Raw genomic sequence first — 115,343 nt, 5'->3', positions numbered from 1 at the left:
TAAATGAACCAACAGCAGCTGCTCTTTCTTATGGTCTAGATAAAAAAGAAGCTGAAAAGATATTGGTTTATGACCTTGGTGGTGGTACATTTGACGTTACTGTTTTGGAAACTGGCGATAATGTTGTAGAGGTTTTAGCTACTGGCGGTAATGCATTTTTAGGTGGTGATGACTTTGACAACCTTATAATTGACTGGCTTGCAAATGAGTTTAAATCTGAAACCGGAATAGATTTAAAAGGTGATGTAATGGCTTCTCAACGTTTAAAAGAAGCTGCTGAAAATGCTAAAAAAGAGTTAAGCTCAGCATCAGAAACAAATATAAATCTTCCATTTATAACAGCAGATGCAAGTGGCCCAAAACACCTTGTAAAAACTTTAAGTCGTGCTAAATTTGAAGGAATGATAGAGTCTTTGGTAGCTGAAACAATAACAAAAATAAATGAAGTTATAAAAGATGCTGGATTAAGCAAAAATGAAGTAAAAGAGATCGTAATGGTTGGTGGTTCTACAAGGGTTCCACTTGTTCAAGAAGAAGTAAAAAAAGCATTTGGCAAAGAGCTAAACAAAAGCGTAAATCCTGATGAAGTAGTATCTATAGGTGCTTCTATCCAAGGTGCTGTTATAAAAGGCGATGTTAAAGATGTATTGCTTCTTGATGTTACACCACTTAGCCTTGGTATAGAAACACTTGGTGGAGTTATGTCAAAAATAATAGAAAAAGGTACAACAATACCTACTAAGAAAAACCAAGTATTCTCAACAGCTGAAGATAACCAAAGTGCTGTTACAATCAATGTAATACAAGGTGAGCGTGAGTTTGCAAGAGATAATAAGTCTTTGGGACAATTTAACCTTGAAGGCATACCAGCTGCACCTCGTGGAGTTCCTCAAATAGAAGTTGAGTTTGATATAGATGCCAACGGTATACTTACTGTTTCAGCTAAAGATAAAGCTACCGGAAAGGCTCAAAATATAACAATATCTGGTTCAAGCGGTTTAAGTGATGAAGAGATTAACAAAATGGTAAAAGAGGCAGAGCTTCACAAAGAAGAAGATAATAAAAGAAAAGAAGCTGTAGAAGCTAGAAATCAAGCTGACGCGTTAGTTCATCAAACACAAAAAAGTATGGACGAACTTGGTGAAAAAGTACCAGAAGAAGACAGAAATAACATACAAAAAGCTTTAGATGAACTAAAAGAGACTCTTAAAGACCAAAACTCTACAAAAGAGCAAATAGATGCTAAGGTTAAAGACTTAAGCGCTGCTAGCCATAAACTTGCTGAAGCTATGTATAAAAAAGAAGGCGATGCAAACGAAGCAAATTCTAAGAAAAAAGATGATGACGTTATAGACGCCGAAGTTGAGTAATATACTTTTTTAAAGGGGTGATTAAAACACCCCTTATAATTTAATTATTTATATAAAAATTACCTAAAGCATAAATTTATAAAAGTTTTATATTTTAAAATATTCTTTTATGAATTTTTTAATATAAAACACAAACTAACTCGCTATTAAAGCATAAATACCTATATAAATTTTACAACCATTAATTAAAATTTATATTTTTTTGTTATCTAGCTCAATTATTTTTATATCACTTACAACAAAAAGTATTCTTGATAAATATATCTTTTATCTAATTTTTTAAGTTATTAAATTAAAAGCGAACTAATTTAAAATTAAAATCTCAAATTTCAACCAAAAGTTCTTTATCTTATTAATAAAAAACCAGACAAATATAAGCAAAAGTTTTAGCAAAATGGTTTTTTATAAACCTACTTTAATTAGATTTTATGGCTATAAATATATATCGTAAAAAGTTACAGTCAAATTAATAATAGATTTTTGTATCTAAGATTTGAATATTTCTAAAATATTTTACAAGATAAAATGACTATTTTTTTTAAATAAACTACTAAAAATTAAGATTTAATAACTCTCTTTCGCCATTCCAGCTTCAACCAAAAAACAGCTTGGTTGATAGTTTACTTTTTTCATCTTATCAAATCTAGCATAACTTAGATAAAGCTCATCTTTTGCCCTAGTAACAGCAACATAAAACAACCTTCTTTCTTCTTCCAAACTCCCGCCCATACTCATTAGTTTCAAATTTGGAAATCTATTTTGTGCCAAATCAACAACAAAAACTTGTTCAAACTCAAGCCCCTTGCTAGCATGAACACTAAGCAAACTAACCCCTTGCCCTTCGCTCATTTCATTACTACCAAGTGTTATAAAATTATAAAATTTTTCCACATTATTGTATTTTTTACTAAGTTCAAGTAAAACATTTGTCTTTTGAAATATCTTTTCTTGTATCTCTTCTTTAAGAGCCAAATCAACATTTCCATTTTTTAAAGTTGCTCTTTTTGTAGATAAAACATCAACTACAAAAGAGAAAATTTTACTATTTTGTATATGTTTTATAAAAAAATATGGATCATTTAAATTTTGTAATTTTTTTAATAAATTTAAAAGCTCGTATAAAAAGCTAGCACCATCTTCACTTAATTTTTCTTTTTTTAAAACTGGATGAGATAAAAATTCACTATCAAAGTTTAAATTCTTAAATTTACTACCGTCAGAAATATCATCAAAGTCATCAAAAAGACCAAGCTGATAGTTGCGAACTTTTTTACTTTTTATATCCACAGCGCTATCTGGTTTTAAAAGTCCTTTTACCAAATCACCGTGACCAAGCTTCATTAAGGTATCAAAAATATCCTTACTTACAGCATTTCCTACGCCTTTTGCATATTCAAATATATGTATAAATGCCATAATATCTTTTGGGTTTACATAAATCCCAATCAAATCAATCAAAGACTTTATCTCTTTACTTTCAAAAAAACTAATACCGCCTTTTCTTTTTGAGTTTATGCCTTTTTCTTTTAAAGCCACCTCAATCCCATCTGCTGATGAGTTATTTCTAAAAATAATAGCTATATTTTCTCTATCATAAGGAGACAAAGAGATAATATCTGCTATGTTTGTGTATTGGTCAAAAAGCTCATTATAAACGAGTAGTGTTGGATTTTTAAAATTACCCTCCCTACTCACAACCAACTTTTTTTCATAAAGTCTAGGATTGTTTGATATAACCTTGTTTGCAAGTGCAAGTATTGAAGAGCTTGAGCGATAATTAACATTTAAAGCATATATATTTGCATCTTTAAAACGATCTTTAAAAGAGCCTATAATCTCTATATTTGCCCCATTAAAAGCATAAATACTTTGATCAAAATCACCAACACAAAATAGACTTTTTGTATTAAAAGCATCTATTAAAGATCCTTGAAGAGTATTTGTATCTTGGTATTCATCTATTAAAATTTCATCATATTTTATATCTACGTTATTTTTAAGTTCATCTCTCATTTTAATAAGCAAATCATTAAAATCAACATAACCAAATTTCTCTTTTTCAAGCTCAAATTCTTTTAAGATATCTTCATAAATTTCAGCATAAACGGCTTGTTCGCTATTTTTTGCCACAAAATAATCGTGAAAGTTATCATCTTGTGATGAGTTTTGATAAAGCGAATAGACATCATACAAATAAGCTCCACCGTATGGCTTAATATCACTTAAATGATAGAATTTTCGCTTTTCCACTATGCTTTTTAAAAGCATTTTTAACTCACTTGGCTGTTTTAATGTTACATTTTTTCCAATTTTTTTAAGCAAGGTGTAAGATACTGAATGGAATGTTCCTGATGTGATAGATGATGTTATACTTTTATCAAAATAACGATTTAGCCTTTCTATCATCTCGGTAGCAGCTTTATTGGTAAAAGTCAAAAGCATTATCTTTTGCGGGTCGCAACCTAAATTCAAAAGATGTGCGATTCTAGCTACTATCGTAGAAGTTTTTCCAGTTCCAGCACTAGCTATAACTAAATTTGCACCAAAAGGTGCAGTAGCAGCAGTATATTGCTCTTGATTTAGTCTAGAAAGTGGCATAAAAACTCCTAATGTATAAAAATAATCTAAATATGTGTTTTGATTTTATCTTGTAGTAAAAATATAAAATTTCAAGCCTTTTTTTTCTTAGGTCTAAAAACTTTCATTTTTGTTTCATCTGTTGTGATATAAGCACCATTTATCAAATCTATACAATATGGTATAGCTGGGAAAATAGGCTCCAAACACTCTTTTATAGCTCTTGGACTTCCTGGTAAATTTACTATAAGAGAATTTGCACGAATTCCAGCTGTCTGTCTAGATAAAATAGCAGTAGGAACATACTTCAAACTCTCATTTCTCATCATCTCACCAAAACCCGGCATCATCTTCTCACAAACAGCTTCAGTAGCTTCAGGTGTAACATCTCTTAAAGCAGGACCGGTGCCGCCAGTAGTAAGAATCAAATCGCATTTTAGCTCATCCACAAACTCAACAAGTGTATTTTTTATAAGTTCAAAATCATCAGGGATAACTCTATAAACATAATCTCTTTCGCTAACAATCCAATCATCCATAAGTTCTTTTATAGCATTTCCTGAAATATCATCATAAATACCTTCACTAGCCCTATCGCTTAATGTTAATATACCTATTTTTAATTTCTTATCCATCTTATACTCCTAATCATAAGTTTTATTTAAAATTTTAGAAACATCAAATCTATCTATACTTTCATTTTCAAAGATAAAATTTGAGATATCTTCACTTTGTGTTTTCATACCTTGTAAAAACTCAGCTATTTCAGTTTTAGCTGTTTTTAATATATTTTCAACATCTAAAACATTTGAAGTAAAAGACTGACCCATTCCGTATTCAAATACCATTTTTTCAGCTATACTTTTTGCTATATTTAAATCATAATAAGAATTTGAAAAAACATCATTAAACTCAAGCTCTAGTTTAACCATTCCAGCAAGATAGACCTTAATCCTTGATAACATTTGAGTCTTTGACTCTATCTCTCTCTCAGCACCTAAAAAACGATCTTCAATAAGAGATATTTTATCAAATTTTATATCAAACCAATAAGCACTAAGTGCCTTTGCACCTTGATACATAGACTGTATCTTTTTTTCATGCTCTGTATAGCTTAGAACCCTTTTTTTGCCAAGCAATACTTTATTTAACACGGCTTCAAAATCAGAAGTTTCTATAACTCTAACACCACGTCTTAAAGCATTGATTGCAGCTTCATTAACCAATGTGCTAAGAGCAGCTCCTGAAAAACCAACTGTCATTTTTGCAATTTCTTCAATATCAACATTTGTTATTTTTCCAGATAAGTATGATTTTAAAATATCTTTTCTATCGCCAACATTTGGCATTGATAAGAAAATTCTTCTATCAAATCTACCAGATCTTAAAAGTGCTTCATCTATCATCTCTATACGATTTGTAGCGGCTATAACAATAACACCTGAGTTATCCAAAAAACCATCCATTTCTGTTAAAAGCTGGTTTAATGTAGCTTCTCTTTCATCGTTTCTATCGCCACCCCTACTTTTACCAACAGCATCTATCTCATCTATAAAAACGATAGATGGTGCATAAGCTTTTGCCTTTGCAAAAAGCTCTCTAACTCTTTTTGCTCCCATACCAACATAAATTTGAACAAAACTAGCACCATTTTGATAAAAAAATGGAACATTTGCTTCACCAGCAACAGCTTTTGCTATAAGAGTCTTACCTACACCCGGTGGTCCCACCATCAAGACACCTTTTGGCATTTTTATACCAAATTCTTTATATTTTGATGGATTTTTTAAAAAATCAACTATTTCACTAAGCTCTATTTTGACATCTTTAATACCAGCTACATTACTAAAATTTATATTTGATACAACGGGATTTATACTTGATTGAACCATATTTTCAAGCTCAAAAACTGGATTTTTACTCATATGATTTGCTTTATTTGTTTTGATTTTACTTAAAACAAATAAAAACATAAAAATCATAACAAGCAAAAATAAAATTGTAAAAACCTCATCCATCATAATGTATTGCTTTTCTTGCTCTATAGGTATTGTTTTTGCAAGTTCTTTTATATCTATGGCATCTTTTATGATTTTATATCTGTTATTTTGCGTGTAAAAAATAATATCACTTCCGCTAATTACTGCTTTTTGTATCTGTTCGTTTTTTATAAATTGGTCTAAATTTACATAGCTTATATTTTTAGGCTCGCCCCTAAAAACAGCAAAAACCATAACTATAATAAGCAAAACAAGAGCTATAATAGCTATGTTTTTCTTTTCAAATTTAAATTTTTGCATAATTTGCATCATCCCTTATTTCATAGTTTTTAATCTCTACCCACTCTTTTGATATATCTGTATCTGAGCTTATTTTTACCTTATTATAAAACTGATCTGAACCCTCAAAAAAATCACCATTTTTTTGTTCTACTAAAATTTGCAAAGGAATATTATTTTCTTTTCTAAAATCAATATTGTTTTGTAAAACTATATCTTTTAGAGTTTTTAGCCTTTGTTTTGCTACAGCACCATTAACATCTTGTTTGAGTGTTGATGAATAGGTATTATTTCTTGGAGAGTATATAAAGGCATGTATATGGGTCAATGGAAATTTTTTGAAATTTATCAAAGCATCTTTCCAAATATCATCACTTTCGCCGGGGTGTCCTACGATAAAATCAGTCCCCAAAGCAAAACCAAGCTCTCTTAATTCACAAAAAAGTTCTAAATCCTTAAATGCCTGATTTCTTCTTCTCATTATGCTAAGCATAGCTTGGCTTGTATGTTGAAGTGCTATATGAAGATGTCTTTCAAGCCAAGGCTCTTTTAAAATTTCTCTAAAATCATCATCTATTTGACTAGGTTCTATACTTCCAAGTCTTATTCTTTTTATACCAGATATTTGTCCAAGTCTATATAAAAGTTTACCCAAAGAACTTCCACTATCTTTACCATAACTTCCTATATTTGTGCCGGTTAAAACAAGTTCGTTATAACCATTCGAAGCTAGAATTTTTGCTTCATTTATTATTGAGTTTTCATCCATACTTCTTGATTTACCCCGAACACTAGGTATTATGCAATAAGAACAAGCAAAATTGCAACCCTCTTGAATTTTTATAAAAGCCTTTGTGTGATTTTCATAATTTGTAACTATATTTTTATCTATTGAGTTTAGATTTCCAAGTTCAAAAAACCTAGAATTATTTGAAAGTAATTCATTTATCTTTGACTTTTCACTAGCTCCTATAACTCCAAAAATACCATTTTTATCATAAAGCTCTTTCCCTTTACTGATAGCACCACAACCAGTCAATACAACCTTAACTCCACGCTTTTTAAGACCGTTTATATAACTTCTAACACCGCTATCTGCACCATTTGTAACCGTGCAAGAGTTTACCACTACCACATCGGCTACATCTTCATCATTTGTTATATCATAATCTTTAACATAACTTTTTATAAGTTCTGTATCATAGATATTTGTCCTACAACCAAATGTTTTAAAAAAAATTTTATCTCTTTTCAAACAAGCACCTCTTTATCTAAATCAGCATGCTCTTTTGGAGATAGCTTCTTACTAAAATACATAGTTTGAGTTGGATAAGCTATAACTATATCATCTTCTTTATTGAAAGCATCTATAAGTTCTGAACTAATAGTGCTTCTTAGAGTTAAAGTAGCATATGAGTTTGACATAAACCATATAGAAACATTTATACCATAAGGTTCAAAAAATGTAAAAACCCTAGGTTCTACATTTGGATTTTTTATACTATACTCATTTCTAAGTCTTGTCATCTGTCTTTTAGCTATATCAGTATATCCTTTTGCATATTTTCTTGTTATTGTTTTTGCTATATGCACAGCTTTTTTGTGATTGCTATCAAAACTCAAAACAACATCTATTCCATCCCATACAGTCTTCATACCGTGATGAGAATAATTTGATATAAGCTCTGTAAAAATATAATTATTTGGTATAAATACTATCCTTCCGCCACGCCTATTTTCTTTATATGTAGTAAGAGTAACATCTTCAAAAAGTGTCATTCTAAGAACGGATATATCTATAATATCACCGACATATATATTTCCATTATAACTAACTCTCACCCTATCTCCAACATGAATAGAACCACCAAATATTATAACAACCCAGCCTAGCATAGACATAAACATATCTTTCATAGCGATAGCAATACCGGCTGAAGCAAAACCTAAAACCGTAACAACATATGTAACATTTTCTATATATGCAAAAAGCAATGTAAGAATAATAAGGATAAAATTTATAAAGTTTATAAATTTATTTACAGTATAAAATCTATCATTATCTGTTATGGTTTTTTTTGCTATAAATTTAAAAAAGAATGATATAGCTATTATAGCTATGATAAAAATAGCTATATTTATAGTGCTTATAATTTGTGATTTTATATCATTTGTAGCTATATTTATAGATTCGTCTGCTCGTTTTTCATATACATCAAATGTGGTATCAGCAATCTGCTTTGCACTCTCAAACTCGCTTATCTGAGTTCTAAGCTCATAGAGCTGATTTGAAACTGTTTCATTAAAATCATTTGGCAAGATAGTAGATAAAATCTCTTCTTTTTCTTTTAATTTTTTTAACAAATTATCAAGCTCATTAATATGATGCTTGTATTCTTCTTTATCACTTCTTATTTTTTTAATATATGAAAACCCTGAAATCATCATAATCGGGTTTGTAATACGCGGTGTAACAGCTACTTCTGGAGCTGATAGCATATTTGAAAATGGAGTTTTTTCATACTCCTTTAAAAGCTCTAGTTGATCTTTTAAATATTTTATTTTTTTAGAAATATCTGATTTTTTCTTACTATCTTTTGAATATTTTTTAATCAACTTTTCATTATCTTCAAGTTCGTTATTTATTCTTTGAAAAGTATTATAGTTAGCATATCTAGCCATCCATATATTATTTTTAAGGTAAAGATTTATGCCTTCTAATTGCTTTTTACTATCTAAAATACTTGTATTTGTTAAGTTGCTATCAATACTGATATTATTATCTGCAAAAACTTGAAATAAAAAAATAAAAAATAATAATACAACTCTCATCTAAACTCACTCAATACTTCACAAATCAATTCTTTATCAACATCACTTTTTATAATATTTTTGCCAATTCCACTAGATAATATAAATTTTATACTATTATTTTGGCTCTTTTTATCAAGAAAAAAAGCATTATAAAATCTATCAATATTTTCTATTTTATACGATATAGGTAAATTCAACTTAACCAACAAATTACTTATCTTATTTTTTTCATCTTGTGTAATTAATCCCAGCTTTAAAGAAAGTTCATTTGCCATATTTATCCCAATAGCAACAGCTTCCCCATGCAAATAAACACTATACTTTGTTTCATTTTCTATCACGTGGGCAAATGTATGACCATAATTAAGTAAAGCTCTCACGCCAAGTTCTTTCTCATCTTGCATAACTATATCAGCTTTTAGCTTTATGGCTTTTTGTATAATTTCTACCAATATATTTTTATCTTTAACATCATTATCTTGCATAAAATCAAAAAAATCTTTATCAAACATAACAGCCATTTTAACCACTTCTGCAAATCCAGCTGAAAATTCTCTTTGTGGTAATGTTTTTAGAAATTTAGTTTCACAATAAACAGCTTCTGGTTGATAAAAAGAGCCAATTAAATTTTTACCAAATTTATTATTTACACCAGTCTTTCCTCCAACACTAGCATCAACTTGTGATAATAGAGTGGTAGGAATATTTATAAATTTTATTCCTCTTTGATAAATACTAGCCACAAATCCAGTAATATCACCAACAACCCCGCCACCAAAAGATATAAGCATACTAGAACGATCCAACTTACTAATAAAAAGTTGTTCTAAAATATTTTCACAAGTTTGTAAATTTTTATATTGTTCTCCATCTGGAACACTTACAACAAAACACTCATCACAAACTATATTTTCAAGCAATGACTTCAAATTAAGCCCTGAAACCTTTGGGTTTGTAACAATAGCAATCTTGCCTTTATGTTCTATTTTATCAAGCTCATTAACATAAACTTTGTAATTTTTTTCGCTACGATTTAATCTTACATCTATTTGCATAACACTATTCCTTTAGTATTAAAATACTATCCAAAAAAACCAATATTTTGCCTTAATTGGTAGAGAACAAATTACAATTAAGTTAATTATAAACTAATTTTATTTATCATAAAACAGCTGGAATAAAAAGCTGGGAATTGTCTTTTAGCATTTTATATTGACGATTTAAGGTATTAGAAAATAAAGATAAGCTATCTGATCTACTAACATACTCATCAAATGATACAAAATGCAACAAATCATCTTGTTCTGATAAGTGTAAAATAGGATTTTTTTCTTCGTATTTTTTTATCTCTATGTTTTTATTAAAAAGAGCACTAATACTATCAAAATGCTCTGCTAATGTATCATCTTCATTTACATTATCATCAAAATAATGAAGCTCTATACTTATATCAAGCTGAGAGCAACAATCAAGTATAACAGCTGATTGATTTTCTATATCCATTTTACTATCGCCAAAAATAACACCTTGTTTGATATTATTTATAGCAGAATTTCCTATTTTTAATATAGGTAAAGCAAGCGAATGAAATAATTTTTTAAACTTAAAAAAGTAATTATTACTGGTTATAACAAGACCGATATCAAAATTGACGACATCTCCAACAATATGCGAATTATCTCTTGTATAATAGTCTATATTATAAGATATATTTTTATCACTAATTTTACTCACAATTCTATTTAAATTATCGCCCAATGTAGGATTTATAATTTTAAATATCAAACGCCTATTACTAAGCTTTGAGTTTAAATAAAGGCTATTATCTATTAGCTTTTTTATCTCTTTTTCATTCATGGCTTTCATATCTATAAAAGTATATATATTATTGCCAAAAGGATTTGGAAATTGACCTTTTTCTAGCTTAATAGACCTAAAGACATTTCTTAAAACATTAGGATCACCAACAATAATTAAAGTATCATTTGGAAGTATCATTGTATTATTTTTAGGTAAGATAATATCATTTTGTCTATATATAAGAGCTATACGCCATTTTCTTTGTTGTATAGAACTTAAATGTCTATACATATAAGAGCTTCCAACTGGAACCTTAACCTCCATTATCTCACCTTCGCCTAGACCTATATTATCAGCCAAAATAGGCATATTTGGCAAATGCCTTATAAAAATAGATGATAAAATATCCTTGGCATCTATAAATTTAGTATATTTATCATTCTTTATATCTTGTTCAACAACACCCCAAAGACTAAGTAAGATAATTTCTGTTTTTTTACTTATATTTCTTAGATTTTTATATATTTCCAAACTTTCTTTTTTATCATCTGCAAATATTATAAATTGACTAAAGTTATCTTTTACGATAGCGCTTATTTTTGAAAAACTTGTTGGATCAAAATTATAAAACTTAAAATAATCGCTATTATTGTTAAAATCGCTCTCTTTTACATTTGAAATTATAGTATAGTAATGTTGATTTGATCTATTTTCAAACAATCTTTTTAAAAAGCCAACAGCAAGATTACCTTGTGCTACTACTAAAATTTTTTCCATATATTATTCCTCATACTTAAAAAATAGTAAAACCTAATTTGTTAGCAATATAATAACAAATAGAACTTAAAATTCCAGCAAAAATTCCAGCCAACACATCATCAAACATAACACCAAAACCACCACTAGTATTTCTATCTACACGGCCTATAATAGAAGGTTTTTTTATATCAAAAAATCTAAAAAATATCAATGATAATATTAATTGAAAATTAGTATCTCCACTTAAAACTATAGCCAACCAAACACCAACAACCTCATCTATAACAATAATTGAATGATCATGTATTTTTGTTTTGTTTTCATAAGAATTTATTATATTTATACTAACCAAAAATAGAAGTATTGACAATAAAAAAAGTGTAGTAGAAGAAAAAAAACTTAAAATAACCCAAGCAACTAAAGCTCCAGCTATAGATCCAAAAGTTCCGGGTGCCTTAGGCAAAAGACCAACATAAAAAAATGTCAAAAAAAGTCTTTGCATAAACAACCTTTAAATTTTATAAAAATAGAATATGGAGCAAAAGCTCCATAAAAAATTATTTGTCTCTTATATTTAGTTCAGCAATTAACTTAGAATAAGCAGGATAATTTTTGTTTTTAAAGTACTTTAAAAGTCTCTTTCTTTTACCTACCATCTTTAAAAGACCAAGACGAGAAGAGTGATCTTTTTTGAAAATTTTAAGATGTTCTGTTAACTCAGATATACGAGTTGTTAATAAAGCTACTTGAACCTCTGTTGATCCAGTATCTCCATCTTTTCTAGCGAACTTCGCAACTATTTCTGCTTTTTTAGCCGAATCCAAAGCCATGATGACCTCCTGATTGGTAAGATTTAAAAGCGTGTATTATATCACAATAAAACATAAAATTAAATAAATTTTATATTAAAAGCATCAATCCTATCTTAAAAGATTAGATACTATCAAATCAGCCTTTGCTTTATCATTATCTTTTTTCAAACTTTTATAAATTTTATTGATATGATTTTCCAAAATCTCATGGCTATTGATAGTGTCGTTTTCTTTGTCTAATTTAATATATTCACCATCTTCTCTTAATTCAAATGCTAATACATTATCATGAAGTTGAAGCTTTAACATATCAAGCAATCTATCTTGTAATTTTTTATCAAAAATAGGTGTCATAAGCTCAAGTCTTCTTTCTAGATTCCTAGGCATCCAATCAGCACTTGATATATATAATTTAGGTTCAGAATGTTTAAAATATAAAACTCTCGCATGTTCTAAATATTTACCTACAATAGATCTAATATATATATTTTCACTTTGACCTTTAATACCAGGTCTTAAACAACAAACACCTCTTACAATAAGTTCTATTTTTACACCAGCATTGGAAGCCTTGCTTAATTCTTTTATAATATCACTATCAACTAATGAATTAATCTTAGCTATAATATGGCCGTTTGTGCCTTTATTAGCCTCTAATCTTATCTTTTCTATAATCTTTTCTTTTATCTGAAAAGGCGACATACTAAGGGTTTGAAGTCTGCGGTTTTTATTATATCCAGATAAAATATGAAAAAATGTAGTGGTATCATTTGCAAACTCTTCTTTGCTAGTAAACAAACTAATATCTGTATAAATTTTAGCCGATGAACCGTTATAGTTTCCGGTTCCAAAATGCATATAAAACTTAAGCTTGTCATTTACCTGTCTTATTACCTGAGAAACTTTAGCATGAACTTTAAATCCTGTTATACCATAAACAACATGTGCTCCAGCATCTTCAAGAGCCTTTGCCCAGTGCAAGTTATTTTCCTCATCAAATCTAGCCTTAAGCTCAACCATTACAGTAACTTGTTTTCCTTCGCTTGCTGCATCGATTAAAGATTGAATTATAGGAGAACTTTTATCAACCCTGTAAAGCGTCATTCTTATAGATATAACCTTTGGATCTTTACTAGCTTCTTTTATAAACTCAACTATTGGGTCAAAACTCTCATAAGGATGCATCAACAAAACATCCTCTTTGTCAATAGCATCAAAAATATTTATGCTTTTCCCGAAAGGTGGCAATGTTTTTGGAGTATATGGAGTTAAACAAAGATGACTAAAGTCTCTATTTGAAACAATTTGCCAAAGAGAACTTAAAGTAATTGGCACATTTGAAAAATATATATCTTTATGAAAAATTTTCATATGCGAGTTTAAAAACTCAAGTATATCAGGATCTGCATCGTGAGCTACTTGCATACGAACAAAAGCACCTTTTCTTCGTAGCTTTAACCCCTGTTCTAAAATCATCATAAAATCATCAGCTTCTTCTTCCTCTATCACTATATCGGCATTTCTAGTAACTCTAAACACACAAGAACTAATCATTTTATAACCAGGGAAGATTTCTTCAGCATGTTTTTCAACTATGCTTTCAATAGGAACATATGTATTTTCACAAGCTTGAGTAAAGCGAGGTAAAACACGAGAAATTCTAACCATGCCATATTTTAATGTCTCAGGATGGTTAATATCTGAAAGCTTAACAGCTAAAGAAAAGCTAAGATTATTTAAATGAGGAAAAGGATGAGTTGTATCAACAGCTATCGGAACAATAACCGGCAATATATTTGAAAAAAAATATTCATCACATTTTAATTTTAACTCATCATTTAATTCATTATAATTTTTTATAAAAAGACCATTTTTACTAAGCTCTTCTTTTGTAGTATTGTAGTGATGCTCTAAAACTTTTTGCTCATTTTGAAGATATTTTCTTATCTCTTTAAGCTGTTCAAGAGGACTCATCTCATCGCTGCCACTCGTTGTTATACCTGCAGCAAACAATTGTTTAAGTCCAGCTATTCTTATCATATAAAATTCATCTAAATTTGTGCTATAAATAGCTAAAAATTTTAATTTTTCAAGCAATGGAAGATTTTTTTTACATTGAGCCAACACACGTGAATTAAATCTAAGCCAACTAAGTTCTCTATTTATAAAAATATTTTGATTCTCCAATACTCAAACTCCTTTAAAACATTAAGAATACTATATTATTAGTAAAGTTTTGAAAAAAACATTTTTTTTGATAAAATAACAAAACTTTAATACAAATATTAAAAAAAGGAAAATACAATATGTCAGACTACATAACACTTTTAGGTGTTTTTTTAATCTTTATTATAATATTTGCTATTTTTAAAAAAATTTCATTTTAATTTTTTAACTGTTCTAAAAGTAAGCATGCCTGTTTATACTCAAGCTTACAACTCTTTTTTAATAAAAACATACTCTTTTTTAAGTTATATTCTTGATCATAATATTTTGAAAAACCATATAATGCTATAGACTCATTATAACAACCTACGCCATCATTATTTTGACAAGCATAACTATACAAATTCATAGCTTTTTTAAAATCAGGTGATTTACCATCTAAACCTTTTTCGTAAATTTGTCCTAAATTCGAACAAGCTGTAGCTAATTTTAAATCACACGCTACTTCATAAAAATGTTTTGCTTGTTTAAAATCTTCATCTTTAGTATAATTCACACCTAAATTATTACAAGATATTGCATCTTTTTGATTGCATTTAGATAAAAGATGTTCATAAACTATATCTTTATTATTTTTAAGATAACCGAAACTTAGTGTCTTTTGCAAAGAGCCGCATCCATTTAAAAATAAAAACACAAAAACCAAAAACAGTATTTTTTTCATTAATTAACCTTAAGTTTTTTTTCAAGTCTTTTCATGTGAGAACAAGACTTATTAAATCCTCTAAAACAAGCAACTCTATATATGCCATAAGCCTTAACTTCATCTTTTTGTACACCAAGTCCAAGCTCATACATAGAGCCTATATTTGCGCAAGAAGCCATATCTTGTAATTCACATGCATTTATGTATGCATTTAAAGCGGCTTTATAGTCCTGAGCAACTATTTCGCCTTTTCTATAAACATTAGCTAGGTTATAGCAAGATAAAGCACCCGAATTATTGCAAGATTGTGTATAAATTTGTATAGCTTTTTGCGGATCTTTACTAATACCAAAACCTTTTTCATAAAGCATTCCAAGATTAGCACAAGAGTGTTCCACGCCACTATCACAAGCTTTTTTATAATACAAAAATGCATTTTTATAATCTTGCATATTTTCAAATATAACACCAATATCATTACAAGTTTCATGATCACCAGATTCGCATTTTGGGTTAAGAGATAAAATAATATTATTAGCAATAATCAGATCTCTTTCTTTTTTTAGTGATATTTTTTCATCTAATTTTTGGCTATTATTGATACTATTATCAACATTTTGATATTTTATAGAACAACCAGTATAAATAAACAAACTAAAAAGTAAAAATATAATAATTCTAAGCATAAATCACCACCATATATTAAATTAAACAATATAGTAATTTTACAACTTTTTTCCTGATTTTAAGATAAGCATATTAATTTTTAAGAGTAAAAAATAAAATTATAAGTATTTATAACGTATAGACATTTAAAGAATAAATTGGGTTTTATAAGAACCCATTTTATTTTATTTACCTTTAGAGCATGCACACTCTGGCTTTTTATCATCTTTCATCATATGCATATGGTTATGATCCTTTGGCATTTTGCCTTTCATCATGTGCATGTGATTGTGATCTTTTGGCATTTCATCCATTATCTTACATTTTTTATCCATAGAACAACCATTTTTCATATCAGTTGCATGCTTGTGTTCGTGGGTAACATTGTTATCGTGTTGATGTGGAATATGCATATCTGCTTTTGGGGTCATCATGTCTGAGTTTTTGGCACAACCAACTAAAAAAGCTAAAGTAGCTAACAATAAAGCATATTTTTTCATAGATTTATTTCCTTATTTATAAAATTAAAATTATCAGTATTCTATAAATTTAATATTTAATTTTAACTTAATATATATATTTTTAAAATTTAAAAGCTATTTTTTGATAAACTTTCAAAAAATATATATAAAAGGTGATAATTTTGGCAAGACTTAGTATTGATGAAGCAATAGACTTAATAGAAAATGCGGAGCTAACTGAGCTGGGAGAACTAGCTTTAGCTAAAAAGAGAGAACTACATCCAGAAAAGATAACAACTTTCATAGTTGATAGAAATATAAACTACACAAATGTTTGTTGGGTTGATTGTAAATTCTGTGCTTTTTATAGGCATGTAAAAGAAGAAGATGCCTATATATTAAGCTTTGAAGAAATTGGTAAAAAAATAGAAGAGCTTATAGATATAGGCGGAACTCAAATATTATTTCAAGGCGGTGTTCATCCAAAATTACAGATAGAATGGTATGAAGACTTATTAGAGTATATAAGTACAAATTATCCAAGTATAACAGTTCATGGATTTTCAGCTGTAGAGATAAGCTATATAGCTAAAATTTCAAAAATAAGTGTAGCTGAAGTTTTAACAAGACTAAGAAATAAAGGACTTTACTCCATACCTGGAGCTGGCGCGGAAGTTTTAAGCGATAGAGTAAGAGATATAATAGCTCCAAAAAAATGTGACACACAAACATGGCTTGATATACACGAACAAGCACATAAGCTAGATATAAAATCAACTGCTACAATGATGTTTGGAACGGTTGAAACCACAAGAGAGATAGTTGAACATTGGTCTTACATAAGAGACTTACAAGATAGAACTGGTGGTTTTAGAGCATTTATACTTTGGAGTTTTCAAGGACTTAATACAAAACTTATGCTAGAACAACCACAAATTCAAAAACAAAGCTCAAATAGATATCTAAGACTGTTAGCCGTATCAAGATTATTCTTAGATAATTTTAAAAACATACAAAGTAGCTGGGTTACTCAAGGTAGTCATGTTGGACAATTAGCACTATTGTTTGGTGCTAATGATCTTGGCTCAACAATGATGGAAGAAAATGTTGTTAAGGCTGCTGGTGCGGCTTTTAGGATGAATCAAGAACAAATGATAGAGCTAATAAAAGATATCGGGGAAATACCAGCAAAAAGAAATACCAACTATGATATATTGGAGAAATTTTAATGGAAATTTTACATTTAAAGACAAAAAATGATGATATACCAGTTATCTTTGAAAGCTCAAAAGAGTTAAGTGTAGCATATTTAAAGCTCATATTTAAAGCATCTGGTGTTTGTATGCAAAAAACATCCGGTCTTGCAAAGCTAAGTGCTATGATTTTAAATGAAGGCGAAAAAGATATGGGGTCTAGCTTATTTGCCAAAGAGCTAGAAAAAAGAGCTATAAGTATGTATGCAAGTGCTGGATTTGAAACATTTACAATAGAGATAAATTGCCTAAAAGAGCATTTTAATTTTACACTTGATATGCTAAAAAAATTAATTAAAAATCCAAACATATCAGAACAAAGCCTTGAAAAATGCAAAAATATAACTCTTGGAGAGATAGCAAACAATCAAAACGATAACGACTATCTAGCAAGATGTGGACTTATGCAAATACTATATCCGGATACAAATCTTGCAACACCTAGCATAGGAACACAAGAAAGTATAGACTCTATTAAATTACAAGACATTAAAGATTATTTAAATGATGTGCTGGATCTTAAAAATTTATTTATTGTATTTGGTGGAGATGTTAGCAAAGATGAAATTTCATTATTACAAGATATAACAAATGTGATAAAATCAAATAAAAAATTAAGTTTAGAAAAGCTACAAACAAGTCAAAGAGGCTCGGTAAAAGAGATAATAAAGCAAAGCGAACAAGCATATATCTACTTTGGATCTCCTTATAATGTAGCCGATGATGAAAAATATATGGCAAGTGTAGCTACCTTTATACTTGGTGAGGGTGGCTTTGGTGCAAGACTAATGGAAGAAATAAGAGTAAAAAGAGGTCTTGCTTATTCTGCATATGCAAGAAATATATTTAATCTAAGTCATTCTCAAATTTTTGGTTACTTACAAACAAAAAATGAGAGCAAAGATGAAGCTATGTCAGTAGTTAGGGAAGAGTTTTTGAAATTTACAACTCACGGGGTAGGCGATAAAGAGTTAGAACAAGCTAAGAAATTCTTACTCGGTTCTTTACCGCTAAGACTTGAAACACTATTTAAAAGATTTGCGATAGCTCAGGGGGAGTTTTATCAAGGTAAAAAAATTGGTGATTTTTTAAAAGAGCTTGAAAAGATAAAAAATCTAAAACTTGACGATTTAAACAGTTTTATAAAACAACACGATGAGATAACAAAGCTTAGTTTTTGTGTTTTGAGAAATGAAATTTGAAGCCAAAGACAAAGTAGAATTAAACAAAATAGGAGTTAGTTCACTTCTTGACCTAGCTCTTGTTTTGCCAAAAAGCTTTGAAGATACAACAATAACAAAAGCTCCAAAAAATGGGCAAGTATGCATAAATGTAAAATTAAACATTATAAACAAAACAAATAGAGGAATGATCTTAGCAACAGCATTTGCATACGAATGGGGTTGCGATATAAAGATAGTTATTTTTAATGCAAAAGGTTGGCATTTTTCGGTTTTTACAAGCGGAAAAGAGGCCACAATAACTGGAATTTGCTCTTTTGCTTATAATAATTGGCAAATAACAAATCCAAAAATAATCACAAAAACAGACCAAATAATACCAAAATTTAAAACTGATTTGAAAGATGAAAAGGTAAAAAATTTAATAGAAAAATATATAAATAAAGAAAACCTACTGTCTTGTGGTCTAAATAATAAAGAGAGTGATTTCTTGCTTTCAATCCAAGAAAACTCACAAAAAAGCATAGCAATGCTAGAAGATATAAAAAAGGGGGAATTAGAATCTGATATCTTGAAATTTATTGAAATATTTAACTATATAAAAAAATTAGACACAAAAAAAACATACTTTGAAAATAAAAAAATAGAGTTATTTGAGATAAAAGATTGGATAAAAAATCTACCTTTTAAACCAACCACAGATCAGATAAATGCAATAAACGACATAAGACAAGACCTACTAAGCAAACAAGCAAAAAGAAGAGTCGTAATGGGCGATGTTGGAAGCGGAAAGACTCTTGTAATGCTAGCTTCTGCACTTGGTGTGTATCCAAATAAAGCTATACTAATGGCACCAACTAGCATACTAGCTGATCAAATTTATAACGAAGCTATTAAATTGCTTCCAAATTTTATATCCATAAAACTAGTAAAAAGTGGTGAAAAAAATATAAACTTTGATGATACAAATCTAATCATAGGCACACATGTATTGCTTTATCAAGAGCTTCCAAAAGCTGTTTTGGTGATGATAGATGAACAGCATAGGTTTGGCTCAAACCAAAGAAATAAAATAGAAGAAATGGTAAAAGATGGTGAAACTCGTGCGACTTTTATACAATTTTCGGCAACTCCAATACCAAGAACACTTAGTTTAATTCAATCATCACTTGTAAATTTTAGCTTTTTAAAACAGATGCCATTTGAAAAAAATATTCATTCACAAGTCTTACAAAATAATGATTTTAACAACTTATTATCTCACATAAAAAAACAAATTGAAAAAAATAAGCAAATAATTATCGTATACCCATTGGTAGAAAGTTCTGAGACTTCAAATTATCAAAGTTTAAATGAAGCAAAGGATTTTTGGATTAAAAATTTCAAAAATGTATATTTTACACACGGAAAAGACAAAGAAAAAGAAAAAATATTAAATGAATTTAGAGAAAATGGAAATATATTATTATCAACAACAGTAGTAGAGGTTGGAATTTCACTGCCAAGACTATCAACAATACTTATAGTTGGAGCTGAAAGGCTTGGACTTGCGACACTTCATCAGCTCCGTGGTAGAGTTGGAAGAAATGGCGGAAATGGGTTTTGCTTTTTATACACAAAACTAAAAAATCCACCAGAAAGATTAAAGGAATTTTGTGATACATTAGACGGTTTTAAAATTGCCGAAATAGATCTAAAAAATCGCCAAAGCGGCGATATATTAAATGGAACAGTTCAACACGGGGCAACTTTTTTATATTATAATTACGAAGAAAATATAACACAATTAGCACTAAAAAGATTAGGAAAAACAAATTGAAAACTTATATAAATCTTTTAAAAAATGATACAAACTTTAGAATTTTAAGCATAGTTCAACTTATATGCTACTTTGCAGCTTGGTTTTCACACACCGGTATTTTTACACTACTTATAGATCTAAAAGCACCTGTTTGGGCTATAACAATAAGTGCAGCAATGGCATTTTTGCCTGGTGTTTTTTTAGCACCTTTTAGCGGGGTTTTTATAGATAAATTTTCACCAAAACCAATGCTTGTTATTATGCTAATTATAGAAGCGATTTCAGCCTTAATGCTTTTATTTATCAATACACTTGATTTATTATGGCTACTTTTAATATTAATATTTATAAGAATGGGTGTAGGGGGAGTATATTTTCAAGTTGAAATGAGCCTACTTCCAAAAATTTTAAAAAAGCAAGATCTTAAAACTGCAAATGAGATACACTCTGTAATATGGGCTGTAGCATATACGGCTGGAATGAGTATGGCTGGAGTTTTTATACATTTTTTTGGAATAAAGACTGCATTTTTATTTGATTTTTCTCTATATATAGTTGGTTTTTATTTCTTGTTAAAACTAGATGTTAAGAGTATAAAACAAAAGATAACAGAGCCAGTATTTCAAATGCTAAGCAAAGGATTGAAATATATAAAAAACAATAAACTAATACTTCATCTTATGCTAATACACGCATTTGTTGGACTTACTGCTTATGATGCACTCATTGCACTTTTGGCCGATTATAAATACAAATTCATCCTATCAGCGTCTCTTGCAATAGGGTTAACCAATGCTTCAAGAGCTTTTGCTCTTATGGTAGGACCTGCTATTTTAGGCAAGTTTATCAACAACACCAACCTTCATTATTTTTATGTATTGCAAGGCGCTGGGATAATACTATGGTCATTTTTACAAAATAATTTTTATATAGGTTTTATGGGAATGTTTTGTGCCGGTTTTTTTACTTCAACTCTTTGGAGCTACACTTACACACTCATACAGCAAAACTGTGATGAAAATTTTTATGGAAGAGTTATAGCGTATAACGATATGTTATTTTTAGGAGCTAGCGCTTTAATGTCTTTATTTATAGGATTTTTATTTAATTACGGTGTAAGTTTAAGAATGATAACTATCTTAATGGGTCTTGCATTTGTTGTGGGGGCTATTTATTATTATAAAATTTTCAAAAAATATGAGATAAAATAAACTCAGCTATAAAAAATAGCCGAGTTTTAATTCTTAGTGTAAAAAGTGTCTTACACCTGTAAAATAAAGAGCTATACCGTGCTCATCTGCCGCTTGTATAACCTCTTCATCTCTAATGCTTCCGCCTGGCTCTACTATACACTTAACACCAACAGCATTTGCTATATCTATACTATCTCTAAAAGGGAAAAATGCTTCACTAGCCAAAGTACAACCATTTAAATCAATACCTAAATCCTTAGCCTTAGCAACAGCAGCACGAGCGGCATCTACTCTACTTGTCATACCCATCCCTATAGCTACAACTGCACCATTTTTAGCATAGACAACACAATTACTTTTTGTAAGAGCTGCCACCTTCCAAGCTATATCAGCATCTTTAAGCTCAGACTCACTTGCAACTTTTTTACTAACAAGTTTCATATTTTGTAACTCTTCATCTTTAACAAAATCTCTTTGTTGATATACAAATCCACCATCAATGTGTTTAAAATCATATTTATCATTTGCTCTAACTAAAAATTTATTATTTTGAGTGAATATTTTAATACGTTTTTTACTCTCAAAAACCTTTAATGCTTCATCTGTAACATTTGCAGCTATTATAACCTCTACATAAATTTCATTGATTTTTTTAGCTAATTCTTCATCTAATGTTCCATTTATAGCAACAACTCCGCCGTAAGCTGAAACAGGATCACATTTTAAAGCTTCAACATAACTTTCTAAAAGAGTGCTTTTTACAGCAAATCCGCAAGGATTAGCATGTTTGATGATAGACACAGCAGGAAGTTCATCAAAACTAGTAGCAAGCATTAATGCACCATTTATATCTGTTAAGTTATTAAAGCTAGCTTCACCTTTTAAGGCTGTGAAATTATGCTTAAAGAAATATTCAAATTCATACAAAGCACCATCTTGATGTGGGTTTTCGCCATATCTTGTATTAAATACTTTGCTACCAACTATAAATTTATAATCCCCAAAACCACTATGAAAACGCTCATTCATATAATTTGCTATCATACAATCATAACTTGCAGTATGTTCAAAAGCTTTTATCATAAGTTTTTTTCTAAAATCAAAATCATCTGTTTTGGTTTTTAGGCGATTTAAAATTTCATCATAATCAACAATATCAGTAACAATTATAACATCATTGAAATTTTTTGCAGCACTTCTAACCATAGCCGGACCACCGATATCTATATTTTCTATTATTTCAGAAAAATCATCTGTGCGTATAATTGTTTGCTTAAAAGGATATAGATTAACACACACCAAGTCTATACCGCTTATATCGTTTTCTTTGGCTTGTTTAACATGCTCATTATTATCACGCTGATGTAAAATAGCACCGTGTATTTTAGGGTGCAATGTCTTAACTCTACCATTAAACATCTCCGGACTTTTTGTAACATCAGCCACCTCTATCGCTTTTATATCATTTTCACACAAAAGCTTATATGTGCCGCCGGTTGAAACTATCTCATAACCAAGCTCACAAAGACCTTTGGCAAACTCAACAATGCCATCTTTATCACTAACACTAAGCAATGCTCTCATCTATACTCCTTAAAAAATTTAAATAAATTCAAAACTAATTTTCGCCTCTTTGTTGTTTTATCTCTTCGTAAGCTTCATTGATCTCTTGAAGCTTTTTGGTTGATTTTTCTATAACTTCATCACTTTCACCCTGCCCCATTAATATATCAGGATGATATTTTTTAACAAGCTCTCGGTATCTCTTTTTTATATCCTTAAAATCAGAATTCTTACTAATACCCAAAATTTTATAAGGTAATTTTTCATTTTGAGTATCATTTGAACGAGAGCTATTATTATATCTATTTTGTCTATATTTTTGTTGAGAACGATAAAAAGTATCAAATCTGTATATTATTGTATCTAATAAATCACCATCTATACCAAATCCATTTGCTATTTCTTTGATAATTTTTTGTTCAGATGGTACAAAATTACCATCTATGTATGCTAAATTTAAAAAAAATGTTATCCTAGCTATAGCTACTTGCTTATTTAATCTAAACTCATCTTTATATCTTTTTGCGACATCATAAGCATCGCCGATATATTCTTTTTCTTTATTAAAGATTGTTTTAAACTCATCCCTGTCTATGCCTGTTTGATAAGACATATCAGTTATAGTTTCGCTAATAATTCTGGCTTCAAGCTCATGAACACGACCATCACCTTTTGCAACCTTAGCGAGTAAGGCAATAAGATAACTCGCTTCTTTGAAATTTACTCTTTTATTGTATGAAAAATTTTGAGTGCCTTTAAATTTATTAAAAACACTATACAAAACCCAAAAAACAAATATATAAAAGATAAAAGACATCATAGTCTAGACCTTAATCATCTTGTTTTATTATCTTTTCAAACTCACCAAAATAAACATCACTAATTTTACTTAAATCTTTACAAACACCATCTATACAAAACTTATTCCCGCCAACAGAGCCTATTTTTTGCACTTTTAGTTTATATTCATCAGCCATTTTAATAAATTTATCTTCATCCAGCACACCAACAACAGCCCTTGAAAAACTCTCATCAAAGATAAATCTTTCATCAGAAAAATTACATTTAACATCTAGCCCTTTTTTGCTTAAACAAGCCATTTTTGCTAGTGTAATAGCTATACCACCAGTTCCTATTGAATTTGCAAAATCCAAAATTCCTTTTTTATTTGCATTTATAACCAACTCCCACATAGCTCTTTCTTTTTTATAATCAATCTCTTTTAGCTCACCACCAACCACATTAAATAGTGATTTCATATACAAGCTAGCACTAAACTCGCCAGTGGTATCTCCTATAACATAAACACTTACGCCATCTTTGGTAAAAATACTAGGAAGGTTTTTAGCTACATCATCATTTACACCGACACTAACGATACCAGGGGTAGGATAAACACTTACGCCATCAGTTTCATTATAAAGGCTAACATTTCCACTTACAACAGGAGTTTGAAGCTCTTTGCAAGCCTCTTTTATACCATCACAACCCTCAGCAAATTGCCACATAACCTCTGGATTTTCTGGATTTCCATAATTTAAACAATCGGTTATGGCAAGTGGCATAGCACCACTCATTGCTATTTTTCTACCGCTACTAGCAACAGCCATAGCAGCACCTATTTTTGGATTCACATAATTATGTCTTGGGGAGCATTCAGCAGCCATTGCTATGGCTCTTTTTGTTTGCTTAACCCTTATTGTGCTAGCACCTAAAAATCCGGGTTGTTTTATTGTATTTGTTTGTATATTAGCATCATATTGATCATAAACAAAAGACTTATTTACAACATGAACATCTTTTAGCAATTTATCAAAAGCTATTTCATTTGAAACTTTTTCAAAATTTTCTAATTTTATATCTTTTATCTCATCTATATAGTTTGGTTTTTTGGTAGGTCTATCTAACACAGGTGCACTATTTGAAAGTGGCTCTATCGGTATCTCTCCGACTAATTCATTGTGCCAAAATAGCTCCATTTTCCCAGTATCTGTAACCTCTCCTATAACCTCTGCATCTAAATCCCACTTATTAAATATCTCTTTTATCTTATCCTCATAACCTTTTTTTGCACAAATAAGCATTCTTTCTTGAGATTCACTAAGCATAAGCTCATAAGGAGTCATTTTATCTTCACGCATAGGCACCAAATCAAGATGCATTTTCATACCACTACCACTATTACCAGCCATTTCAAAACTAGAACTAGTAAGTCCAGCAGCACCCATATCTTGAATTCCAACTATATAATCATGCTTAAAAAGCTCCAAACAAGCCTCAAGTAATAATTTTTCAGCAAATGGATCACCAACTTGAACAGTAGGGCGAAGGCTTTTATTTTCATCTGTAAAGCTATCGCTTGCCATAACAGCACCACCAAGACCATCTCTACCAGTTTTTGAACCGACATACATAACCGAGTTTCCTACACCCTCGGCTTTAGCGTAAAATATCTCATCATTTTTACAAACACCGAGTGCAAATGCATTTACTAAGATATTGCCGTTAAAACTCTCATCAAAACTGATCTCTCCACCAACAGTTGGTATACCCATACAGTTACCATAGTGTCCTATACCAGAAACACAACCTTTTAGCAAATACCTATGATGCCTAGCAACACTATCATTCCCTATTATATTACCAAAACGAAGAGAGTTCATATTTGCAACAACTCTAGCACCCATAGTAAATACATCTCTTAAAATTCCACCAACTCCAGTAGCAGCACCTTGATATGGCTCTATAAAACTTGGGTGATTATGACTTTCCATCTTAAAAATAGCAGCATAACCATCTCCTATATCTATAACACCAGCATTTTCGCCTGGTCCTTGTATAACCCAAGGTGCTTTGGTTGGGAAACCATTTAGATATTTTTTACTAGATTTATATGAACAGTGTTCGCTCCACATAGCAGAAAAGATACCTAGCTCTAATAAATTAGGTTCTCTTCCTAAAATTTTAAGAATATTTTCATACTCCAAATCACTGATTTTATGTGCTTTAACAGTGGCTTTATCCATACTTTTTGCCTTATATAAATTTTTGAAAGGATAATAACAAAAAAAGGCTAAAAAGCCAATAAATAATAATTTAAAAACTAAATAATTTTAAAGTAAAAAAGTTTCGGAAAATATAAAAAACGTAGAGATATTTTAAAATATCTCTACTAAATTTCAAAGTATTAATGTTCTTCTATCGCAACAGCGCCAGCAAGATAAACAAGAGTAAGCATCATAAATATAAAAGCTTGTAATACAGCCATCAATGTAAGTAGTGCATATGCTGGCAATGGCGCAAAAAATGGTGCAAGTGTAAGCATAACAAGCAAAAACAAATCATCACCCTTTATATTTCCAAATAGACGAAAAGATAAAGATATAATCCTAGATATATGAGATATTATCTCTATAGGAAACATTAACGGAGCTAAAATTTTACTAGGACCCATAAAGTGTTTAAAATATTTAAAAAATCCATTTTCTCTTATGCCTTCAAAGTGATAATAAAAAAATACAATTAAAGCTAATGTAAGGGTTAAATTCAAGCTAGACGTAGGAGATTCAAACCCTGGTATGATACCTATAGCATTTCCAAAAAATACAACTAATCCTATAGTTGCGACTAAAGGCAGATATTTTCTAGCTAATTTTTCACTTCCTAGAGTATTTTGACTCATAGACATAACACCTTCAAGATAAGCTTCTACTATATTTTGAACACCGCTTGGAACAAGTTGCATCTTAGAAGAAGACATTTTAGCAACAAGAACAATCAACACAACTACAAGCAAAAAATGAAATACATAGACAAAAGAATGGCTATGATAAATCAAATCCGAAAATAAAAATAAGTCTTTCATTTAAAACCCTTGCTTTAATTTTTTGATATATTTTAACTTAATTTAAATTAATTTTCTTTTAAGATAATATATATTTTACACAAACACACTTCAAAACACAAATATATTTATTTTTTATAACCTATAACCTTATTTAATAAAACCTTATCATTAATAATCAAATCTTTTTTATCTTTATCAAATCTAACTAAAATACTCATATTATCGTTATTTTGTTTTAAAACACCACCTGTTATTAACATAGGTTCAAAAATACCAAGTTCTGGAAGTTGTGATAAAAAATCAGAAAAGGTTGGAGTAAATTTTATATCTGCGTTCAAATTAAGAGAATTTAATATATTCTTATTATCCAATCCATAATTAAAATTATTTTTCTTCTTAAATCCATTAAATTCTAAATTTAAATCCGCGTGTATTTTATTTTTTTCACCATTTTTTGCCTCAAAGTTAAGATGATATTTTGGATTGTTTTCTAAAATATCAGCTACTAAATCTAATTTATTTACCAAACCTGTATCATATTTTTTCGTATCATATTTTGAGATGATTTCTAAAATTTTATTCAATGCTGTAGAGTTGATATGATTTATATTGTTATTAATAGATATAGTATTAAAATAAAAATCATTAACTGCTATTTTATCAATTTTTAGCATATCATCACTAGAAAATAGTTTATTATCATCTATTTTTACTTGTGACTTATATGTAGTTTTTCCGATTTTTATATAGTTTTGCATATACCCAAAATCCAAACTATTTTGTGAAATATTAGTTTTAACTGGATAAATTTTTGTAAAAATATCATAATAAGGAACTGGACTATTATATTTTAAGTCATAAGAAAACTTATCTAATTTTAAATAAATATCGTTTTGTTTAAAGTTAAACATTCCAACATCTAATTTTAAATCTTTAATTTCATATTTTTTATTTAGTGTTAAATTAATAAATATATCTTTAGTAAAAAATATACCATCATCAAAATTTTTAAAATTAACTTCTGTTTTATAATCACTAAACAGACCAGCTTTTATTAAAACTGTTGCAATTTCTATATTTTTTTCACCTTCTAAAACTATATTGGATTTTAAAATTTTATTATTTGCATTCAATAAAAACATTAAAAAATTTGTATTAATATCAGAACTAATATGAAAAACTATCTCTTCTTTCATAGAATTATCTATAGCCAAATCAAAAAAAGATTTTGAATTGAAAAAACTCTTATCGTAAACGATATTTGAGACTCTAATATCATCTCTGGAATCTAAATATTTTAAAACACTATTAAACTCATCTTTTACAATATTAGAATAATAATAATTAAATCCCAGTAAAGCTAGAAAAAACACAATAAAAATAAAAATAATTTTTTTCATTTTGACACTTTCTTTGTTTTTTTATCTAAAAATAACCAAATACTGCCAAATAAAACAAATAAAAAAACAGGCATTGACCAACTATAATTCCCAAAATAATCTTCTATATTAACTACAAAATCTCCAGCATAATAACTCAAATTTCCAAGCAATAATGCCCACAAGACAGAAGCTACGAGATTTAATATAATAAATTTTTTAAATGAATATTTAGTTAATCCTATTGTTATTGGAATAAGAGTTTTTACACCATATATATATTTTTGAATAAAAATCATCTTATTACCGTGTTTTTTCATTAAGATTTGAGAATAGGCTAATTTTCTTTTTTGATTTTTTAAATAAGGCATTAGCATAGCTTTATTATATCTACCAATATAAAAAAGTATATTATCTCCTATAAAATTAGCAGCACAAGCAACTATTATACTTATATTTAAATCCATTTTACCCATATAGCTTAACACTCCAGCCGCTATAATAGCAACCATCCCACCGCCTAATGAGTATAAAAATAATAATAAATATCCATATGTAGACAAATTTGAAAGCATATCTTGCATACTATTCACCAAATCCATTTAAAGCATTTTGTAACTGCAAATAACCATATCCATTTTTTCTAAAATGTTCATTAGTTAAGCTTATAACAGCACCTCCAAAACTTGCACCAGCAAAAAAACCACTATCGGTGGCATAAGCATATATATCTTTTGAAAACTGAAAATCTTTTATATCTTTATATCCTCCATTTATATCACCGAATGCAAAATTAGCATCAGTACTTATTACTATCTTGCTATCTTTTATATCAGATATAATCGCACTATTTAATATAAAAAGAACAAGAGTACTATCAGAGTATCCAACTTGCAACCCCAAACTTCCACCACCAATACCAACAGTTAAAATTTCTTTATTGTTACCTACAGGGTCTAAAACCATAATACCTTTACCTGACATACCACCAAATAAAAATCCGATTTTTTTAACGCTTGGAAATATTAAAATAGCTTTAGAATTTTGTAAAAGATTTTTAAACGGAGCCGATTTATTTGCTCTATATGTCATTATAAATGAATTAGCACAATCGAGTAAAATTTCCTCAGAAGCAAAACAAGATGTGCTTATTATAATAAAAAAAGAAAATATTTTACAGAATAAAAACTTATTTAGCATAGTTAATAGCTCTTGTCTCTCTTATTACATTTACTTTAATTTCACCAGGATATTGAACTTTATCCTCTATCTCGGATGCTATCTCTTTTGATAACAAAACTGCTTCATCATCATTTACTAGTTTAGCATTTGCTATAACTCTGATTTCACGACCAGCATTGATAGCATAAGCTTGTTTTATACCATCTTTTGTTTTTGCTATGTTTTCTATCTCCTCCACACGTTTTAAGAAGCTTTCTAAAACTTCTCTTCTAGCACCTGGTCTTGCTGCACTTAGAACATCTGCTGCACAAACAGCTGCGCTTTCTATACTTAAAGCTTCTTCGTGTCCGTGATGTGCATAAATAGCATTTATAACAACTGGGTGCTCTTTGTATCTTTTGCAAACATCAGCACCCAAATCAACATGAGATCCTTCAAAATCATGTGTTAAAGCTTTGCCTATATCGTGAAGTATACCGGCTCTTTTTGCAAGTTTTTCATCGCCACCGATTTCTGCTGCTATAATTCCGGCAAGATGTGCGACTTCAAGACTATGTGCTAACGCATTTTGACCATAACTAGCTCTAAATTTAAGCTTTCCTATAAGTTTGATTATCTCTGGATGAATTTTATTAAGACCAAGATCCATTACTATATTTTCACCCTCTTCTTGTATACTTTGTTCAAACTCTTCAGTTACTTTTTTATACAAATCTTCTATTCTAGCTGGTTGTATTCTTCCATCTTCAACCAATAATTCAATAACCCTAGTAGCAATAGCTCTACGGTAAAGGTTAAAACTGCTGAGTATAATAGCATTTGGAGTATCATCTATGATTATATCAACACCTAAAACCATCTCTAGAGTCTTTATATTTCTACCCTCTTTGCCTATTATTCTACCTTTTAACTCATCGTTTTTAATATTGACAACATTAATAAGCCTTTCAGCGGCAAACTCTCCAGCAAAACGCGAAGTAGCTTGTGCTAGTATATAATTTGCTTTTTTCTTAGCTTCTTTTTTAGCTTCTTCTTCATATTTTCTTACTATATGAGCTATTTCTGCTCTACTGTTTTCTTCTACTTTTTTTAAGACTATATCTTTGGCTTCATCTTCTGTAAGACCAGCAGCGTGTTCTAAAACCTTTAATGCTTCTGCAACTTTATCTTTATAGGTATTTTTTAAACTAACCCCCTCTTCATAAGTTATCTTAGCGTCATTTTTTTCTCTTTCAACTACTAATTTATCACTATTTAAAAGCTCTTTTTCATTTGACAAAATTTGCTCTTTTTTACTTAATTCATCAAATTTTACAGTATAGTCTTTTTGAAGCTTTACTGTTTTTTCATCATATTTTTTTTTAGCTTCAAATTCAGCCTCTTGAACTGAAATTTTTGAATTTTTTAAAATAATTTCAGCTTCATATTCTATAGCTTTTGCTTTTGCTTTTGCTTGTTCTAAAAAAATATTATAATTTGCGTCATTTATCTTTTTGGCTACAAGATATCCTACTCCAGCGCCAATGGCACCAGCCCCCAATCCTACAAAAATTTCTATCATTTTTTCCTCTTCTTATATAATTTTGCCTTGGAGTCATATATATATTGCAAGATATATCATGTTTTTGTGTTATTTCTTTATTATAAAATAGATCTATCATTTGCACAAAAACAATAATTTTTGGACGATGGCTAAGCTCTGAAAAAAATCTATCATAAAAACCCTTACCATGACCTATCCTGCCTAGATTCAAATCAACTCCAATAACTGGCACTATAGCCATATCAAGATAACCTTTAAATATCTGCCTATTAATAGGCTGCCTAACTTTAAATTTATCAATTAAAAATGGCAACCTTGATTTTACCATTTTTAAGCTAAGACCCACCATAAACGGCATAAAAATATTACACTTATTTGACAATTTTCTTCTTAGCTTGTATACATCAACTTCATATTCAAGTGGCATATATATCAAAATATTTTTTGATTTAGTATGCTTTATAAGACTATAAAGATTATTTAAAACCGAATAATGTTTACACTTTGCACTAATTTTGACATGTCTTTTTATCTGTTTTAAATTATAAGACCTTATCTCTTCTTTTGTATATTTAACACTCATTTTAATTACTTTTTGTATAATTATACACATTTTTAAAAAAGGTAATACATGAAAATTAAAAATTTAATACTATTAATCTCAATTTTCTTATTTGTAAGTTGTGGTCAAAAAGAAGATAAAAAGAAAAATAATGATACAAACAGCACAACAGTTAAAAAGATAAAAACAGAAGAAAAACAAGAGGAAAAATTAGATAATAATATAACATTAACAACTCTTGAAAATAAAACAATACAACTAATGGTAGAAAATGGTAAAATTTCAATAAAAAATAATGAAAAAGCGACATTATTTGTATTTTTTGCTACTTGGTGTCCTCCTTGTAAAGTTGAAATACCACACCTTAATAACTTGAACGATAAATTTAAAAAAGAACTAAACATAATAGGTGTTTTATTAGAAAACAAACAAGCTGATGAGATGAAAAAATTTGCTGATAGTTATAGAATAAAATATGATATTACAATAGGAAGTGGAAATTTTTTACTTGAAAAAGCCATAGGTGGTGTTATAGGTCTTCCATTTTCTATACTTTATAAACCAAACGGAGAACATTCTATCACTTATACCGGTCTTGTTCCTGAAGAAATGCTAGAAACTGATATTTTAAAGGCTATTAAATGATAGATTTTCTAAAAAAGGGTTTTGAGAAAACATTTAAAATCATCAACAAAACAAAAGAAAACAAAAAAATAACTAAAGAATTACTTGAAGAATTGCTATTAGAAGCCGATGTAGCTTATGAAATAATTGAAGAAATCATATATTATTTACCGCCTCAAGAAGAGGTAAAAAGAGATGATTTAAAACGTGTTATGAGTAGTTATTTTATATATGAAAAAGATAACTCCATAGCCGATGATAAACCTTTTGTTGATTTAATACTTGGTGTAAATGGTGCTGGAAAAACAACAACTATAGCAAAACTAGCAAATTTATATAAAAAAAATCATAAAAGTGTGATACTTGGAGCTTGTGATACTTTTAGAGCTGGTGCAATAGAACAACTTAGACAATGGGCTATAAAAATAGATATTCCTATAGTAGCAACCCAGCAAGGACACGATCCATCAGCTGTCGCATTTGACACAATAAGCTCAGCAATAGCAAAAAATATAGATAGAGTTGTGCTAGATACAGCTGGAAGACTTCAAAATCAAAAAAACCTAGCAAATGAACTTAGTAAGATAATAAGAATTAGTGCAAAAGCTTACGAAAAAGCACCTCATAGAAAAATTTTAATACTAGATGGAACACAAGGAAATGCTGGTGTTGAACAAGCAAAAGCATTTAATGAGATAGTATCACTCAACGGAGTTATCATAACAAAACTTGATGGAACACCAAAAGGTGGAGCTTTGTTTGGTGTAGCTAGAGAGCTTGAACTCCCTATTTTATATATAGGTGTTGGCGAAGGTGTTGATGATTTGATAAAATTTGATCCAGATGAGTTTTTAGATAAACTTTTAGATGCTATATTTGAATAAAATCTAATTTAAACCATAAAAACAAAAAAAGGATAAGATATTTTAAGTGTTTTATCCTTTAATCTACAATACTCAAACAAAAAAAGGTAGATAAAATGGCTAAATCAAAAAGCGTATTTGAATGTCAAGCTTGTGGAAATCAACAAAGTAAATGGATAGGAAAATGTCCAAATTGCGGAGCTTGGGATAGCTTTATAGAATTAAGTAAAGAGCAAATCAAAACCACACAAGAACTTTCAAAACTAATAACACAAAACACAAGAGCTGTAAGCATTGACAAGATAGAAATAGAAAGCATAAATAGATTTAGCACTGGTGATTTTGAGCTTGATTTAGTCCTTGGAGGCGGAGTAGTTGAAGGCTCTTTGGTGCTAATAGGTGGAAGTCCAGGCATAGGCAAATCAACCTTACTTCTTAAAATAGCCTCAAATCTTTCAAAAGATGGTAAAAAGACACTTTATGTAAGTGGCGAAGAGAGTGCTTCACAAATAAAATTAAGAGCAGATAGACTAAACGCAATAGATAAAAATTTATATCTTTTAACTGAAATCATAGTTGAAAACATAATAGCAGAAGTCAAAAAAAGCGAATATAAAATTCTTATAATAGACTCTATCCAAACATTATATAGCGAAAAAATAAACTCGGCACCCGGCTCAATCTCGCAAGTTAGAGAGATAACATTTGAACTTATGAGACTTGCAAAAAATGAAAATATCTCTGTTTTTATCATAGGCCATATCACAAAAGAAGGCTCCATAGCTGGTCCTAGAGTGCTTGAACATATGGTTGATGTCGTATTGTATTTTGAAGGCGATGCATCAAGAGAGCTAAGAATGCTAAGAGGATTTAAAAATCGTTTTGGTTCAACAAGTGAAGTTGGGATATTTGAAATGAGTAAAAATGGACTTGTTAGTGCTACAGAAATTTCAAGTAAATTTTTTACAAGAGGAAGTGCGATAAGCGGAAGTGCGATAACCATAATAATGGAAGGTTCTCGTGCTTTAAGTGTTGAGATTCAAGCATTGGTTTGTGAAAGCGCATACCCAAAAAGAAGCTCAACCGGATATGAAAAAAATCGTTTAGATATGCTTTTAGCATTACTTGAAAGAAAACTTGAAATTCCACTCGGACATTATGATGTCTTTATAAATGTTTCAGGTGGTGTAAAAATAACAGAAACAGCAGCTGATTTAGCAGTAGTTGCAGCAATAATATCAAGTTTTAGAAATAGACCTATAAGCAAAGAGAGTGTGTTTATAGGAGAACTTAGTCTAAATGGCGAAATAAGAGATGTATTTAATATAGACCAACGCTTAAAAGAGGCAAAAACACAAAAATTTAAAAATGCAATCATACCTACAAAACCACTTGAACCACAAGGTTTAAAATGCTTTTATACAAAAGATATAACAAAGGTACTTGATTGGATGTAAAGTCATTTTTATAACTTTACAATCATAAATAAATTCCATAGAATAACAATATAACAAAATTAATATACATTTAAATATTTTTTGAATTTACAATATACTACAAAAACAAGTAATGCTAATTTTTAAGACATTTTTCTCTTTGTCTGAAATCAGGCATTATATTTTCAATAAATTTATAAAATTCTATTTTGTGATTTGGGTATATAAGATGTGTTAATTCGTGTAAAATTACATATTCTACAAGCTCTATTTTTTTATGGATGAGTTTTAAATTTAGATTGATATAACCTTTTTTATGATTACAACTACCCCACCTTGTATTCATATTTTTGATACTTATATGATTTATTTTTCTATTTATAAAAGGCATAAATTTATCTATAAAAAAATATGAAATTTCTTTAAATTTTTCTCTTTTAAAATGTTCAAGCATTTTTTTATCTTTTGTAAAAATTTCACTATCTTTAAATACAATCTCTTTTAAATTTTCATCTATTTTTATCTTATACAATTTACCAAGATAATAAAACTCATCATCTTTAATTTTTTTTAAAACTACTTTTTTGTGTGTATCAATAAGCCATTGCTTATTTTCATTTAAAAATTCCATAGCCCTTTTAACTGTCGTTTTGTATGGCAAAGAGCAAGTTATTTTTGCATTATTGTCTATTTTTAGCCTAAGGTATTTTACATTTGATTTAAACTTTAGCTCTATTACAAAATCACAAAAATTTACACAAGTCGTTTTGATTGCCATTTTCTACTTCTAAAATGTAATGTATTTACGATACCCCTAAGCCACTCATCAGCCAAAAAGCCAAGCCAAACACCAATTATTCCAAATTTAAGATATATACCTAAAAAATATCCAAGTGGTAAACTAACACACCACATAAATATAAACCCCGTAATGAAAGGAAAATTCGCATCACCCGTAGCACGAAGTGCATTTACTATGACTATATTAAATGTTCTACCAACTTCAAGAACTATTGATAGAAAAAACAAAGGTAGCATTATACTTTTAAGCTCATCACTTAATCCAAACTCAAACATAATTTTATCTTTTAAAACAAAAACAATCATAACAGCTATTATTGTAAATAAAATTCCTACTTTTAAAGCTCTAAAAGTATGAGTATAAGCCCTATCAAACTCCTTAGCTCCAATCAAACGACCAACAATAACCTCATTTGCCATACTTATACTAGCACCACAAAGAAGCAATAAAAGTGTAAGTTGCATAAAAATAGTCTGAACAGAAAGCTCATTAGCCCCCATACTAGCGACAAAAGAAAAAGCCACCATATACTGACCAAGCCAAAGAAGATGCTCTCCGGCACTAGGAAGACCTATTTTTAAAATCATCTTTAATTTATCAAATGATAAAACAAACAATCTGCTTATATAAACTCTTATCTTTGCTATCTTGCATAAAATAAATATAAGCAATAAAACTCCAACAAATCGCCCTATTATGGTAGAAACAGCAACACCATAAAGCCCGTAATCAAATCCATCTAATAACCCAAAAAGAACAATAGCATTTAAAACAAGAGTTATTATATTCATTATAAAAGATACAAGCATAACCAAAAAAGCACGGTTATAAACCCTTAAAATAGATGCTAGTGTCATACCTATACCATCAAAGCAAAGAGCTATGCCAAGCATATGAAGATAGGTGTGGCTTTCGTTTCTCAACTCATTTGGGATATTTAAAATATCTAAAATTTCAAATCCAAAAAAATACACAAAACAGGCAAAAAAGATACCTAAAATTGTATTAAAACTTATAGTTGTATGCACTATTTCTCTTGCTAATTTTAATTTTTTTGCTCCTATTGCTTGTGCTACAACTATAGAACACCCAACACTTAAAAAGCTAAAAATAGCCATAAAAAAATCCATAACTTGATTTCCAGCACCCATAGAACCAACAAGGTTTATACTAACCTTAGAAACCATATATGTATTGATAACAAGAGTTATAAAATGCAAAAATATATCAAAAAATATAGGTATTGCTAGTTTTTTTAAAGATAATTCCAATTTTAATCCTTAGTTGTAAAATTTTATTTTATCAAAATTATTATATAAATAATATCAAAAGCATAACAAAATAATTAAGAAGCATTAAAGTTTTAAAAAGTATAATCAGATACATTAATAACTTAAAAGGATTGATGTGCAAAAGGTTGGTTTTACATCTCGTTGGGCTTTTATTATAGCTTGTGTTGGCTCTGCTGTCGGCATGGCAAATGTTTGGGGTTTTTCTTATAAAGTAGGCACAAACGGAGGTGGAGTATTTTTCCTTATATATCTATTGTTTGTACTTATTTTTTCATATGTTGGATTATCAGCCGAATATGCAATAGGAAGAAGAGCAAAAACAGGAACACTAGGTTCATATGAATATGCTTGGAATTCAAGAGGATTTAAAAAAATAGGAAAAATAATAGGCTGGTTACCACTGACTGGTTCTATGTGTATAGCGATAGGATATGCTGTTATAATAGCCTATGTTTTAAAAGCATTATATCAGTCAATAGATGGCTCGCTTATGAGTGTTGATACAAATACTTGGTTTGAGTCGTTTGCACTAACAAAATATTCTGTAGTTCCTTTTCACTTTATAGTGATAGCAGGCACACTTCTTACTCTTTTTTTTGGTGCAAAAAGTATAGAAAAAACAAACAAAATAATGATGCCACTATTTTTTATACTCTTTATAATACTAGCTATAAGAGTTTCATTTTTAGATAATGCTATTGATGGATATAAATTTTTATTCAAAGCTGACTGGCAAAAATTAAAAGAGCCAATGGTATGGGTATCAGCTATGGGGCAAGCATTTTTCTCACTATCAATAACAGGTTCTGGAATGATAGTTTATGGCTCATACCTATCAAAAGATGAAGATATTGTTGATTCGGCGAAAAAAACAGCTATCTTTGATACTGTAGCAGCCACAGTTGCCGCTTTGGTTATGATACCAGCTGTTTTTGCATATAGTATGAATCCAGCAGGTGGTCCTGGACTTTTATTTGTTACACTACCTAAAATTTTACAAGATATGCCAGGTGGACAAATATTTGCTATTATTTTATTTACAGCTGTGATTTTTGGAGGAATATCATCTTTGCAAAATATGTTAGAAGCGGTTGCTGAGTCCATAATGCATAAATTTCCAAAAATAAAACGAACTCCTATTTTGATCGCATTATGCATCATATGCTTTGGCATAGGGGTAACAATGCAAGATATAACAACTTGGGGCCCTTGGATGGATTTTGTATCTATTTATATCATACCTATTGGGGCTGTTATAGGAGCTATATCTTGGTTTTGGATAATTAAAAAAGATGAAATTTTAGAAGAGATAAACACAGGAACAGATAATAAGCAAGGTCTTTTATGGCACAGCATAGGAAGATATCTGTATGTTCCTATGGCGCTTATACTATGTATAATAGCACTAAGTATGCATATATCATTTTAAATAAGTAGGAAATTTTCCTACTTATGTTTTTCTAAATCAGTAACTAAGCAAACATTTCCTTCGCTATCTTGTTCAACATCAGTCATTCCCATTATATTGTATCCACAATCAACATAATGAATCTCACCAGTAACACCACTAGCAAGGTCGCTCAAAAGATACATTCCGCTTTTACCAACATCATCTATGGTTGTATTGCGTTTTAAAGGGGCATTAGCTTCATTGTACTTTAAGATCATACGAAAATCGCCTATTCCACTTGCGGCAAGTGTTTTGATAGGTCCGGCACTTATTGCATTTACTCTTATATTTTTCTTACCAAGATCATGTGCTAGGTATTTTACAGAGCTTTCAAGAGCTGCTTTTGCAACACCCATAACGTTATAATGTGGAACAAATCTAACACCACCAAGATAACTAAGAGTAAGAATAGAACCATTATCATTTAAGATAGGTAGGACTGATTTTGTTAAGCTTAATAAAGAATACACAGATGTATTCATTGTGATTTCAAAAGCCTCTTTTGTAGTATTTATAAACTCATCATCCAAAGCCTCTTTTGGCGCATAAGCAACAGCATGAACAACAAAATCAATCTTTCCAAACTCTTTTTCTATCATCGGAGCAAGATTTTGCAAATGCTCGTTGTTGTTAATATCAAGCTCATAAATAAAATTTGAGCCAAGTTCATTTGCTATCGGTTCTAATCTCTTTTTTATAGAATCATTCAAAAACGTAAAAGCAAGTTTGGCACCTTGTTCTTTACAAGCCTTGGCTATTCCATAAGCAATAGATTTATTATTTGCAATGCCTACTATAAGACCTTTTTTACCATTCATTATCATATCTATTTCCTTTTTTTAGCAAACAGCATTTATTAATTTCATAAAATTATCACAATCCCAGCTAGCAGTTCCTACAAGAACACCTTGACAGTTTTGTATCTTTGAAATTTCTAAAATATTAGTTAAATTTACACTTCCACCATACAACAAATCAGCATTAGTTTTAGTTCTTATGAAATCCAAAATTTCTTCTATCTGTCCTATACTAGCACTCTTGCCAGTTCCTATAGCCCATATAGGCTCATAAGCTATAGTTAGCTTATCGTATTGCAAATCAATACTTTCAAGCTGTTTACTTAAAAATTCTTTTGTTTTTTTATTTTCAAAAGTATCTAAATTTTCACCAATACAATAAACTATTTCCCAATTTTTTTCTTTTGCAAAATTAAATTTAGATTTTAACAGATCTTCATTTTCACCAAGTTCTCTTCTTTCGCTATGTCCAATAAGAACATTATTTATTTCAAACTCATCAAGCATAAGCGATGTTATCTCTCCGGTAAAAGATCCACTCTTGGCTGGATAAAAATTTTGAGCTCCTATTTTTATTTTTTTTGACAAAGAATAATCAAGTGCAGTAAATGGGGGATATATGATAACATCTTGAGTTTGTAAATTTTTTTCTATGTTTTTTACATATTCAGAGAAGCTTTTTCTTGTGTGATTTGATTTTAAATTTGCAAAAAATTTCATTCATCATCCTTCTTTCTTAAAGGTTTTACGCCAGGAAGCTCTTTTCCTTCTATAAGCTCTAAACTAGCACCACCGCCAGTTGATATAAATGTCATCTCATCAGCATCACCAGCACGCTGAGCAACATCAGCCGTATCTCCACCACCAACAACCGTAGTAGCATGACTTTCAGCTATAGCATGACTCATTTTTATACTACCTTTGCAAAATTTATCCATCTCAAAAACACCCATAGGTCCATTCCACCATATAGTCTGAGCATCAGCTATTGCAAGTCTAAAAAGCCTTGTGCTAGCAGGTCCTATATCAAGGCCCATCCATCCAGCAGGTATCTCTTGAGCTGTTACAAACTTAATGGCACTATCAGCAGAAAATGTCTGAGCAGCTACAACATCTACCGGTAAATAAATTTTAACACCAAGTTCTTTTCCTTTTGTTAAGATATTTTTTGCTTCATCTATCAAATCCTCTTCAAGAAGAGAATTTCCTATATCATAACCAAGAGCTTTTAAAAAGGTAAATGCCATACCACCGCCTATTATAAGTTTATCAACCCTTGGCAATAAATTTGTCAAAGCTTGCAGTTTTCCACTTACCTTACTACCGCCAACAACAGCGACAAATGGTCTTGAAGGCTGTTTTATTAATTTTTGTGCAAACTCAATCTCTTTTTGTAGTAAAAATCCAGCCGCCTTAGTATTTTCATCGTAAAACCTAACAATAGCTTCGACCGAACTATGAGCTCTATGACAAACACCAAAAGCATCATTTATATAAACATCAGCAAATTCACTAAGTGCTTTTGCTAAGTTTTCATCATTTTTGGTTTCACCTTTTTCAAAACGTAAATTTTCAAGCAACAAAACCTCTCCCGGTTTTAGCTTACTAACCTTATCTTTTGCATCAGGACCAATAACGTCATTAGCAAGAGCAATTTCTGGAAGCAATAATCTAGATAGTCTTTTCACAACGGGTTTCATTGAGTATTTTTCTTCAAAACCATTTTTTGGACGACCAAGATGAGAAGCCAAAACGACACTACAACCCTGATCTAAACAATACTTTATAGTAGGTATAGCAGAAACTATACGTCTATCATCTGTGATATTTCCAAACTCATCCATAGGGACATTAAAATCACATCTTATAAATACCCTTTTTCCACTTATATCTATATCTTTTATAGAAATTATACCATTCACTTGTTATCCTTTGTAAACTTAGCCGCTAAAACACCCATATCTACTAAACGAGCAGAATAACCCCATTCATTATCATACCAAGCAAGAACTTTTACAGTATCTTCACATATAACTTGCAACATATCAGATATAACTATACTCGAATGCTCGCTACCTATAAAATCACTAGAAACACGTTTATCTTCATCAACCAAAAGTATGCCTTTAAGTCCGCCTTCACTAGCCTTTAAAAAAGCTTCATTTAGCATATCTTTATCTACATTTTGTTTAAGAGTAGCTACTAAATCAACCATAGATACATTAGGTGTTGGAACACGAACACTAACTCCGTTTAATTTACCTTTTAAGTGTGGAAGCACTAAGCCTATAGCCTTTGCTGCACCTGTTGTGGTAGGTCCTATATTTACAGCACCAGCCCTACCCCTTCTTATATCTTTTGCTGATTTTGCATCAACTATACTTTGTCCATTTGTATAAGCATGTATTGTAGTCATAAGACCTTTTTGTATACCAAAAGCATCATCTAAAACCTTTGCCACAGGAGCTAGGCAGTTTGTAGTACAACTTGCATTTGAGATAATAGCCTCGCCTTTATAAGAGTCTGAGTTTACACCATAAACAAAGGTTGGAGTATCATCCTTAGCAGGTGCTGACATTACAACCTTACTAACACCATTTTGTATAAATTTTTCACATTTTTCACTTGTTAAATTCGCACCCGTACATTCAAGAACTACATCTGTGCCAAAATCTGAAAAAGCTAACTCATTCGCATCTCTGGTGCTAAAAACTCTAATTTTTTTACCATCAACTTCTATATAATCATCATTCAAAACTCTAACATCATGTTTAAACTCGCCGTGAACACTGTCATATTTAAGCAAATACCTAGTTAAATCTCTTGTTGCAGTATCGTTTATAGCAACTAATTCAACATCATTTCTTTCCAAAATGATACGAGCAGCACATCTTCCTATACGTCCAAAACCATTTATAGCCATTTTAATCGACATCTTATTTCCTTTTGATATAATACGTCACAATTTTACAAAAATGTAAATTAAACAAACATATATTAAAGGCAATTAATTTGAATTTGGCACTATTTGGTGGAAGTTTTGACCCTCCTCACCTAGGTCACGATAGCATTGTAAAAATGGCACTAAATGAACTTGATATAGATAAACTAATCATAATGCCAACATTCATAAGTCCATTTAAAAGCACATTTTCAGCACCTCCAAATGTTAGATTAAAATGGGTAAATGATATATGGGGAAGTCTTGAAAATGTTGAAATATCAGACTTTGAGATAGAACAAAAAAGACCAGTTCCCACGATACAAACAGCTATTTATCTAAAAGAAAAATACAACCCTGAAAATTTTTATCTATTGCTTGGGGCTGATCATATAAGAAATTTAAGCACGTGGCACAACTACGATGAGCTTAAAAATATAGTTAAATTTATAGTTGCAAAAAGAGATGAAATAGAAATACCAAAAAATCTTCAAAAGATAAATACAGATGTTCATATAAGTTCGTCTGAGATAAGAAAAGGTGTTGGCTATGAACTGCTTAATGATAAAATAAAAGAAGATATAATTAAATTTTACAAAGGAAAATAATGCAAGATATATCAACAAGAGTTGAAAAAATAGTATCCATACTTGATGAAAAAAAAGCTGAAAACATACAAGCTTTTGATATGAGAGATGATGAGTATTTTGTTAAATTTGTAGTGCTTGCCACTACTCTTGGACAAAGACACTCAATGTCATTAAATGATGAATTAAAAGAAAAATTAAAGCCTGATGGGGAAGAATTTTTAAATATAGAAAGCTCCGATGACTGGGTTGTTATAGACCTTGGAGATATTTTAATCCACCTTTTCACACCAGAATACAGGGCTAAATATAATATAGAAGAGTTGCTTAGCAAACTAAAAAAAGATACTCAAAACTAAATAAAAAAAAGATTGATATCTTAAAAAATATCAATCTTAAGCTTCATACTTATTTATCTATCAAATTATTTTTTATCAAATACTCTCTAGCAACATCTTTAGCAAGACGACCTTTTACCCTAACAGCATAGTTCATATCGCTCATATCTTTTGTGCTAATATGGCCTGCTAAAAGTTCAAGCATTGATTTTAGTTTGGGATATTTTTTAAGTGTATCTTCTTTGATGAGCGGTGCACCCTGATATGGTGGAAATATATGTTTATCATCATTTAATACAACCAAATCATATTGCCTTAACTCGCTATCAGTTGAATATGCATCAATTATTTGAACCTCATTATTTTCAATAGCCTTATATCTCAATGCTGGTTCTACTGTTTTTACTTTTAGATTTAGACCATACTCTGTTTTTAAGCCCAAATTACCATCTTTTCTGTCATTAAATTCCAAAGTAAATCCAGCTATAAATTTATCACTAACTCTTTTTAGGTCTGATATATTTTTAAGACCATACTCTTTAGCTAAACTAGACTTAACAGCAACAGCATATGTATTTTGAAATTCCATAGGCTTTAAAAATGCCAAATCATCTTGAGTTTTTATACCATCTCTTGCTATCTCATAAACTTCTTGTGGATCATTTGATAAGGCCAAAGGCTGTTTTTTAAGCAAGCTTTTAACAACAGTTCCACTAAACTCTGGATACATATCAATATCTCCTGATTTTAAAGCCTCATATAAAAAGCTAGTTTTTCCAAAATTTGGTTTTAATTCAACTTTAATATCACTATTATTGGTTATGATTTCTTTATACATATTAATCAATATCTCGGGTTCTACACCTAATTTTCCAGCAATAATTATTTTGTTATTTTGATTTTCCATAGTAGGTAAAAAAGATAATCCAAGAGAAAGAACCATTGTAAACAAAGCAAATGCAACGAGCTTTATATTTTGCTTTCTTAAAAAACGAATACCTACACTAAATAAAATCGCTAAAAGTGCCGATGAAATAGCTCCGATTAAGATCAAAGATGTATTATTTCTATCTATGCCAAGCAATACAAAACGTCCAAGTCCACCAGCTCCTATCAAAGCAGCCAAAGTGGCTGTGCCTATTATCATAACAGCAGCTGTTTGGATACCAGAAATAATAACTGGCATAGCAATAGCAAGTTCAAATTTTTTAAGTTTTTCCCATTTTGTCATTCCAAATGCTTCCGCGGCTTCTTTTAAAGATGGGTTTATCTCATTAAGTCCCGTTATAGTATTTTGAACTATAGGAAAAAGAGAGTAAATAACAAGAGCTATAACCGCAGGAACAGCACCTATACCAAAAAGTGGTATAAAAAGACCAAGAAGTGCTAAAGATGGTATAGTTTGAAAAATACCTGTCACTTGCAACACGATTTCTGTTATTTTTTTATTATTAGAAATCAAAATAGCCATAGGAACAGCAATGGCGATAGCAATCAAAAGCGATGATAATGAAATTTGAAGATGCTCTAAAACAGCTTCAAAAAGCTCAAATTTACGTTCATTAAAAGTAATTATCAAATCATTCATTTATTGTGTTACCTGCTTGAAAAAATTTAGCAACAAATTCATTTGCTGGATTATCTTTGATGTTTTTTGGTGAATCAATTTGCATTATTTCACCCTTTCTCATTATACAAATTCTCTCAGCAACATACTCAGCTTCTTGCATATCGTGAGTAACAAATACTATTGTCATTCCTAAATCTTTATGCAACTCTTTAATCAAATCTTGAAGTTGTTGTCTTGAAATTGGGTCTAAAGCACTAAACGGCTCATCCATAAGAATAACCTGGGGACGGGCTATAATCGCCCTTAAAATTCCTATCCTTTGTTGTTCGCCACCAGAAAGCTCTCTTGGATAACGATGCAGATATTTTTCTGGGGGCATTTTTACTTTTTTGAGTAGCTCTATGGTTTTTTGCATACGCTCTTTTTTTGGCCACTTTTTCATCTCTGGAATAAGAGATATATTTTCAAGAACAGTTAAATTTGGAAAAAGTGCAATTTGTTGCAAAACATATCCGGTATCTAATCTAAGCTCTCTTAAATCATAGTCTTTTATGTCTTTTCCATTGATTTTTATAACCCCTGAGCTTGGCTCTATAAGGCGATTTAACATTTTAAGAGTTGTTGTTTTTCCACTACCACTTGGGCCAACCAAAACAAAAAACTCACCTTTTTTAATATTTAAAGTCTGATCTTTTATAACATAAGTATCGTTATAAATCTTAGTCACTTTTTCCATACTAATCATAAAATTTCACTCATTATCATAATAATTTATATTGTTTTTTTAAAAAGTATAGTTTAGCATAAAAAAATTATTTATATAAAAATTTAACAAATTTTAGCTAAGATTTAAAAATGAATTTAGATAACATTGAAACACATATACTAAAACCTTTTATACCACAAAACTCAAATATTTTGCTTTTAGGTAGCTTTCCGCCACCGCAAGCAAGATGGAGTATGCAATTTTATTATCCAAATTTTAATAACGATATGTGGAGGATATTTGGATTAGCATTTATGAACGATAAAATGTATTTTGTAAATTTAGAACAAAAGACATTTTATCAAGATAAAATTATGGATTTTTTCAGGCTAAAAGGAATAGCCATAGGCGATAGTGCCTTGAAAGTGCAAAGGCTAAAAGGCAATGCCGATGATAAGTTCTTAGAAGTTAAAGAAGCCTTAAACCTTAGCGAGACACTAAAACAAATGCCAAACTGCAAGGCTATCTTAACAACCGGCACAAAAGCTTGTGAAGTGGTATTAGAAAAAGCTAAAAACAATGGCTGGATTTTAGATAGTAAAGAGAGCATAAAAGTGCCAAAAACAGGCGAATATCTACAAGCTTTTATACCAAATACACAAGATAATAAAAAACAAAGCATAAGAATATATCGTATGCCATCTAGCTCAAGAGCCTATCCTTTAAGTCTTGATAAAAAAGCTCAAATTTATAAAGAAATTATAGATTTATATATTTAAAAACTAAGGCTAAATTTAAAACTTAGCCTTGCTGTGTTTTATATATCAGTGCGAATAACTTCCCAACTTTTAGCAAGTGTTTCTAAATTAAATCTTGTATTTGCTGGGCTGGTAGATGGTAGTTTGATTATATCTTTATTAGTAGCTTTTAGTATTTGTGCTTTTAGGTAAGTCTCACAATCATCATAAGCTTTAGTTCCATTTGCAAAGACTTGTTCTATCTTAGCCTTGTTAAATATAGGACTTAAATCAGAAGGAGTGGCGTTTGTGATATTTTTATCAAGCGAGCCTTTTATATCGCAAGAGTGAATAGCATCATAAATAGCGATATTGTGCTCTAATAAAAACTTGACCTTACCTTCGTTTGTTTCGGGAATTTCTGTATTAAAAACTTTTGCCAAAACATTCCAAAAACGATTGCGTTTATTTACATAGTAAAAACCGGCTTTTCTTGAAATCTCAGAAGGAAAAGAACCTAATATTAAAACCTTTGAATTTTCATCAAATATTGGGTCTAAACCGTATTGCATTTTAAACTACAAAATATAGTCATCAATTTAGATAATCATACACAAACATAATTTTATTTTTAAGTCCCGCAAAATGTCTTATAAGCTGCCATTGAAACGCTTGGTAATTCTTGATATTTTGAGTTTTTAAAATCATATTCATAAGGCTTTTGCAAAACTTTTAAAAGCTCGTTAAACTCTTTATAATCGCCCTTAGTTGCGTTACTTAAAGCACTTTCAACAAGATGATTTCTAGGTATCACAAAAGGGTTTGCATTTTTCATCATCTCATATGCTTTTTGCATATTTTGTTCTGATATTTCTATGCTCTCATGCCATTTTTCTTGCCATTTTTTAAACTCTATATCATTAAAAAGCTCACTTGTTCCTTGCAAGTAAGACCCATCTTGCTCGCCTACTTCAAGGCTTAAACGAACAAATGTATTTGTATAATCAGAACCATTTTTATACATCAAATTCAAAAGCTCAGACACCAAAACCTCATCATTTTCTTGCTCTTTTATAAGCCCAAGCTTTTCTCTCATACCACTTAAAAAAGCATCTTTAAAAATAGGTAAATATTTAGCTAGCTCATCCTCTGCTATCTTGATAGCCTTGTCTTGGTTTTCATCCAAGATAGGCAAAAGAGCGTCCGCAAACACAGATAAATTCCAATGTCCAATAGGTGGCTGATGCTCATACGAATACCTTGAATGCCTGTCAATAGAACTAAACACAGTTTTTGGATCATACTTATCCATAAAAGCACAAGGACCATAGTCAATACTTTCGCCACAAATACTCATATTATCGGTATTCATAACACCGTGTATAAAGCCTACAAGTTGCCATTTTGCTATAAGATTAGCTTGTTTTTTTATAACTTCTCTTAGTAAAGATTGATATGGATTTTCATCGTTTTGTATATAAGGATAATGCCTTTTTATAGCATAATCAGCCAAAGCCTTCACATCGCTATCATCTCCAAGATAAGCAAATTCAAATGTCCCAACCCTAAGATGACTACTAGCAACCCTTACCAAAACAGCACCGGGCAAATACTCATATCTAAACACATTCTCACCCGTAAGGCAAACCGCCAAACTTCTAGTGGTGGCTATATTTAGACCGTGCATTGCTTCGCTTATAAGATACTCTCTAAGCATAGGACCAATAACCGCCTTGCCATCTCCACCACGAGAATAAGGCGTTTGCCCGCTTCCTTTTAGCTGTATGTCGTATGTCTTGCCGTCCGCTGTGTTTTGCTCTGCTAGTAAAATAGCCCTGCCATCTCCAAGAGTAGTAAAGTAACCAAACTGATGTCCGGCATAAGCTTGCGATATAGGTCTCATACCATCTAAAAATGTATTTCCCACAAAAAGCTCTGATTTTTGCTCATCACTAAGCTTTTTTAGCTCTTCGCTAATACCTAATTGCTTTGCTAAGTCTTCGTTATAAATAACTAAACTAGGCTTTGGAAAAGCTGAGTTTTTAGCAAATGAATAAAATCTTTTAGGAAGCTCTTCGTATGTATTGCTTATACTCCAACCAAAAGTTTCTTGTTTCATATGGTTTCCTTTTTATACTATTTATTACATTTTATTATATATTTAGTTATATTCTTTAAACAAAATATATAAATTTAACTTGCCACACTTAAAATAACATTTAATAAATATTCGGATAAAATTATAAAAAGCAAAAAAGGCATAAAATATATCTCAAAGCAATTATAACTCAACACCTTCAAAAAAAGATAAAACATTTTGGAACTCTAAGGATATTGTGTGGTTTAGCACACCTGATTATCAAGAAAACGAAATTTACATACAAAAAGAATACATAAATCAATTTGTATCAAGCAAAGCTTTAATCGAAAACACAATTCAAATTATACCCACAGATAGTGTTTTAATCTTGCGCTACAACTCTTGAAAAAATAGCAATAAACAAAGTAGAATTATCCACAAATCAACAAATAAATTCCATCATATGTAATAAAGAAAATTTAATTCCAGAATTTTTAGTTTTTTTATTCAAAACAGATAAGATTAATCTAAACAACTTAACATCTAGTTTTGCTAAGTTTTAAACTTAGCATAGGAAAAACAGCAATCGCAGGAAAAGACTTATATACAAATGAAGCAATAGCTGGATTTGCCATAAAAGATAAGTATAAAAATAATATTTTAAATAAATTTATATTTTGCTTATTTGAATGTAATATAATAAAACTCAAAAAAGATAGCTTGAATGCTTTTGGCAAAAGCTTAAATTCATATGAAAACATTCAAAAACAAATCATAAAAGAATTTGAAAAATATAAAAAAGAAATATAACAAATAAAAATTAAACTAGAAAAAGAACAAGATTTATATAAAGAAATTTTAGAAAATTATTTAAATTAATAGATTTTATTTATTACCTGTAGATTAAGATACTCTAAATATAAAATTATATTATGTATATTTCCATTTATTTTCAATATTTGATTTTAAAAAAGTATCTTATTACAAGACATAAGAAATAAAAATTTTAATAACAAATCGTTATATTTTTGCTATAATACTGTAACATAAATTTCATTTTAAAAGGATATTCAATGCAATTTTATAATAAAGTATTGTTTATATTGCACTTTTTTTTGTTGTTTTCAAACGCACAAGATGTAAGACAGGTTGTAGCCGATACTCCTAAAGATATGATTTTAAAGGTTAGAACTGAAGATGGACAAAATCTGTGTTACAGTCCTGTTTTTTCAAAAGGCGAGAGCTATATTTATTTGGATTATTGTAGTAATAAACTGCCAAAAGCTAGATACGATGTTTTTGGGAGAATCAGTTTTGAAGTAAATGGCAACTACTTATGTCTTGTGGCGCCTTCTAGCGTTACTGGTATAGATGGTAAATCAACTCAATCGTGGGATTATATGCATTTATCACCTTGCACTTTAAATGACAGAAATCAACGTTTTATGATTAAAAATAGTAAAATATTTACAAACGAAGGCAATTTGCGAATTAAGCATTACAAATACTATGCCTATATATCTAAAAGATCAAGCGACAAAGAAAATCACGAGCTACATTCTGAAATGAAATCATGGGCAAATCTAAGGGCTGCTCCTGCAACTTTAAGTTTTAAAACACCTATAGCTTGGCCTTTTATAGATAGATTTCAATGGGCTTTGTATTATTTGCAAAATAATAAGTCCGTCCCTGATAATATAGTTGAACTTTATTACAATTCTACAAATGGTCATATTGCTCAATACTATAAAGAAAGTGGTCAATTATACTGCCTCACTTCAAATCAGAAAAAAACACAAAATTGGAATTGGGTTAGTTGGGAAGAATGTAAAGATGTAGTTACAAAAAGTGACGAAAAACATAAGTGGAGTTTCTTATCACCGCATGAAAATGATAGTATGATAATTGATTATTTAGGAAATATACTAAGACTTAGTGCTTATGGAGTTAATTGGGGTGTTCCATATACTATAAAACCAAGCTATATGCCCAAAGATACAAGCAATGCACCAAAAGAATATTTTACTATTTCTCATGAACTTGGAGATTGGCTAAGATTTGTCAATGCAAATCTTGCTGATGAACTTAATGTTTGTCCAGCTTCAGGAAAACAAACAGACAGCAAAACAAGAGTTAAAAGAGATATCCATCCTAGCTTTAAACTAGAAGATGAAGCTTGGCAAAGAAGACTTTGGCAAATAGCAAGAAGTGGTTCAAACAATGAAAGCGAGGGTATAGGAATTTGTGGCACTTGTCTTTTACAAACTATGCAAATGGTGCTTGAAATTTTAAATGACACTTCTGCTAGAAATGATGGTGAAGGTTATTTGTTTCCAACAGCACATATGAGAGATCCTTTTATAGCATTTAGACAAAGATATCCTGGCTTAAGCTTTGTACTAGAAACTCAAGGGCGATTTGAAGAGTCTGCCAGATACGAATGGGCGCAAATGCAAACAGCATTAGGCCACAGTGCTTTAGGATTAGTTGGAACTTTTTTATCTAATTATGTGATTACAGGAACAAATATGTTAAACGAATCTCAATTAGACATAGGAGTTCAATCAGTGCTTAGATCTTCACCTGGATCTGTTTGGATAAATTTTATCTACACGATAAACCCACAAACAAACGAACTCGAAGGCCATATCATGCCAGTTATCAGAACACAAAATGGTATGGTTTATGTCACTACAAATTTTCCAGATATATCGTTTGAACAATTTAGACAAAGACTTAGTCGCACTATAAATACTACTAGTGATGTAAGAAATCGAATTACAAATAACGGAACATTAAATTTAGCTTATACACAGTTCATACAAGTTTCAAGAAGGTATTTTAACCCTATTGTCTTAAGTGTGTCACAAAATAACTGCACAGGAGAAGGGCCAAGCAGAAGAGGGAGTAAAAGAAAACCTGAAATAAATTTAATAAATCAATGTGATACTCCGAGTAAAAGATGTGGTTTGTTAGAAAGTAGATAAAAATTTGCAATTTTATAAATCAAATAGATTACAATATCTATTTGATTTATTATAATAAAGCTCTTCAAAAAATAATAAAATCCATACTTGATACAATACTTAATATTGGACTATTTCAAACACCAAAAAACACCTCAATAATATGTCTTATTTTACCGAGTATACTTTCTTTTCTCTTGCTCACCTCTTTTTAAAATAGGTGACAACAATCTATCCATATCATCTCCAGCATAATCAACATACCTTAAATAAATTTTCCATGCAACTCTTTCTTTATCCTTGCTTACTAACACATCACCACTTACACTTCTTTCACTTATTCATAACGGTGGTTTTCTTAATAAAATTTTCAATTAACATTGCCTGCAATCACTATTAAGTTTGGATTGTCTTTTAACATTATTTTATTTAATGTTTTTATCATTTTGTATGCCTTGGATTTTAAAACCTTCCATTCCAATCTTTACTAGTCTTCTCAGCATTAACATACATTTTTATCATATTTTTTATCCTTTCTTGTTTATTTAGACTTACGATATAGATAAGACAATGACAAGAAATATCTCTTTAATGGTGATGTATGTAAATCTTGAGAGAGCCATCTAGTAATTTGTTTGACTTGGAGTTTTATTCTATTACAAAAGAGCAGTTTAATTCTATAAAAAATAAATCTATCGAATACTATTTATTACCGCTTACACAGAAAGAATTTGAAGAACTAAGTCGTGATGAAATTCTAAAAAGATGGTTGAATGCCTGAAAGAAAATAATTTATTATAAAACAGAATCTTTGACATAACAAAATTTTATAACTCATACAGGGGGTACTGAGTTTAAAAAGAGATATAGGAATAATTTTTTAGATAAAACCAGAGAAGATATAACATGGAATATATCAAGAAAGTAATAAAAGAAAAAGCCCTACCATTCACAATATAGATAGCTAAAGCTATTGCTGTAGAACTACTCAATGTTTCAATGAAAGCAGCATTAAACCCATAATTTATTATTAACAAAAAGCAACTAAAATCAAAAATCTCAGTTGCCTTTTCTTCAATATCACCCAAAGAATTACTCTTTAAGTAACTCATTTGTAAATTTTACAAGCGCAACACTCACAAAATGGCTATTTATAAAGCTTTACAGCCTGTTTTTTTAACTACTCCCACTCAATCAATATTATATATATTCTCTGATAAACTTAATATTTAACTACATTGACAATATATCTTTTATATATATAATACTTAAAATCTTGATTTAGACAAATTTTTGCAACCAGCTTCAATAATTATAATATTCTACCTCTTAATTTTTCTAACCTAATGCAAACACTCTTTCTTTTCTTTCTGAAAAATCGACATTACTACTTGTAGTTCCTACTTTTAGTTTGCTCATATCAGTCCGTTTGAGAGATTCCTTTATTTCACTAGCTAAACGATATATAACTGGTACTACAACTGAATTTCCTGCTTGCTTATATAAATGACTCATAGCTACATCATTTGGCAATTTAAATTCACTAGGATATCCCTGAAACATAAAACACTCTTTTGGAGTTAATTTTCTAATTCCATACTTTGTTAAAACAATTGGCACATTATGACCACCAGTCCCCATATTTGCTGTTAATGTTGGGCATAAATTGGATTTGTTTTCTCTAACATACACTCTACGCCATTGATATAAGGTTTCCTCATTTTTTACTTCACTTTTTAATGTATCGTAAAACTTACACGATTCTTCTGTATAGTAATATTTATTATCTACTTTTTTGTTAAAATCTATAATATCTGATACTTTTTTAGATAGCACTTCAGGTTCTATGCTCCTAAAATTATATAAATCTTCTTCATCTAAAAAGCCAATTATATAAATTCTTTCTCTATTTTGTGGTATGTTACCATATTCACTTGCATTTAAAACCATTGTTTTAAGATGATACCCATAACTTTCAAGAGTTTCCTTTATTACTCTATAGGTATTCCCTTTATCATGAGATAATAGATTTTTTACATTTTCAATAAATATGACTCTTGGATTTTTTTTACTAATTATTTGTGCTAATTTAAAAAAAACTTCTCCTCGTTCATCTTCAAAACCTTTTTGATATCCAGCTACTGAAAACGCTTGACAAGGAAAACCACCAACTATAATATCAACATCAGGAACATCCTCACTTTTTATATTATATATATCATCTACTATTAGCTTACTAGAATGATTGTATTTAAATGTGATTGCAGCTTTTTTGTCAATTTCATTAGACCAAACAACTTCAAAACCTGCTTGTTGAAACCCTAATTCTATTCCACCTACACCTGCAAAAAAACCTGCTACTTTCATTTTGCACCTCCATTTTTTGTGGCACGCCTCAAAATACTATTGTTTACAATAAACACTATTTATATAGTGTTTATTGTAAATTATTTTTGCTTATATTCTTCTCTATACTTTTCTTCAAATTCCTCAAAGCTTCCCGATTTAAGAAAATCTAAATAAAATATTCCAGCTTTACTTTTAGATAATTTAACACTATCTATACCTATAATATCTAATTGCTCTTTTGTTACAAGTTCCATAGGTTTTAGTTCTAATATTTCCCTTAAAATCCACTCCCCTAAGGCTGAATTGGGATTACTCATTAAGGCTTTACCTCCTTGCTGAGCGACTTTCATATTCAAAATTTTTCCATTTGGTAATTTAACATTAAAAGGCTCTGTCTTATAATCATCAGTGTTATATTCAAAAAAATTCTTTTTATTCTTATGTATAAAACTAGGAATTGCTATATATACTTCATTCTCATTTCTTTTGCGTCCCCTTGCATTCCATTGATTCAGACCGGAGCGTTCCTCTACTTCATTTGTCTTAGGACTATACAATGGTAGAATGATATAATCAACTATATCATCATTTGTATTTATTAGCTTAATTTTATCTACATCATCTTTTCTAGATTCAATAGATAACAAAAAATCATATGGATTATCTAATATATCTACATAAAACCCAAATATTTTTCTAGTATCAGAAGTATCAAACCTTTTTAATAATGTACTTTTAGATAAACTAAAACTGTAGTCGTGAATATTATCACTAAAATGTATTGTGTTCTTGTTTTTCTTTGTTATTCTTATACTGTCTATATCTATTAAATCCATATGTTCTTCATATATTGCCATATACTTATCACTTCTAGTAACTAAATGATACATCATATCGTTAAGCCCACATATTCTCATAGTTGACTTTATTCTTTCATTCCTCATACTTGCAACTTTTTTAACTAATTCCATATCTTTTAAATTTCTAAGAACATTTGAGTCTTTGTTAAATTCAGCAACTTTTTGAAAAGTATTACCATTGTTTTGCAAAAAAGTTTTAAGTCCTATTCCTATACCATCTTTTCCAGCATCTGCCGATACATCACTTCTTGATAAGTTTTCAGCATCAAAAGCTTTACAAAAAATATTCTCCATTGCTCTATAATATAAGAATGGATTACTACTTTCAGCAAAAAGATTAGATAATGAACCTGTAACTTCTAGTAAGTCTATATATAACTTTCTTTTTCCATCGCTTTGATTTTCAAAAAAATTATTTGACAATAGAAAACCTCCTTACTTTTAATAAATATTTTTTTATTCTATCATATTTTTGTTTTTTTACTATATATTATGTTAATATACAACATACATATGACGATAATTAATTTAAGTACAATACAAGTTTATATTAATTTTTAAATTAAAGGAGGGATATTATGCCAAAATCAGGAGACAAATTTACTGTCAAACTACTGAATACTCACTTAAAATAGGGAACTTATAGATACACATCATCTAGAGAACCTATTTATGGCGAAACGTATATTCCCATTCCAACTAAATTTGCTCATAAGTATAATATTTTCAACTCGAATAAGCTAGGCATAGATAAACTAGGTGTTAATATTTTTGAGTATTTCGCATTTGTAAATAACAAATTACATTCAACCGGGATACTAAAAGCCTCTGGTTGCAGTACTGCTGGCGATATATACGCTAAAAACCTTAGTGGTAATGGAAATCTAAAAATATTATCCCCTTGGATATATTACGCCAATATCTGTGTAGGAGATTATATTGAAGTTTTATTTACTTCCCCTACACAAATTCAATTGAGAAAAATTTAATATGATTTTATTACAGCAAAGATAGTATTAACTACTCTCACATAATACATATTAGTATCATTATACTATCTTTGCGAAACAAGTTCCTCATTCCAGTCTTTATGCTTTCTAGGTAGATGAATCATCACATTATAGCCTTTCTCTGAATACTTAGATGCTAATTCCTTACTTGCGTTTATCCCGGTTTCGTCATTATCAAGCATTAAGATTATGGTTTTAGTTTGTGGATTTTCCTTTAAATATTGCTCCAGTCTTAAACTTGATATACCTGGTAAGGCTAGTGTATTTAAATTCTCTGCTGAGTTCATGCTCTCATAACTAAGTGCATCTATTACACTTTCAAAGACTGCTATATTATCCGATTTATGATTGCATCTGGGACTAGAAGCAAAGGCTTTATCACTGCCCCTTACTTCGCCCTTTAAATTTATACTTTGATTCGTTCCAACCCTTAGTGCATATCTTGGAATACCTGCCATATCATAACCTACAAATACACAGTTGTTCCTATTATCTTGATATAATTTATTTTCAGCTATCATTCTATCCACTAACTCTTTTTTTGATTTTTCTAATCTCGCATAGATATTGATACACCTTGCTTATATCATCTACCTTTGCCGGTAAAATAAAGTCTTTTTCTTTTTTTATAAGCTTGCTATCCGATTTATTAAAAGAAGAATACCGAGCGCCACTTCCTGTGATTTTTTCCATCGCTGACTTAAAATCAAGTCCCTCATATTTTTTTACAAAGTCCAGTAATCCAATCCACCTATTTGCCTTGAAAACCAGTACCACTTATTTTGACTTGGGGTAATGATTAAACTTTCGCGTTCTGCTAGACTGATGGTATCTCTACCTTTTCTAATTAGTTTTTGTACATTTTGTTCCAAATAATTTATAATGCTTACATCATTTGCTCTTCTTATATCTTCTCTGCTATACATTTTTCCCTCCTATAATTCCATTTCGTTTCTTGATTTTTTCTTTGTTTTTTCTCTCTTTCCCTGTTTTCATCTTCTTTATATTTGTTCATAACGGATTCAATCCAACTTTGTTTTTTGACGCTATTTTGTCCTCTATATAAATAGGCATCAACGTTGTTCTTTATCTTTTCCAGCTTTTCATATCTGTCTACTAATTGATTGTATTCATCCACCATTTTGTTCTGTTTTTTACATAGATTTTCATAATAAGTGTTGATTTTTTTCATTGTCTTTTTGTCTATCTTATCAATATTGATAAAGTCTTTTAGGTGGGGAAATTGCCTTAAAAACATATCCACCACTTCATGGGATGCCTGATATTTTTCAACATCTTTTCCGTTCATTATCATATATATCTTGTCTTTTGGATTTTTCTTATAGCCATCATAGTGGGATTTTTTCGCTATTAAATTTTCAAAGTCTGCCATAACATCTTTTCGTCTGGAGTATTCTGTATCTAGTAAACTTAATTTTTCTCTTTTTTCTGAAAGTTCTGTTTTTATTTTGGAGAGTTCTTTGTCTAAACTTCCAAAGTCCTTTATTCCTAAATTTCTTATTTCAATAAGAGTCTTACTCATTATTCTCATATTTTCATAAGTGATTTTATCGCCATAGACTTTATTTCCACTCATCTTTTCACTAATTCTTTTATCTTTAACATTTATAATGTTTTCCAGCTCAGCATTTCCTAAGAGTTTATCCTGTATTCGCTCTTTGATTTTTTCTTCCGTATAATTTTCGTCTATGCTCTTTGCTCTCGTAAATCTCTTTTGATTTTTCTCTCTAAAAGCAATGTGTTTTCCCTCTTTGATTTCATAACCATAGTCTTTCATAGTAGATAAAAAATGCTCATAGTTTAGAGAATGTTCAATGGCTCTATCAATGTTAAATTGTAGTTTGGACTTGTAACTTTTTCCTTTTTGATGGGTTTCCTAGTCGTACCAACTTTTGAATTTTCTAGTATTGATACTCTTTATGATTTCTTTTGTTTCATTATCTATCACCGATAAATTATGTTCTCTACATAACCTGTCGCTTTCATTTCTAATCTTCATATAGGAGCCGTAATAAGACTTATAAACCTTGCCCTCATCAACATCGATAGAATTAAATATAATGTTTATGGATATAGTCGTTGTCGATATGGGTAGCTAGAACATACTCATATTTTCCAGCCAGTATGGTATCGCAAAGTTCGATAACTACCTGATGTGCTTCTTCTGCTGACACTTCATTTAGGGCAAAAGATTGGATCAGGTGCTGGGCTAATGTTTTTGTTCTTGAGTTAAATTCTCTTTTAGTAAGTTCAAATTCTTTGTGTACATTTTCTCTTAAACATAAATGGGTGCTGACAAAGATTTCTTCATCTGTTTTATCTCCATTACAAATATAATCTATAGCTTTTTTAAGGGTGCTTTTTATGGGATGTATCTTTGTAACTGCCATTAGCTTATTACCTTATTGATGATGTAGTTTGAAACTTTTTCTCTAAATTCCGTAAGAAATGACAACTCCAGTTCTAATCCGGAATACATTAATTCAATATCTTTTTTGTAAATTACTCCTGTGCTGTTTATATGGTTTGTTATTTGGTTTAAGTTTGCTGAATTTCTACTTGCAAGAGAAGTTATTTCTCTTAATTCTTTTCTAAATTCTCCGGATATATCTATGCTGATAATCTTATTCTTAAAGATGGCATCTCGGTAAAACTCTTATTTTGTCCTATATCCTGATAGCTCAAATCTGTTGTTTAATTCTTTCATTTCATCTTTATTTACCATAAAATGAACGGTACAATTATTTCTTCTATTCACTTGATTCTTCATCTGCTTTGTAGGTGAAGTTCGTAGATTCTCCCCTTGCTTTTTCGCTTAACCGATATACTAATTCCATACTTTTTCAGTATCCCTATATTTCTCTTTAAGGTCTTGCCAAACTGTTGTGGACTTTCAATATCAAGGTTGATTTTAGAACAGATATCTACAATCGTTCCTTTTGCTTCTTTCTCTTCTTTGGCATAGACTGAACTAATTTTTGAATAGATGGCTCTAGGGTAGTTATTGGGTCAATTTTATCTAATTTCAGTATCTTTTTTCCGTATTTAATTTCACATCATAGATATTTGACTCAAACAGTCTGCTAGTGATATTTAGTCTAAACTCTGTGTCAAATCTGAATTTTTATCTATGGCTATAATAGTATCTACTGAACCTGATAATGCCTGCGATCCAATTACTTTTTTGCTGACACTATTAACTGAATTATCTTTTTTTTGTATAATACATCATTATAAAAGTACAGCCATATTTCTCAACTAGGCTATAATACTTCGCCATCACTTCATAAGTGTCGTTGTAATCATTGGCATTAAATTTCTCTCATATTTGATTTTAGAAAAGGTATCTACAACAAAAAGTTTATATCCCTCTTGGATATTTTTTTCAATCATTTCTTCAAATTCTTCGAAGGTAACACAACTTGTACCATTATAAAATTTCAGACTCGGCAAACAAGGAATCTCTATTTTTTTAACCCTTTCTTGAATTACCGTTCTTGAAAGTTCGTTGCAATAATAAACTACTTTAGTTTGTCTTACTTTCTTCTCTAAAAAATCTATTCCGGCATTTACACATAAGGCTAGATTTAAACCTAAAGCAGTCCTTCCCTTTTTTGGGGACGCAACGATTAAAGATATGCTCTTATCTGCAATTATATTTTCTACAATAAACCTATTTAATGTATCAAAAGGAGTTTCTATAGTATAGTGTTTCATCTGCAAGTCCTCCTATTATGGTTTACTAAAAAAGAAAAACTTGTTCTCTTTGGATTGAATATTTGGCTTTTTAATGATAAACTATTCTTGTCTAAGGAATGTTTTATTAAATTAAATTATTCATTTCTCCTGGTCTTTGGACTGGGAGATTTTTTCTTTTTAATAAGCTCATTCATCTTGTAACCTCTCTATCATTTCTACAACTGTTTTAAGTGCATAAATGTCAATTTCATCTATAATAGCATTAGTAGTATTATCCGTTAGCTTTTCATAAATTCTAAATAATATCTTCTTGATTTCACTAAAAGATTTACTATTACTTATTGTTGTGACTGAATTATTTAAAACTGACTCTGTTGTATATTCTTGCTTTGCCAAACCTGACATTTTAACTTTATTATACTTTCTTCAGGTGTCATGCTAAAATTAACTATCTTATTTCGTTTTCTTTTTTTGATAACCGGCTTAGGTGTATTACTCCTTAAAAGTGAACTTCTAATAAATATTTTGCTCATTTTATTCCTCCATTTCATTGTCTAATCTATCTGGCACTTCTATTTGTTTAGATGGATATAGATGGGCATAATTAAAAGTTATTTCTATACTTTCGTGACCTAATCTATTAGCTATTACTACTGGAGAAAAACCTAAATCTATTAAGTATGCAACGTGAGAATGTTTAAAATCGTGGACTCTAATTCTTTTTATTCCAGCCATTTCTGCACCTCTTATAATTTCTTTATTAAGATATGGCCCACTAAAAGAAAAGAACCTTTCGTTTGATTTTATTCCATATAAAATATCCATATATTCTTTAATCAAATCTACTAAAAAATTTGGAATTGTAATTTTTCTATTGCTTTTTTATGTCTTTGGACTGGCAATATGGTCTTTTCCCTCTATTCTTTAATATGACTTACTAATGATTATTTTTTTCTCATCTAGTTTTATATCATTTGGAGTTAGTGCTAAAACCTCTCCAACTCGCATACTACACAAAAATAATAATTGAAAAGCATAATATGATTTAGGTCTATTTTTCATCACTTCTGAAAAATTCATAAACTCATCTTTTGTCCAAAAATTCATCTTACTTGACCTTGCTTTGCCAATTTTTCCTACTTTCGTAGATACATTTGAGCCTAAGCCATAAAATCTACAAGCGTGATTCAAAATTGCTGACAACTGATTTTGAACAGTTCTTAAATAAGTTTGTGAATATGGCTTTCCTTCTTCATCTCTAAATAAAATCAACTCGTTTTGCAACTTAATTACATCAGATGTTTTTAATATCTGATGTAATTTTATCTTTGAAATATGGTAGTATCTTATCTCTTATAATATACTGTTTTGAAATAAATGTATTTAATTTCAATCTTGGTTTTTTATCTTTCATATAAATATCAACAAAAGTTTCAAACTTCATATTCATATCTAGCGATTTAGAAGTTATAAACTCTCTTTCCCATTCCAAAGCTTCTCGTTTTGTTATAAAACCTCTTTTATGCTTAGCTTTTCTTTTTCCTTGCCAATCTGTATATTTTACATAGACTGTGCATTTTCCATTTTTTTCTTTATTTACTGACATACTTCCTCTTATCTTGATTCCGATTGGAGTCCAAAAAATCTCTTGTGGTAATATGTTCTTGGCACTCTATCTGCTATAGTTAGATAGCCTTCTTTTTTTAATTCATCATTCATTTCTTTCATCAGCTTATACGCTAATGGTTTAGAAATTTGTAAATCCTTTACAATAGTATCAACTCGGATGAGCATATCACTTGTTTCTTGTTTAAATTTTTGATTTTCCATTACTATTCTCCTTTCGTTAATCGGTTCAATTTTGAACTGAATGTGATATAATACTTATAATTCCAATAAAAAAAATGGGGGGGGGTTGAAAAAATGATGATTGGAGAAAAAATTAAGTTTTATAGACTTAAACAAGGCTACTCACAAAAAAATTAGCAGAACTCTCTGGCATGAGTGAGCCTGCTATTAGAAATTATGAAATAGAAAACTGTAATCCTTCTAATGAACAATTACTGAAAATATCCAGTGCATTAAACATCAGCATTTATGAATTGAAACTGCCTGATTTTGAAACTTATGAAGGTACAATGCACGCATTATTCTATTTAGAAAATTATTGTAACCTTGAACCAATTATAAATGAGTCCGACAATGGAGATAAGAATGTAGTTCTTCAATTTAATGATCACTATAAAATTGGAAATGACATAAATAAATTTATTATGAAATGGGCAAAACTAAGAGATGATTTTTATAGTTTTGATATAGATGAAGATGAATATGAAAATTGGAAAGCACAATTTCCAAATAAAGATATGGATAAAAAAACGCCTATCAATATAGCTGATAGTAAAAATAAAATTAAATAATATCTATTCTAAAAAATAAATTACAACCAAAATGCAACCAAAAATAAAAAAACAATCCCCTAAAACCTTGATATAAAAGGTTTTAAGGGGTTTTCAATTTTACTCCCACTCAATAGTAGCAGGTGGTTTTGAGCTAATATCATAAACAACACGGTTTATGCCATTAACTTCATTTATAATACGGCGGCTTACATTTTCAAGTAACTCATAAGGAAGTCTTGAAAAACTAGCTGTCATACCATCACTAGCATCAACAACACGTATACAAACAGCGTTTTCATAGGTTCTATTATCACCCATAACGCCTACTGATTTGACATTTAAAAGCACACAAAATGCCTGCCAAGTCTTATTATACCAGCCACTAGATTTAAGCTCATCTCTAAGTATAACATCAGCAGCTCTTAGTAATTCCAAGCTAGGCTCATTTACTTCGCCCATTATACGTATAGCAAGCCCTGGCCCTGGGAATGGATGACGATAAACCAAATCTTTACTAAGACCAAGTTCTAGTCCAAGCACCCTAACCTCATCTTTAAATATCTCTTTTAAAGGCTCTATAAGCTCAAATTTCATCCAATCAGGCAAACCACCTACATTATGATGGCTTTTTATTGTTTTACTAGAACCAACAACACTACTTTCTATAATGTCTGTATAGAGTGTGCCTTGAGCTAGGTATTTTACATTTTCATGTTTTTTTGCCTCTTCTTCAAAAACTTCAATAAAGGTATTGCCTATTATTTTACGCTTTTGTTCAGGGTCTACAACTCCAGCTAATCTTCCTAAAAACAACTCACTAGCATCAATAACAATCAAATCAACACCGAGTTTACTCTTAAATATATTTTCTACTTGCTCTCGCTCTCTTGTTCTAAGAAGACCATTATCAACAAAAACTACTATCAAATTATCAGGGACAGAATGAGCCAACAAAGCCGCAACAACAGAGCTATCAACACCACCGCTTACAGCACAAAGAACTTTATCATTACCAACTTTTTCTTTTATTTTAGCAATCTGTTCTTTTGCAAAATTTCCCATATTCCAGTTGCTTTCGCATTTACATATCAACTTTGCAAAATTTTTCAAAATAGTATCGCCTGATTCACTATGAGCTACTTCAGGGTGAAATTGTAAAGCATAAATTTTATGTTCATCATCGCCATAAGCACAAAAATCAGAGTGCTTTGACTTAGCTAAAACTTTAAAATTTGAAGGCAGGTTTTCAACCTTATCAGAATGACTCATCCATACGATTTGACCATCTTTGGTATTTTCAAAAAGAGGATGATTAACATCAAAAAATAGCTCAGCCTTGCCATACTCTTTTTCTCTAGCAGGTATAACACTACCGCCAAAATGATGAGCTATAAGTTGCATACCATAACAAACTCCAAGCACAGGAATTCCAAGCTCAAAAACACCTTCATCACAGAAATAGGCATCATTAGCATAAACACTTGCTGGCCCACCGCTAAGAATGATACCCTTAGGCTGTTTTGATTTTATATCCTCAAGCTTTGAATTAAAAGGCAAAAGCTCAGCATAAAACCCCTGCTCCCTAAGGCGTCTAGCTATCAATTGTGTATATTGAGAACCAAAATCCAAAACAATAATATCAGCTTTTTTCATTAATACCATCCTAAAATTTCAAATTGAATATACCATATAACAAGAGAAATGATATATCCAACAACCACTTTCCAAGCCTGAGACATATGAGCACCAAAAGTATAAATACCTCTTAATTTACCCATAACACCAACACCAGCAGCTGAACCAAAACTTATCATAGAGCCACCGATACCAGCCGTAAGTGTTACAAGCAACCACTCATCATCGCCCATTGCCGGATTTGATTTTAAAACAGCACTCATAACAGGAACATTGTCAACTATAGCAGATACAAAACCAACAGCAATGTTTATGCTAGTAAATCCGAAGCTATCATAAAGTTTTATGAGATATTCTAAGAAACCAGCATAGTGCAAGGCGCCAACAGCAGCTAAAATTCCAAAGAAAAATAACAATGTATCATTTTCTATTTTTGACATATAGTGAAAAACATTCATAGTGTCTTCATCTTTGTGTTTCTTCTTAAATAAATATGAAAATATAGTAAGTAAAGAAAAACCAAACATCATACCCCACATCGCAGGTAAATGGAAGAACTGATGACATAAAACAGCTATAACTATAGTAGAAATTCCAAGAGCTATAACAACCTTACCACCAGGTTTTATAACAACTTTTTTCTCACTCTTTGCATCAAAACGAGGACTTCCTTCTGGAACTTTTAAAGACAATAAATATCCGGTAATAATCCAACCAATAAATGAAGCAGGAAAAAGTGCTAAGAAATCTATAAATGGAGATTTTCCTGCCGCCCAAACCATAAGAGTTGTGATATCTCCAAATGGACTCCATGCACCACCAGCATTTGCTGCAACAACTATATTTATTGCACCGGTTACCAAGAATGCTTTATTTTCTCTATCTATTGTCAAAAGAACAGTAGATAAAATAAGTGCTGTTGTAAGATTGTCAGCTACTGGGCTTAAGAAAAATGCAATAACACCAGTTAGCCAAAAAAGTTTTTTGTAAGAATAGCCTTTTGAGACTAAATTGTATTTTAATACATTAAAAACATCTCTTTCTATTAATGCTTCTATATATGTCATAGCAACCATCAAGAAAAATACTATCTGAGCAATCTCTATAATAAGATGATTTATCTCATTATTTAAAGGCTCCATAGACATACTATTTATGGCCATATAAATACCCAAAAGTATAAACATAAAAGTGCCTATAAATATAGCTGGTTTAGCTTTATTTACATGATACAGCTCTTCAGCCGCTATAAAATAATATCCAATAACAAATACTACAAGACACAACCAGCCAGCCCAAGTTGTACTAAGGTCTATATGATCAACCGCAACCTCAGCACCAGAACCAAAGGCAGCTGCAAAAAACAAGACTATAAGTCCAAGAAATTTCATCTACTTTTCTCCTTGAATGAAAATTAAATAACTAAGTATTTTACTAAAACAATATAAATTTAAGTTTTAAGTATATATTTTAACCATCAATATACTTAGATTGTGTAACATTTTCGCTATAAAATGGATCTGCTTTATAACCACACCCTCCAAGAAAAATTAATATAAAAAATGCTAAAATAACCTTATGAAAGATATTAAATTTATTATTGAAAAACATGTGTATCAAAATCCTTTATACGAAAAACTCAATAAAATAAAGCAATATCAAGAGCTAATAAGTATGATGAGCGAAACCCATAAACAATTTATATCGTTTTGTTATGTAAAAGACAAAACATTATTTATAGTGCTTAAAAATCCAATATTGCTTCGTGAACTGCGCTACGATAATAATATAAAAATGATAAAAGGTTTATTAAAAACCATAGTTCAGGTAAGACCAGAATCTGTTTTTGCTAGTGTAACAGATATAAAAATATTTGTAACAAATAAGATACAATTACAAAATAGTCTTGTTATTAACTACAATCAGCACATAAAAACACCGCCAAAAAGCAAGGGTGAGTTTAAAAATTTAGCAAAAAATCAAGAAATTTATATTCATTTTGAAGAGATTAGAAAAATCATAAAAGGAAAATTATAATTGCTATTAGATGAATTAAGAACTTTGCCAAAAAGTTCTGGTGTATATCAATACTTCGATGAAAAAAATAGACTTTTATATGTAGGAAAAGCCAAAAACCTTTTTAATAGAGTAAAAAGTTATTTTAATTTTACTCCGACTTTGTCCCCATCATCAAATCTAAGCCCTAGAATTTATAAAATGATAAGTGAAACAAAGCATCTTGAATACATAGTAACTAGTAGCGAAGCTGATGCATTAATACTTGAAAACTCATTTATAAAACAACTAAAACCAAAATATAATATTTTACTAAGAGATGATAAAACATACCCTTATATTTTTATAGACTTAAACGAAGATTTTCCAAGATTTGAAATAACAAGAAAGATAGTTCAAGGCGCAAATATAAAATATTTTGGACCTTTTTTTAGTGGTTCGAAAGATTTATTGGAAGCTATTTATATAAATTTTAGACTAATTCAAAAAAAATCGTGCTTAAAGAGTAAAAAAAAGTGCCTTTTTTATCAAATGCAAAGATGTTATGCTCCTTGTGAAAATGAAATTTCAAAAGAGGACTATAAAAAAATAGTAGATGAGGCATTGATATCTTTACAAAATCCTAGTTTAATGATACCAAAGCTAACAAATTTAATGCAAATATATGCAAATTCACAAAATTACGAACAAGCGGCAGCAATAAGAGATCAGATAAATAGTATAAAAAATTTAGAGGTAAAAATAGAGGTTGATATAGCAAAACTTGAAGATTTTGAGGTATTTTGTGTAACTAAATATTTGGATTTATTTTGCGGTATAAGATTTAGCATACAAAAAGGAAAAATAGTTGGTGTAAAAAGCGATATAACAAATGCAAAAGATGGAGAAAATAACGAAATAAATGAGATATATAAGCACTTTATACTTGATAATTTTGCTATAAATCAACCAGTAACAACAACTAAAATTTATACATTTGATGAGTTTGAAGATATGGATTTGGTAGCTGAAATTTTAAACAAAAGACATAATAAGAAATTTTCAATCAAGCAACCAAAAGTTGGAGAAAAAAGAAAAATTTGCGAAATAGCACAAAAAAATGCACAAATAACAATACAAAAACATATAAAAACAAATGATATGGGTTTTTTAAATGAGTTAAAAGAGTATTTTAACCTAAGCCATATACCAAACACGATAGAGTGTTTTGACAACTCACATCTATTCGGAGAAGCAACAGTTGCTGGTATGATAAGATATGAAAATGGAAATTTTGCAAAAGAAAAATATAGACATTTTCATCTTGAGAACAAAAATGATTATGATCAAATGAGAGAGAGCTTAACAATAAGAGCTTTAAGATTTGACAAATTAAGTCCACCTGATTTGTGGATAATAGATGGCGGAGAAGCTTTGCTAAATTTAGCTGTTGAAATACTAAAAAGTTCTGGAACAAATATAGATGTCATAGCTATATCAAAAGAAAAAATTGATGCAAAAGCACATAGGGCAAAAGGCAAAGCAAAGGATAAAATTTACACCATAAACAATAAATTTAATTTAGCGACAGATGATAAAAAGCTTTTATTTTTTCAAAAAATGAGAGATGAGGCTCATAGATTTGCAATAAGCTTTCATAGAAAAATTAAAAGCAAACAAGATACACAAAATTCAAAACTAGCAAAGCTTGGAATTTCAAAGGGAAGCATTACAAAATTAGTTAATTTTTATGGAAGTTTTGATAAAATATATAAATCAAGTTATGATGATATAAAAAGAATAACCAATAAAAGTGTTGCGGATAAAATATTTAAGGAAAAGTCTTGATAATATACAATAAAGATTATAAGATTATAGGGATAGACAAAAAAACTTTAGGAATTTTAGAGTATCACGACTTAGAAGATTTTTTATCGCAGTACAAAGATATAGACGAAATAATACAAAATTATCCAAAAAATATTAACAAACCTTTTATACAAAATATTATAGAAAATTCAAACACAAAAACAAAATTTAATATAAAAACAAAAAGTGGTAAAACCGCAATCGCGATCTTTAAAATAGATGAATTTTTTACTAAAGGCACTGATAGCTTCTATGGCTTAGAGCTTGTAATTGAAAATGTAATTTCACAAGATAAAAATAATACAAAAGATAATATTTTTCATATTCCAGAAGTTAGACTTCCAATACTAAAGAATACAAAAAATAAAGAAACATCTAAATTTCATAGAAATATATCTATTGATGAAGCTTGGCTTGAAAAAAATAGAAATTTCTTAAACCTAGAAAAAGATGAATTTATTTCATATATGAATATTTTTATAAGAGACACTAAGAGACATGAATTAGCAATACAAAATGCAATTATTACACATAATATACAAGAAATAAAAAAAATCACAAAAAAAATAAAAGAAACTGCAATTATATTACATATAACACCCCTGGTTAAAATTTTTACAGAAATTCAAAATTCAAACAACTCAGAGTTAAATACATTAATACTTAATGTTAAAGAAAATATAGATGAATTACAAAATGTTTTGTCTAAATATCAGGAGAATGTATGAAAAAATTTAAAGATTACATTGTAATTATACCTTTAATTTTTACTATTTTTTTTATATTGTATAAAATATATAATTTTTCTACCTATGTTTACAACTCCAACAAATTAGCAGAGAGCATAAAAGAGCAAAATATTTTAAAAAATATAATAAAATCACTTATATTAGAAAGAGAGATAGTAAATTCTAAAAAAAATAATTTTTACAATATAGATATTTTAAGAAAAAAAACCGATGATGACATAGATGCATTAATTTCCTTTAAGCCAGAAAAACAAGATGAAACAATATCAATAAAATCACAAGTTGAAATTTTACGACAAAGAATAACTAGCAATTATATATTTTTAAGTTTTTATAGAAATATAAACGATTCAATGATAAACGGAAATTCTAAATTTTTAGATCTCAAATCATTAAATAATGAATTAAGAACATATATTATTATATTAAATGATATATATATAAACGCGTCAAAAATAAACTTTAATAGAGAATACATACAAAAAGCTATAACAAATAACGAACAAGTTTCAAGCAATAATATATTAAACTGGCTCCAAGCTGATATTTCAAATCTTATAGATATAAAATTTTTACCAAAAAATGAATCAAAAGAGAGAATGATAAATTTTTTAAATACTTCTAAAAATAGTGGATATTTAAAAAAAATATTTGAAGAAGGCAATAAACTATCAGAATTAAAGAAAAAAAACATAACAAACGAAGAATTGTATCTAATAGATAATTTTCAAAAAGATAAATTTATATTTTTACTAGAAGCTTCAAATATCATAGAGTCTGAATTATCTATCAAAAATTCAATTATTTTAAAAAGATATAAACAAAATATAATATTATCAGTCACATTGCTTATGATTTTTATATTTATTACCATCAATATTATTAAAAAAATTAAAGAGCTAACAATTATAAAAGAAAATATCAGATTAGCAAAGGATTTTTTTTATGATAATCAAGATGAATTAAATTTAGAAAATTACAATACGATCTTAAATTTTAAAGACATATATGAAAATTTAAAAAAATCATATAAAAAAATTATTACTTTAAATAAAATTAAAAGCAAATATATAAAAAAAGCAACTCAAAGACAAAAAATGCAACTAGAAGAAAAACTTCATAGTATATCATTTTTAAGAAAAAGTTACACCTCATCTGAACAATTAAAAGCACTTAGCGTATTAGAAGAAAATTACTCAAAAGAATACTCTACATTTAATGATATTTTAAACACTGTATATTTTGAAAACAACGAATTAGAAAAAAGCGAAGTTGTCTTTAATCCACAAGATGTTTTCAGCATAGCTCTTGAATCTAGAATTAATGAAATCAACAAAAAAAATATAAATTATACAACCTTTATAGACCCTAAAATAAAAAATAATCTTATAGGAGATAAAGATAAAATAATAAATACAATATCTAATATTTTGTTTTGCGCTATATATCAATGCAACCAATATTCAAAAATTGTAGTAAAAATAAAACAAGTCATAAATTCTAAAAACAATGATGTAACAAATATACTATTTACTATAAAAAATAATGCTGATTCAACACTTGAAAATTTTATTCAGAATGAAGATGTTGTTGATATAAAAACAATAGATGATGAATATATGCAATTTTGGCTATCTCTATCCTCTCTTTATTTAAAAAGTATGCAATCAAAGCTCAAAATAAAAAGCTCAAAAGATATTGGTAATGAATTTTCATTTGAAATTGTATTAAAAACAATGAATGAAATAGAAGAATATCAAAATTTAAATAACAAAATACCTATTGCATATATCGATGATTTAGATAAAGACTATAATATATTTTTCAAAAAAACATTACAAAATATAGGTTTAAATCCGACTGTTTTTTCAAGCTTAAATAAAGTAGACAATATTAAAAATTATCGAATAATATTTACAAGAAAAACAAAAGATATATCTTATGATTCACAAAATATTATAAGTATAAAAGATCCTTTAACACCTATAAAAATTTTACAATATCTACAAAAAAATACAGATACAAAATCAACTCAAAAATTTATTTTAAATAAACCACAAATACTAATAATAGAAAATAATAATATAAATCTTAATATCATAAAACATTCATTTGAAAAATATAATATTGATATAACATCAGCAAGCGATCATAAAAACATAGAAGAATTAACAAAAAACAAAAGATTTGATTTATTTTTAATGGATACAGATGCATACGGACTAAAATCTTTAGAAATTGCAAAAAAATATAAAAATAATGAAATTGGAAGACATACCCCTATAATAGCTATGATATCTAGTGCTGGAAGTATATCACCAGAACAATCATTAACAGTATTTGATGAATACATAAAAAAACCATTTAGCAAAAAGAATTTAAGAAGAATACTTGCAGGTTTTATACCAAATTTTGATACTTTTTTAAACAACAATAATATATATAAAAAAAGTTATAATATTTTATTATTTAAAAAATCACCTATTGAAAATAAAATATTCGCTGGAGCATTATCTGAATTTAATACATATTTGACAACTGCGGATAGCTTTGAAGAATTTGAAAATTATATAAAAAATACAATTTATGGTCTAATATTTATAGATGATAATGAAAAAAATTTTGATACCAAAAAAATATTAAGCTTAATAGAAGACTCCAGGATAGTATTTGGCATAGATACAAAATTATTTATATTTAGCAATAAATCTAGAAATAATTTCAGTATTAAACATTATATTAAAATATTATCACCACAGATAAACAAAGCTCAACTGGTTGAGATAGTTAAAAAAGAGATGCTAGGCGGGGGTAAAAACTAATAATTAATAGATAACTTTTTACTTACTCATCATTTTTCTCAATCTCGTTCTTTTTCAGATAACCTTCATTTACAAGCAAATCAACAGTTCTCTTAAATACCGGTAAAGCACTTTGTGCCCCATAATAATAATATTTTTTCTTAGGATTTCTAGCAAGAACACCTATAGTATAGTTATGTCCAAAATCATCATTTGCAAACCCAAAAAATGATCCATTGTATGTATTAGAATATACTCCATTTTTAGCTATATGAGCTGTTCCTGTTTTGCCTCCTACTTCCAAGCCAGGGGTAAATGCTTTTTGACCAGTTCCTTTTTCAACAACTTTTATAAGTATTCTTTTCATTCTTTTTGCAATATCTTGAGATATTATTTGTTTTGAGTTTTGATTTAATCCATTTAATATAGGTGGAGAATATTTCTTGCCATTTTTTTCAAAATATACGGCAAAATGCGGGATAACAGCAATGCCTTTATTATTAAAAACATTATAAGATTTCAAAAGCTGCATAAATGTTGCACTAACACCGTATCCATAGCTAACTGTTGCTTTATATGTTTGAGAATTAAGCTTAATAGCACTTGGTATCGCACCTACTTGTTCATAAGGTATATCAACGCCAGTTTTTTGAGTAAATCCAAAATTTATAAGACCATTATATATCTGAATACCATCTAAACGCTTAGATAGCTCAATCATACCTATATTTGAACTATATGCTATAACATCCTCGGCACTCATGCTTGGCTCAGGATGAGTATCTCTTATGATTCTTTTTCCAAGTTTATATTTACCATTATAAGTATTTACGATCTCAACCGGATTTAATTTTTTTTCAGACATCAATATAGAAAATATAAAAGGTTTAAACACAGAACCTATCTCATATGAATACTCAGTAGCTGCTGAGTTTAAAGACAATATATCTTGTTTTCTAATACTTGATGGATCATATCTAGAACTTGATGCAAGAGCTAAAATTTCACCTGTCTTGCTATCCATAACACAAGCTATAATTTCACTAGCATCTAAAAATTCTCTTTGGTTATCAACTATTTTTTCAAGCATACTTTGGAATTTTAAAGATACAGAAATTCCAACATCATATCCATCTACTCTATTTGCAAGATTAGATTCACTCGTAAATATTATATTGCTTCCAACATCTCTTGGACCTATAAATTTTGCATCCTGAATAGGCGCCAAAAAATCATCATAATACTTTTCTATACCTTTTGCACCGGAGCTTTTTCCATCTTTTTGTATCATATAGCCAATTATAGGGGTTAAAGCATTTTTTGCTATATAAGTTCTATTTTTTCTACTCTCTTCACTTTCAAATACATCAAGACCTTGTATAAAACTAGAGCCATGTATAGGTATAAAAATCTTTTTTTGATATAATTTTCTTGATAATTCTTTTAAATGCATAGCTGTTTTTGCATCTATATTTTCAGATAATACAAGCAAACCTCTTGTTTTGTTTATAAGGTTTCGTATTTTTTTCTCACTGTCCCCACTATAAATAGAATAAAGTTTTATAAACATATCTTTTTTATTTGGGTCTATACTTCTTGTATCAAGCTTGGCTGTATATAGCTTCTGACTCACAGCAACTCTAAAGCCATCTTTTGTGATTATAGAGCCTCTTAAAGCAGTATTATCCTCGCTTGTTTGCATACTTGGTAATTTTCTATCTATGCTTATACGAAAAAACATAGATGATAAAAAAATCAATATAAAAACTAAAATAACTATATAAAGAACAGTAGTTTTTGTTTTGTTTGAATTCATAAAATCTAAATTTGAGTTCTTGATATCTCTTTATAAGCACTTAAAGCTTTATTTCTAATCTCTAACATCAATTTCATACTTGTTTCAGCTTTGCCTATCGCTATTGCTGCTTGATGTAAGTCTTTAACCTCTCCAGTAGCAAGATCGGCGATTGCTTTATCGGCATTTTCTTGAACCTTATTTAACTCTTTTAATGAGTTATCTAAAACACTAGCAAAATCAACATCTGATTTTTTTTGAGTGGTTTTATCTTGGTTTAATTGTGAGATCTTGGATATACTAGATATATCGTTCATTATTGTCCCCCTGCAATCATTTGTATAGCGCTTTGAGCTATACTTTTAGCACTTTGAAAAGCAGCAACATTAGCTTGATATGCCCTAGTAGCCTCTATCAAATCGCTCATTTCTATAACTGGATTAATATTTGGATAAGCAACATACCCATTTGCATTTGCATCCGGATGGTTTGGATCATATTTTAGCTGAAAATCTTTATCATCCCTAACTATCTTATCAACAACAACACTCATAACAGGTGGAAAAGCATCTTTTGGCGATGCAGGATCATCTAAAGGATTTGAATATTCAAGCATAGAGTTTTGCTCTTTTATTTGTTTGTTTAAAACCTTATCAAAATCAAAAGCTTTAAAGATAACCTCTTGTCTTCTATAAGGACCGCCCTCTGCTGTTCTAGTTGTGTTTGCATTAGCTATATTTGAGCTAATAACATTCATTCTAAAACGCTGTGCACTAAGTCCATATCCACTAATATCAAAATCATTTAAATACATCTATTCAACCTTACATTTTGCCACTTGCGTCTATTACGCTTTTAAATATAGAACTATCTCTTTTATAAGCACTATCCAAAGCATTTAACATTATATAGTTTTTACTAAGTTCTGTTGTTTCAACATCTAAATCAACAGTATTTGCATCATTTCTAGCCAAATGGCCATCTCTTAAAAACACACTAGCTACCCCAGTTCTTGGAAAACCAACCATATCTATATGTTTGTCATTTGTTTTTGCTAATTTTAATTCTTTACTTTTTGTTTTATTGTAAATCTCATTAGCCCTAGAACTAAGCTCTGATTCAAAACCTATATCTCTTGATTTATAAAATGGAGTATCTATATTTGCAATGTTGCTAGATATCATCTTTTGTCTAAGCTCCCTAGCACTCATAGCTGATTCAACCAATGGTCTTGATTTTGATGTCTCTAAAACAAACATTAACTACTCCTTTTTAATCACACAATACTATAAGCAAATTTTATTCCATATTTTGCTTAAGACTATTAATTCTTTCAATATCACTTTGCATTCTACTCATTTTAATACCGCCAAGATAGTATTTAACTCCGAATTTGCCAGTATTATTATCAGTTACAAGTTGATAATATCCATTTTTCAAAATAACTTTAAATGGAAGTGCTATCTCGTGCTGATAGCCTATATCCTTAACAACTTGTTCTGCGATTCTGTCATTCACACTTTGATTATTTGTTATAAAATAAAAAGCATTATATTTTTGAATAAAATCACTTACAACATATTCATCGGTGACATTTTCAAAATGAGTTAAACCTATGATTAAAAAATCTTTTTGATTATCAAGTTGATACTTTGCTATACCCGGAGCCTCTTCTTGGCAAGGTGGGCAAAAAGTACCAAATATATCAATAACAACAACCTTGTTCTCTTCACCTTTTACAACAAAGCCACCATTTTTACGAACCAAAACTTTATTTTGACCATTTACGCCTTTTAAAACCACCTCTTCAGAATCTTTAAATTCTTTAAAACCAGAAATATTATCTACCTTATCTTCTGAACAGCCAATAAAAAATATAGCCATTATTAAAAACAATAAACCTTTTTTCATTTTATTCCTTTTTATAAATTTTTACCAAAATTTTTCATAGCAGACCTTGCATCCATATCAGCCTGTTTTTTCTTCAATGTCTCACGCTTATCATGCAGATTTTTACCTTTTGCAAGAGCTATTCTAACCTTAAACATATTTTTATCATTTAGATATATAGAAATAGGAACTATAGTAAATCCATCTCTAGTTACCAGTCCAAACATTCTATCTATCTGTTTTCTATGCATCAAAAGCTTTCTAGCACCTCTTTCATCTGGTCTAAAATGACTATGTGTTGTTTCAAGATGAGAAATATGCGCATTTAATAAAAAAATCTCTCCTTTTATTATACGAACAAAACTATCTTTTAAATTCGCCCTACCAAGCCTTAAAGCCTTTGTTTCGCTACCTTTTAAAACTATACCAGCTTCAAAATTTTCTATTATAGAGTATTCAAAAAATGCTTTTTTATTTTTTGCTACCTCTTTCACTTTACACCCTTTAAACCAAACATCGTGCTTCCGCTGCCGCTTAAAAATTTATTATCAAAATCTTTCATCTTAGAATAAAGAGATAAACAAGGCAAAAATAGATCATTTAACTCATAATTTTTATACATACACAAAAGCTCATTGCTTTTTTTATTCATAAAATTATCAGCTTGTTTTATATCTATATTTTGCATAAATTTATCTCTAAACTCACGATAAACCCTTGGCGTTTCACAAGATATATTTGGCATAATAAGATCTATTTGTGGAATTTCATCATCAAAATAAATCACATTTTCACCAATACCACTTACATTTGCACTAGGATAATTATATACAAAAAAAGGTACATCTGAACCTATTTTTGAAGCTATCTCGGCAAGTTTTTCTGTTTTTATGTTTAGATTTAATTCTTCGTTTGCTAATTTTAAAAAGGTAGCAGCATTTGAACTACCACCTCCCATTCCGCTTCCCATAGGTATATTTTTTTTCAATACTATTTTATGATTTTTAAAATACTCATCTAGTTCGTTTTTATATCCTGCTTTTTCTAACTCTTTTTTTGCTTTTAATACTATATTATCATCTATATCATAATTACTTTCTATATAAAATTTATCAGAAAGTTTAAAATAAATCTCATCATAAATATCATTTAAAAGTATAAATCTTGAGTTAATTTCATGATAATTTCTACGAGTACCAACTATTTTTAAAAATATATTTAATTTAGCAAAACTTTTCATTTTTCTATTTTTTTTCTAAGCTCATCAAAGCTATCACAAGGAACATCTTTACTAGCTTGCTTATTTGAGTCTTTAATTTGATTTGCAAGTTCGCTTCTTAGTATCATTGTGTTTTTAGGGGCTTCTATTCCAAGCTTTACAGCACCTTTATTTATACTAACTACAACCAATTTTATATCATTGCCTAATAATATCTCTTCATTTTCTTTTCTTGACAATATTAACATTTTTTTACCTTATTTAAACAATAATTTATCTCATCATCTTTTATCTCAATAATACTAAAAAATTCATCATATTCCAATAAATATTTTCCATTTTTTTGCATTTTAAGCTTACATAAATCTAGCTTTTTACCATCCATTACTTCATTAATATCACCAAAATACTCATTTTTTGGCAAATTTAAAATACTTATAGGGTCTAAAAATCGTTCGTTTTCAAATCTAAACTCACCCTCGCTAACCCTTTTTAAAGCACTAAGTGTAGCATTTACACCCATCTTTTGTGCAAAAAGTTGAGCATAAGATCTTACATAAGCACCCTCATCTACTTTAACTCTTATGGTTAAAAACGGATGAGAATAATTTAAAATTTCACAAGAAAATATCTCCATTTCCTGAGATTTTAACTCAAACTCAACGCCACTTCTAGCAAGCTTATATGCTCTTACTCCATTGATATTTTTAGCACTAAATTTTGGCGGAATATAACTAACCTTGCCCAGCAAAGATTTTCTTACTATCTCAAAAACATCTGGCGAAAACGGTCTTAGTTTTTCAACTTGATATATATTTTCATTATCCCCACTCTCACTACTTGCACCAAACCAAATTGTAGCTTCATATACTTTTGGGGTCTTATTTAAATAAGAAAATAGCCTAGTGTAAGAGCCAAAAGCTACAACCAAAACCCCAGTAGCAAATGGATCTAAAGTGCCAGAAAAACCAGCTTTTTTTACTTTATATTTGCGTTTTAGTCTACTTAAAAAATGATTTGAACTCAAACCATAAGGCTTGTTTGCTACAAAAATTGCATTCATACAGCTTTTTCCACAAAACTAGACATTATTTCTTTCACATTTCCACCAAAATTTATAGTTAGTTTAAACTCTTTTTTAACCCTTGAAAGCCCGGTAACACGCCCTATTCCAAAAATTTTATGTTTTACAAGATCACCTTTTTTATACTCATTACTTCGTTCTATAACTAAAGAACCTTGTATTAAACCGGCCTCTGACAAAAATCTACTTTTATTAAGTCTAGCACGCTGACCTTTATAAAATCTTGAGTTTGCATAGCTTAAACTAAGTGATTTTTTAGCCCTTGTTATAGCAACATAAGCAAGTCTTCTCTCTTCCTCCAAATCACTTCCATCGCCTATCAAAGGGAAAAATCCCTCCTCCATACCTATAACAAACAAATGCTCGAACTCCAAACCCTTGCTAGCGTGAACACTCATTATAGATATCATCTTATCACTAACACCATCTTGTTCGCTGGTTAAAGTAAGCTCATTTAAAAACTCGTCCAAATCAAAACTTGGATCTTGTTTTATCTGATCTTTTATCATCGCATAAAATTCATCAATATTCGCAGCCCTATCACTACCATCTGGTAAGCTCTCATAATATTTTCTTATTCCAAACTTAGCTTCCAAATCATCAATAAGCTTAAAAATCCCATCAGAATCACCAATATCTTTTAAATTTTGTATAAAATCACACAAAGAAGTTGCTGTTTTTTTATTAAAAACATCATCTTTTTCACTAAGCAATTCAACCGCTTTAAATAAAGAAATTTTATTTTCAAAAGCAAAATTTTCTATCTTTTCAAGACTAACCTTACCAAGACCTCTTTTTGGGCGATTTATTATTCTTCTTAAGGAAAAATCATCATTTTGATTTGTGACAAGTCTTATATAGCTTATGATATCTTTTATCTCAGCTCTTTCATAAAACTTAACACCACCAACCATCTTATAAGGTATATTTTCTTTATTTAAACCCTCTTCTAATGACCTAGAAAGTGCATTTACTCTATAAAGTATAGCTATATCAGGTGCATTTACTCCGCTTTGTATAAGTTCTTTTATGCTTTTAGCTATCTTTGTAGCCTCAGCGACCTCATCTATACTTTCAAAAAGATTTACATTTTCGCCATCTTCTTTTGTGCTAATAAGTATTTTTCCAAGACGATTTCTATTGTGATTTATAAGCTCATTGGCTACTTTTAAAATTTGTGAAGTAGAGCGATAGTTATGCTCTAGTTTTATAATTTTTGTATTATTAAATTGATTTTTAAAATTTAAAATATTGTCTATTTTTGCACCACGCCAACCATATATACTCTGATCATCATCGCCAACAACACATATATTTGAATGAGATGTGCATAGCTTTCTTAAAAGTTTATATTGAAGCTCATTTGTATCTTGATACTCATCTACCATTATATATTTATATCTATTGGATATGTTTTTTGCTAACTCATCATCACTATCTAAAATCTTATATGTAAGAACTAACAGATCATCAAAATCAACAAGATTATTAGCACTCAAATACTCTTCATATTGTTTATAAATTTGAGCTACTTTTTGATAAAAGCCATCTTGATTTTTTTCGCCGCTTAGTAAAGTTGCATTACTTAAAACATCTTCAACACTAAAAAGTGAATTTTTATAATTTGAAATTTCATTCGACAAAACAGATGTCGGCAAAGAACTTTCAAACCCTTTTAAAATCTTTTTTTTATCATCAGTATCAATTATGATAAAATTATTTTTTCTACCTAGCCTATCTATATAAAACTTCAAAAACAAAAGTCCAAATTTATGAAAAGTACAAAGTAAAGGTATTTGAAATTCATTCTTATCCAGTAGCCTCAAGGCCCTTACCCTCATCTCATTTGCTGCTTTGTTTGTAAAAGTCAAAGTAAGTGTATTTGCCGGATCTATACCAACCTCTCCAACCAAATAAGCAAGTCTTGAAGTTATTGTTTTTGTCTTACCACTTCCGGCACCAGCTAGTATAAGCATAGGACCATCTATATGAGTTGCAGCCTCTTTTTGTGTGTCGTTTAATTGATTTAGTATTTCACTCATTTTCTAACTTTAATTTTTTAAATTTGATTATATTAATTAGTATGATTTTATCTAAAAATAGTTAAAATATAAATTATGCATTTTATTAAGTGTTTAAAAACTCTTTTATCCTAGCGATAAATTCATCTTCTTTGATTTCATTGTCCAATATTTCTATATTATAATTTTAGTCTTGCTATCTCCAAGCCAATTATAACTATAAGTATTATCTTGATCCAAACCTTTACTAAGTGAATATATAAACCCACCAGCAACTAATTCATATTTTTATATTTGGCATCAAAGACTAATATTTTTTTGTTTTTTATGATTTATCATCTATATATCTGGTATGATTTTTCTTGATAAAATTTTTTAAACCTTGAATCTCTAAATCATCTTGACAATGCAAGATTAGTAGCTTTCTTATGTATCTTTCAAAAAGCTAGGCAACATTTATCAAATTTAAATACAATAGACAATTAAAATAAATAAATTTTAAAAAACAAAAAAATAAGAAAAACAATAAAAAATATATAAAATTACTTAAAAAATTTATATATTTAATTCACAATAAAACATTAACAAATATATATTTTTATATAAAATCTACGCCCTTAAAAATATTTTTTATAATTTATATATAAAGTATAAAAATTTTAAAACAAAATTTACCGAAACATTAATCCTTTGAAAACATCGGCAAAATATGGATTTGAAAGTGGTTTTTAAACATAAGTGGCTCCGGATGCTGGATTCGAACCAGCGACCAAGTGATTAACAGTCACCTACTCTACCGCTGAGCTAATCCGGAATATAGTAAAAATGAACTGTGATTATATGAAAAAAATCTTTTTTTGTCAATAAAAATAAATTTAAATTTTTACAAAATTACAATTTTTTTATTAAATTTGGTAAATTTTATTCAAAATCAATTCCATAGTGGTTGGATGTTTTTTGTTATTTTGATATAAAATGCATTTTAAAAACTAATTTTTACAATAATTTTGGTATCATATTTACTTAATATTTATCGTAAAAACTTGTTTGGGAGTTGTTTTTATGGAATTTGATTTTTTAGTTTATTGTATTTTTTTTGTTGGTGCCTTTGTTGGCGGTTTTATAGATGCTATCGCCGGCGGAGGAGGACTTATAATAGTCCCTCTTTTGATGGCTTTTGGCATAGACCCGCATACTGCATTAGCCACAAATAAACTACAAGGAAGTTTTGGCTCTTTTACGGCGAGTTTAAACTTTACACTAAAAGGTATGATAAATTTTAAAGAAGTTTTTATATGCATATTTTTTACATTTGTTGGAGCATGTATAGGTGCAAAGACGATACTATTTTTAAACGCAGATATACTAAAAATCATAGTTCCATTTTTGCTTATATCTATTTTTATTTATACTATTTTTTCACCAAATATAACAGAACAAGATAGAAAATCAAAAATTAATCCTAATATTTTTTATATTTGTTTTGGTTTATTGCTTGGTTTTTATGATGGGTTTTTTGGTCCAGGGACTGGCTCTTTTTGGACATTTTCAATGGTTGCCTTGCTTGGATTAAATATCAAAAAAGCTGTAGCTAATACTAAAATTTTTAACTTTACTAGTAATATAGTAAGCCTTTTTATATTTATTTTAAGCGGTAATATTTTATGGTTTGTTGGTGTATTAATGGGTGTGGCTGCTATCATAGGTGCTTATTTTGGTTCAAATTTAGTTATCAAAAAAGAGATTAAGTTTATACGATTTGTCTTTCTAAGTGTGGTTGCTTTTACTATTTTAAAACTTTTATGGGATTTTTTTAAATAATATGAACAAAGAAGCTTTTGCAATAAGTTGTTTTAACAATGAATTTATAGGTGATGATGGAGCTGTTGTTGGCAATTTTGTTTATGCAAAAGATCTATTTGTGGAAGGCACTCATTTTTTAAAGCATTGGCTTAGTTTAGAGCAAATTGGCTACAAGTCAATGATGGTAAATATTTCAGATATAATTGTCATGAATGCTCTGCCAAAATATGCTCTTTTAGGGCTTGGAGTACCAAAAAATACAAGTTCAGATGATATAAAATCAATAAGTAATGGCATAAATATAGCTTGTAAAAAATACGGTGTTAAGATTATTGGTGGAGATACAATAGCCAGTGATAAAATTTTTATTAGCCTAACTCTTATTGGAGAGCTAAAAAATAGGCCGATTTATAGAAAGAACCTAAAAACTAATGATTTTTTGGCATTTACGGGTAGTTTGGGTGGTAGTCTTAAAGGTCTAAGGTCGCTTTTAAATAAAGGAAGTGTGGGTAAAAAAAGTAGATTTGCAAAGCCAATTTTAAAAGATAAGTTTTTTTACAAAGCATCAAAGTTTATAAACTCATCAATGGATATAAGCGATGGGCTAGGGCTTGATTTAGAAAAATTGTGCCTAGCTTCAAGAAAGGGTGTCAAGTTTATAAAAAGATTAAACACCTTACAGATGAAAAGCGGAGAAGAATATGAAATTTTATTTAGTTTTTCTGCTAAAAATCTTAAAAAGATTAAACAAATTTCAAAACAAACAAGAACTAAAATAACGATATTTGCAAAAGCAACGAAAGGAAGATATAAATCAAATGCAAGAAAACACCACTTTTAAGCCACTTTATTATTTGACACACTCACCTATAAATGTGCATTTTTCAAAAAACTCTGATGATTTTGTAGTAAGAGAGATACCGCTTTATGAACCAAGTGGAGATGGGGAACATCTGCTTATTCAAATTCAAAAAAAGGATCTAGATACCAAGCAAGCTTTGCAAATTTTAAGCGAAGTAACTGGTGCTAAGATGCGTGATTTTGGGTATGCTGGACTAAAAGATAAGCAAGGAATGACAACTCAATTTATTACATTGCCAAGAAAATTTGAGGGTAATTTAAATAATTTTTCACACGATAAAATGAAAATTTTAAGCGTAAATTATCATAAAAATAAGTTAAAAATAGGGCATTTAAAAGGTAATAGTTTTTTTATAAGACTTAAAAAAGTAATGCCAAGTGATGCTTTGAAACTAAATGAAATTTTAAATAGTATAGATAAAAATGGGTTTGCGAATTATTTTGGATATCAGCGTTTTGGCAAATTTCAAGATAATGCTCAAAGTGGTCTTGAACTTTTACAACATGGAACAGTTAATGGTAAAAAAATTAAAAACCCAAAAATGAAAGATTTTTTAGTTTCTGCATATCAGAGCGAACTATTTAATAAATATGTTAGCAAAAGGATTGAAATTTCAAGGTTTGTGAATGATTTTAGCGAAAAAGAGATATGTGATATTTATAAATTTGATAAAGATATTGTAAAGAAGCTAAAATCTCAAAAACAATTTTTTAAATTATTACCGGGCGAAGTTCTTGGGCACTATCCTTTTGGAAAATGCTTTTTGTGTGAAGATTTGGATAGTGAACTGCAAAGATTTTTAAAAAGAGATTTGACAAGTTGTGGTCTTTTGATTGGTTCTAAGGCTTATAAATCAGTTGGCTTAGCAAATGAAATAGAAAATGAAATTTATAAACAAGCCTTTGAATTTGAGTCAAAAATGAATGGCGGCAGAAGATTTTCTTGGAGCTATATTGAAAACCTAAGCTATAAACACAATGAAGAAACGGCACAATATAGCATAAGTTTTGGGCTACAAAAAGGCTCTTATGCTACTGTCGTTTTAGAAGAGATTTTGCATAAAGACATTATGGAATGATTAAAATTGATTATACAAACACTTTTTTAGTGTTTGTGTATGTAAAAATATCTTTGTGATTAAGCATAAAATGCATATAAATAAAATAAAAAATCAAGTGAAACAATAGAAAATTTAATTAATTCAGTTATGTAAAAAATAGTAAAAAAGTATGAATTTTAATTGATTAATTTTAAGAAATAATTAAGCATTTAAAAAAGTGCTAGTTTGATACGATAAAATGGGTATTTGGTTGCGGAGGACAGATTTGAACTGCCGACCTTCGGGTTATGAGTAAAATTTTTATTATATATTGATAATTATATAATTTATTGTATAATATTTCTGTATTAAAAATTTAAAGGATTAAAAAATGACTATTACATTAACTAATGTTAATCAAGATTTTTTAAATGTTATCAAATCTCTTTTGCCTTTAAATAGAGATGTTGAGCTTTATGAAGAATATGAGCCTAATAATGAAACATTGAAAGTTATAAAAGATATTGAAGATGGTAAAAATTTATCAAAATCTTTTCAAAATGTTGATTGCATTATGAAAGCTTTAAATGATTGAGATTAAATTTTCAAATAAATTTAAATCAGACTATAAAAATCTTAAAAAACAAGGTTTTGATGATGATTTACTTATTGATTTTTTAGAACATTTAAAGCTTGTAGATAAAATTTCGCTTCCTGTTCTTTATAAAAATCATTCTTTAAAAGGCGATTATAAAGGTTTTTTTGATTGTCATTTAAAGTCTGATTGTGTTGTAATTTACAGAATAAATAATAATATTGTAGAATTAGCTCGTATTGGCTCCCATTCTAAAATTTTTAAAAAATATTAATACTAATTTTTTTAATCTTCCGTGTTTATAATTATATATTCTATTTTTATATCATTTTGCTTGTTATATTCTTCTAAAAAGCATTTTACACCATAATCTTGTTTGCTATTTGAAGTTATAAAAAGCTTTCTAATTGTTTTATCTTTTATTTTATCTTTATTTTGATTTATATATAAATCGCAATTTATTACAAATACTTTTAATTCTTTTTGCTTTGGTGGATTAGTCCAGTTTTTGCATTGTATTAATGCCATCTCATTATTTTTATAAGCTATTAAATCTATACCGCCATCTTTTCTTTTTTCAATATATCCTTTTGGATATACTTTATATTCTTTGTTCTCAAAGAAATTTTTAATATATAATTCGTATTTTCTACCCTTTTGATAATTACTTTCTTTATTATCTTTTCTTGATTTAGCTAATCCAAACACTCTTTTTTCTTGATTTGTTTTTACTTGATTTTCTTGCTTTATTTCTTGAATTTCTTCAACTTCGTTTTTTTCTTGAATTTCGTTTAATTGTTTTTCTTCTCTGATTTTCTTTACTTGTTCTATTATTATATCTTTGTTTGATTTTTCTTTTGTGTCAAAAAAGCTTTTTAATTTTGTGATTAATGATTTCATTTGTCTATTTCCTTTTTTAATGCTCTTGCTGTTATTTCTGAAATATAATAATCTTTTTCTAATTCACTTAAATTATTAAAATATTTAAGTAAAATTTCATTTTTACTTAAATTCTCTTTCTTATCTTCATTTTTATCTTTATATTCCATTACAATTTTATATAAAAAGGGTTTATCCTTTTTCCAGTTATAAAGTGTTGGTTCTGATATATTAAGTTTTTCGCAAAATTCTTTATTATTCATATTGACTTTTTTTAATTTTTTTACTAAAATACTTAAATTATTTAAGTAACTGCAATAAATATTTAAATAATTTAGTTCTTAATTATATCTTTTTTAACTTAAGAATTTAAAAAAGACCCAAACAAGTCTATAAACTGTTTATCTCTCTCTTTTGCTGTAGAACCTTTAGGGAGAGATTTTTTAAAAGTTCTACACAAAAAATTTATTTAAAAAGGTTTTACAATGGAAATTTTAAAAGAAGAATTTACGGTTTCTTACTCTGTTAAGTTTGCTCTTGTTCGTAGCTCTGCAAGTGGTTCATTTGAAGGTAATGACTACTCTCCTAGTGTTAGATTAATTTCACAGAATGTTTATGAAGTTGAAAATTCAAAGACTGATAATATAGATGATAGTTTACAGATTGCAACTTTTAAGATTGAATGCCCTGACAATGAAACAGCAGGAAAAGTTGCTAAATCAATAAAAGATAGAATTAAAAAAGGCGAAGTTTTGCATTTTGCTGGTAGTTTACCTAATGATAGCAAAGTGATAAAAATTATAACACCTTATGATACATTTTTAAGCGATAATATTGCAATCGCTAAAACAGAATTTAAAGAAGATAAAAAAGCTAAGTAATTTAAAATTTTAGTTTGTAGCTACTTAATAAAGTGTTTAAATCAAATGTTTTATCAAGTAGCTACCTAAAATAAAATTTATCTATGAAAGGGGTTTAAAATGAAAAATTTTAAATCAAAGTTGTTTGTTCTTGGTTCTGTTGCAGCTGTTGCTGCTAATTCTGCCGCCGCGGCTGTTTCTTTAGGTTCCGATGGTGCTGTTAGTGGTAATATTGATATGGCTACATTTTACGGCGTTGCGGGTGTTGTAATTGTTGCTTCTGGCATTATTTATTCTGTTAAAACAGGTCTTCGTCTTTTAAGAGGATAATTACTCTTTGTGTAAAACCCCTTGCTTTTTTAGTAAGGGGAATATCTAAATTAAAAAAGGCTAAATAATGGAATATGAATTTATAAATGTTAAAGATTTTGCTATTAATATCAATATTCTTTTATCTATCATTTTAACGGCTTTTGCTGTTGTTAAATCTGTTGTTTTAGCTATTGATGTATTAAGAAGTAAATAAAATGTATGACTTAGGCATAAACGAACAACAATATAACTTTTTGATGGCTCTTAGCGGTTCGCTTTGTGGCTTTATACTCTGTTTGATTGTTCTTGTTTTGCTATCTCGCATTTGATTTTATTTATTTGTTAATAAAAAAGTAAGAAAGGCTTAAAAATGGTTGTATCTGTTACTAATATAGCAAGTTTTGATTACTTCTTTTCAATATTTTACTATTTTTTGATTTGTTGTTTTCCTTTGATAGCTGGATTAGCATTATTAACTAAAAAGATGTAAAAATGAAATTTATAAGAATAATATTATTTTTATTATTTGCTTTTACTTTTTCTTTTGCTGATGATGATATTCCTGATGTTGATATTGCTATTCCTTGCGAAGTTGGTTACAGTTATGACTTTGAATCTGAAAGATGTTACAAAGATTGCACCGATGAAAATTTAAATAAATTTGGTTTTCCTGATGAGTCTTGTATTGATTGCTCTTCTTCTCGTGGTTTTGAGAATATAGCTAATTGTATATGTACTGGTTTAGGCTCTTCTTGGTCTAAGTCTGCCGATAAAAGTTGTCAATATGTTGCTGATATTAAATCTTATGCCTGCACTTATCTTCCTTGGGGTGGTTTTATTGATACTAATTGTGCTAATGGTCAAGAAATAAGATTTAAAGAGATACCAGAAGATACACCAAAAAAAGACAAAGAAGATAAACCAAAAAAAGACAATGAGTTAGATTTTACACCAAATAAACCTAAACCAAATAAACCAATAGAAGAAAGTAAACCAAATAATGATAGCGATTCTAGTGGTTCTGGTGGTAGTATTACAACAGATAATCCAAATGATGGAAAAGATTTTGATGGTAAAGACAAAGATGGAAAAGGTAAAGACAATGATGGTAAAGGAACTGACCCAAGTGGTAAAGGTAAAGATGATGGTAAAGGAACTTACCCAAATGGAAAACCCGGCGGTAATAATATAAATAATAATGGTAATGAAGATGGTAAAGGTGATGATGATATAGAATTTGGTAAAAGTGTTGATTATACTGATTTAAATTCTGCTAATGATAATTTTATTGGTGAAGTAAAAAAAGGTATAGATGAAGTTACCAATAAATTTGATGATTATTTAAGAAACCTTGATAAATTAAGAAATTTGTTTGATACAAATGGTTTAAATCAATTAGATAAATCTTCAATACCTAATACTTGTCCTAAATCTTTTAATGTTCCTTTGGGCTTTAAAAATCAAGTTATAAGGCTTGATTTATGTAATTTTTTATCTGATATTAGTCCTTTAATCTATAAAATTTTTTATATTTTCTTTTTTATCATGTTTCTTATGATTTGTATTAAATTATTTATCTTTAGCTTTTAAAGGGTTTTGTTATGCTTAATTTTTTTATGATGATATTTGAATTTTTTACTTTTAAAAAAGGTTTTGATATAGCTTCTATAGCTTTAAAATCTTTAACATTTGCTAAAATGTTAGCTATAAATTTACTTTTAACTACTGCTTTGCTTAGTTATTTTTATTTATTGTATAAGATTATAGAATTTATCTATACAAAAGTTAATTTTATTATTAATTATATTAATAATTTTTCTTATTCAAATGATAGTTTAATAAGTTATTTTATAAGTGTTTTAAAGTCTTTTGGTATTTGGTCTGCTTTTGTTGATGTGTTTTCAGTGTTTTCGCCTATTTTTGTTACTTTTTTTAGTATTTATGCTTTAAAAATAAGCATAGTAGTTTTAAAAAATATAAGGGAAACATTAGAAACATTATTTATATCAAAGTTATAAAAAATGATTTCTTATGTGATTGGTAATCCGGGCAGTGGAAAAACTTACTTTGCTGTTAATCGTATATATGAAACCTTTTTAAAACAACCCAAAAAATCATTTTTTGATAAGTTTAAAAAAGACAAGAAAGAAACTAAAAAACAAGATGAATTTTTTTATTGTTATACAAATATTGATGGCTTTAAATTTGATTTAGATACTAGATTTATACAATTTGATTTTAATAAATTTTATGATGATATTTCTATTTTACACGCTTGTTACCTAGATAAAAAAGGTGATAAGTATTTAATAGAAGTAGCAAAGCAATATAATTTATTTAAAGTGTTAATTATTCTTGATGAAGCACATAACTTTTTTAAAAATAAAAAAGATGAGATTTTAATATGGTGGCTTACATATCATAGGCATTTAAGTCAAGAAATTTATTTAATTACTCAGGATTTAAGTTTGATAAATCCGGAGTATAAGAGAATTGCTGAATTTTTTTATAAAGCTGTTGATAGCTCCAAAAGAGTTTTTACAAATAAATTAAGATATATTCTTTATGGTTCTTATAAGCTCTATGCAAAAGATGAGTATAGAAAAATAAATATCGATTTTTCTAAAGATGTATTTAATTTATATCATAGTGGAAAAATCAAAAATCAATCATCTTTAATAAAAAAATTCTTTTTAATATCATTATTTTTACTTTTTGTTTTAGTTATTATTTTTTATTTTGTTATTGATAGTATGACAGATGACACAAATAAAAATAATACAAATGATGTTAAAACTATAAACAACATAGATACAAAAAATTATAATTTATCTAATAACTCCAAACATAAGATAATAAAAGAATATAATAAATCTGATCATGATTTAGAAAATTTATATTTATATAATATTACTTGTATTGATTCTAATTGCTTTATTAAAAAAAGTGATGTTGAGTTTCCTAAATCATTTTTAGAATTTATTATTTCTCGCAATTCTGCTTTATATTTTACTTCTTTTAAAATTGGAAGTTTTACAAACTATTTTTTTGCTTTTAAAAGCCCCGTGTTTGATGTTTTAAATTCTATTAATAAAGGTTCTAAAGATGAAAAAGATATTTCTAATTCTAGTTTGTTTAAGTAGTTTTTCACATGCTATAAATACATATATAAATCTACTTGATTTAATGTTTTTAACTTCTAAATATAACAATGTTAGAATTATTGCTGATAGTGAAATTGATGTATCAAGCTATCACTTTGTATTTAATGGCGATAATGATAAGCTTAGTTTAGATGAGTTTAAAAAGATTTTATCTAGCAAGAATTTATATATTGATTTTGTGGATGATTTATATATTGTTACAGATAAAGAGCAGTTAAAGAAAGATTTAAAACAGATAAAATTTAATAATTTTATTCCTGATGATGTTTCTAAAATTTTAACCCTTTATGATATAAACTCTACTTTTAGCACTCATAACAATACTTTATATTTTAGGTCTGATGATTTTACATATAGACAAATAAAACAAAGTATAAAAGATTATGATGTTTTGCCAAAGTCTGCAACTTTTAAGCTTGTTATTACTGAAACAAATCTTAACGATTTATATAATCGCGGAACTGATTTAACTTCAATTTTAAAGCCACTTAATCATGGAGATTTAAAACTATATGTAAATCTTTTAACTGCTCCATATATGAGTAATTCAAACATTATAAAAAATAATTCTTCTGCTTATTTTGGTGTTTTAAATTTTCTTGATGAGAATGGTATTACTAAGATTATATCAAGCCCGTTTTTAACCGCTTATAATGATAATGATGTCTTTTTTAGCTCAGTTAAAACAATTCCTTATCTAACTTCACAAAGCGAAGTAACAAACTCTCAAAGTTCTACTACTTCATCATTTCAGTATAAAGATGTCGGATTAAAGATAAGTTTAAAACCTATATTCCTAAAAGATGTTATTAAGGTTGATTTGTCCTTAGTATTAGAAGATTTATTAAATGATACTAATACACCTATCACATCAAAAAAAGAGCTTAAAAGCTCATATTTCCTTAAAAAAGGCGATGTTTTAGTCCTTAGTGGAATTAATAAAACAACTTCTAATAAATACCGCAATGGAATACCAATTTTAAAAGATATTTGGCTTTTAAAATATCTTTTTTCAGTAGAGCAAGAAAAGGATGTTAAAAGTGTTTTGACTGTTAGTATTGAAATTATTTAATCGGGGGTTATTAGGGGGATAAATCCCCCTAATAGTATCTTTACTAGGGGTTTGCATAATAAGTCTAAACTTTAAAACACTTAAATCAAACCCCTAGCCTAAAAACTAAAAAATGCTTTTTTGCTTATTTTAGCTTTTTGGGTTGTTTTGTTTTTTCCGGCGTAAGCCCCAACTTACGAACGAGCTTCGCGAGTGAGTAAGTGGGGCTCTTGTCAATTTATCAATTTAATAAAAAACTGTTACCTTTAAGTTTGGGAAGGATTTAAATGTTTGGTGTTACTGATAACGATTTGAAATTTTGCCAGTCAAAAATGGATAATCAAAAAAATTATTTATTAAATCATCAATTTGTAAATAATCTAGGCGAGATTAAATCGCTTTTTGATATATCAATGTCTGCTAATTTCTCATCCAAGTATTATGCTGAAGTTACAAACCGAGTAAATACGATATATAGCTTATCAAATGATAATCTCTTAAGCCCTGTATTTTTAACCATAACTCTTAATGGTTGCTTTAGGGATGCTTTAAAAGGTGATTATTCAAGGTTTAAGGCTAAGGATTATAAATACTTGCCTTATGATGTAAAATATAAAGCTAAAAACCAAGCTACATTAACAATTAATGATTTGATTAAAGTTTTAAATCATCAATGGCATTTATTTATAATGCGATTTAGAAAGAATTTTAAAGGTTCGCAAAGTTCTTATATACGATGTTTTGAACCACACAAAAGCGATGGAGTGCCACACATACATGCTTTATTTTATACAGATAAAAACAATTTTGATTTTATGTTAAAAATATATCGTGATATATTCTATGCTCCACAGAATTTAAGAAAAAATGCTATAACTAAAGAGCAAATTATGAATAATGAAATAAACGGTTTTCAAACAAGTATTTATAATGCTAGTGGCTATGTTATGAAATATATCCAAAAGACCTTTATAAATGTTGATAAAACTGATAAGCTTGATGAACTTTCTTGCTGGTATGTAAAACACAAAGTAAGAAGATTTATAACATCAAGAACAAAAGTTCCTTTGTGGGTATATAGAAAGATAAATTTTATATCTACTTTCAAGGATTTTCATCATCTAAACGATATGAAAAATGATGATAATTTTTTTTTGGAATGGAAAAAGGAAGACGATTATATAAATATAAAAATACCAAGGAACAAAGAAGAGCTTATTTATCTAAATGGAAGACTAGAGCATTATATAAAAGATAATCTTATAAACTCTTATGACTTTGAAAAACAAGAAAAGAAAAAAGAGAATTTAAGAATTAAATTGCCTGATAGTGTAGATGTAACAATAAATCATCTATCAAGACAAGCAGAGAAAAACAGATATTTAGCAAACTATAATAAAAATAAGCCTTTAAACAGGAAAAAAGATTTTGAATTAATATCATATTATGAAAGCTTAGACAAGCAAAATTGTAATTTGCAACATCTAGCATATACAGAAAATTTATTAATTGATAGAGATATGAGCTTTGTATCAAATAATGATAAAAAACATGATTTAAACAATCCTTTGGTTGAAGATTTTATTATAAGAGATTTAAGAAACTATGAATTTTAATAAATTATTTGATACTTATGTAAGCTTTTATGAGTGTATATTAAGCTATTCAACTTTAAGAAGTGATATAGCTACATATAATAAACACTTTCGTAATGATTTAGGCTTAAGAGATGTGGAAAGTATAAAATTTATAGATATACAATTATTTTGTAATTCATTAATTAAGCAAGAATATAAGATTAAAACTATCAAAAATATACTTGTTAAATTAAGAGTTATATTTAAATTTGCTATCAAAATGGAATTAATAGAAAAAAATCCCTGCGACTTTGTAGAGCTTCCAAAGTTCGATAATAAAATCTATTTTGATTATCCTATATCAACACAAAAGAAGATAATAAAAGCTATTGTATTAAATAATAGTGAAACTTGCGATATATTCTTTTTCCTTTTGCACGGAAGAAGGAAAAACGAAGTTTTATCTTTAAAATGGGATGATGTAAATTTAAAGAATAAAACATATACAATACCTTATAAAATTAACAAAGCTAAAAAAGATATGATATATAAAATGAGTGAAGATTTATATAATAGATTATATAAAAGATACATTGAAGCTAAGAAAAATAATAAGCTTGATAGCTATGTTTTTATAAATCCAAATACAAATAATAAATATCAGGATTTGCGAAGAAGTTGGAAAACATTACTTAAAAGCAATAATTTACCAAAAATTAGGCTTCACGATATAAGACATTTAGTTGCTAGTTACTCAATTAATTATTTAAAATTACCAATAGAGCAGGTATCTTTTACGCTAGGTCATACAAATATAACCACAACACAAAGATATATAACAAATAAAGTAGAAAAATCAAGTGAAACAATAGAAAATTTAATTAATTCAGTTATGTGAAAAATAGTAAAAAAAGTATGAATTTTAATTGATTAATTTTAAGAAATAATTAAGCATTTAAAAAAGTGCTAGTTTGATACGATAAAATGGGTATTTGGTTGCGGAGGACAGATTTGAACTGCCGACCTTCGGGTTATGAGCCCGACGAGCTACCACTGCTCTACTCCGCGATATGAGGTGGATGGGGTAAGAGGATTCGAACCTCTGGATGACTGGACCAAAACCAGTTGCCTTACCGCTTGGCGATACCCCAATAATAAAATTGAAGTTGTAATTATATTATTTTTTTTTGTATTTGTCAAGACATTTTCAAAGTTTTTAACTTCTTTGAACATATCTTATATAAACATCTATATTTTCTTTCTCTTTTTCCCATGTTGTTGCTAGCCCATGACCAGGGTACATATTAAAATTTCCTTGCAAATTTTTGCTTTTTATAAGACTTTTTAGCATATCGCTTCTGCTTGAGTATTCAAAATCCCATCTACCAACACTTTCTTTAAATAAAAAATCTCCGCTAAACATTAAATTTTCTATCTGTATCATACAACACCCTGGTGTATGGCCTGGAAAATGTAGAAATTTAAACTTAAAGCCTCCAAATTTATATTCGCCTTCATCTATCATAAAATCAGCTTCACAACACTCATATCCACAAAAATCTTTATCACTTCTTAGCATAAATGCATCTAATTTGTGTATAAAGATAGGTATTTTAAGCTCTCTTTTTAAAACAGTTGCATCATAAATATGATCAAAATGACCATGTGTTAATAGTATAGCACGAGGATCTTTGACGTTATTCATAACCCAACTATAAGAACCTTCGCCAGGATCTATTATAATTTCCTTATTATTGTCTTTTAATATATAGCAATTTGTTTGGTATGGGCCAAATGGCTTAAGAAAAACTACCATGTAATCCTTTGTTATAAATAAATATAAATAAATATTGATAATTATTATATCAATTTAACTTTTAAAAGAAACTTTTATAAATAAGTTAGTATAATTATAAATTATTTTCTAGTTTAGGTATTAAAAATAGAAAGATATATTTTATGGATAAAAAAGATTACAAGCAAGTTCAAAATACTTTAGTTAAATTTCTTAGTAAATATTTAGAAGAATCAGCCTGCAAAGGTTTTGTTGTTGGTATTAGCGGTGGTATAGATTCAGCCGTGGTAGCAAAACTTTGTAAGATATCAAATCCAGAAAATGTAAATGCATTTTTATTGCCTACTTATTTTTCTAATGATGAAAATTTAAAAGATGGCATAAAATTATGCTCAGACTTAAATATAAAATATAAAATTATAAATATACAAAATATATTAAATAATTTTGAAGAAACTTTATCTGGTAAACTTGATAAATATTCAATGGGAAATTTAAGTGCTAGAATAAGAATGAGCATTTTATATCATCACTCAGCATTATCAAACTCACTTGTTGTTGGAACTAGCAATAAAAGTGAATTAATGCTTGGCTATGGAACAATATATGGTGATTTGGCGTATGCGTTAAATCCAATAGGCGAGCTTTATAAAACTGAAATTTACGAATTCGCAAGATTTCTAGAAATTGATGAAAAAATTATAAATAAAGCACCAAGTGCTGATTTGTGGCATGGTCAAAACGATGAAAGTGATTTAGGGTATAGTTATAAAATACTAGATGAGGTTCTATTTTTTATAGAAAAAAATGGCGACAACTACGAGTTGTTGTATAAAAAGTTTAAAAACAAAGAGTTGATAGATAATGTTTTATCTAGAATAAACCGAAACAAATTTAAAAGACAAATGCCTAAAATAGCAGAAATTTAAGGAATTATTATGCAGGAAATTTTATTTTATAAACCATCTATGGATAATGAAGAGCTAGATATGATAAAAAAAGCTTTAAGCGATCAAAATACTAACATTATTGATGATTTTGAAGCATCTTTAAGAAAAACATTTGATGTAAAATATGCTATCACAACTATAAATAATGCAGCAACACACCATCTTGCATTGAGTGCTATGGAAGTTAAACGCGGAGATAAGTTTATATGCTCAGTTAATGCTTTTCCAAGCGTAGCGCAAGCTATTAGATATTTTGATGCTGAGCCTATATTTGTTGACATAAATGAAGATGATTTTACTATAAATCCACAAGCTTTAGAAGAGTCTTTGAAAAAGAATAATCATAAAAAACTTAAAGGTATTTTTGTAAATCATGTAGCAGGTCAAGCTGCTATGATGGATGAAATAGAAGAGATTGCAAAACAATATGATGTTCATATTTTAGAAGATGCAAATAGAGCTGTTGGACTTACTTATAAAGGTGAAAAAATAGGTGCCAAAAAATCACTTTTTACTTGTTTTCAGATTCATTCTCAAACCATAAATCCAACCGCTGCAGCGGGTTTTATGGTAACAAATAATGATGAGATTGCAAAAAAGGCACAACTTTTAAGAAATTATGCGATGGTTAGTGGGCTTGATAAAAGTGGAAATATGGGATATATATATGACGTTGTTGATATAGGTTTAAAGTATGACCTTACTACATTAAATGGTGCTTTTGCATTTGCTCAGTTTAAAAAACATGAAGCTTTTGCCAAAAAAAGACAAGAGATAGCGGCTATTTATGATGAAGAATTAAAAGATTGCCCACATATAAGTTTACCAGTAAAAAAACGAGACCATATTTATAATCAATATATAATAAAAGTTGATAAAAATCGCGATGGATTCGCTAAAGAATTGTTAGAAAATGGAATTCACACATCACTTCACTATGTACCTATTCATTTGTTGACATACTATAAAAGCAAATATGGGCTTAAAGTTAATGCTTTTCCTAATGCTCTTAAAAATTATCAGCAAATACTATCTTTGCCTATATATGGTGCATTAAAAGAAGAAGAGATATATTATATTTGCGAAAAAATCAAAGAAATAGCAAAAAATCGTGTTTAATAAGTTAAATATTTGGGTACAAAGATATTTTTATTACCCAAATATTTTTGATAAAATTTTATCATTTTTTTTAATTCCAATAACTATTTTGTATGCCTTTGCGGTCTATTTTAAAAAAAAATTTTCAAAAGAGATGGATTTTCAAATACCCATAATAAGCATAGGAAATATAACCCTTGGTGGAAGCGGCAAAACCCCACTTTGTATAGCTATAGCAAATGAATTTAAAGATGGTTTTATAATTCTTAGGGGCTATAAAAGACAGAGTAGCGGGCTTATTTGCGTTTGTATAAATGGAAGTATTTTAACTGATGTTTTAACTAGCGGTGATGAAGCTATGGAGTATGCTACAAATGTCAAAAATGCTAATGTTATCGTTAGTGAAAATAGGGATATTGCTATACAAAAAGCAAAAGAGCTTGGTGCAAAATATATACTTTTAGATGATGGTTTTGGTAAATTTCATATAAAAAAATTTAATATTCTCATTAAGCCAAAACAAGAGCCGTTTTTTGATATCTGTATACCTAGCGGGGCTTATAGGTATCCTTTTTATTTTTATAAATTTGCTGATTTTATAGCCCAAGAAGATATCTCTTATTTTAAAAATACAAAGATAATAAATCCAACCCAAAGAATGGTTTTGGTTTCAGCTATAGCAAATCCAAATAGGCTCGATGAGTTTAAACAAATATGTGTAGAATCTTATTATTTTGTTGATCATTATAGCTTTAAAAAAGATGAGTTGTTAAAAATCATCAAAGAGCATAATGCAACATCTATTTTAGTTACAAATAAGGATTTTGTAAAGATTAAAGATTTTGGTCTTAATGTGTCTTTAATAAAGCTTCAGGTAGTCCTTGGTAATGAGTTTAAAGAGCTTATAAACTCAAAAATTTTATAATTAAAATAAATATAACTATATAAAGGTAGTGTATGAAATTAGTTCAAACAAGAGCAAAAAAAGATGAAAAACTAAAAAAAGTAGAACTTACTCAGGCATTATTGTCGCCTAGTAGTAAATATGGTGGTCTTTATGCACCAAAAAAATTTCCATATATTTCACAAGAGCTTTGGAATGAATTGGCTAAATTAAAATATGAAAAATTTGCATTAGAAATTTTAAAATTATTTAAGTTTGACATTGAAAAAGATATTTTTAAAAAAGCCTTAAAAAGATATAGAAGCTTTGATGATCCAAAAAATCCAGTTAAACTCAAAAAAATAGATAAAAATATATATGTAAATGAGCTATATCACGGACCTACTCGTGCTTTTAAAGACATGGCACTTGCTCCATTTGGCGAAGTTTTAAGCTCGCTAGCCAAACAAAAAGATGAAAAATATTTGATTATGTGTGCTACTAGCGGGGACACAGGACCTGCGACACTAAACACATTTGCAAATGCTGAAAATATAAAGGTTGTTTGCATATATCCAGCTGATGGAACAAGTGAAGTTCAAAGACTTCAGATGGTTTGTATGAAGGGTGAAAATTTAAAAGTTATAGGCATAAAAGGTGATTTTGATGATGCTCAAAATACACTAAAAACTCTTTTAGCTGATGATGAGTTTAAGTCTGAACTTAAAAAAGAGAGTTTAAATTTAAGTGCGGCAAACTCTGTAAATTTTGGTCGTATAATGTTTCAAATTATTTATCATGCTTATACTTATACAAAGCTTTTAAAAGATAAGGTTATAGATGAAAATCAAAGTATTGATATTATAGTTCCGAGTGGAAATTTTGGAAATGCTTTGGGTGCTTATTATGCAAAAAAAATGGGTGCTAAAATAGGAAAAATAAAAATAGCATCAAATAAAAATAAAATTTTGACAGAATTTTTCAATACCGGAAAATATGATTTAAGAGATAAAAAATTAGCAAAAACCATAAGCCCTGCAATGGATATTTTGATTAGTTCAAATATAGAAAGATTATTGTTTGACAAATTTGGTGCCGTTAGAACAAGAGAGCTTATGAAAGATTTGAGTGAAAACAAATTTTATAAACTCAAAAAGAGCGAACTTGCAAAGTTGCAAGAGGATTTTGTAGCTGATTTTTGCACTGATAAAGAGTGTGAGAAATTTATAAAAAAATGGGTCAAAAAAGGCTATGCAATAGACCCACATACCGCAACTTGCTTTAAGATGATAGATAATAAAAGCATAAATATAGTAACATCAACAGCACATTGGGTAAAATTTGCACCTAGTATGCTAAAAGCTTGTGATATGCAAAGCAAAGATGAAAAACAAGGACTTAAAAAACTTGCCAAAAAACTAGATCAAGAAATTCCAAAAAGCATAAAAAAGCTATTTAATGCTAAGAATTTACACCCTAATATAGTTGAAAAAGATAATATAAAAGATGAAATTTTATCTTGGATAAAACAATGATTATTATTCCAGCAAGACTAAAATCAACGAGATTTCCTGAAAAAATAATAACTCCTATAAACGGGGTTCCTATGTTTGTTGCTACGGCAAAAGCTGTTAGTGAGTGCGATGATGTGGTTGTTGCTGTTGATAATGAAAAAGTTCTTCAAATAGCAAAACAATACAGCATAAAAGCTGTTTTAACTGACCTAAATCATCAAAGCGGAACAGATAGGATAAGACAAGCTACCGAGATTTTAGGCCTTAAAGATGATGAGATAATTATTAATGTTCAAGCCGATGAGCCATTTATAGAAACAGATGTCATACGAAATTTTAAAACTTTTTGTGCAAAAAACCAAAATAATGCTTTTATGTTTTCTTGTTATAAAAAAATAGATAAAGAAAATGTAGATGATTTAAATTTAGTAAAAGTTGTGACAGATAAAGATGAATATGCTCTTTATTTTTCTCGCTCTTGTATTCCTTTTAATAGATCCGATTTAATGGCTACTTATAAGGCTCATCTTGGAATTTATGGGTATAGTGTTAAAAGCTTGAATGAATTTTGCAACCTTTCTTATTCAACGCTTGAAAACTTGGAGAAATTAGAGCAATTAAGAGCATTGGAAAATGGTAAAAAAATACTTATGCTAGAAGTTAGTAGCAAAAGTATAGGAATAGACAGTAAAGAGGACTTACAAAAAGCATTAAGTGAGTTTAGATAACTAAACTCACACTTTAAATTTATTTAGATTTGAATTTAGTGTAGTGTAAACACTTTTTAATACCTCAGCGATATTAACAAGTTCTTTTGAAATTTTATCATTGTCGTTTGCTATGATTAAAAACTTCTCAATCTCTTTTAGTAAATTTGTTAGATTTTCCAAAGTTTGGTCTGTTTTTATCTTTACATCTTTAGTTATTTTTATTGATTCATTGTTTGTGCTTTGTGCTTCGTAAGCAATTTTCATAAGTTCATTTGCTTAAACACTTAGACTGAAAATATTTGTAGCACTTTCTTTTAGTGATGAGTTTAAGTAAGCAACTCCGGATATGATGTTTTTAGAGCTTTGTTCTATATGTTCTAACTGCGAATCAGTTTGTTCAGCTAGACTTATTACTTTTTTCTTGCAACAACAGCAAATACTTTTCTATCAACACTAACTCCTACTACTTCAATAGCAGTATTTAAGGAAAGTGAGTTGCTTTGCTCTACCATATCTCTTATTAAGTTAGCTTTTCCTTCTATATCTTATTTTAACTCCATTCTATTTTTAAAATTATTTTTAGAATATTCATACAATACAGATACAACATTCTTGATATTTTCTCCCAATCTAATAAACATAATATTTCTAATTTCTTTTAATTTATTTAATTCAGCATTATTTGGATTTGAAGTTATCAATGATTTGAATTCCTCATCTTTTTCCCTTTGAGTAATATTTGTCATTTCATTGATTAGAAAAAAATATTTTTTGAAGTCCATCTTCGATTTTTACATACTATCATGAATAGCTTTTGTCATTTATAAAATTCAAAAAGAAATAACTCCATTTTGCATTATGTAAAAAGTATTTGAAAATTTGTTAATAGAAATCAACGAATAAACTAAAATTAATAAAGTTATTCCCAATAAATATGATTTTTGAAAATCTGCTTATTTTCTAAAATATGCATCTATGAGATTTTTTTAATTTTGAAATTTAGAGCTATTTTTGGACATTAGAGCATTGTTGGATTTTTTTAAATTTATATTTTTTGTAGTTTCAAATAAATTTTTCATATTTGTTGCATAAATATCATATTTTGTAAGAAATATATTTAATTTTGGTCAGTTATTTGTGTCTTTAGATAAAAAACACCATTAATCATAGCTCTAATTCATAGATTCTTTTGCATTGGCTACAAAGTTAAAAGCAATCAAACAAGATTTTATATCTGGATAAACTCAACATAAAGCTATTTAATGAATTTGTATAATTTAAGCATAAGCTTCTGTAATTTTTACTAGCTTTATATCAATTTTATTCTCAATATCTAGTCTAATATCTTTAAGAATTTCACTTTTGAGCTTTAGCCAAAAATCATCGTTCAGTTTTACTTGATGTAAAATATCATAAAATTTTAAAAAGATTATCAACTATTTTTCTGTGATTTTTCAGTTTTGTTTTTGTGGCTACAATACAATTTGCAGTCTATCTCATACTAACTCACGCTTTATTTGTATTTGATAAATTAATTTTCTATACATGAAACTTAATAAATAATTTTTGGTAAAATCTTAGCCTGTTTGTATCTGTTGTAATATTCTTTAAAATACAAAGTTGATAATGCGACAATACATAGCAAAAACCATGATAAGCATAAGTTTTGTACGTAATTTTAAATTTATGCTTATTCTTTTTGTTTAAATGGTAAATATTATTTCAAAAAATATTAAAATAATTTTAAAAATAAGAAATTTTTTATTTTTACCCATTTATAGTTTTTTAAAAATATACATAATTTCTGGAGACAATCCATCTATCTTTAAATTTTCTGTTTTTGATAAAGCTAATGCTATTTGATTTAATTTACTATCATAAGATGGATTGTTGGGACTTGAGTTTGCAGCATTTAAAACTCTAGATATAAAATAATAAATACTATTAAAATCACAAATTTCTTTGATCTTAAATTTGTCTTTTATATCATCTAAAAATTCATTTTTCAGATATTCATTAAAATGATGTACTTGAATTGGTTCAAGATTCAAAGCTGCTCTTAATTTATTTATTTTTTCTAGTGGCTCTATAAAAGCTTCCATCATAATATACATACCATCTTGCTTTAAACATTTATATATATTATTTATAGCTTTATACTTTAAATCACCTTTTAAATTTATCAACAATCTCTTGCTTATAATAATGTCAAATTTTATTTGAAGTTTATCAGACAAATTATCTGTTGCAGATAAATTTAAGAATTTTATATTTTGCAAAGATTGTATTTGACTGTTTGCATTTTCTATCATTTCCTTTACAGCATCTATTCCATAAAATATAGATTTTGGTCTTTGTTTGGCCAGATTTATGATGTTTAAACCATTTCCACAACCAAAATCACAAACAATTTTATTATCTGGAATGTATTTTTCTAAAAATAATTTCTCCAGTTCTTCCGAATTTGAATCAAAATTTACAGCTTTTATGTTATTTTTATATTTAAGTGCTTGATTTTTCCAAAATTCTAAATTGTCTTGCTGCATTTTTTGTTCCTAATTTATAATTTTGCATATTCTAATATATTTTTATAAAAATTCAATTTAATAATTTAAAGTTTATTCTTTAAATCATCTTTATAGAATATATCTTCGGCTTTTATTGTGTCATCGTTTAGCATTTTAGAATTTCATTTCTTAATTAAAGTTCTTTTATTTATCTAACTACATCTTTATTACAACTCATCTTGCTAAATTATACTTATCAGTAAAAAATATGCTATTAATGTGTTTTTTGGTCATTTAGTATATTTATTTGTTTTATATATGATTTGTTTTTACTTGTTGTTTTGTATCATAAAAATATTTATATAATCAATTAACACCATAAGCAAGTCTTTTTCTGCTATCATATAAATGATATTTCTACCAGCTTCTATGCTTTTTATAGGATTTATTACAAACAAATTTAAGCTTAAAAAAATAATAAATACAATAAGCAATAAAACACTATACTTAAAGCAATTTTTTACTTTTGTATACAAATTGTATTCTGTAATTTTTAAATCTCAACGAAAAAATATTAAAATAATTATTTTTTTTGTTATTTTCTTGATTTATCTTAATGAATTTATATATTTTTTTTGTTATATTTATGTTAAATAAAAAAGTAAAGATATAGAAAAATGACAAAAGATAAATTTAAAAGTGAAATACAAACTGTAACAAAATTTATTCAGCTTTATTGTGATGATAAACATAAAGACAATAAAAAAACACAAAGGAGTATTTCTATTGATTTTAATGGTGAAGACAATGTGCTAAATATAGATGTTTGTTTATGTGATGAATGTATGCAAATTGCAAATTATGCCTATGAAAGACTAAAAAGATGTCCACATACAGAAAAACCAAGATGCCATAAATGCCCACACCCATGCTATGAATTACCTATTTGGAAACAAATGGCTAAAATAATGAGATATAGCGGTATGAAATTGGGGCTAAATAAGATAAAAAGACTTATATTTAGAGATTAAGATTAGCTATGTGTTACTGCTGTTTTGGTAAGTTCGCATAGCTTTACACCTTTTAGACCACCAATTCTATCACAAAATTTTTTTATTTTTTTTCCTCTACCTTTTAATACTAATGTTTCAAGGCAATTTTCATGGTTAAGGTGTATATGTGTTGTGCAAATTATTTCTATATCGGCATCGTGTTGAAGTTCTAGCATTCTTAAAACAAGATCGCTATGATGATGTTCGTATATTAGTGTTAAAACACCAATTAACGTATTTTTTTCATTGTTCCAGCTATCTTGAACCATTTTTTCTCTAATCATATCTCTTATAAACTCACTTCTTGACACATACCCTTTTTCTTCTATTCTGTTATCTAATTCGTTTAATAGAGGTTTTGGCAAAGATACACTAAATCTTATAATTTCATCCATGGTTATCCTTTATATTAAGAGATATTGAATTTGTCCTAAGCATATATTTGAATCATTGGAACAAAATTTTGAATTTTCATAATATTTTATATTATGATGTTTGAATTTATTATGAATTGCATTTAAAAGTATGCTATTTTGAAAAACACCACCAGAAAAAATAACCTCCAAATCTTCTTTTATTGCTATTTTGCACATTAAGTTTGCTACTCCGTTTATAAATCCAGTTGAAGCTTTTGTCTTGTCATCTTTTAAAGCACCTAAAAAAGCATCTTTAAAATTTATAATACCATCATCTAATTTAAATTCATAGCTAAAATCTAAATTTTCATCATAAAATTTTTCAAGCTCCATCCCAGTTTGTGCTTCATAGCTTATATTTTTTATATCAAGCACTATACAAGCAAAAGCATCAAATATCCTACCAAGAGAGCTTGTTTTTATTGATGATTGATTATTTTTTGATATTAGTTTTAAATTTTTTATAGTTTTGCTATCAAATTGATTCAAAAATTCTCTAGCTTCAACTTCTATATCGTATTTAAATATCACACTAAGTGCTAATTTATATATATTTTTTATGCTACTTTCTCCACCTAACAATAAAAATTCATCAAAATGATAGAGTCTATTATAATTTTTGCCATTTATTTCAAAAACTTCGCCGCCCCAAATTTTACCATCATCCCCAAAACCAGTTCCATCAAAACAAAATCCAAGATATTTTTTATCCAAAGATAGATTATTTTCAAGAATAACACTAAGCAAATGTGCATAATGGTGTTGAATTTGCGTTATTTTGTATTGTTTGGACTTAGCATATTTTAAGTTCAAAAATTGAGGGTGTAAGTCAGCTATAACTTCATCAAATTTAAGCTCATATGTACTTTGAAATAAGTTTAAGACATCTAAAAATCTATCAAAGGTTGCTACATTTTTTAAATCGCCTATATATGGACTTATAATTATAGTTCCGTTGTTATATATAGCAAATTGATTTTTAAGCTCGGCTCCGAGTGCCAAAAAAACTCCTTTTTTGTTTGAGTTTGTGTTTATAAAATTTGGGTTAAGTCCTCTTGATGTTCTTGTAAAAAATGTCTTTTTATTGTTTACAAATCCTATACTATCATCGCTTGGAGAAAATATCTCTCTATCGTGATCTAAATAAAAATCAATAACATCTGATAAGGAATTTAATAGCTGATCTTCTTTGCATATAACTGGTTGCGATGATATATTTGCACTAGTTGCTATTATATCACATTTTAGATACTTAAAAAGAGCTAGATGAATTCCGCTAAATGGAAGCATTAATCCTATTTTGTTTAAATTTGGAGCTACACTTTTTGCTATTTTTGTTTGTTTTTTTGTTTTTAAAAGAACTATTGGTTTTAAATTTGATATCAAAAGCTCTTCTTCGTCTTTTGATATATGAGCATTTTGTTTTGCTGAGCCTATATTTTTTGACATTATCGCAAATGGTTTATGACGCCTATGTTTTTTCTCTCTTAATTTATTAACTACATTTTCATCAAATGCATTGCAAACTAAATGAAATCCACCAAGGCCTTTTATGGCAAGTATTTTTCCATTATTTATTAGATTACATGCTGTTTTTATAGCTTTTTCATCTATAGATAATATATTTTTATCTTTATCTTTCAGCATTAACCTAGGCCCACAATCGGGGCAAGAAATTGGCTGTGCATGGTATCTTCTGTCTAAAGGATTTGTGTATTCACTTTCACAAGTTTTACACATTTTAAATACACTCATTGTTGTGTTTTTTCTGTCATATGGTAATGACTGTATTATACTAAATCTAGGGCCACAGTTTGTGCAATTTATAAATGGATAGTTAAATCTGTGATTTGTTGGAGCAAAAAATTCTCTTTCACAATCTTTACAAAGTGCAAAATCAGGAAGTATTGGTGATATTTTTTTTGCTTGTTTGGATTCTATAATTTCAAATTTATCAAATTTTTCATCTATTTTGTATTTTTTTATATCATCAATTCTAGCAAGCGGGGGTAGTTTTTTAACTAGCTCCTTTTCAAAAATTTTTATATTATTTTCATCTCCATAAATGCTGATTTTTACACCACTATCATCATTGTATACATTACCAAAAAGGTTGTGTTTGATTGCCAATAAATACACAAAAGGTCTAAATCCAACACCTTGAACTAGACCGAAAATTTCAAATTTATATGATTGAATCAAGATTTAAATCTTCTTTATATTGCAATCTTTTATATACGCCAAGAAATCATCTCTTAGTTTTTTTTCTTTTTTTGCTATCACATCTTCTTTTGTTATTGTTTTTGGTTGAGCTGATTTTTGCTCTTTTACCATATCCTTTTTTATCTCTTTTAAGCTGTCAAAAAAATTATTCATCTTTATCCTTTTTAATTATTTGAAATTTATTTTTATTCTAAAGATTAACAAGTTATCACTAAAAAAAGTATAAATTTATTCAAACTATGTTTAATTTAAGGATATTTTGATAAAATCACAAATCTAAATAAGTATTTTACTTTACTACTTCTTGCGCTCGTAGCTCAGCTGGATAGAGCATTTGATTGCGGTTCAAAAGGCCAGAGGTTCGAATCCTCTCGGGCGCACCATTCATACATTTTCAATATCTTCTTGTTTTTTAAAGTAATAATTTTATTAATACTACTAGGTTTTTTAATCTTCTTATGTTTTCTTTGTTTTTAAGCATTTTTTACAGACTAAGTAAACTTGATATAAAAAAGTCTGCCAAAAATCAGGTTTAAATAAATATCTATATCCTTAATTTTCATTAAAATGTTTTTTATTTTAAATTTTTTATATTTTTAGTATAATATTTTTAAAAATATTTATAAGAGATTTATGTGAATTTTAATGCTATAAAAAAAGATATAGAAAAGCTAGAACAATATATTACCACTTTTGAAAATATCAATAATGATAATATTGAAAACCAATCAAATTTAAGTGTAATTGAGTTTAATAATATGATGGAAAATCTAAAAAACAAAAACTTAAAAAGTCGAAATGAAAGTTCTTTTTTTAAAAGAGTTTTTAACGATGAAGATTACTATGAAAGTATAAGCTCTTATTTGCAACAAATCCAAATGCTCTTAAGACATAAGATGAAGAAAAATGGTGTTGATCCAAATATAAATAAAAATTTAAAGCAGAGCTTGGAATTTATAGAAGAGACGATAGACTTGCTTGTTGTTGAATATGGCAATTCTTCCAAAAAAGGCTACAAAAATACAGCAAAGCATAAAAATAAAATAAAAGAAACATTGGTTGCTTTAGTTGATCTCAAAGAGAAATTAAATAAAATAGTTTATAATGATTCAAAGATAGTTTCAAATGTTGTTTTAAACGAATTTGAGTCTATTTTTTCTTTATTTTCTAATTGTATTAAGGTTGCAAAAAATAGATCAGATGAACTTTTATTAGTCGAGGTTGCTAGTTTGTCTGATAAGATCATGAATATGATTGAACCTGTGTTTGTTAATAAAAGCTTAAATCCAGATGAATTAATATATTATTATCTGTTTTATGAGCTAAAGGAACTTAAGACTAGCGCCGTATCTGTTGATGTAAAAAGTTTATAATTTAAGGTTTTTTCTTATTTTGCTTTTATATAAGTTATAATGTATTCAAGACCTGAATATAGTGTTAAAATTACTGAGAACCAAAGCAATACATCTGAAAATGACCATTGCATTACAAGCCATCCTATGGCTATCATTTGAAAAACTGTTTTTATTTTTCCAGCTATAGAAGCCGAAACATTTAAACCCTCACTTGCAACAACAACCCTAAAACCAGTTATAAAAAACTCCCTTACTAGTATTATATATACAGCCCAAGGATTTGCTCTTTGTATCATCATAAGACCTAAGAAAGCTGCCAATATAAGCATTTTGTCAGCCAATGGGTCAAGTATGGCACCAAGTTTTGTTTTTTGGTCCCATGCTCTTGCTATATATCCATCAAAAAAGTCTGTTACACTAGCTATAACAAAAATAAGTCCAGCAAAATAATTTATCCAACTTATATGCACATCTGAAAAATTAGATTGTGCATTTATAAGTATGTAAAACATCAATGGTGCTAAAAGTATTCTAAAAAAAGCTAGCGCATTTGGCAGATTTAGACTCATTTAAATGTTGTTCCTCCGTCGATAACAAATGTATGTCCTGTTACCCAGCTTGCTTTGCTTGAGCATAAAAATAGACAAGCACCTGCTAAATCATCAGGTTGTCCCATTCTGTTTAAAGGACTAAGTTTTGATGTAACTTCTTTAACCTCTTCGTAGTTTGTAAATGCTTTTAAAGCATCTGTGTCTATAGGGCCACCACTTACTATATTTACTCTTATATTAAACTCTCCAAGTTCTGTTGCTGCATACCTTGCCATTGCTTCAACAGCTGCTTTTGCTGTTCCGTGACCAGCATAGTTTTGTATATAGACTAAATTTCCAGTTGATGAAAGAGATATTATGCTTCCACCTCCAACTTTTTGCATTCTTTTTGCCGCTTCTTGAGCTCCAACAACAAATGCATTTACTGTTGCTGTAAAGATATTATTTATTCCTCTTGGTCTTAATTTTAAAAATTTAGTATAACCGCCAGCTACAGAACGACCAGCTATAATTGCGTTTGATATAAAAAAATCAACTCTATCAAAATCTTCATCTATTTTTAAAAACAAATCTTTATACATTTCTGGCTCTAGTATGTTTAAGGCATAAGCTCTGGCTTTTATGTTATATTCTTTTTCTAATTCCAATGCTTGTTGTTTTGCAAGTTCTTCGTTTGAATTATAAGTAAAAGCAATATTTGCACCCATTTTTGCAAATTCTAAGACAATAGATCTTCCTATCCCTCTGGTTCCACCACTAATTACTAAAGTTTTGTTTTGAAAATCATCTTTTAAATACATTAAAATCCTTTTATATTATAGTTTTTCATAATTTTTTCTATATTTTTTAAGTTTTCGTTACTTGGTTTTGTTAATGGCAATCTATATTCAAGCACAGGTGTTAATCCAGCTAAATACATAGCTGCTTTTACTGGTATTGGATTGCTTTCACAAAACATAATTTTATTAATATCATATAACATATCATTTATTTTTTTAGCTTGTATGAATTTTTCTTCTAAAGCTAAATGTGTTAAATCAGATATATTATCTGGTAATAAATTTGATGTTACAGATATGACACCCTTGCCACCATTTGCTAAAATAGGGTAATTTATAGCATCTTCTCCGCTTATTACTACCAAAGCAGGTTCGTGTGCCAAAAGATCAACACATCTATCTATTTTTCCTGTTGCTTCTTTTATGCCATATATATTCTTACAATCTTTAAAAAGCTTAAGAGCCGTTTGGGGCATTATATCAGAGCCTGTTCTGCCTGGCACATTATACAATAAAACTGGTATATCTATGCTATTTGCTATAGCTTTATAGTGTTCATATAGCCCATTTTGCATAGGCTTGTTGTAATAAGGTGCTACGGAAAGTATACCGTCTGCTCCATTTTTTTGTGCAAACTGAGCTATATCTATAGCTTCATGCGTAGCATTACTTCCAGCTCCAGCTAACACTTTTGTATTTGTATTTTTACAGACATTAACTGCTATTTCTATACAAACTCTATGCTCATCATGGGTTAGAGTTGCACTTTCTCCAGTTGTTCCAACCGGCACCACGGCATCTATCCCGTTTTTTATCTGTCTAAGGATTAGTTTTTCATAAGTTTCTTCATCTATTTTATTATTTTTAAATGGTGTTATCAATGCCGTCATTGCACCTATAATTTGTTGTTTCATCCCTCTTCCTTTTTTAGTATAACCGTGGTTGAGTTTTTTGCTATAAAGTATTTTTTTGCAGCCTCTTTTAGCATCTCTTTGTCTATATTTTCTATGCTTTCCTCCAGCTTATATAAAGGTTTTATGTCACCTTTTGCTAGATAACTGCCATATAAGCTAGCAACCTTGGAAGCACTATCAAATGAGTATACAAAATCTGTTTTTATGATATTTTTAACTCTTAAAATATCATCTTCATCTATCTCTTTTTCTTTTATATTTGATATTATTTGTAAAATTTCTTTTTCTATATCTTCTGCTTTAATGTCTGGATTACAAACTGCAAGGAATACAAAAAGATTTTCATCTATACTGCTCATAGGATATGCATATATTTGATTTACAAGCTGTTTTTGTTCTACTAAGATATCTTGTAAAATAGAGCTTTTGCCGTTTGCTAGATATTCACTCATAGCATTTAAAGCTATTTGATCTTCGTGATTAAATGGCGGTATTTTATATGCAATTGCAATCATTTGAGTAGGGCTATCTTTGTATATTATAGCTCTTTTTTCACCATCTTGTTTTGGTTCTATGCAGTGTAATTTTGGTATTTGTTTTGTATTTTTTATATTCTCAAAACTATCTTTTGCTAGTTTAAATGCATCGTCTTTTGAGATATCGCCACTTATTATTAGTATTGCATTTTTTGGTTGATAATATGTTGAGTGAAATTCTTTTATATTATTAATATTCCAATTTCTTATATCATTTATAAAGCCTATTGGTGTCCAGTGATATGGATGATACATAAAAGCATTATTGTAAAGCCTAAAATACAAATATCCCAATGGATTATTATCAGTTCTCCATCTTCTTTCTTCTGCAACAACATCTCTTTCTGGTTGAAATTCACTATCTTTTAGTTTTAAATTCTTCATAAGTTCAGCAAATAAATCTAAGCTTTTTTTTAGATTTTCATTTGAGCATTTTATGAAATAATGTGTATAATCAAATCCAGTAGAAGCATTATTTATTCCACCAAATCCTTTTACTATCTCATCAAATTCTCCAGCTTTTAGGTTTTTTGTTGATTTGAAATTTAAATGTTCTAGCATGTGAGCTATCCCGCTTTTACCCATAGTCTCATTTCTGGACCCAACTTTGTAAAATATATCTACACTTATAACTTTTGAGCCCTTGTTAACAGGTATATGATAAACTTCTAGCTTATTTTTTAGTGTAGTTTTATTAAATTTTATCAAAAATAATCCTTCTTTATCTTTTAATATCTATTCCAATGGCATCTTTTATATTAGATAGTCCATCTTGTTTTAATAATTTTAAAATGCCACTATTTATATCATAACAAATTTTGGGACCTTTGTATATAAAACTTGTAAAAATTTGAATCAAACTAGCACCCATTTTAATTCTATCATAGGCTTCTTGAGCATTGTCTATACCGCCACAGGCTATTAATACAGTTTTACCATATGTTTCATTTGATATTAATTTAAACATATTTCTTGAAAGTTGTTTTATGTTTTGTCCACTAAGACCACCAAAATCCCTTAAGTTTTTTGAGTTTGATAGCGAATAGTTGATGCTTGTATTTGCTAGTATGATACCATTTGCGCCATTTTCTATTGCGCTTATGCAAATTTCAATTGCCTTTTTTATCTCCAAATCAGGTGAAATTTTTAAAATAATTGGTTTTTTTGTAATATTTTTTAATGTTAAAAAAAGTTCTTTTATAAAATCTTTTTCTTGTAAATCTCTTAAATTTGGTGTGTTTGGTGATGATATATTTACCACAAAAGCATCACAAATATCGTTAAAATCATTTACTAGTTTTTCATAATCACAAATGGCATTTTTATTTGGTGTAAGCTTATTTTTTCCTATGTTCGCCCAAAGTGGAATTTGGAATGGATATTTGTTTTTAACAATATTTTTTATATATTCGCTTCCTTTATTATTAAAACCCATTGCATTTTGTATACTTTCTTCATCTATCAATCTAAAAAGGCGAGGTTTAGCATTTCCATCTTGAGGTTTTGGTGTAAAAGTTCCGCATTCTAAGTATCCAAATCCTAAGGATTTTAGTCCAGATAGCATTGTTGCATTTTTATCAAATCCACCACCTATACCAACCGGATTTTTATATGTTGTTGAAAATATATTTTGCTCTAAAGCTTGATCTTCAAATGTAAAATATTTTGAAGTAAAATCAAAAATTTTAGGACATAATGCATCTGTATAGTGCAATGTATTTTCTACTATTTTGTGAGCAGTTTCCGGATCAAATTTAAAAAAAATTTGTTTTAAATAATCATATTTTAAAATCAAAAAAATATCCTTAAAAATATATCAGAGATTGTATCAAAAAACCGCTTAAACTAAGGCTTTGCCTTTGAGTTTTGCATAAATATCACAATTTTTACTTAAATTTTCATCAGTATCAAAGCCGGCAACAACCCCATTGCTTATAACAACTATTTTATCAGCATTTTGTATAGTGCTTAGTCTATGAGCTATAACAAATATTATTTTTGTGTGCTTTAATCTATTTATAGCATTTGTGATCTCTTTTTCACTCTCATTATCAAGAGCTGATGTGGCTTCATCAAATATTAAAATTTCTGGATTTTTGTATAGTGCTCTTGCAATTGCTATTCTTTGTCTTTGCCCACCTGAAAGATTTGTTCCAAACTCATCAAGAATAGTATTTATACCATCATCTAATTCGCTTACAAACCCATAAGCATTTGCCATTTTTAATGCATTTATAATAGCTTCTTCATTGTATTCTTTTCCATAAGATACATTGTTTGCTATTGTGTCATTAAAAATATATATTCTTTGTGTCACAAGTCCTATCTTGTCACGAATGGAATTTATACTAAAATCATTTATATTTGTTCCGTTTATTTTTATGATACCGCTAGTTACATTGTAAAATCTCATCAGAAGGTTTATAATTGATGTTTTTCCACCGCCACTAGAGCCTACAAAAGCTATCATTTCAGATGTTTTTGCCTCAAAATTTATGCCTTTTAATACCTCTTTTTTATCATAGTTTAGTCTAACATTATCAAAAATTATACTACTAATTTTATCTGGAATTTCTAAATTGCCATCCAACATTAAACTTTTTTTATCCATTAGTTCAAATGTTCTTTCACTTGCTGCTATTGCATCTTGTAGTTTGCTATAAATTCCAACAACTCTTTTTATTGGGGTATAAAGCATAAAAAGAGCAGATAAAAATGAAAAGAATGATCCTATGCTAATAGTGCCATCTATTACCTCTTTGCCTCCTATAATTATAACTATAGCAACACCTATTGAGCCTATCATCTCCATTAAAGGGCTTACTAATTGTTCTATTCTTGTTGCTTTTAAGTTTATTTTTAGAAAATTAAAATTTTCATCCGCAAATCTTTTATGCTCATAACTTTGTGCATTATTTGCTTTTATTATCTCAATATTTGTAAAAATTTCATTTAAAGCCGAACTTATATCTGATATTTTTTCTTGAGATTTTCTTGAGATTTTTTTCATTTTTTTTGCAAGAGTTATTATGGGATATGCAGCAACCGGAAGTACTATGAGGGCAAAAAATGCCAATCTTGGACTTTGATATATAACAACACAAAGTAATGATATGGCGGTTATAATTTCTCTTATGAACTCAGGTATCATTGTAGATACTATAGTTCTAATTCTTTCAATATCATTCATCGTTCTACTCATTAACTCGCCAGTTCTATATTTGTTAAAAAAACTCATATCAAGGCTTAATAGTTTTGCTAACAACTCATCTCTAAAACGCCTAATTGCATCTTGCCCTATATAGGCTGTATAATATGCTTGCATAAATGTTCCGGCATTTTTTAGAAAATAAACAAGTATTATCGCATAAGGTAATATATATAGTAATTCTCTGTTTTTTTCAACAAAAATTTTATCTAAAACAGGTTGCACTAGCCATGCTGTGGCAGCTGAGCCCCCACTTGCTAAAATCATACCTATGAATGCTAGTACAAAATACGGTATATAATCCTTAAAATAGCCTTTAAATCTTTTTAATACTTGAAATAAGGTAAGTTGCTTCATATTTTTTCCCAAAATGTTCCATTTGCGGTATCCATTATGCTTATTTGCATTTTTGTAAGCTCTTCTCTTATTTTGTCTGCTGTTTGAAAGTCTTTTGCCTTTTTTGCTTCATCTCTTTTGCTTATAAGTTCATCTATTTTTTGCTTACTTTGCTCATCTATTCCAAACTGAAAATACTCAAAGTTGTCTATAATACCTATGCCTATAACTTTGTTTATAAACGATATATTTGCGACTATTTGAGATTTTATGCTTTTGTTTTTTGGTTCTTTATCCAAGGCTTCATTTGCATTAGCCACAAACTCATCAACAACAGCTAATGCTTTTGATGTATTTAAATCATCACTTAAAGCTTTTAAAATTTCATCTTTGAATCCTGTGTCTATTTCACTTTCTTTTACACCATAAACTCTTTTTTTAAGTCTATATAATTTATCAAGGCGTTTTTTTGATGCATTTAAATCTTGCAATGAATAATTAAAATTCGCACGATAATGTGTGCTTAAAAGATAAAATCTAATAACCTCTCCATGATATAATTTTAATGCATCTTTTACAAAAAAACTATTGCCTAAACTTTTTGCCATTTTTTCATTATTTATTTGTATAAAACCATTATGCATCCAATATTTTGATAGCGTCTTTTCTTCGCCACATCTGCATTGTGCTGCTTCATTTTCGTGATGTGGAAATAATAAATCGCTACCTCCGGCATGAATATCAACCTCAAACTCGCTATCATTTGACAGATATTTTTTTATCATAGCTACACACTCAGAGTGCCAACCAGGTCTTCCTTTACCAAAAGGTGAATCATAAAAGTTTTCATCAAATTTCCATAAAACAAAGTCTTTTTGGTTGTTTTTACAATTATTTGTTTCTATTCTTGCTATGCTATTTTCTTCATTTTCTCTGCCACTTATACTTAGATAGTGCTTGTCTTTTGTTGTGTCAAAATATATTCCGTCATCTAGTTTATAAGCAAAACCTTTGTTTATTAGATTTGATATATAATCAATCATATCATCCACACATTCTGTTGCCTTAGGCTTAATATCTGGGTCTAAGACATTTAAAGCTTTCATGTCATCTTCATAGCTTTTTATATAAAAATTTGTTATTTCTTCTAGTGGCTTATTTGTTTCACTCATTTTTTTTAAAATTTTATCATCAATATCAGTGTAGTTTCTTACAAATTTTAGTTTATATCCAAGCTCTATTAGAACCCTTCTTAATAAATCAAAACTTATAGCTGATTTTGCATGACCTAAATGTGAATGATCGTAAACAGTAGGACCACATACATAAATTCGAACAGTCTCACCTTCTGGTTTAAATTCTAATTTTATTTTTTTAGAACTATCGTAAATTTGCATAAAAAAATTCCTTTAAATATTCAAGGCTAAAAAACTCAACCACTAAAAATATCATTGTAAAAAATATAAATTTAGACTCAATTATACCTAAAAATTTTCTATATCCAAATTCTTTTAGGTAAAGACCAAGTTGTAAAAAACCAACTATAGAACTAGCTAATGCTAAACCAATAGCACCTAAAAATTGCATTAGTATGACTGCTAAGATAAGATTTATTACAAGTCCTATTGTTGCTATTTTAGAAGCTATTTTTTGCTTCATTTTTGCATATAGCCAAAGTGCAAAAAGTTTAATTAGCCCAAACGGCAAAAGTCCTATAAGATAAGCACTTAAAACTTTAGCACATTGTATTGTGTCTTCTTGTGTAAAATTTCCTCTTTCAAAAAGTAGCCAAATTATAGGTTCTGATAACACTATACCACCAACACAGGATGCTAAAAGTGTAAAAAACAGTATGTTAAAACTTTTTTTTGTTTGAAGTAATGCATTTTGTGTATCGTTGTTTTTTAAGAGTCTTGCTATTTTTGGAAATAGTGCTTGTGATAAAGCTATTGCAAATACAGCAAGTGGGAGTTGAAAAATTCTATTTGCATAAAACATATAACTAATACTTCCTGTGGCTAAAAAACTAGCCAGCCATGTATCCATAAAAGAGCTAATTTGAAGTGCTGATGAACCAAAAACACCGTGATAAAAATTGATAAAGAAATTTTTAGTATCAGCTTTTTTTCCTTTTATAAAGTTATAAATTCCTCCAAAAAACATCTTGTTTAGGTTTTTTATATAAAGTGCTATTATATGTGTTATGAGCTGTAAAATACCACCTATGACAACACCACAGCTAAGATACAAAGCAACCTCTTTTTCTGTCTTATTATTTGCAAGTAATAAGGCACAAATCATACTTAAATTTAGTAGTGCCGTAGAAAATGCGGTTGTGGCAAAATGACCTTTGTATTGTAAAAGTGAGCCTATAAAACTAGCCATATAAATAAGTATTAGATAAAAAAAGTTTATCCTTACTAGATTTATAGCATTTATCATATCTTCATCTTTTAATCCAGTAGCTATTATTGTTATAAATTCTTTTGTAAATATATTTACAAGTAGGGTTAAAAGTGAGATAAAAAATAGAAATTTTAGAAAGATCTCGGCACTAAAAATGGCTTTTTTATTTGATTTTACAAAATTTGGTAAAAAAGATTGTGTGAAAGCACCCTCTGCAAATACTCTTCTAAACAAATTTGGCATCTTGAAAGCTATAAAAAATAGATCACTAAAAATTCCAGCACCCAAGATTAGTGCGGTAAGTATGTCACGTACAAGACCTAGTATTCTAGAAAGCATTATACCTGAAGCATTTGAAATAAAACCCTTAATCAAGTTATTTTCCCATATAATCAAAATTAAAATATATGATACTACCGAAAAAAACTTAAAAATATTTTTTACCAATAACGTGGTTTTGTATATAACCAATTTTTAATAAAAATTTAGAGATAATAATAGAAATTTAAATATATTTTACAATTAGGAACTAGCTTGAGTGAAGCAAAATATCTGTCTCCCATTAGTGCAGATTCAAAAACACCATATGAAGATATAAAAGAGATTAGTAAAAATACTGGAGTTGAAGCTAAATTTATAGATTTTAATTTATTAGATTTTACTACATTATATACAAATAAAGAAAATCAAGAACCTGTTAGTTTGTCTAAAAATGAACTTGATATTTTTAATGATCTTGACTTTTATCTTGACCCGACTCTTGTAATAGAGCAAGTTTATAAGGTTGAGTATTACGACATTAGAGTTCTGGTTAAGCCAAAAATTCCAAATATCAGCATAGGAGCAAATCAATCTTTAACAAAGATAGTGGGAACTGTTCATGCAACTAAAGATGCTATTTATGAAAATGGTTATGAAGAATTAATGTATAATTTTATAGCCAAAAAACTAATTAGAGCCAATATTCTTATAGGTATCAGAGATGACAGCCTAAAAAGTGAATTAAAAAAAATATCTTCTATTTTGCGTATCAAAGAGATTATAGATGATGATTATACCTTTATTGTAGCAAAAGGTTTTGAACCTAGAAAATCAATAGAGTCTAAATTGATTCTGCACTATAAAAATAAGCTTAAAAATATTGATAAAAATGACAAGATGGATCATGCCAGTAGAGGTTTTGTCTCAGGTGTTGTATTAAATGAAATGATAATTGAATATATTAAGCCTCAAAATGGAAAGAGTGGTAGGAATGTTAGAGGTGATTTTATAGAGGTTCAATTACCCAAAGACAATAATTTAAAAGAGATAGGCATTACTGAAAACATAAAAAAAATAGAAGATGATACAAGTATAAAATATATAGCTAAAAAACCAGGATTTGTGAGTGATAATCAGGGTATTTATGATATCAAAGAGCAGCTTGAAATAAATGAAATAACCTTTAAAGACACAGGTTCTGTTAA

At 28.7% G+C, this 115,343-nt stretch carries 117 protein-coding genes, 4 tRNA genes and 2 pseudogenes (2 of these 123 running past the window's edge); 44 read left to right on the top strand and 79 right to left on the bottom strand.

What is annotated here, in order from left to right; all coding sequences use genetic code 11:
• Positions 1–1,370: the 3' portion of a molecular chaperone DnaK gene (dnaK, locus tag CPIN17260_RS03580; RefSeq protein WP_078440574.1), read on the top strand. The gene continues 502 nt to the left of window position 1, outside the view; the window shows 1,370 of its 1,872 coding nt (coding positions 503–1,872); its start codon lies beyond the left edge, outside the window; the stop codon is at positions 1,368–1,370.
• 564 nt (positions 1,371–1,934) lie between these two features.
• Here the strand turns inward: dnaK and CPIN17260_RS03575 are convergent.
• The 13 genes from CPIN17260_RS03575 to CPIN17260_RS03515 all read right to left on the bottom strand — a co-directional run bounded on the left by CPIN17260_RS03575 (position 1,935) and on the right by CPIN17260_RS03515 (position 16,449).
• Positions 1,935–3,968, bottom strand: coding sequence for an ATP-dependent helicase (locus CPIN17260_RS03575; protein ID WP_078440573.1), 2,034 nt, complete (start codon positions 3,966–3,968; stop codon positions 1,935–1,937).
• A gap of 71 nt (positions 3,969–4,039) precedes the next feature.
• Positions 4,040–4,582: a molybdopterin adenylyltransferase gene (gene mog, locus CPIN17260_RS03570; RefSeq protein WP_069632430.1), complete on the bottom strand. Its 543-nt coding sequence runs from the start codon at positions 4,580–4,582 to the stop codon at positions 4,040–4,042.
• Between the two features lie 9 nt (positions 4,583–4,591).
• Positions 4,592–6,247 carry an ATP-dependent metallopeptidase FtsH/Yme1/Tma family protein gene (locus tag CPIN17260_RS03565; protein WP_069636706.1) on the bottom strand — a complete coding sequence of 552 codons (1,656 nt, stop codon included), beginning with the start codon at positions 6,245–6,247 and terminating at the stop codon, positions 4,592–4,594.
• Positions 6,234–7,481, bottom strand: a complete 1,248-nt coding sequence (gene mtaB, locus CPIN17260_RS03560; protein WP_069636681.1) for a tRNA (N(6)-L-threonylcarbamoyladenosine(37)-C(2))-methylthiotransferase MtaB — start codon at positions 7,479–7,481, stop codon at positions 6,234–6,236. The genes CPIN17260_RS03565 and mtaB overlap by 14 nt, the downstream gene beginning before the upstream one ends.
• Complete coding sequence (locus CPIN17260_RS03555; protein ID WP_069632428.1) at positions 7,478–9,058, bottom strand: mechanosensitive ion channel family protein; 1,581 nt, start codon at positions 9,056–9,058, stop codon at positions 7,478–7,480. The genes mtaB and CPIN17260_RS03555 overlap by 4 nt, the downstream gene beginning before the upstream one ends.
• A complete protein-coding gene (gene aroB, locus CPIN17260_RS03550) occupies positions 9,055–10,095 on the bottom strand; it encodes a 3-dehydroquinate synthase (protein WP_078440572.1) in 1,041 nt (346 codons plus the stop codon). Before aroB ends, CPIN17260_RS03555 begins: the two co-directional genes overlap by 4 nt.
• A 106-nt stretch (positions 10,096–10,201) precedes the next feature.
• The gene (locus CPIN17260_RS03545; RefSeq protein ID WP_069637251.1) at positions 10,202–11,617 is read right to left on the bottom strand and encodes a COG3400 family protein; all 1,416 of its coding nucleotides are present in this window, start codon (positions 11,615–11,617) and stop codon (positions 10,202–10,204) included.
• Between the two features lie 16 nt (positions 11,618–11,633).
• Positions 11,634–12,101, bottom strand: a complete 468-nt coding sequence (locus CPIN17260_RS03540; protein WP_069632425.1) for a phosphatidylglycerophosphatase A family protein — start codon at positions 12,099–12,101, stop codon at positions 11,634–11,636.
• A gap of 55 nt (positions 12,102–12,156) precedes the next feature.
• A complete protein-coding gene (gene rpsO, locus CPIN17260_RS03535; protein ID WP_069632424.1) occupies positions 12,157–12,429 on the bottom strand; it encodes a 30S ribosomal protein S15 in 273 nt (90 codons plus the stop codon).
• Between the two features lie 90 nt (positions 12,430–12,519).
• The gene (locus CPIN17260_RS03530; RefSeq protein ID WP_078387556.1) at positions 12,520–14,598 is read right to left on the bottom strand and encodes an RNA degradosome polyphosphate kinase; all 2,079 of its coding nucleotides are present in this window, start codon (positions 14,596–14,598) and stop codon (positions 12,520–12,522) included.
• A 196-nt stretch (positions 14,599–14,794) separates the two neighbouring features.
• Complete coding sequence (locus CPIN17260_RS03525; protein ID WP_069636684.1) at positions 14,795–15,301, bottom strand: tetratricopeptide repeat protein; 507 nt, start codon at positions 15,299–15,301, stop codon at positions 14,795–14,797.
• A complete protein-coding gene (locus tag CPIN17260_RS03520) occupies positions 15,301–15,969 on the bottom strand; it encodes a tetratricopeptide repeat protein (protein ID WP_078387555.1) in 669 nt (222 codons plus the stop codon). The genes CPIN17260_RS03525 and CPIN17260_RS03520 overlap by 1 nt, the downstream gene beginning before the upstream one ends.
• A gap of 165 nt (positions 15,970–16,134) precedes the next feature.
• Entirely contained in the window at positions 16,135–16,449 is a 315-nt protein-coding gene (locus tag CPIN17260_RS03515) for a hypothetical protein (protein ID WP_069637248.1), read from the bottom strand.
• A 143-nt stretch (positions 16,450–16,592) separates the two neighbouring features.
• On the opposite strand from CPIN17260_RS03515, the gene CPIN17260_RS03510 reads away from it, so the two are divergent.
• From CPIN17260_RS03510 to CPIN17260_RS03495, 4 genes are read left to right on the top strand one after another with little or no spacing between them, the layout of a single operon-like run.
• Entirely contained in the window at positions 16,593–17,639 is a 1,047-nt protein-coding gene (locus CPIN17260_RS03510) for a dehypoxanthine futalosine cyclase (RefSeq protein ID WP_069632419.1), read from the top strand.
• Positions 17,639–18,865 (top strand): M16 family metallopeptidase, encoded by a 1,227-nt coding sequence (locus tag CPIN17260_RS03505; RefSeq protein WP_078440571.1) that lies wholly within the window; start codon positions 17,639–17,641, stop codon positions 18,863–18,865. Before CPIN17260_RS03510 ends, CPIN17260_RS03505 begins: the two co-directional genes overlap by 1 nt.
• Positions 18,855–20,663, top strand: coding sequence for an ATP-dependent DNA helicase RecG (gene recG / locus CPIN17260_RS03500; RefSeq protein ID WP_078440570.1), 1,809 nt, complete (start codon positions 18,855–18,857; stop codon positions 20,661–20,663). Before CPIN17260_RS03505 ends, recG begins: the two co-directional genes overlap by 11 nt.
• A complete protein-coding gene (locus CPIN17260_RS03495) occupies positions 20,660–21,856 on the top strand; it encodes an MFS transporter (protein ID WP_069636689.1) in 1,197 nt (398 codons plus the stop codon). The genes recG and CPIN17260_RS03495 overlap by 4 nt, the downstream gene beginning before the upstream one ends.
• A gap of 33 nt (positions 21,857–21,889) precedes the next feature.
• Here the strand turns inward: CPIN17260_RS03495 and purH are convergent, their stop codons facing one another.
• The 9 genes from purH to CPIN17260_RS03450 all read right to left on the bottom strand — a co-directional run bounded on the left by purH (position 21,890) and on the right by CPIN17260_RS03450 (position 31,935).
• A complete protein-coding gene (purH, locus tag CPIN17260_RS03490; RefSeq protein ID WP_078440569.1) occupies positions 21,890–23,422 on the bottom strand; it encodes a bifunctional phosphoribosylaminoimidazolecarboxamide formyltransferase/IMP cyclohydrolase in 1,533 nt (510 codons plus the stop codon).
• 34 nt (positions 23,423–23,456) lie between these two features.
• Positions 23,457–24,218: a DnaJ domain-containing protein gene (locus CPIN17260_RS03485; protein ID WP_167562273.1), complete on the bottom strand. Its 762-nt coding sequence runs from the start codon at positions 24,216–24,218 to the stop codon at positions 23,457–23,459.
• Between the two features lie 13 nt (positions 24,219–24,231).
• A complete protein-coding gene (gene purL, locus CPIN17260_RS03480; RefSeq protein ID WP_078440568.1) occupies positions 24,232–26,427 on the bottom strand; it encodes a phosphoribosylformylglycinamidine synthase subunit PurL in 2,196 nt (731 codons plus the stop codon).
• A 161-nt stretch (positions 26,428–26,588) separates the two neighbouring features.
• Positions 26,589–27,266, bottom strand: a complete 678-nt coding sequence (locus CPIN17260_RS03475) for a F0F1 ATP synthase subunit A (protein ID WP_069632413.1) — start codon at positions 27,264–27,266, stop codon at positions 26,589–26,591.
• 107 nt (positions 27,267–27,373) lie between these two features.
• Positions 27,374–28,648 carry a YdgA family protein gene (locus CPIN17260_RS03470; RefSeq protein ID WP_078440567.1) on the bottom strand — a complete coding sequence of 425 codons (1,275 nt, stop codon included), beginning with the start codon at positions 28,646–28,648 and terminating at the stop codon, positions 27,374–27,376.
• On the bottom strand, positions 28,645–29,211 hold the full coding sequence (locus tag CPIN17260_RS03465) for a DedA family protein (RefSeq protein WP_069632411.1): 567 nt from the start codon (positions 29,209–29,211) through the stop codon (positions 28,645–28,647). Before CPIN17260_RS03465 ends, CPIN17260_RS03470 begins: the two co-directional genes overlap by 4 nt.
• 1 nt (position 29,212) lies before the next feature.
• Positions 29,213–29,827, bottom strand: a complete 615-nt coding sequence (locus tag CPIN17260_RS03460; RefSeq protein ID WP_078387550.1) for a lipid-binding SYLF domain-containing protein — start codon at positions 29,825–29,827, stop codon at positions 29,213–29,215.
• Complete coding sequence (gene rny, locus CPIN17260_RS03455; protein WP_078440566.1) at positions 29,817–31,370, bottom strand: ribonuclease Y; 1,554 nt, start codon at positions 31,368–31,370, stop codon at positions 29,817–29,819. Before rny ends, CPIN17260_RS03460 begins: the two co-directional genes overlap by 11 nt.
• Entirely contained in the window at positions 31,291–31,935 is a 645-nt protein-coding gene (locus CPIN17260_RS03450) for a 5-formyltetrahydrofolate cyclo-ligase (protein WP_078440565.1), read from the bottom strand. Before CPIN17260_RS03450 ends, rny begins: the two co-directional genes overlap by 80 nt.
• A 48-nt stretch (positions 31,936–31,983) precedes the next feature.
• Between CPIN17260_RS03450 and CPIN17260_RS03445 the strand changes: the two genes are divergently transcribed.
• The 3 genes from CPIN17260_RS03445 to radA all read left to right on the top strand — a co-directional run bounded on the left by CPIN17260_RS03445 (position 31,984) and on the right by radA (position 34,858).
• Positions 31,984–32,559 carry a TlpA family protein disulfide reductase gene (locus CPIN17260_RS03445; RefSeq protein WP_069632408.1) on the top strand — a complete coding sequence of 192 codons (576 nt, stop codon included), beginning with the start codon at positions 31,984–31,986 and terminating at the stop codon, positions 32,557–32,559.
• On the top strand, positions 32,556–33,422 hold the full coding sequence (gene ftsY / locus CPIN17260_RS03440; protein ID WP_069632407.1) for a signal recognition particle-docking protein FtsY: 867 nt from the start codon (positions 32,556–32,558) through the stop codon (positions 33,420–33,422). Before CPIN17260_RS03445 ends, ftsY begins: the two co-directional genes overlap by 4 nt.
• Before the next feature lie 95 nt (positions 33,423–33,517).
• The gene (gene radA / locus CPIN17260_RS03435) at positions 33,518–34,858 is read left to right on the top strand and encodes a DNA repair protein RadA (protein ID WP_069636696.1); all 1,341 of its coding nucleotides are present in this window, start codon (positions 33,518–33,520) and stop codon (positions 34,856–34,858) included.
• 115 nt (positions 34,859–34,973) lie between these two features.
• Here radA and CPIN17260_RS03430 read toward each other — a convergent pair whose 3' ends face one another.
• Both CPIN17260_RS03430 and CPIN17260_RS03425 read right to left on the bottom strand, forming a co-directional pair.
• Positions 34,974–35,615 (bottom strand): M48 family metallopeptidase, encoded by a 642-nt coding sequence (locus CPIN17260_RS03430; RefSeq protein ID WP_069632405.1) that lies wholly within the window; start codon positions 35,613–35,615, stop codon positions 34,974–34,976.
• On the bottom strand, positions 35,591–36,910 hold the full coding sequence (locus CPIN17260_RS03425; protein ID WP_078440564.1) for an MATE family efflux transporter: 1,320 nt from the start codon (positions 36,908–36,910) through the stop codon (positions 35,591–35,593). The genes CPIN17260_RS03430 and CPIN17260_RS03425 overlap by 25 nt, the downstream gene beginning before the upstream one ends.
• Positions 36,911–37,046: 136 nt before the next feature.
• Here CPIN17260_RS03425 and CPIN17260_RS03420 point away from each other — a divergent pair, with 136 nt between their 5' ends.
• Positions 37,047–38,360, top strand: coding sequence for a sodium-dependent transporter (locus CPIN17260_RS03420; protein WP_078440563.1), 1,314 nt, complete (start codon positions 37,047–37,049; stop codon positions 38,358–38,360).
• 17 nt (positions 38,361–38,377) lie between these two features.
• Here the strand turns inward: CPIN17260_RS03420 and fabI are convergent, their stop codons facing one another.
• The 4 genes from fabI to gap are packed head-to-tail and all read right to left on the bottom strand — an operon-like array spanning position 38,378 to position 42,113.
• Entirely contained in the window at positions 38,378–39,205 is an 828-nt protein-coding gene (gene fabI, locus CPIN17260_RS03415) for an enoyl-ACP reductase FabI (protein ID WP_069637237.1), read from the bottom strand.
• 15 nt (positions 39,206–39,220) lie between these two features.
• Positions 39,221–39,898: a triose-phosphate isomerase gene (locus CPIN17260_RS03410; protein WP_069637236.1), complete on the bottom strand. Its 678-nt coding sequence runs from the start codon at positions 39,896–39,898 to the stop codon at positions 39,221–39,223.
• Positions 39,895–41,100, bottom strand: coding sequence for a phosphoglycerate kinase (locus tag CPIN17260_RS03405; RefSeq protein ID WP_078440562.1), 1,206 nt, complete (start codon positions 41,098–41,100; stop codon positions 39,895–39,897). Before CPIN17260_RS03405 ends, CPIN17260_RS03410 begins: the two co-directional genes overlap by 4 nt.
• Complete coding sequence (gene gap / locus CPIN17260_RS03400; RefSeq protein ID WP_078440561.1) at positions 41,097–42,113, bottom strand: type I glyceraldehyde-3-phosphate dehydrogenase; 1,017 nt, start codon at positions 42,111–42,113, stop codon at positions 41,097–41,099. The genes CPIN17260_RS03405 and gap overlap by 4 nt, the downstream gene beginning before the upstream one ends.
• Positions 42,114–42,190: 77 nt before the next feature.
• On the opposite strand from gap, the gene nadD reads away from it, so the two are divergent.
• Positions 42,191–42,727 carry a nicotinate (nicotinamide) nucleotide adenylyltransferase gene (gene nadD / locus CPIN17260_RS03395; RefSeq protein ID WP_069636702.1) on the top strand — a complete coding sequence of 179 codons (537 nt, stop codon included), beginning with the start codon at positions 42,191–42,193 and terminating at the stop codon, positions 42,725–42,727.
• Positions 42,727–43,065, top strand: a complete 339-nt coding sequence (gene rsfS / locus CPIN17260_RS03390) for a ribosome silencing factor (RefSeq protein ID WP_069632397.1) — start codon at positions 42,727–42,729, stop codon at positions 43,063–43,065. Before nadD ends, rsfS begins: the two co-directional genes overlap by 1 nt.
• 49 nt (positions 43,066–43,114) lie before the next feature.
• On the opposite strand, the gene CPIN17260_RS03385 is transcribed toward rsfS, so the two are convergent.
• Both CPIN17260_RS03385 and CPIN17260_RS03380 read right to left on the bottom strand, forming a co-directional pair.
• Positions 43,115–44,632 carry an ABC transporter permease/substrate-binding protein gene (locus tag CPIN17260_RS03385; RefSeq protein ID WP_078440560.1) on the bottom strand — a complete coding sequence of 506 codons (1,518 nt, stop codon included), beginning with the start codon at positions 44,630–44,632 and terminating at the stop codon, positions 43,115–43,117.
• Complete coding sequence (locus CPIN17260_RS03380; RefSeq protein WP_226996998.1) at positions 44,625–45,341, bottom strand: ABC transporter ATP-binding protein; 717 nt, start codon at positions 45,339–45,341, stop codon at positions 44,625–44,627. The genes CPIN17260_RS03385 and CPIN17260_RS03380 overlap by 8 nt, the downstream gene beginning before the upstream one ends.
• 128 nt (positions 45,342–45,469) lie before the next feature.
• Here CPIN17260_RS03380 and CPIN17260_RS03375 point away from each other — a divergent pair, with 128 nt between their 5' ends.
• The gene (locus tag CPIN17260_RS03375; RefSeq protein WP_078440558.1) at positions 45,470–46,099 is read left to right on the top strand and encodes a uracil-DNA glycosylase family protein; all 630 of its coding nucleotides are present in this window, start codon (positions 45,470–45,472) and stop codon (positions 46,097–46,099) included.
• A gap of 38 nt (positions 46,100–46,137) precedes the next feature.
• On the opposite strand, the gene CPIN17260_RS03370 is transcribed toward CPIN17260_RS03375, so the two are convergent.
• Positions 46,138–46,629, bottom strand: coding sequence for a DNA-deoxyinosine glycosylase (locus CPIN17260_RS03370; RefSeq protein WP_099046653.1), 492 nt, complete (start codon positions 46,627–46,629; stop codon positions 46,138–46,140).
• Positions 46,630–46,688: 59 nt separating this feature from the next.
• Entirely contained in the window at positions 46,689–48,176 is a 1,488-nt protein-coding gene (locus tag CPIN17260_RS03365; RefSeq protein WP_078440557.1) for a protein adenylyltransferase SelO, read from the bottom strand.
• Between the two features lie 217 nt (positions 48,177–48,393).
• On the opposite strand from CPIN17260_RS03365, the gene CPIN17260_RS09125 reads away from it, so the two are divergent.
• The 3 genes from CPIN17260_RS09125 (at position 48,394) to CPIN17260_RS03355 (ending at position 51,124) form a co-directional block, all read left to right on the top strand.
• Positions 48,394–48,543 carry a restriction endonuclease subunit S domain-containing protein gene (locus tag CPIN17260_RS09125; protein ID WP_157887327.1) on the top strand — a complete coding sequence of 50 codons (150 nt, stop codon included), beginning with the start codon at positions 48,394–48,396 and terminating at the stop codon, positions 48,541–48,543.
• A gap of 143 nt (positions 48,544–48,686) precedes the next feature.
• A complete protein-coding gene (locus CPIN17260_RS03360) occupies positions 48,687–48,947 on the top strand; it encodes a restriction endonuclease subunit S domain-containing protein (protein ID WP_069632793.1) in 261 nt (86 codons plus the stop codon).
• A gap of 263 nt (positions 48,948–49,210) precedes the next feature.
• Complete coding sequence (locus CPIN17260_RS03355) at positions 49,211–51,124, top strand: DUF1561 family protein (protein ID WP_078440556.1); 1,914 nt, start codon at positions 49,211–49,213, stop codon at positions 51,122–51,124.
• Positions 51,125–51,276: 152 nt separating this feature from the next.
• Here CPIN17260_RS03355 and CPIN17260_RS09120 read toward each other — a convergent pair whose 3' ends face one another.
• A complete protein-coding gene (locus CPIN17260_RS09120; RefSeq protein ID WP_153300787.1) occupies positions 51,277–51,417 on the bottom strand; it encodes a hypothetical protein in 141 nt (46 codons plus the stop codon).
• Positions 51,418–51,713: 296 nt separating this feature from the next.
• Here CPIN17260_RS09120 and CPIN17260_RS03350 point away from each other — a divergent pair, with 296 nt between their 5' ends.
• A complete protein-coding gene (locus tag CPIN17260_RS03350) occupies positions 51,714–51,884 on the top strand; it encodes a hypothetical protein (RefSeq protein WP_198926599.1) in 171 nt (56 codons plus the stop codon).
• Between the two features lie 557 nt (positions 51,885–52,441).
• Here CPIN17260_RS03350 and dcm read toward each other — a convergent pair.
• The 13 genes and pseudogenes from dcm to CPIN17260_RS03285 all read right to left on the bottom strand — a co-directional run bounded on the left by dcm (position 52,442) and on the right by CPIN17260_RS03285 (position 60,872).
• On the bottom strand, positions 52,442–53,470 hold the full coding sequence (gene dcm, locus CPIN17260_RS03340; RefSeq protein WP_078387543.1) for a DNA cytosine methyltransferase: 1,029 nt from the start codon (positions 53,468–53,470) through the stop codon (positions 52,442–52,444).
• An 80-nt stretch (positions 53,471–53,550) separates the two neighbouring features.
• The gene (locus CPIN17260_RS03335; protein WP_078440554.1) at positions 53,551–54,735 is read right to left on the bottom strand and encodes a phospholipase D-like domain-containing protein; all 1,185 of its coding nucleotides are present in this window, start codon (positions 54,733–54,735) and stop codon (positions 53,551–53,553) included.
• A 631-nt stretch (positions 54,736–55,366) separates the two neighbouring features.
• The gene (locus CPIN17260_RS03325; protein WP_069632798.1) at positions 55,367–55,843 is read right to left on the bottom strand and encodes a toprim domain-containing protein; all 477 of its coding nucleotides are present in this window, start codon (positions 55,841–55,843) and stop codon (positions 55,367–55,369) included.
• 1 nt (position 55,844) lies between these two features.
• A complete protein-coding gene (locus CPIN17260_RS09115; RefSeq protein ID WP_153300926.1) occupies positions 55,845–56,015 on the bottom strand; it encodes a hypothetical protein in 171 nt (56 codons plus the stop codon).
• Between the two features lie 32 nt (positions 56,016–56,047).
• Positions 56,048–56,248 carry a hypothetical protein gene (locus CPIN17260_RS03320; protein WP_078440553.1) on the bottom strand — a complete coding sequence of 67 codons (201 nt, stop codon included), beginning with the start codon at positions 56,246–56,248 and terminating at the stop codon, positions 56,048–56,050.
• Positions 56,227–57,120, bottom strand: coding sequence for a hypothetical protein (locus CPIN17260_RS09365; RefSeq protein WP_226996996.1), 894 nt, complete (start codon positions 57,118–57,120; stop codon positions 56,227–56,229). Before CPIN17260_RS09365 ends, CPIN17260_RS03320 begins: the two co-directional genes overlap by 22 nt.
• A gap of 99 nt (positions 57,121–57,219) precedes the next feature.
• Positions 57,220–57,733: pseudogene (locus CPIN17260_RS09360) on the bottom strand (relaxase/mobilization nuclease domain-containing protein).
• Between the two features lie 889 nt (positions 57,734–58,622).
• Positions 58,623–59,060 carry an AAA family ATPase gene (locus CPIN17260_RS09355; protein WP_219335894.1) on the bottom strand — a complete coding sequence of 146 codons (438 nt, stop codon included), beginning with the start codon at positions 59,058–59,060 and terminating at the stop codon, positions 58,623–58,625.
• Between the two features lie 168 nt (positions 59,061–59,228).
• Positions 59,229–59,447 carry a hypothetical protein gene (locus CPIN17260_RS03295; protein WP_078415382.1) on the bottom strand — a complete coding sequence of 73 codons (219 nt, stop codon included), beginning with the start codon at positions 59,445–59,447 and terminating at the stop codon, positions 59,229–59,231.
• Positions 59,448–59,576: 129 nt separating this feature from the next.
• A complete protein-coding gene (locus CPIN17260_RS09350) occupies positions 59,577–59,867 on the bottom strand; it encodes a tyrosine-type recombinase/integrase (protein ID WP_226996994.1) in 291 nt (96 codons plus the stop codon).
• Between the two features lie 99 nt (positions 59,868–59,966).
• The gene (locus CPIN17260_RS09345) at positions 59,967–60,326 is read right to left on the bottom strand and encodes a site-specific integrase (RefSeq protein WP_219335892.1); all 360 of its coding nucleotides are present in this window, start codon (positions 60,324–60,326) and stop codon (positions 59,967–59,969) included.
• A 10-nt stretch (positions 60,327–60,336) separates the two neighbouring features.
• A complete protein-coding gene (locus tag CPIN17260_RS09340) occupies positions 60,337–60,648 on the bottom strand; it encodes an Arm DNA-binding domain-containing protein (protein WP_226996993.1) in 312 nt (103 codons plus the stop codon).
• Positions 60,649–60,656: 8 nt separating this feature from the next.
• Entirely contained in the window at positions 60,657–60,872 is a 216-nt protein-coding gene (locus CPIN17260_RS03285; protein ID WP_078440552.1) for a hypothetical protein, read from the bottom strand.
• 158 nt (positions 60,873–61,030) lie between these two features.
• On the opposite strand from CPIN17260_RS03285, the pseudogene CPIN17260_RS03280 reads away from it, so the two are divergent.
• Positions 61,031–61,462: pseudogene (locus CPIN17260_RS03280) on the top strand (helix-turn-helix domain-containing protein); the annotation flags it as partial.
• A 99-nt stretch (positions 61,463–61,561) separates the two neighbouring features.
• On the opposite strand, the gene guaA reads toward CPIN17260_RS03280, so the two are convergent.
• Positions 61,562–63,097, bottom strand: coding sequence for a glutamine-hydrolyzing GMP synthase (guaA, locus tag CPIN17260_RS03275; protein ID WP_078415380.1), 1,536 nt, complete (start codon positions 63,095–63,097; stop codon positions 61,562–61,564).
• The gene (gene nhaD / locus CPIN17260_RS03270) at positions 63,097–64,470 is read right to left on the bottom strand and encodes a sodium:proton antiporter NhaD (protein WP_069636929.1); all 1,374 of its coding nucleotides are present in this window, start codon (positions 64,468–64,470) and stop codon (positions 63,097–63,099) included. The genes guaA and nhaD overlap by 1 nt, the downstream gene beginning before the upstream one ends.
• Positions 64,471–64,657: 187 nt before the next feature.
• On the opposite strand from nhaD, the gene CPIN17260_RS03265 reads away from it, so the two are divergent.
• Genes CPIN17260_RS03265 through CPIN17260_RS03250 form a run of 4 tightly spaced genes read left to right on the top strand, consistent with a single transcriptional unit; the run spans position 64,658 to position 70,514 of the window.
• Entirely contained in the window at positions 64,658–65,116 is a 459-nt protein-coding gene (locus tag CPIN17260_RS03265; RefSeq protein ID WP_069632807.1) for a hypothetical protein, read from the top strand.
• On the top strand, positions 65,117–66,922 hold the full coding sequence (uvrC, locus tag CPIN17260_RS03260; RefSeq protein WP_069632808.1) for an excinuclease ABC subunit UvrC: 1,806 nt from the start codon (positions 65,117–65,119) through the stop codon (positions 66,920–66,922).
• Positions 66,919–67,671 carry a hypothetical protein gene (locus tag CPIN17260_RS03255; RefSeq protein WP_069637223.1) on the top strand — a complete coding sequence of 251 codons (753 nt, stop codon included), beginning with the start codon at positions 66,919–66,921 and terminating at the stop codon, positions 67,669–67,671. The genes uvrC and CPIN17260_RS03255 overlap by 4 nt, the downstream gene beginning before the upstream one ends.
• A complete protein-coding gene (locus tag CPIN17260_RS03250) occupies positions 67,668–70,514 on the top strand; it encodes a response regulator (RefSeq protein ID WP_078397984.1) in 2,847 nt (948 codons plus the stop codon). The genes CPIN17260_RS03255 and CPIN17260_RS03250 overlap by 4 nt, the downstream gene beginning before the upstream one ends.
• Positions 70,515–70,536: 22 nt before the next feature.
• Here CPIN17260_RS03250 and CPIN17260_RS03245 read toward each other — a convergent pair whose 3' ends face one another.
• The 11 genes from CPIN17260_RS03245 to CPIN17260_RS03195 form a co-directional block, all read right to left on the bottom strand.
• Positions 70,537–72,309, bottom strand: coding sequence for a peptidoglycan D,D-transpeptidase FtsI family protein (locus CPIN17260_RS03245; protein ID WP_078440551.1), 1,773 nt, complete (start codon positions 72,307–72,309; stop codon positions 70,537–70,539).
• Positions 72,310–72,314: 5 nt separating this feature from the next.
• Entirely contained in the window at positions 72,315–72,605 is a 291-nt protein-coding gene (fliE, locus tag CPIN17260_RS03240) for a flagellar hook-basal body complex protein FliE (protein WP_069632812.1), read from the bottom strand.
• Positions 72,605–73,102: a flagellar basal body rod protein FlgC gene (flgC, locus tag CPIN17260_RS03235; protein WP_078440550.1), complete on the bottom strand. Its 498-nt coding sequence runs from the start codon at positions 73,100–73,102 to the stop codon at positions 72,605–72,607. The genes fliE and flgC overlap by 1 nt, the downstream gene beginning before the upstream one ends.
• Before the next feature lie 10 nt (positions 73,103–73,112).
• Positions 73,113–73,547 carry a flagellar basal body rod protein FlgB gene (flgB, locus tag CPIN17260_RS03230; protein WP_078440549.1) on the bottom strand — a complete coding sequence of 145 codons (435 nt, stop codon included), beginning with the start codon at positions 73,545–73,547 and terminating at the stop codon, positions 73,113–73,115.
• 40 nt (positions 73,548–73,587) lie between these two features.
• Complete coding sequence (locus CPIN17260_RS03225; protein WP_078440548.1) at positions 73,588–74,199, bottom strand: redoxin family protein; 612 nt, start codon at positions 74,197–74,199, stop codon at positions 73,588–73,590.
• A gap of 11 nt (positions 74,200–74,210) precedes the next feature.
• Positions 74,211–74,672 (bottom strand): SsrA-binding protein SmpB, encoded by a 462-nt coding sequence (smpB, locus tag CPIN17260_RS03220; protein WP_069636927.1) that lies wholly within the window; start codon positions 74,670–74,672, stop codon positions 74,211–74,213.
• Positions 74,669–75,418 carry a 4-(cytidine 5'-diphospho)-2-C-methyl-D-erythritol kinase gene (locus tag CPIN17260_RS03215; protein WP_078397982.1) on the bottom strand — a complete coding sequence of 250 codons (750 nt, stop codon included), beginning with the start codon at positions 75,416–75,418 and terminating at the stop codon, positions 74,669–74,671. The genes smpB and CPIN17260_RS03215 overlap by 4 nt, the downstream gene beginning before the upstream one ends.
• Positions 75,415–75,645: a carbon storage regulator CsrA gene (gene csrA / locus CPIN17260_RS03210; protein WP_069632818.1), complete on the bottom strand. Its 231-nt coding sequence runs from the start codon at positions 75,643–75,645 to the stop codon at positions 75,415–75,417. Before csrA ends, CPIN17260_RS03215 begins: the two co-directional genes overlap by 4 nt.
• Positions 75,639–76,460, bottom strand: a complete 822-nt coding sequence (gene truB / locus CPIN17260_RS03205) for a tRNA pseudouridine(55) synthase TruB (protein ID WP_069636926.1) — start codon at positions 76,458–76,460, stop codon at positions 75,639–75,641. The genes csrA and truB overlap by 7 nt, the downstream gene beginning before the upstream one ends.
• Complete coding sequence (locus CPIN17260_RS03200) at positions 76,457–78,523, bottom strand: ATP-dependent helicase (RefSeq protein WP_069632820.1); 2,067 nt, start codon at positions 78,521–78,523, stop codon at positions 76,457–76,459. Before CPIN17260_RS03200 ends, truB begins: the two co-directional genes overlap by 4 nt.
• A gap of 718 nt (positions 78,524–79,241) precedes the next feature.
• A tRNA-Asn gene (locus CPIN17260_RS03195) sits at positions 79,242–79,316 on the bottom strand.
• A gap of 248 nt (positions 79,317–79,564) precedes the next feature.
• On the opposite strand from CPIN17260_RS03195, the gene CPIN17260_RS03190 reads away from it, so the two are divergent.
• From CPIN17260_RS03190 to CPIN17260_RS03170, 5 genes are all read left to right on the top strand, one after another.
• The gene (locus CPIN17260_RS03190) at positions 79,565–80,323 is read left to right on the top strand and encodes a TSUP family transporter (protein WP_069632821.1); all 759 of its coding nucleotides are present in this window, start codon (positions 79,565–79,567) and stop codon (positions 80,321–80,323) included.
• Position 80,324: 1 nt separating this feature from the next.
• Positions 80,325–81,146: a thiamine-phosphate kinase gene (locus CPIN17260_RS03185; RefSeq protein WP_069636924.1), complete on the top strand. Its 822-nt coding sequence runs from the start codon at positions 80,325–80,327 to the stop codon at positions 81,144–81,146.
• Positions 81,115–82,245 carry a tRNA pseudouridine(13) synthase TruD gene (gene truD / locus CPIN17260_RS03180; RefSeq protein WP_226997035.1) on the top strand — a complete coding sequence of 377 codons (1,131 nt, stop codon included), beginning with the start codon at positions 81,115–81,117 and terminating at the stop codon, positions 82,243–82,245. Before CPIN17260_RS03185 ends, truD begins: the two co-directional genes overlap by 32 nt.
• A gap of 352 nt (positions 82,246–82,597) precedes the next feature.
• Positions 82,598–82,801: a hypothetical protein gene (locus CPIN17260_RS03175; protein ID WP_078387530.1), complete on the top strand. Its 204-nt coding sequence runs from the start codon at positions 82,598–82,600 to the stop codon at positions 82,799–82,801.
• Positions 82,794–83,075, top strand: coding sequence for a type II toxin-antitoxin system YafQ family toxin (locus tag CPIN17260_RS03170; RefSeq protein ID WP_078440547.1), 282 nt, complete (start codon positions 82,794–82,796; stop codon positions 83,073–83,075). Before CPIN17260_RS03175 ends, CPIN17260_RS03170 begins: the two co-directional genes overlap by 8 nt.
• A gap of 11 nt (positions 83,076–83,086) precedes the next feature.
• On the opposite strand, the gene CPIN17260_RS03165 is transcribed toward CPIN17260_RS03170, so the two are convergent.
• Both CPIN17260_RS03165 and CPIN17260_RS03160 read right to left on the bottom strand, forming a co-directional pair.
• The gene (locus CPIN17260_RS03165; protein WP_078387528.1) at positions 83,087–83,701 is read right to left on the bottom strand and encodes a restriction endonuclease; all 615 of its coding nucleotides are present in this window, start codon (positions 83,699–83,701) and stop codon (positions 83,087–83,089) included.
• Positions 83,698–83,943, bottom strand: a complete 246-nt coding sequence (locus tag CPIN17260_RS03160) for a hypothetical protein (protein ID WP_078387527.1) — start codon at positions 83,941–83,943, stop codon at positions 83,698–83,700. Before CPIN17260_RS03160 ends, CPIN17260_RS03165 begins: the two co-directional genes overlap by 4 nt.
• 222 nt (positions 83,944–84,165) lie before the next feature.
• On the opposite strand from CPIN17260_RS03160, the gene CPIN17260_RS03155 reads away from it, so the two are divergent.
• From CPIN17260_RS03155 to CPIN17260_RS03120, 9 genes are all read left to right on the top strand, one after another.
• Positions 84,166–84,561, top strand: coding sequence for a hypothetical protein (locus CPIN17260_RS03155; protein ID WP_069632827.1), 396 nt, complete (start codon positions 84,166–84,168; stop codon positions 84,559–84,561).
• Positions 84,562–84,660: 99 nt separating this feature from the next.
• Entirely contained in the window at positions 84,661–84,870 is a 210-nt protein-coding gene (locus tag CPIN17260_RS03150) for a hypothetical protein (protein ID WP_069632828.1), read from the top strand.
• A 67-nt stretch (positions 84,871–84,937) separates the two neighbouring features.
• Positions 84,938–85,066, top strand: a complete 129-nt coding sequence (locus CPIN17260_RS09520) for a hypothetical protein (RefSeq protein WP_257616970.1) — start codon at positions 84,938–84,940, stop codon at positions 85,064–85,066.
• A 278-nt stretch (positions 85,067–85,344) separates the two neighbouring features.
• Complete coding sequence (locus tag CPIN17260_RS03145) at positions 85,345–86,442, top strand: hypothetical protein (RefSeq protein WP_078440546.1); 1,098 nt, start codon at positions 85,345–85,347, stop codon at positions 86,440–86,442.
• Between the two features lie 11 nt (positions 86,443–86,453).
• The gene (locus CPIN17260_RS03140) at positions 86,454–86,870 is read left to right on the top strand and encodes a hypothetical protein (protein ID WP_069632830.1); all 417 of its coding nucleotides are present in this window, start codon (positions 86,454–86,456) and stop codon (positions 86,868–86,870) included.
• Positions 86,871–86,873: 3 nt separating this feature from the next.
• Complete coding sequence (locus CPIN17260_RS03135; protein WP_078440545.1) at positions 86,874–87,995, top strand: zonular occludens toxin domain-containing protein; 1,122 nt, start codon at positions 86,874–86,876, stop codon at positions 87,993–87,995.
• Complete coding sequence (locus CPIN17260_RS03130) at positions 87,958–89,088, top strand: type II secretion system protein GspD (protein WP_078397976.1); 1,131 nt, start codon at positions 87,958–87,960, stop codon at positions 89,086–89,088. Before CPIN17260_RS03135 ends, CPIN17260_RS03130 begins: the two co-directional genes overlap by 38 nt.
• 266 nt (positions 89,089–89,354) lie before the next feature.
• Entirely contained in the window at positions 89,355–90,683 is a 1,329-nt protein-coding gene (locus CPIN17260_RS03125; RefSeq protein ID WP_078440544.1) for a rolling circle replication-associated protein, read from the top strand.
• Positions 90,673–91,542, top strand: coding sequence for a tyrosine-type recombinase/integrase (locus CPIN17260_RS03120; protein ID WP_078440543.1), 870 nt, complete (start codon positions 90,673–90,675; stop codon positions 91,540–91,542). The genes CPIN17260_RS03125 and CPIN17260_RS03120 overlap by 11 nt, the downstream gene beginning before the upstream one ends.
• Before the next feature lie 95 nt (positions 91,543–91,637).
• Here the strand turns inward: CPIN17260_RS03120 and CPIN17260_RS03115 are convergent.
• From CPIN17260_RS03115 to CPIN17260_RS03105, 3 genes are all read right to left on the bottom strand, one after another.
• Positions 91,638–91,712, bottom strand: a tRNA-Met gene (locus tag CPIN17260_RS03115).
• A gap of 8 nt (positions 91,713–91,720) precedes the next feature.
• Positions 91,721–91,795 (bottom strand) — tRNA-Gln (locus tag CPIN17260_RS03110).
• Between the two features lie 65 nt (positions 91,796–91,860).
• A complete protein-coding gene (locus tag CPIN17260_RS03105; RefSeq protein WP_069632833.1) occupies positions 91,861–92,460 on the bottom strand; it encodes an MBL fold metallo-hydrolase in 600 nt (199 codons plus the stop codon).
• A gap of 143 nt (positions 92,461–92,603) precedes the next feature.
• On the opposite strand from CPIN17260_RS03105, the gene CPIN17260_RS03100 reads away from it, so the two are divergent.
• From CPIN17260_RS03100 to kdsB, 5 genes are read left to right on the top strand one after another with little or no spacing between them, the layout of a single operon-like run.
• Positions 92,604–93,368, top strand: a complete 765-nt coding sequence (locus CPIN17260_RS03100) for an NAD+ synthase (RefSeq protein ID WP_069632834.1) — start codon at positions 92,604–92,606, stop codon at positions 93,366–93,368.
• Positions 93,369–93,377: 9 nt separating this feature from the next.
• Positions 93,378–94,508 (top strand): DegT/DnrJ/EryC1/StrS family aminotransferase, encoded by a 1,131-nt coding sequence (locus tag CPIN17260_RS03095; RefSeq protein WP_069632835.1) that lies wholly within the window; start codon positions 93,378–93,380, stop codon positions 94,506–94,508.
• On the top strand, positions 94,498–95,412 hold the full coding sequence (locus CPIN17260_RS03090; protein ID WP_086936818.1) for a tetraacyldisaccharide 4'-kinase: 915 nt from the start codon (positions 94,498–94,500) through the stop codon (positions 95,410–95,412). Before CPIN17260_RS03095 ends, CPIN17260_RS03090 begins: the two co-directional genes overlap by 11 nt.
• A 32-nt stretch (positions 95,413–95,444) precedes the next feature.
• Entirely contained in the window at positions 95,445–96,905 is a 1,461-nt protein-coding gene (gene thrC, locus CPIN17260_RS03085; protein WP_069636918.1) for a threonine synthase, read from the top strand.
• Positions 96,902–97,612 carry a 3-deoxy-manno-octulosonate cytidylyltransferase gene (gene kdsB / locus CPIN17260_RS03080; RefSeq protein ID WP_069636917.1) on the top strand — a complete coding sequence of 237 codons (711 nt, stop codon included), beginning with the start codon at positions 96,902–96,904 and terminating at the stop codon, positions 97,610–97,612. Before thrC ends, kdsB begins: the two co-directional genes overlap by 4 nt.
• Before the next feature lie 6 nt (positions 97,613–97,618).
• Here kdsB and CPIN17260_RS03075 read toward each other — a convergent pair whose 3' ends face one another.
• From CPIN17260_RS03075 to CPIN17260_RS09515, 4 genes are all read right to left on the bottom strand, one after another.
• Positions 97,619–97,858 carry a hypothetical protein gene (locus tag CPIN17260_RS03075; RefSeq protein WP_069632839.1) on the bottom strand — a complete coding sequence of 80 codons (240 nt, stop codon included), beginning with the start codon at positions 97,856–97,858 and terminating at the stop codon, positions 97,619–97,621.
• A 281-nt stretch (positions 97,859–98,139) separates the two neighbouring features.
• The gene (locus CPIN17260_RS03070) at positions 98,140–98,295 is read right to left on the bottom strand and encodes a hypothetical protein (protein WP_153300784.1); all 156 of its coding nucleotides are present in this window, start codon (positions 98,293–98,295) and stop codon (positions 98,140–98,142) included.
• A gap of 1,074 nt (positions 98,296–99,369) precedes the next feature.
• Positions 99,370–100,140: a class I SAM-dependent methyltransferase gene (locus CPIN17260_RS03065; protein WP_069632841.1), complete on the bottom strand. Its 771-nt coding sequence runs from the start codon at positions 100,138–100,140 to the stop codon at positions 99,370–99,372.
• Positions 100,141–100,430: 290 nt separating this feature from the next.
• Positions 100,431–100,559: a hypothetical protein gene (locus tag CPIN17260_RS09515; RefSeq protein WP_257787831.1), complete on the bottom strand. Its 129-nt coding sequence runs from the start codon at positions 100,557–100,559 to the stop codon at positions 100,431–100,433.
• 219 nt (positions 100,560–100,778) lie between these two features.
• On the opposite strand from CPIN17260_RS09515, the gene CPIN17260_RS03055 reads away from it, so the two are divergent.
• Positions 100,779–101,132, top strand: coding sequence for a nitrous oxide-stimulated promoter family protein (locus CPIN17260_RS03055; protein WP_069632843.1), 354 nt, complete (start codon positions 100,779–100,781; stop codon positions 101,130–101,132).
• A gap of 2 nt (positions 101,133–101,134) precedes the next feature.
• On the opposite strand, the gene nikR is transcribed toward CPIN17260_RS03055, so the two are convergent.
• From nikR to CPIN17260_RS09285, 3 genes are read right to left on the bottom strand one after another with little or no spacing between them, the layout of a single operon-like run.
• Positions 101,135–101,548, bottom strand: coding sequence for a nickel-responsive transcriptional regulator NikR (gene nikR, locus CPIN17260_RS03050; protein ID WP_069632844.1), 414 nt, complete (start codon positions 101,546–101,548; stop codon positions 101,135–101,137).
• Between the two features lie 9 nt (positions 101,549–101,557).
• Positions 101,558–103,771 carry a carbamoyltransferase HypF gene (hypF, locus tag CPIN17260_RS03045; RefSeq protein WP_078440542.1) on the bottom strand — a complete coding sequence of 738 codons (2,214 nt, stop codon included), beginning with the start codon at positions 103,769–103,771 and terminating at the stop codon, positions 101,558–101,560.
• Positions 103,772–103,774: 3 nt separating this feature from the next.
• On the bottom strand, positions 103,775–103,945 hold the full coding sequence (locus CPIN17260_RS09285; protein ID WP_167562272.1) for a hypothetical protein: 171 nt from the start codon (positions 103,943–103,945) through the stop codon (positions 103,775–103,777).
• A 153-nt stretch (positions 103,946–104,098) separates the two neighbouring features.
• On the opposite strand from CPIN17260_RS09285, the gene CPIN17260_RS03040 reads away from it, so the two are divergent.
• Together CPIN17260_RS03040 and CPIN17260_RS03035 are read left to right on the top strand one after the other, a co-directional pair.
• Positions 104,099–104,175 (top strand) — tRNA-Arg (locus tag CPIN17260_RS03040).
• 252 nt (positions 104,176–104,427) lie between these two features.
• Positions 104,428–105,165 (top strand): hypothetical protein, encoded by a 738-nt coding sequence (locus CPIN17260_RS03035; RefSeq protein WP_078440541.1) that lies wholly within the window; start codon positions 104,428–104,430, stop codon positions 105,163–105,165.
• Between the two features lie 14 nt (positions 105,166–105,179).
• Here CPIN17260_RS03035 and pgsA read toward each other — a convergent pair whose 3' ends face one another.
• From pgsA to murJ, 8 genes are read right to left on the bottom strand one after another with little or no spacing between them, the layout of a single operon-like run.
• Positions 105,180–105,716 (bottom strand): CDP-diacylglycerol--glycerol-3-phosphate 3-phosphatidyltransferase, encoded by a 537-nt coding sequence (gene pgsA / locus CPIN17260_RS03030; protein WP_078387512.1) that lies wholly within the window; start codon positions 105,714–105,716, stop codon positions 105,180–105,182.
• Positions 105,713–106,498, bottom strand: a complete 786-nt coding sequence (locus CPIN17260_RS03025) for an enoyl-ACP reductase (protein ID WP_069632848.1) — start codon at positions 106,496–106,498, stop codon at positions 105,713–105,715. The genes pgsA and CPIN17260_RS03025 overlap by 4 nt, the downstream gene beginning before the upstream one ends.
• A complete protein-coding gene (gene dapA, locus CPIN17260_RS03020) occupies positions 106,498–107,391 on the bottom strand; it encodes a 4-hydroxy-tetrahydrodipicolinate synthase (RefSeq protein WP_069637205.1) in 894 nt (297 codons plus the stop codon). Before dapA ends, CPIN17260_RS03025 begins: the two co-directional genes overlap by 1 nt.
• Positions 107,388–108,635 carry a M16 family metallopeptidase gene (locus CPIN17260_RS03015; protein ID WP_078440540.1) on the bottom strand — a complete coding sequence of 416 codons (1,248 nt, stop codon included), beginning with the start codon at positions 108,633–108,635 and terminating at the stop codon, positions 107,388–107,390. Before CPIN17260_RS03015 ends, dapA begins: the two co-directional genes overlap by 4 nt.
• Before the next feature lie 13 nt (positions 108,636–108,648).
• Positions 108,649–109,722 (bottom strand): quinone-dependent dihydroorotate dehydrogenase, encoded by a 1,074-nt coding sequence (locus tag CPIN17260_RS03010; protein WP_078440539.1) that lies wholly within the window; start codon positions 109,720–109,722, stop codon positions 108,649–108,651.
• Positions 109,723–109,767: 45 nt separating this feature from the next.
• Positions 109,768–111,492: an ABC transporter ATP-binding protein gene (locus CPIN17260_RS03005; protein ID WP_078440933.1), complete on the bottom strand. Its 1,725-nt coding sequence runs from the start codon at positions 111,490–111,492 to the stop codon at positions 109,768–109,770.
• The gene (cysS, locus tag CPIN17260_RS03000) at positions 111,489–112,868 is read right to left on the bottom strand and encodes a cysteine--tRNA ligase (RefSeq protein ID WP_078440538.1); all 1,380 of its coding nucleotides are present in this window, start codon (positions 112,866–112,868) and stop codon (positions 111,489–111,491) included. Before cysS ends, CPIN17260_RS03005 begins: the two co-directional genes overlap by 4 nt.
• Positions 112,852–114,252, bottom strand: a complete 1,401-nt coding sequence (murJ, locus tag CPIN17260_RS02995) for a murein biosynthesis integral membrane protein MurJ (protein WP_078440537.1) — start codon at positions 114,250–114,252, stop codon at positions 112,852–112,854. Before murJ ends, cysS begins: the two co-directional genes overlap by 17 nt.
• 159 nt (positions 114,253–114,411) lie before the next feature.
• Here murJ and CPIN17260_RS02990 point away from each other — a divergent pair, with 159 nt between their 5' ends.
• Positions 114,412–115,343, top strand: partial view of a flagellar assembly protein A gene (locus CPIN17260_RS02990; RefSeq protein ID WP_069632853.1) — the beginning only. It continues 973 nt past the right edge of the window; the window shows 932 of its 1,905 coding nt (coding positions 1–932); the start codon lies at positions 114,412–114,414; its stop codon lies beyond the right edge, outside the window.

Source organism: Campylobacter pinnipediorum subsp. pinnipediorum (assembly GCF_002021925.1).
Taxonomy (GTDB): domain Bacteria; phylum Campylobacterota; class Campylobacteria; order Campylobacterales; family Campylobacteraceae; genus Campylobacter_A; species Campylobacter_A pinnipediorum.
The sequence above is the reverse complement of the archived record's forward strand: the minus strand, read 5'-3'. Positions and strand labels throughout refer to the sequence as shown.

Coding starts and splice junctions, on each gene's coding strand:
- CPIN17260_RS03575 (WP_078440573.1), bottom strand. CDS start 3,968: ATGCCACTTTCTAGACTAAATCAAGAGCAATATACTGCTGCTACTGCA.
- mog (WP_069632430.1), bottom strand. CDS start 4,582: ATGGATAAGAAATTAAAAATAGGTATATTAACATTAAGCGATAGGGCT.
- CPIN17260_RS03565 (WP_069636706.1), bottom strand. CDS start 6,247: ATGCAAAAATTTAAATTTGAAAAGAAAAACATAGCTATTATAGCTCTT.
- CPIN17260_RS03555 (WP_069632428.1), bottom strand. CDS start 9,058: ATGAGAGTTGTATTATTATTTTTTATTTTTTTATTTCAAGTTTTTGCA.
- aroB (WP_078440572.1), bottom strand. CDS start 10,095: ATGCAAATAGATGTAAGATTAAATCGTAGCGAAAAAAATTACAAAGTT.
- CPIN17260_RS03545 (WP_069637251.1), bottom strand. CDS start 11,617: ATGGAAAAAATTTTAGTAGTAGCACAAGGTAATCTTGCTGTTGGCTTT.
- CPIN17260_RS03540 (WP_069632425.1), bottom strand. CDS start 12,101: ATGCAAAGACTTTTTTTGACATTTTTTTATGTTGGTCTTTTGCCTAAG.
- rpsO (WP_069632424.1), bottom strand. CDS start 12,429: ATGGCTTTGGATTCGGCTAAAAAAGCAGAAATAGTTGCGAAGTTCGCT.
- CPIN17260_RS03525 (WP_069636684.1), bottom strand. CDS start 15,301: ATGAAAAAAATACTGTTTTTGGTTTTTGTGTTTTTATTTTTAAATGGA.
- CPIN17260_RS03520 (WP_078387555.1), bottom strand. CDS start 15,969: ATGCTTAGAATTATTATATTTTTACTTTTTAGTTTGTTTATTTATACT.
- CPIN17260_RS03515 (WP_069637248.1), bottom strand. CDS start 16,449: ATGAAAAAATATGCTTTATTGTTAGCTACTTTAGCTTTTTTAGTTGGT.
- CPIN17260_RS03505 (WP_078440571.1), top strand. CDS start 17,639: ATGGAAATTTTACATTTAAAGACAAAAAATGATGATATACCAGTTATC.
- recG (WP_078440570.1), top strand. CDS start 18,855: ATGAAATTTGAAGCCAAAGACAAAGTAGAATTAAACAAAATAGGAGTT.
- purH (WP_078440569.1), bottom strand. CDS start 23,422: ATGAGAGCATTGCTTAGTGTTAGTGATAAAGATGGCATTGTTGAGTTT.
- CPIN17260_RS03485 (WP_167562273.1), bottom strand. CDS start 24,218: ATGTCTTTTATCTTTTATATATTTGTTTTTTGGGTTTTGTATAGTGTT.
- purL (WP_078440568.1), bottom strand. CDS start 26,427: ATGGATAAAGCCACTGTTAAAGCACATAAAATCAGTGATTTGGAGTAT.
- CPIN17260_RS03475 (WP_069632413.1), bottom strand. CDS start 27,266: ATGAAAGACTTATTTTTATTTTCGGATTTGATTTATCATAGCCATTCT.
- CPIN17260_RS03470 (WP_078440567.1), bottom strand. CDS start 28,648: ATGAAAAAAATTATTTTTATTTTTATTGTGTTTTTTCTAGCTTTACTG.
- CPIN17260_RS03465 (WP_069632411.1), bottom strand. CDS start 29,211: ATGCAAGATATGCTTTCAAATTTGTCTACATATGGATATTTATTATTA.
- CPIN17260_RS03460 (WP_078387550.1), bottom strand. CDS start 29,827: ATGCTAAATAAGTTTTTATTCTGTAAAATATTTTCTTTTTTTATTATA.
- rny (WP_078440566.1), bottom strand. CDS start 31,370: ATGATAGAAATTTTTGTAGGATTGGGGGCTGGTGCCATTGGCGCTGGA.
- CPIN17260_RS03450 (WP_078440565.1), bottom strand. CDS start 31,935: ATGAGTGTTAAATATACAAAAGAAGAGATAAGGTCTTATAATTTAAAA.
- CPIN17260_RS03445 (WP_069632408.1), top strand. CDS start 31,984: ATGAAAATTAAAAATTTAATACTATTAATCTCAATTTTCTTATTTGTA.
- ftsY (WP_069632407.1), top strand. CDS start 32,556: ATGATAGATTTTCTAAAAAAGGGTTTTGAGAAAACATTTAAAATCATC.
- radA (WP_069636696.1), top strand. CDS start 33,518: ATGGCTAAATCAAAAAGCGTATTTGAATGTCAAGCTTGTGGAAATCAA.
- CPIN17260_RS03430 (WP_069632405.1), bottom strand. CDS start 35,615: ATGGCAATCAAAACGACTTGTGTAAATTTTTGTGATTTTGTAATAGAG.
- fabI (WP_069637237.1), bottom strand. CDS start 39,205: ATGATAATGAATGGTAAAAAAGGTCTTATAGTAGGCATTGCAAATAAT.
- CPIN17260_RS03410 (WP_069637236.1), bottom strand. CDS start 39,898: ATGAAATTTTTTGCAAATTTAAAATCAAATCACACAAGAAAAAGCTTC.
- gap (WP_078440561.1), bottom strand. CDS start 42,113: ATGTCGATTAAAATGGCTATAAATGGTTTTGGACGTATAGGAAGATGT.
- rsfS (WP_069632397.1), top strand. CDS start 42,727: ATGCAAGATATATCAACAAGAGTTGAAAAAATAGTATCCATACTTGAT.
- CPIN17260_RS03385 (WP_078440560.1), bottom strand. CDS start 44,632: ATGAATGATTTGATAATTACTTTTAATGAACGTAAATTTGAGCTTTTT.
- CPIN17260_RS03375 (WP_078440558.1), top strand. CDS start 45,470: ATGAATTTAGATAACATTGAAACACATATACTAAAACCTTTTATACCA.
- CPIN17260_RS03370 (WP_099046653.1), bottom strand. CDS start 46,629: ATGCAATACGGTTTAGACCCAATATTTGATGAAAATTCAAAGGTTTTA.
- CPIN17260_RS03365 (WP_078440557.1), bottom strand. CDS start 48,176: ATGAAACAAGAAACTTTTGGTTGGAGTATAAGCAATACATACGAAGAG.
- CPIN17260_RS03355 (WP_078440556.1), top strand. CDS start 49,211: ATGCAATTTTATAATAAAGTATTGTTTATATTGCACTTTTTTTTGTTG.
- dcm (WP_078387543.1), bottom strand. CDS start 53,470: ATGAAAGTAGCAGGTTTTTTTGCAGGTGTAGGTGGAATAGAATTAGGG.
- CPIN17260_RS03325 (WP_069632798.1), bottom strand. CDS start 55,843: ATGATAGCTGAAAATAAATTATATCAAGATAATAGGAACAACTGTGTA.
- CPIN17260_RS09115 (WP_153300926.1), bottom strand. CDS start 56,015: ATGGAAAAAATCACAGGAAGTGGCGCTCGGTATTCTTCTTTTAATAAA.
- CPIN17260_RS03320 (WP_078440553.1), bottom strand. CDS start 56,248: ATGTATAGCAGAGAAGATATAAGAAGAGCAAATGATGTAAGCATTATA.
- CPIN17260_RS09365 (WP_226996996.1), bottom strand. CDS start 57,120: ATGAAAGACTATGGTTATGAAATCAAAGAGGGAAAACACATTGCTTTT.
- CPIN17260_RS09355 (WP_219335894.1), bottom strand. CDS start 59,060: ATGAAACACTATACTATAGAAACTCCTTTTGATACATTAAATAGGTTT.
- CPIN17260_RS03295 (WP_078415382.1), bottom strand. CDS start 59,447: ATGTCAGGTTTGGCAAAGCAAGAATATACAACAGAGTCAGTTTTAAAT.
- CPIN17260_RS09350 (WP_226996994.1), bottom strand. CDS start 59,867: ATGGATATTTTATATGGAATAAAATCAAACGAAAGGTTCTTTTCTTTT.
- CPIN17260_RS09340 (WP_226996993.1), bottom strand. CDS start 60,648: ATGTCAGTAAATAAAGAAAAAAATGGAAAATGCACAGTCTATGTAAAA.
- CPIN17260_RS03285 (WP_078440552.1), bottom strand. CDS start 60,872: ATGGAAAATCAAAAATTTAAACAAGAAACAAGTGATATGCTCATCCGA.
- guaA (WP_078415380.1), bottom strand. CDS start 63,097: ATGAAAAAAGCTGATATTATTGTTTTGGATTTTGGTTCTCAATATACA.
- nhaD (WP_069636929.1), bottom strand. CDS start 64,470: ATGAAATTTCTTGGACTTATAGTCTTGTTTTTTGCAGCTGCCTTTGGT.
- CPIN17260_RS03265 (WP_069632807.1), top strand. CDS start 64,658: ATGAAAGATATTAAATTTATTATTGAAAAACATGTGTATCAAAATCCT.
- CPIN17260_RS03250 (WP_078397984.1), top strand. CDS start 67,668: ATGAAAAAATTTAAAGATTACATTGTAATTATACCTTTAATTTTTACT.
- CPIN17260_RS03245 (WP_078440551.1), bottom strand. CDS start 72,309: ATGAATTCAAACAAAACAAAAACTACTGTTCTTTATATAGTTATTTTA.
- fliE (WP_069632812.1), bottom strand. CDS start 72,605: ATGAACGATATATCTAGTATATCCAAGATCTCACAATTAAACCAAGAT.
- flgC (WP_078440550.1), bottom strand. CDS start 73,102: ATGTATTTAAATGATTTTGATATTAGTGGATATGGACTTAGTGCACAG.
- flgB (WP_078440549.1), bottom strand. CDS start 73,547: ATGTTTGTTTTAGAGACATCAAAATCAAGACCATTGGTTGAATCAGCT.
- CPIN17260_RS03225 (WP_078440548.1), bottom strand. CDS start 74,199: ATGAAAAAAGGTTTATTGTTTTTAATAATGGCTATATTTTTTATTGGC.
- CPIN17260_RS03215 (WP_078397982.1), bottom strand. CDS start 75,418: ATGAAAAGTTTTGCTAAATTAAATATATTTTTAAAAATAGTTGGTACT.
- csrA (WP_069632818.1), bottom strand. CDS start 75,645: ATGTTAATATTGTCAAGAAAAGAAAATGAAGAGATATTATTAGGCAAT.
- truB (WP_069636926.1), bottom strand. CDS start 76,460: ATGAATGCAATTTTTGTAGCAAACAAGCCTTATGGTTTGAGTTCAAAT.
- CPIN17260_RS03200 (WP_069632820.1), bottom strand. CDS start 78,523: ATGAGTGAAATACTAAATCAATTAAACGACACACAAAAAGAGGCTGCA.
- CPIN17260_RS03190 (WP_069632821.1), top strand. CDS start 79,565: ATGGAATTTGATTTTTTAGTTTATTGTATTTTTTTTGTTGGTGCCTTT.
- CPIN17260_RS03185 (WP_069636924.1), top strand. CDS start 80,325: ATGAACAAAGAAGCTTTTGCAATAAGTTGTTTTAACAATGAATTTATA.
- CPIN17260_RS03175 (WP_078387530.1), top strand. CDS start 82,598: ATGACTATTACATTAACTAATGTTAATCAAGATTTTTTAAATGTTATC.
- CPIN17260_RS03170 (WP_078440547.1), top strand. CDS start 82,794: ATGATTGAGATTAAATTTTCAAATAAATTTAAATCAGACTATAAAAAT.
- CPIN17260_RS03165 (WP_078387528.1), bottom strand. CDS start 83,701: ATGAAATCATTAATCACAAAATTAAAAAGCTTTTTTGACACAAAAGAA.
- CPIN17260_RS03160 (WP_078387527.1), bottom strand. CDS start 83,943: ATGAATAATAAAGAATTTTGCGAAAAACTTAATATATCAGAACCAACA.
- CPIN17260_RS03155 (WP_069632827.1), top strand. CDS start 84,166: ATGGAAATTTTAAAAGAAGAATTTACGGTTTCTTACTCTGTTAAGTTT.
- CPIN17260_RS03150 (WP_069632828.1), top strand. CDS start 84,661: ATGAAAAATTTTAAATCAAAGTTGTTTGTTCTTGGTTCTGTTGCAGCT.
- CPIN17260_RS09520 (WP_257616970.1), top strand. CDS start 84,938: ATGGAATATGAATTTATAAATGTTAAAGATTTTGCTATTAATATCAAT.
- CPIN17260_RS03145 (WP_078440546.1), top strand. CDS start 85,345: ATGAAATTTATAAGAATAATATTATTTTTATTATTTGCTTTTACTTTT.
- CPIN17260_RS03140 (WP_069632830.1), top strand. CDS start 86,454: ATGCTTAATTTTTTTATGATGATATTTGAATTTTTTACTTTTAAAAAA.
- CPIN17260_RS03135 (WP_078440545.1), top strand. CDS start 86,874: ATGATTTCTTATGTGATTGGTAATCCGGGCAGTGGAAAAACTTACTTT.
- CPIN17260_RS03130 (WP_078397976.1), top strand. CDS start 87,958: ATGAAAAAGATATTTCTAATTCTAGTTTGTTTAAGTAGTTTTTCACAT.
- CPIN17260_RS03125 (WP_078440544.1), top strand. CDS start 89,355: ATGTTTGGTGTTACTGATAACGATTTGAAATTTTGCCAGTCAAAAATG.
- CPIN17260_RS03120 (WP_078440543.1), top strand. CDS start 90,673: ATGAATTTTAATAAATTATTTGATACTTATGTAAGCTTTTATGAGTGT.
- CPIN17260_RS03105 (WP_069632833.1), bottom strand. CDS start 92,460: ATGGTAGTTTTTCTTAAGCCATTTGGCCCATACCAAACAAATTGCTAT.
- CPIN17260_RS03100 (WP_069632834.1), top strand. CDS start 92,604: ATGGATAAAAAAGATTACAAGCAAGTTCAAAATACTTTAGTTAAATTT.
- CPIN17260_RS03095 (WP_069632835.1), top strand. CDS start 93,378: ATGCAGGAAATTTTATTTTATAAACCATCTATGGATAATGAAGAGCTA.
- thrC (WP_069636918.1), top strand. CDS start 95,445: ATGAAATTAGTTCAAACAAGAGCAAAAAAAGATGAAAAACTAAAAAAA.
- kdsB (WP_069636917.1), top strand. CDS start 96,902: ATGATTATTATTCCAGCAAGACTAAAATCAACGAGATTTCCTGAAAAA.
- CPIN17260_RS03075 (WP_069632839.1), bottom strand. CDS start 97,858: ATGAAAATTGCTTACGAAGCACAAAGCACAAACAATGAATCAATAAAA.
- CPIN17260_RS03065 (WP_069632841.1), bottom strand. CDS start 100,140: ATGCAGCAAGACAATTTAGAATTTTGGAAAAATCAAGCACTTAAATAT.
- CPIN17260_RS03055 (WP_069632843.1), top strand. CDS start 100,779: ATGACAAAAGATAAATTTAAAAGTGAAATACAAACTGTAACAAAATTT.
- nikR (WP_069632844.1), bottom strand. CDS start 101,548: ATGGATGAAATTATAAGATTTAGTGTATCTTTGCCAAAACCTCTATTA.
- CPIN17260_RS09285 (WP_167562272.1), bottom strand. CDS start 103,945: ATGAATAATTTTTTTGACAGCTTAAAAGAGATAAAAAAGGATATGGTA.
- pgsA (WP_078387512.1), bottom strand. CDS start 105,716: ATGAGTCTAAATCTGCCAAATGCGCTAGCTTTTTTTAGAATACTTTTA.
- CPIN17260_RS03025 (WP_069632848.1), bottom strand. CDS start 106,498: ATGTATTTAAAAGATGATTTTCAAAACAAAACTTTAGTAATTAGTGGT.
- dapA (WP_069637205.1), bottom strand. CDS start 107,391: ATGAAACAACAAATTATAGGTGCAATGACGGCATTGATAACACCATTT.
- CPIN17260_RS03005 (WP_078440933.1), bottom strand. CDS start 111,492: ATGAAGCAACTTACCTTATTTCAAGTATTAAAAAGATTTAAAGGCTAT.
- cysS (WP_078440538.1), bottom strand. CDS start 112,868: ATGCAAATTTACGATAGTTCTAAAAAAATAAAATTAGAATTTAAACCA.